The 114020-nt window shown below is 66.5% G+C and carries 100 protein-coding genes, 1 tRNA gene and 1 pseudogene (1 of these 102 only partly in view); 60 read left to right on the top strand and 42 right to left on the bottom strand.

Features of this window, described 5'->3' with window-relative positions:
• Positions 1-162, bottom strand: partial view of an enoyl-ACP reductase FabI gene (fabI, locus tag BO1_RS08265; RefSeq protein ID WP_028217167.1) — the 5' end (the start) only. Its footprint begins 618 nt before the window's first position; 162 of the gene's 780 nt are visible here — the first part of the coding sequence; it begins with the start codon at positions 160-162; its stop codon lies off the left edge, out of view.
• Positions 163-347: 185 nt separating this feature from the next.
• Positions 348-3194 (bottom strand): DUF3141 domain-containing protein, encoded by a 2847-nt coding sequence (locus tag BO1_RS50115; protein ID WP_322788519.1) that lies wholly within the window; start codon positions 3192-3194, stop codon positions 348-350.
• Positions 3195-3782: 588 nt separating this feature from the next.
• On the opposite strand from BO1_RS50115, the gene BO1_RS08280 reads away from it, so the two are divergent.
• Both BO1_RS08280 and BO1_RS08285 read left to right on the top strand, forming a co-directional pair.
• The gene (locus BO1_RS08280; protein WP_028217168.1) at positions 3783-4724 is read left to right on the top strand and encodes a bifunctional enoyl-CoA hydratase/phosphate acetyltransferase; all 942 of its coding nucleotides are present in this window, start codon (positions 3783-3785) and stop codon (positions 4722-4724) included.
• Positions 4721-5983 carry an acetate/propionate family kinase gene (locus BO1_RS08285; RefSeq protein WP_407669915.1) on the top strand — a complete coding sequence of 421 codons (1263 nt, stop codon included), beginning with the start codon at positions 4721-4723 and terminating at the stop codon, positions 5981-5983. The genes BO1_RS08280 and BO1_RS08285 overlap by 4 nt, the downstream gene beginning before the upstream one ends.
• Positions 5984-6109: 126 nt before the next feature.
• On the opposite strand, the gene BO1_RS50120 is transcribed toward BO1_RS08285, so the two are convergent.
• Positions 6110-6760, bottom strand: a complete 651-nt coding sequence (locus BO1_RS50120) for an RBBP9/YdeN family alpha/beta hydrolase (protein WP_043284199.1) — start codon at positions 6758-6760, stop codon at positions 6110-6112.
• Between the two features lie 213 nt (positions 6761-6973).
• Between BO1_RS50120 and BO1_RS08295 the strand changes: the two genes are divergently transcribed.
• From BO1_RS08295 to BO1_RS08320, 6 genes are read left to right on the top strand one after another with little or no spacing between them, the layout of a single operon-like run.
• Entirely contained in the window at positions 6974-7924 is a 951-nt protein-coding gene (locus BO1_RS08295) for a 2-hydroxyacid dehydrogenase (RefSeq protein WP_028217170.1), read from the top strand.
• A 58-nt stretch (positions 7925-7982) separates the two neighbouring features.
• Positions 7983-8909 (top strand): hydroxymethylglutaryl-CoA lyase, encoded by a 927-nt coding sequence (locus BO1_RS08300; protein WP_028217171.1) that lies wholly within the window; start codon positions 7983-7985, stop codon positions 8907-8909.
• 51 nt (positions 8910-8960) lie between these two features.
• Positions 8961-9482 (top strand): YbaK/EbsC family protein, encoded by a 522-nt coding sequence (locus tag BO1_RS08305; protein WP_028217172.1) that lies wholly within the window; start codon positions 8961-8963, stop codon positions 9480-9482.
• Entirely contained in the window at positions 9479-9772 is a 294-nt protein-coding gene (locus tag BO1_RS50125; RefSeq protein ID WP_043284152.1) for a DUF1289 domain-containing protein, read from the top strand. The genes BO1_RS08305 and BO1_RS50125 overlap by 4 nt, the downstream gene beginning before the upstream one ends.
• The gene (locus BO1_RS08315; RefSeq protein ID WP_028217173.1) at positions 9769-10236 is read left to right on the top strand and encodes a MaoC family dehydratase; all 468 of its coding nucleotides are present in this window, start codon (positions 9769-9771) and stop codon (positions 10234-10236) included. Before BO1_RS50125 ends, BO1_RS08315 begins: the two co-directional genes overlap by 4 nt.
• Positions 10233-11204, top strand: a complete 972-nt coding sequence (locus BO1_RS08320) for an MBL fold metallo-hydrolase (RefSeq protein WP_043284154.1) — start codon at positions 10233-10235, stop codon at positions 11202-11204. The genes BO1_RS08315 and BO1_RS08320 overlap by 4 nt, the downstream gene beginning before the upstream one ends.
• A gap of 327 nt (positions 11205-11531) precedes the next feature.
• Here the strand turns inward: BO1_RS08320 and BO1_RS08325 are convergent, their stop codons facing one another.
• The gene (locus BO1_RS08325; RefSeq protein WP_028217175.1) at positions 11532-12833 is read right to left on the bottom strand and encodes a DUF445 domain-containing protein; all 1302 of its coding nucleotides are present in this window, start codon (positions 12831-12833) and stop codon (positions 11532-11534) included.
• A 118-nt stretch (positions 12834-12951) separates the two neighbouring features.
• Complete coding sequence (locus tag BO1_RS08330; RefSeq protein ID WP_028217176.1) at positions 12952-13851, bottom strand: DMT family transporter; 900 nt, start codon at positions 13849-13851, stop codon at positions 12952-12954.
• A gap of 133 nt (positions 13852-13984) precedes the next feature.
• Here BO1_RS08330 and BO1_RS08335 point away from each other — a divergent pair, with 133 nt between their 5' ends.
• A complete protein-coding gene (locus tag BO1_RS08335) occupies positions 13985-14455 on the top strand; it encodes an Lrp/AsnC family transcriptional regulator (RefSeq protein ID WP_028217177.1) in 471 nt (156 codons plus the stop codon).
• A 60-nt stretch (positions 14456-14515) separates the two neighbouring features.
• On the opposite strand, the gene BO1_RS08340 is transcribed toward BO1_RS08335, so the two are convergent.
• Positions 14516-15415: an alpha/beta fold hydrolase gene (locus tag BO1_RS08340; RefSeq protein ID WP_028217178.1), complete on the bottom strand. Its 900-nt coding sequence runs from the start codon at positions 15413-15415 to the stop codon at positions 14516-14518.
• Between the two features lie 271 nt (positions 15416-15686).
• Here BO1_RS08340 and BO1_RS08345 point away from each other — a divergent pair, with 271 nt between their 5' ends.
• Positions 15687-16646: an NAD(P)H-dependent flavin oxidoreductase gene (locus tag BO1_RS08345; RefSeq protein ID WP_028217179.1), complete on the top strand. Its 960-nt coding sequence runs from the start codon at positions 15687-15689 to the stop codon at positions 16644-16646.
• A 76-nt stretch (positions 16647-16722) separates the two neighbouring features.
• Here the strand turns inward: BO1_RS08345 and BO1_RS08350 are convergent, their stop codons facing one another.
• Positions 16723-17700 carry a LysR family transcriptional regulator gene (locus BO1_RS08350; RefSeq protein WP_028217180.1) on the bottom strand — a complete coding sequence of 326 codons (978 nt, stop codon included), beginning with the start codon at positions 17698-17700 and terminating at the stop codon, positions 16723-16725.
• A gap of 175 nt (positions 17701-17875) precedes the next feature.
• Positions 17876-18973, bottom strand: a complete 1098-nt coding sequence (locus tag BO1_RS08355; protein WP_028217181.1) for a porin — start codon at positions 18971-18973, stop codon at positions 17876-17878.
• Here BO1_RS08355 and BO1_RS58900 point away from each other — a divergent pair.
• Entirely contained in the window at positions 18953-19294 is a 342-nt protein-coding gene (locus tag BO1_RS58900) for a hypothetical protein (RefSeq protein ID WP_156992179.1), read from the top strand. The genes BO1_RS08355 and BO1_RS58900 overlap by 21 nt on opposite strands.
• Before the next feature lie 235 nt (positions 19295-19529).
• Here the strand turns inward: BO1_RS58900 and BO1_RS08360 are convergent, their stop codons facing one another.
• Positions 19530-19958, bottom strand: coding sequence for a hypothetical protein (locus BO1_RS08360; RefSeq protein ID WP_052409396.1), 429 nt, complete (start codon positions 19956-19958; stop codon positions 19530-19532).
• A gap of 704 nt (positions 19959-20662) precedes the next feature.
• Between BO1_RS08360 and BO1_RS08365 the strand changes: the two genes are divergently transcribed.
• Entirely contained in the window at positions 20663-21706 is a 1044-nt protein-coding gene (locus BO1_RS08365) for a bile acid:sodium symporter family protein (protein ID WP_028217183.1), read from the top strand.
• A 42-nt stretch (positions 21707-21748) separates the two neighbouring features.
• Here BO1_RS08365 and BO1_RS08370 read toward each other — a convergent pair whose 3' ends face one another.
• Both BO1_RS08370 and BO1_RS57200 read right to left on the bottom strand, forming a co-directional pair.
• Entirely contained in the window at positions 21749-22441 is a 693-nt protein-coding gene (locus tag BO1_RS08370; RefSeq protein ID WP_167338322.1) for a DUF1828 domain-containing protein, read from the bottom strand.
• A gap of 295 nt (positions 22442-22736) precedes the next feature.
• A complete protein-coding gene (locus BO1_RS57200; protein WP_043284159.1) occupies positions 22737-22892 on the bottom strand; it encodes a DUF3309 family protein in 156 nt (51 codons plus the stop codon).
• Between the two features lie 149 nt (positions 22893-23041).
• On the opposite strand from BO1_RS57200, the pseudogene BO1_RS50135 reads away from it, so the two are divergent.
• From BO1_RS50135 to BO1_RS08410, 7 genes and pseudogenes are all read left to right on the top strand, one after another.
• Positions 23042-24166 (top strand): annotated as a pseudogene (locus BO1_RS50135) (LacI family DNA-binding transcriptional regulator); the annotation flags it as partial.
• A gap of 153 nt (positions 24167-24319) precedes the next feature.
• Entirely contained in the window at positions 24320-25693 is a 1374-nt protein-coding gene (locus BO1_RS50140; protein WP_245643734.1) for an AGE family epimerase/isomerase, read from the top strand.
• Positions 25694-25790: 97 nt separating this feature from the next.
• On the top strand, positions 25791-26768 hold the full coding sequence (locus BO1_RS08390) for a carbohydrate kinase family protein (protein ID WP_028217185.1): 978 nt from the start codon (positions 25791-25793) through the stop codon (positions 26766-26768).
• A 177-nt stretch (positions 26769-26945) separates the two neighbouring features.
• The gene (locus BO1_RS08395) at positions 26946-27167 is read left to right on the top strand and encodes a hypothetical protein (protein ID WP_028217186.1); all 222 of its coding nucleotides are present in this window, start codon (positions 26946-26948) and stop codon (positions 27165-27167) included.
• Positions 27168-27374: 207 nt separating this feature from the next.
• Entirely contained in the window at positions 27375-27620 is a 246-nt protein-coding gene (locus BO1_RS08400; RefSeq protein ID WP_028217187.1) for a hypothetical protein, read from the top strand.
• Positions 27621-27756: 136 nt separating this feature from the next.
• Positions 27757-28857, top strand: a complete 1101-nt coding sequence (locus tag BO1_RS50145; protein WP_245643735.1) for an ion channel — start codon at positions 27757-27759, stop codon at positions 28855-28857.
• 198 nt (positions 28858-29055) lie between these two features.
• A complete protein-coding gene (locus tag BO1_RS08410; protein WP_028217188.1) occupies positions 29056-32670 on the top strand; it encodes an indolepyruvate ferredoxin oxidoreductase family protein in 3615 nt (1204 codons plus the stop codon).
• 94 nt (positions 32671-32764) lie between these two features.
• Here the strand turns inward: BO1_RS08410 and BO1_RS08415 are convergent, their stop codons facing one another.
• Positions 32765-34036, bottom strand: a complete 1272-nt coding sequence (locus tag BO1_RS08415) for a sensor domain-containing phosphodiesterase (RefSeq protein WP_028217189.1) — start codon at positions 34034-34036, stop codon at positions 32765-32767.
• 388 nt (positions 34037-34424) lie between these two features.
• Between BO1_RS08415 and BO1_RS08425 the strand changes: the two genes are divergently transcribed.
• A complete protein-coding gene (locus BO1_RS08425; protein WP_028217190.1) occupies positions 34425-36092 on the top strand; it encodes a Na+/H+ antiporter in 1668 nt (555 codons plus the stop codon).
• A gap of 287 nt (positions 36093-36379) precedes the next feature.
• Here the strand turns inward: BO1_RS08425 and BO1_RS08430 are convergent, their stop codons facing one another.
• From BO1_RS08430 to BO1_RS08445, 5 genes are all read right to left on the bottom strand, one after another.
• Positions 36380-37684 (bottom strand): solute carrier family 23 protein, encoded by a 1305-nt coding sequence (locus BO1_RS08430; RefSeq protein ID WP_028217191.1) that lies wholly within the window; start codon positions 37682-37684, stop codon positions 36380-36382.
• Between the two features lie 498 nt (positions 37685-38182).
• On the bottom strand, positions 38183-38821 hold the full coding sequence (locus tag BO1_RS08435) for a DUF2239 family protein (protein ID WP_043284161.1): 639 nt from the start codon (positions 38819-38821) through the stop codon (positions 38183-38185).
• 128 nt (positions 38822-38949) lie between these two features.
• Positions 38950-39774 (bottom strand): HvfC/BufC N-terminal domain-containing protein, encoded by an 825-nt coding sequence (locus BO1_RS57205; protein WP_052409398.1) that lies wholly within the window; start codon positions 39772-39774, stop codon positions 38950-38952.
• Positions 39771-40640 (bottom strand): MNIO family bufferin maturase, encoded by an 870-nt coding sequence (gene bufB / locus BO1_RS57210; protein ID WP_245643736.1) that lies wholly within the window; start codon positions 40638-40640, stop codon positions 39771-39773. The genes BO1_RS57205 and bufB overlap by 4 nt, the downstream gene beginning before the upstream one ends.
• 106 nt (positions 40641-40746) lie before the next feature.
• The gene (locus tag BO1_RS08445) at positions 40747-40995 is read right to left on the bottom strand and encodes a BufA1 family periplasmic bufferin-type metallophore (protein WP_028217193.1); all 249 of its coding nucleotides are present in this window, start codon (positions 40993-40995) and stop codon (positions 40747-40749) included.
• 291 nt (positions 40996-41286) lie between these two features.
• Here BO1_RS08445 and BO1_RS08450 point away from each other — a divergent pair, with 291 nt between their 5' ends.
• Positions 41287-41595 carry a DUF4148 domain-containing protein gene (locus BO1_RS08450; protein WP_028217194.1) on the top strand — a complete coding sequence of 103 codons (309 nt, stop codon included), beginning with the start codon at positions 41287-41289 and terminating at the stop codon, positions 41593-41595.
• Positions 41596-41912: 317 nt separating this feature from the next.
• On the opposite strand, the gene BO1_RS50160 is transcribed toward BO1_RS08450, so the two are convergent.
• The 3 genes from BO1_RS50160 to BO1_RS08465 form a co-directional block, all read right to left on the bottom strand.
• On the bottom strand, positions 41913-42719 hold the full coding sequence (locus BO1_RS50160; RefSeq protein ID WP_043284163.1) for a hypothetical protein: 807 nt from the start codon (positions 42717-42719) through the stop codon (positions 41913-41915).
• A 134-nt stretch (positions 42720-42853) separates the two neighbouring features.
• On the bottom strand, positions 42854-43975 hold the full coding sequence (locus BO1_RS08460; RefSeq protein WP_028217195.1) for a porin: 1122 nt from the start codon (positions 43973-43975) through the stop codon (positions 42854-42856).
• Between the two features lie 344 nt (positions 43976-44319).
• Positions 44320-44613 carry a hypothetical protein gene (locus BO1_RS08465; protein ID WP_028217196.1) on the bottom strand — a complete coding sequence of 98 codons (294 nt, stop codon included), beginning with the start codon at positions 44611-44613 and terminating at the stop codon, positions 44320-44322.
• A gap of 185 nt (positions 44614-44798) precedes the next feature.
• Between BO1_RS08465 and BO1_RS08470 the strand changes: the two genes are divergently transcribed.
• A complete protein-coding gene (locus BO1_RS08470) occupies positions 44799-45248 on the top strand; it encodes an SRPBCC family protein (RefSeq protein WP_028217197.1) in 450 nt (149 codons plus the stop codon).
• A gap of 47 nt (positions 45249-45295) precedes the next feature.
• Here the strand turns inward: BO1_RS08470 and BO1_RS57215 are convergent, their stop codons facing one another.
• The 6 genes from BO1_RS57215 to BO1_RS08495 form a co-directional block, all read right to left on the bottom strand.
• Positions 45296-45520 carry a SymE family type I addiction module toxin gene (locus BO1_RS57215; protein WP_084687825.1) on the bottom strand — a complete coding sequence of 75 codons (225 nt, stop codon included), beginning with the start codon at positions 45518-45520 and terminating at the stop codon, positions 45296-45298.
• A 907-nt stretch (positions 45521-46427) separates the two neighbouring features.
• Positions 46428-46503 (bottom strand) — tRNA-Ala (locus BO1_RS08475).
• A gap of 88 nt (positions 46504-46591) precedes the next feature.
• Positions 46592-46951: a c-type cytochrome gene (locus BO1_RS08480; protein ID WP_028217198.1), complete on the bottom strand. Its 360-nt coding sequence runs from the start codon at positions 46949-46951 to the stop codon at positions 46592-46594.
• A gap of 5 nt (positions 46952-46956) precedes the next feature.
• Positions 46957-47754, bottom strand: a complete 798-nt coding sequence (locus BO1_RS08485) for a BON domain-containing protein (RefSeq protein WP_028217199.1) — start codon at positions 47752-47754, stop codon at positions 46957-46959.
• 27 nt (positions 47755-47781) lie between these two features.
• Positions 47782-48369, bottom strand: a complete 588-nt coding sequence (locus BO1_RS08490; RefSeq protein ID WP_028217200.1) for a phosphoheptose isomerase — start codon at positions 48367-48369, stop codon at positions 47782-47784.
• A gap of 196 nt (positions 48370-48565) precedes the next feature.
• On the bottom strand, positions 48566-49114 hold the full coding sequence (locus tag BO1_RS08495; RefSeq protein WP_084687826.1) for a YraN family protein: 549 nt from the start codon (positions 49112-49114) through the stop codon (positions 48566-48568).
• Here BO1_RS08495 and rsmI point away from each other — a divergent pair.
• Positions 49113-50006 (top strand): 16S rRNA (cytidine(1402)-2'-O)-methyltransferase, encoded by an 894-nt coding sequence (gene rsmI, locus BO1_RS08500; protein WP_028217202.1) that lies wholly within the window; start codon positions 49113-49115, stop codon positions 50004-50006. The genes BO1_RS08495 and rsmI overlap by 2 nt on opposite strands.
• Before the next feature lie 228 nt (positions 50007-50234).
• Here rsmI and BO1_RS08505 read toward each other — a convergent pair whose 3' ends face one another.
• Positions 50235-50837 carry a septal ring lytic transglycosylase RlpA family protein gene (locus tag BO1_RS08505; RefSeq protein WP_028217203.1) on the bottom strand — a complete coding sequence of 201 codons (603 nt, stop codon included), beginning with the start codon at positions 50835-50837 and terminating at the stop codon, positions 50235-50237.
• A gap of 734 nt (positions 50838-51571) precedes the next feature.
• On the opposite strand from BO1_RS08505, the gene BO1_RS50165 reads away from it, so the two are divergent.
• From BO1_RS50165 to BO1_RS08520, 3 genes are all read left to right on the top strand, one after another.
• Positions 51572-52249: an MBL fold metallo-hydrolase gene (locus tag BO1_RS50165; protein WP_043284165.1), complete on the top strand. Its 678-nt coding sequence runs from the start codon at positions 51572-51574 to the stop codon at positions 52247-52249.
• A gap of 67 nt (positions 52250-52316) precedes the next feature.
• The gene (locus BO1_RS08515) at positions 52317-52961 is read left to right on the top strand and encodes a 3'-5' exonuclease family protein (protein WP_028217204.1); all 645 of its coding nucleotides are present in this window, start codon (positions 52317-52319) and stop codon (positions 52959-52961) included.
• 90 nt (positions 52962-53051) lie between these two features.
• The gene (locus BO1_RS08520; RefSeq protein WP_174490587.1) at positions 53052-53522 is read left to right on the top strand and encodes an Lrp/AsnC family transcriptional regulator; all 471 of its coding nucleotides are present in this window, start codon (positions 53052-53054) and stop codon (positions 53520-53522) included.
• Positions 53523-53579: 57 nt separating this feature from the next.
• Here the strand turns inward: BO1_RS08520 and BO1_RS08525 are convergent, their stop codons facing one another.
• The 3 genes from BO1_RS08525 to BO1_RS08535 form a co-directional block, all read right to left on the bottom strand.
• Positions 53580-54776 carry a cation diffusion facilitator family transporter gene (locus BO1_RS08525; protein ID WP_028217206.1) on the bottom strand — a complete coding sequence of 399 codons (1197 nt, stop codon included), beginning with the start codon at positions 54774-54776 and terminating at the stop codon, positions 53580-53582.
• A gap of 250 nt (positions 54777-55026) precedes the next feature.
• The gene (locus tag BO1_RS08530; protein ID WP_028217207.1) at positions 55027-55335 is read right to left on the bottom strand and encodes an H-NS histone family protein; all 309 of its coding nucleotides are present in this window, start codon (positions 55333-55335) and stop codon (positions 55027-55029) included.
• 399 nt (positions 55336-55734) lie between these two features.
• Positions 55735-56415, bottom strand: coding sequence for a HugZ family pyridoxamine 5'-phosphate oxidase (locus BO1_RS08535; protein WP_028217208.1), 681 nt, complete (start codon positions 56413-56415; stop codon positions 55735-55737).
• 241 nt (positions 56416-56656) lie between these two features.
• Here BO1_RS08535 and BO1_RS08540 point away from each other — a divergent pair, with 241 nt between their 5' ends.
• Positions 56657-57874, top strand: a complete 1218-nt coding sequence (locus tag BO1_RS08540) for an MFS transporter (protein ID WP_028217209.1) — start codon at positions 56657-56659, stop codon at positions 57872-57874.
• Positions 57875-57993: 119 nt separating this feature from the next.
• On the opposite strand, the gene BO1_RS08545 is transcribed toward BO1_RS08540, so the two are convergent.
• A complete protein-coding gene (locus BO1_RS08545; RefSeq protein WP_028217210.1) occupies positions 57994-59139 on the bottom strand; it encodes a branched-chain amino acid ABC transporter substrate-binding protein in 1146 nt (381 codons plus the stop codon).
• Between the two features lie 625 nt (positions 59140-59764).
• Positions 59765-60904: an NAD(P)H-dependent flavin oxidoreductase gene (locus BO1_RS50170; RefSeq protein ID WP_043284167.1), complete on the bottom strand. Its 1140-nt coding sequence runs from the start codon at positions 60902-60904 to the stop codon at positions 59765-59767.
• A gap of 294 nt (positions 60905-61198) precedes the next feature.
• Between BO1_RS50170 and BO1_RS08560 the strand changes: the two genes are divergently transcribed.
• Both BO1_RS08560 and BO1_RS08565 read left to right on the top strand, forming a co-directional pair.
• Positions 61199-61897: a dienelactone hydrolase family protein gene (locus BO1_RS08560; protein ID WP_028217211.1), complete on the top strand. Its 699-nt coding sequence runs from the start codon at positions 61199-61201 to the stop codon at positions 61895-61897.
• 239 nt (positions 61898-62136) lie between these two features.
• Positions 62137-63651: an amidase gene (locus tag BO1_RS08565; RefSeq protein WP_028217212.1), complete on the top strand. Its 1515-nt coding sequence runs from the start codon at positions 62137-62139 to the stop codon at positions 63649-63651.
• A 76-nt stretch (positions 63652-63727) separates the two neighbouring features.
• Here BO1_RS08565 and BO1_RS08570 read toward each other — a convergent pair whose 3' ends face one another.
• Both BO1_RS08570 and BO1_RS08575 read right to left on the bottom strand, forming a co-directional pair.
• Positions 63728-64039 carry a high-potential iron-sulfur protein gene (locus tag BO1_RS08570; RefSeq protein ID WP_028217213.1) on the bottom strand — a complete coding sequence of 104 codons (312 nt, stop codon included), beginning with the start codon at positions 64037-64039 and terminating at the stop codon, positions 63728-63730.
• A gap of 276 nt (positions 64040-64315) precedes the next feature.
• Positions 64316-65422 (bottom strand): NAD(P)/FAD-dependent oxidoreductase, encoded by a 1107-nt coding sequence (locus BO1_RS08575; RefSeq protein ID WP_028217214.1) that lies wholly within the window; start codon positions 65420-65422, stop codon positions 64316-64318.
• A 1070-nt stretch (positions 65423-66492) separates the two neighbouring features.
• Between BO1_RS08575 and BO1_RS50175 the strand changes: the two genes are divergently transcribed.
• The 14 genes from BO1_RS50175 to BO1_RS08645 all read left to right on the top strand — a co-directional run bounded on the left by BO1_RS50175 (position 66493) and on the right by BO1_RS08645 (position 82569).
• Complete coding sequence (locus BO1_RS50175; protein WP_407669922.1) at positions 66493-66993, top strand: hypothetical protein; 501 nt, start codon at positions 66493-66495, stop codon at positions 66991-66993.
• Positions 66994-67073: 80 nt separating this feature from the next.
• Positions 67074-67877, top strand: a complete 804-nt coding sequence (locus BO1_RS08585; RefSeq protein WP_028217215.1) for an endonuclease/exonuclease/phosphatase family protein — start codon at positions 67074-67076, stop codon at positions 67875-67877.
• Between the two features lie 257 nt (positions 67878-68134).
• Positions 68135-68824, top strand: a complete 690-nt coding sequence (locus BO1_RS08590) for a LysE family translocator (protein WP_028217216.1) — start codon at positions 68135-68137, stop codon at positions 68822-68824.
• 633 nt (positions 68825-69457) lie between these two features.
• Positions 69458-70228, top strand: coding sequence for a ferredoxin--NADP reductase (locus tag BO1_RS08595; protein WP_028217217.1), 771 nt, complete (start codon positions 69458-69460; stop codon positions 70226-70228).
• A 422-nt stretch (positions 70229-70650) separates the two neighbouring features.
• Complete coding sequence (locus BO1_RS50180; protein WP_043284171.1) at positions 70651-71751, top strand: sensor histidine kinase; 1101 nt, start codon at positions 70651-70653, stop codon at positions 71749-71751.
• Complete coding sequence (rqpR, locus tag BO1_RS08605; RefSeq protein WP_028217218.1) at positions 71748-72404, top strand: response regulator transcription factor RqpR; 657 nt, start codon at positions 71748-71750, stop codon at positions 72402-72404. The genes BO1_RS50180 and rqpR overlap by 4 nt, the downstream gene beginning before the upstream one ends.
• Before the next feature lie 394 nt (positions 72405-72798).
• Positions 72799-74205: an amino acid permease gene (locus tag BO1_RS08610; RefSeq protein WP_028217219.1), complete on the top strand. Its 1407-nt coding sequence runs from the start codon at positions 72799-72801 to the stop codon at positions 74203-74205.
• Between the two features lie 577 nt (positions 74206-74782).
• Positions 74783-75301 (top strand): (2Fe-2S)-binding protein, encoded by a 519-nt coding sequence (locus tag BO1_RS08615; RefSeq protein ID WP_028217220.1) that lies wholly within the window; start codon positions 74783-74785, stop codon positions 75299-75301.
• Between the two features lie 13 nt (positions 75302-75314).
• Positions 75315-77711 (top strand): xanthine dehydrogenase family protein molybdopterin-binding subunit, encoded by a 2397-nt coding sequence (locus BO1_RS08620; protein WP_028217221.1) that lies wholly within the window; start codon positions 75315-75317, stop codon positions 77709-77711.
• Between the two features lie 13 nt (positions 77712-77724).
• Positions 77725-78525, top strand: a complete 801-nt coding sequence (locus tag BO1_RS08625) for an FAD binding domain-containing protein (RefSeq protein WP_028217222.1) — start codon at positions 77725-77727, stop codon at positions 78523-78525.
• A gap of 213 nt (positions 78526-78738) precedes the next feature.
• Entirely contained in the window at positions 78739-79626 is an 888-nt protein-coding gene (locus BO1_RS08630; RefSeq protein ID WP_028217223.1) for an AAA family ATPase, read from the top strand.
• Between the two features lie 107 nt (positions 79627-79733).
• Positions 79734-81008: a vWA domain-containing protein gene (locus tag BO1_RS50185; RefSeq protein ID WP_084687827.1), complete on the top strand. Its 1275-nt coding sequence runs from the start codon at positions 79734-79736 to the stop codon at positions 81006-81008.
• A complete protein-coding gene (locus BO1_RS08640; RefSeq protein WP_028217224.1) occupies positions 80999-81574 on the top strand; it encodes a CoxG family protein in 576 nt (191 codons plus the stop codon). The genes BO1_RS50185 and BO1_RS08640 overlap by 10 nt, the downstream gene beginning before the upstream one ends.
• Positions 81547-82569, top strand: a complete 1023-nt coding sequence (locus tag BO1_RS08645; protein ID WP_028217225.1) for an XdhC family protein — start codon at positions 81547-81549, stop codon at positions 82567-82569. The genes BO1_RS08640 and BO1_RS08645 overlap by 28 nt, the downstream gene beginning before the upstream one ends.
• Positions 82570-82641: 72 nt before the next feature.
• Here the strand turns inward: BO1_RS08645 and BO1_RS08650 are convergent, their stop codons facing one another.
• Positions 82642-83328: a PepSY-associated TM helix domain-containing protein gene (locus BO1_RS08650; protein ID WP_043284210.1), complete on the bottom strand. Its 687-nt coding sequence runs from the start codon at positions 83326-83328 to the stop codon at positions 82642-82644.
• A gap of 418 nt (positions 83329-83746) precedes the next feature.
• Between BO1_RS08650 and BO1_RS50190 the strand changes: the two genes are divergently transcribed.
• The gene (locus BO1_RS50190; RefSeq protein ID WP_063744671.1) at positions 83747-85729 is read left to right on the top strand and encodes a DUF3857 domain-containing transglutaminase family protein; all 1983 of its coding nucleotides are present in this window, start codon (positions 83747-83749) and stop codon (positions 85727-85729) included.
• A gap of 49 nt (positions 85730-85778) precedes the next feature.
• Here the strand turns inward: BO1_RS50190 and BO1_RS08660 are convergent, their stop codons facing one another.
• Positions 85779-86846, bottom strand: coding sequence for a serine/threonine protein kinase (locus BO1_RS08660; protein WP_028217227.1), 1068 nt, complete (start codon positions 86844-86846; stop codon positions 85779-85781).
• A gap of 81 nt (positions 86847-86927) precedes the next feature.
• Complete coding sequence (locus tag BO1_RS08665; RefSeq protein ID WP_028217228.1) at positions 86928-87140, bottom strand: hypothetical protein; 213 nt, start codon at positions 87138-87140, stop codon at positions 86928-86930.
• Between the two features lie 428 nt (positions 87141-87568).
• Here BO1_RS08665 and BO1_RS08670 point away from each other — a divergent pair, with 428 nt between their 5' ends.
• The 5 genes from BO1_RS08670 (at position 87569) to BO1_RS08690 (ending at position 95708) form a co-directional block, all read left to right on the top strand.
• On the top strand, positions 87569-90751 hold the full coding sequence (locus BO1_RS08670; protein WP_028217229.1) for an efflux RND transporter permease subunit: 3183 nt from the start codon (positions 87569-87571) through the stop codon (positions 90749-90751).
• Positions 90752-90787: 36 nt separating this feature from the next.
• On the top strand, positions 90788-92161 hold the full coding sequence (locus BO1_RS50195) for an efflux RND transporter periplasmic adaptor subunit (RefSeq protein ID WP_043284173.1): 1374 nt from the start codon (positions 90788-90790) through the stop codon (positions 92159-92161).
• Between the two features lie 11 nt (positions 92162-92172).
• Positions 92173-93696: an efflux transporter outer membrane subunit gene (locus BO1_RS08680; protein ID WP_043284174.1), complete on the top strand. Its 1524-nt coding sequence runs from the start codon at positions 92173-92175 to the stop codon at positions 93694-93696.
• A 122-nt stretch (positions 93697-93818) separates the two neighbouring features.
• Positions 93819-95087, top strand: coding sequence for an MFS transporter (locus BO1_RS08685; protein WP_028217231.1), 1269 nt, complete (start codon positions 93819-93821; stop codon positions 95085-95087).
• A 435-nt stretch (positions 95088-95522) separates the two neighbouring features.
• The gene (locus BO1_RS08690; RefSeq protein WP_028217232.1) at positions 95523-95708 is read left to right on the top strand and encodes a hypothetical protein; all 186 of its coding nucleotides are present in this window, start codon (positions 95523-95525) and stop codon (positions 95706-95708) included.
• Between the two features lie 98 nt (positions 95709-95806).
• Here BO1_RS08690 and BO1_RS50200 read toward each other — a convergent pair whose 3' ends face one another.
• Together BO1_RS50200 and mgrA are read right to left on the bottom strand one after the other, a co-directional pair.
• On the bottom strand, positions 95807-96832 hold the full coding sequence (locus tag BO1_RS50200) for a fatty acid desaturase family protein (RefSeq protein ID WP_052409399.1): 1026 nt from the start codon (positions 96830-96832) through the stop codon (positions 95807-95809).
• A 279-nt stretch (positions 96833-97111) separates the two neighbouring features.
• On the bottom strand, positions 97112-98155 hold the full coding sequence (gene mgrA, locus BO1_RS08700) for an L-glyceraldehyde 3-phosphate reductase (protein WP_028217233.1): 1044 nt from the start codon (positions 98153-98155) through the stop codon (positions 97112-97114).
• Positions 98156-98335: 180 nt separating this feature from the next.
• Between mgrA and BO1_RS08705 the strand changes: the two genes are divergently transcribed.
• Positions 98336-98542 (top strand): DUF3185 family protein, encoded by a 207-nt coding sequence (locus tag BO1_RS08705; RefSeq protein ID WP_028217234.1) that lies wholly within the window; start codon positions 98336-98338, stop codon positions 98540-98542.
• Between the two features lie 46 nt (positions 98543-98588).
• Here the strand turns inward: BO1_RS08705 and BO1_RS08710 are convergent, their stop codons facing one another.
• A complete protein-coding gene (locus tag BO1_RS08710; RefSeq protein WP_028217235.1) occupies positions 98589-99353 on the bottom strand; it encodes a phytanoyl-CoA dioxygenase family protein in 765 nt (254 codons plus the stop codon).
• A 514-nt stretch (positions 99354-99867) separates the two neighbouring features.
• Between BO1_RS08710 and BO1_RS08715 the strand changes: the two genes are divergently transcribed.
• Positions 99868-100227, top strand: coding sequence for a hypothetical protein (locus tag BO1_RS08715; RefSeq protein ID WP_028217236.1), 360 nt, complete (start codon positions 99868-99870; stop codon positions 100225-100227).
• A 112-nt stretch (positions 100228-100339) separates the two neighbouring features.
• On the opposite strand, the gene metK is transcribed toward BO1_RS08715, so the two are convergent.
• Positions 100340-101527, bottom strand: a complete 1188-nt coding sequence (gene metK, locus BO1_RS08720; protein WP_028217237.1) for a methionine adenosyltransferase — start codon at positions 101525-101527, stop codon at positions 100340-100342.
• 272 nt (positions 101528-101799) lie between these two features.
• Between metK and BO1_RS08725 the strand changes: the two genes are divergently transcribed.
• From BO1_RS08725 to BO1_RS08745, 5 genes are all read left to right on the top strand, one after another.
• Positions 101800-102687, top strand: coding sequence for a lipid A biosynthesis lauroyl acyltransferase (locus tag BO1_RS08725; protein ID WP_028217238.1), 888 nt, complete (start codon positions 101800-101802; stop codon positions 102685-102687).
• Positions 102688-102766: 79 nt separating this feature from the next.
• Positions 102767-103645 (top strand): diaminopimelate epimerase, encoded by an 879-nt coding sequence (gene dapF / locus BO1_RS08730; protein WP_028217239.1) that lies wholly within the window; start codon positions 102767-102769, stop codon positions 103643-103645.
• A gap of 71 nt (positions 103646-103716) precedes the next feature.
• Entirely contained in the window at positions 103717-104400 is a 684-nt protein-coding gene (locus BO1_RS08735; protein WP_028217240.1) for a DUF484 family protein, read from the top strand.
• A gap of 53 nt (positions 104401-104453) precedes the next feature.
• Complete coding sequence (locus BO1_RS08740) at positions 104454-105413, top strand: tyrosine recombinase XerC (protein ID WP_028217241.1); 960 nt, start codon at positions 104454-104456, stop codon at positions 105411-105413.
• 107 nt (positions 105414-105520) lie between these two features.
• On the top strand, positions 105521-106726 hold the full coding sequence (locus BO1_RS08745) for a class I SAM-dependent rRNA methyltransferase (protein ID WP_028217242.1): 1206 nt from the start codon (positions 105521-105523) through the stop codon (positions 106724-106726).
• Between the two features lie 100 nt (positions 106727-106826).
• Here BO1_RS08745 and BO1_RS08750 read toward each other — a convergent pair whose 3' ends face one another.
• Positions 106827-108938 (bottom strand): YadA family autotransporter adhesin, encoded by a 2112-nt coding sequence (locus BO1_RS08750; protein WP_028217243.1) that lies wholly within the window; start codon positions 108936-108938, stop codon positions 106827-106829.
• Positions 108939-109623: 685 nt separating this feature from the next.
• Between BO1_RS08750 and BO1_RS08755 the strand changes: the two genes are divergently transcribed.
• The 4 genes from BO1_RS08755 to hslU all read left to right on the top strand — a co-directional run bounded on the left by BO1_RS08755 (position 109624) and on the right by hslU (position 113963).
• A complete protein-coding gene (locus tag BO1_RS08755) occupies positions 109624-110706 on the top strand; it encodes a CobW family GTP-binding protein (protein WP_028217244.1) in 1083 nt (360 codons plus the stop codon).
• 639 nt (positions 110707-111345) lie between these two features.
• Positions 111346-111765, top strand: coding sequence for an RNA polymerase-binding protein DksA (dksA, locus tag BO1_RS08760; protein ID WP_028217245.1), 420 nt, complete (start codon positions 111346-111348; stop codon positions 111763-111765).
• Between the two features lie 283 nt (positions 111766-112048).
• Positions 112049-112585: an ATP-dependent protease subunit HslV gene (gene hslV, locus BO1_RS08765; RefSeq protein ID WP_028217246.1), complete on the top strand. Its 537-nt coding sequence runs from the start codon at positions 112049-112051 to the stop codon at positions 112583-112585.
• 28 nt (positions 112586-112613) lie between these two features.
• The gene (gene hslU, locus BO1_RS08770) at positions 112614-113963 is read left to right on the top strand and encodes an ATP-dependent protease ATPase subunit HslU (RefSeq protein ID WP_028217247.1); all 1350 of its coding nucleotides are present in this window, start codon (positions 112614-112616) and stop codon (positions 113961-113963) included.
• Positions 113964-114020: the final 57 nt, after the last annotated feature.

The raw sequence follows: 114020 nt of genomic DNA on the forward strand, positions 1-114020 counted from the left end.
CTCGACATGGGGCTTGGCCTTGTCGTTGAGGTAGGTGAGCGCGAGTTCGGCCCCAAGCTCGGAGAAGGCACGCGCGCAACCATAGGCAATCGATTCGGCGTTGGCCACGCCCGTCACGAGGGCGCGCATTCCGGCGAGCGGCCGGTCCGGAAGAGTCTGCATGGTTTGCCTCGACGAAATGGCGCGACCGTACGGGTTCGATGCCCTTCCGATTCGCGCTTCGGTGCGCGCACGCCCGCTTTATATACAACGACGACGCGCGCGGCACGCTCTCTCAGGTTCTTTTGTTCATCTGCAATGCTGCGGCCTGCGCACCATGCGAGCGCGCAAGCCGCAGCCTGTCTGCGTCACTTGCCGGTCGCCGACGACGCGCGGCGCCGCGCCGCCGCCGGACGCGCAGCGCGCGTCGAAGCAGGTGCGCTCGCTGCGGCACGGGCACGCCGCGCGGGCGCCGTCTTCGCTGCGGCTTTCGCTTCCGGCGCCTCCACGGCATGCGCCGTCGCTGCCGCGTTCACCTTCGCGGGCGGACGAGCCGCGCGCCTGGGCTTCGCAGCCGGCGCGGGCGAAGGCGTCTCTGCTACGGCGCGCTTTGCGGCTCTCGTCCCTGCCGTTGTCTTTTTCACCGCGGCCGCCCCCGTTTCCGGCGTCCCACCCGCATTGCCAGCGCTGCCCGAGGCATTGCCAGCGTTGCCCGAACCGCCTGCACTGCCCGCCGTGCCGCTGCCCGGCGGCGGCGGCAACGGCTCCTTCTCGCTGCCCGGCTCGACGCCCAGCACGCGCTGAACCTCGGCGAAACGTTCGGCGCGCCCGCCGTCTAGCGGCGCATAGGCCGTCGCGACCTGATACACCACCGAAAGCAGCAGTCGGCGCGTGCGTGTGTCCTGCACCAGTTCGGGAAGCGCTTCGATGGCGGCATTCGCGTCGAGCTGCACGATCGCGCCCTGGCGGCGCGCCGATTCCTTGAGCTCGGCGATGCTCGGCTGCCGATCGCCCATGTATTCGCGCGCGAGCTCGCGCATGCGCTGGAACGGACGATACTGCACCACGTGCATCTCGTCGGCGAGGTAGGCCATGATGCGCATGAACGCGTCGACGAGCGTGCCCTTGTGCACGTGCTCGCGCGCGGCGCGCAGGCGCTGCTGCGCAAGCTCCTTGCGCAGCGCCGTGAGCGGCGGCGCGACCGGGTCGAGCGGCGTATTGGGCGTGACGCCCACCCACGCCTGCACCCAGGGCGCCGTGTAGACGCCGTAGAACGTGCGTTCGACCCATGCGTCGCGCGCGTCGCGCCAGGCATCCCACGCGCCTTCGATGCTCGCCGACACCTGCTTCTCGATCAGCGTGAATGGATTGTCGGGCGCGGCGGGCAAGCGGTGCGCGCGCACCGCCTCTGCCACGGCGGGCAGCACGCCGAGCGCCGGGTTCGCATCGCTGAATACGCTGCGCTCCACGCGCGACGGATGCGTCTCGCGCAGCAGATGCGCCGAAAGCGCGTTGCTCGACGCGCGCACGAACGGCGAGACATACAGGTCGTAGAGCCGCTGATTGTTCTCCGCGAAGCGGCGCACCACTTCGAATGGCTGCTCGTCGTCGCGGCCGTCGTCGAGCGCGAGAATGTCGTCGATGGTGCGGCGCTCGAAGCGGATCTCGTAGCGCCCTTCGAGCGCTTCGAGCCGGCCGGCTTCCGGCGTCGAATCGGTGATCTTCGCTTCGTAGAGGCCCGGCGGCAGCACGTCGATCAGATCGAGCGCAGAAAACAGTTCGGTGTGCTCCTTATTCGCCACGCTCGCCGAAACGAAGATGCCCAGGTGCCCCACCTTGTCGTGCAGGCAGTAGACGATCACCTGCTCGTTGGCGACGATCTCGTCCACGCTCGCATAAAGATCGGGGATCCAGTTCAGCGCCTGCTGCGGCGGCGTGATGTTATCGCCCCACGAGGCGAGCACGATGATCGGCGTGCGGATGTTGCGCAGGTCCACCGGTGCGCGCGCATGCTTCGCGTAGACCTCGTTGCGCGTGAGGTGATTGCCGACGAACAGGTTCTGCACGATCCAGTCGATCTCGGCGCGGTTCAGCTGATAGTGGCCGCCCCACCAGCGCTCGAATTCGAGAAAGCGCTCGCGCTCCGTATCGACCTTCGCGTAGAGGTTGTAGAGCTTGCCCCAAAACGTGTTCGCCGGATTGAGGTTCTCGAAGTTCGTGACGAGATGCGCGCCGTCGAAGCGGCCGTCGCCGAGATCGGCGGCGAGCGACGACATCCACGAGCCACCCAGCATGCCGCCCGAATAGCGCATGGGATTCTTGCCGAGCACGCCGGCCCAGTACGAGAGCGGCGAGCCCGCGAGCATGAGCGGGCCGACCAGCGCGGGCGCGGACGCCGCGACGAGCGCCGCGGCCCAGCCGCCCTGGCAGTTGCCGATCACGAAGGGCAGCCCGTCCGCGTCGGGGTGCAGCTCGCGCACCTTGCGCAGGAACACGATTTCCGCTTCGCCGACCGACTGGATCGTCTGCGTTTCGGTCGGCAGCGGGAAGAAGGTCACGAAGTAGCACGGATGGCCCTTGCGCAACGCGATGCCCACTTCGCTGTCCATCTTGAAGCCCGCTATGCCAGGGCCGTGCCCCGCGCGCGGATCGATCACGACGAACGGGCGCATGCGCGCGTCAGTACTCACGCCCGCCTCGGGGTTGATGCGCAGGAGCGCATAGTTGCAGGGATCCTTCAGCTCGCTGCCATCGACGATCACTTCGTAGTCGAACGCGAGCACCGGCGGCATGCCGGCCTTCTCGTGCATGTAAGTCTGGTTGCCGCGCTCGCGCAGCACGTCGAGGAACAGGACGCTGCGCTGCAAGGCGTCGAACAGGTAGTCGAACAGCGGCTGGATCGCGGCGGGCGCCGACGCGGGCAGCGCAGGGATGGCGGGCATGGAGGCCGCCGCCGAGGGTTCGCGCGTCACGTTGAACGCGGCGAACGGCGCCGCCGCCGACGAGAACGCCGTGTTCAGCGCCGAACTGAGCGACGATTGCGCGGCCCCGGCGGATTCGGCGAATGCATCTGCCAGAGGCTGAAAGGGCTGAAACGGCTGGAAAGGCTGAAAGCCCTGGAACGCCTGCAGCGGCCAGAGGGGCCAGAACGGAGAGGGTGCAGAAGTCGGCGTGGAATCGGACGAGAGCGCAGGCGAGAAGGCGGATACTGCCACGAGACGAATCTCCTTTAACGGGGCGCGCGGCCCCGCGGGAAGCGGGACCGCGCGGCCAACGCGGATGGCGTACGCGCGATGCATGGCGCGCATCGCGGGAACGGCACGCGGGTCGCGCGGCTGCAGCACCCGCCGTCATGCGCAACGGCGGGCCGCAGCAAGAAATAATGGGCGAAAGCGCGGCATGAAGGCGCCGCACGCGCGCAGCACGCAAGTGGCAGGCGAACGCGCGCGGCAGTCATGCTGCACCGCAGTATTCCAATCTAGGCAGGGCTGGGCGCAATGTCAAGGCGGGCCGGATCGCGCTAACGCGTTATGGCGCCATGATCGCGCGTCGGCGTGAAGCCGGCGTGACAGAAAAGGCGCCTGCGTGCCGCCCCCGGCCGATGCGCGGGCGATGCATCCTGAATGACTTGGGCAGAACGTCGGAGACCGCCAGCGGCGGCTGTGCATTTTGCGGCCGGCGCCCCACGCGCTGGACTACACTGTTAGCGCATTGCGCGCCGCAGCATGACGAACATGACGATGTAAAGGCGCGCCGCAGCGCACCCGTGGTTCAGCTTGCCTTGCATGGAATGGACAACCGACATGACTGCAACGCCCGACAAGTACTCTGCCCTGCTGGCCCGCTGCGCGGGTCTCGCGCCCGTGCCCACCGCCGTCGCGCATCCGTGCGATGTCTCGTCGCTCACAGGCGCGCTCGACGCCGCCAACCTCGGCCTCATCGCGCCGATCCTGGTCGGCCCCGAGGCGAAGATCCGCTCGGTGGCACAGGAAGCCAGGCTCTCGCTCGAAAACGTCACGATCGTGGACGCACCGCATAGCCACGCCGCCGCCGAGCGCGCCGTGCTCGCCGTGCGCGAGGGCGAAGCCGAGCTGCTCATGAAAGGCAGCCTGCATAGCGACGAGCTGCTCCACGAAGTGGCCCGGGGCACGAGCGGCCTGCGCACGGAGCGCCGCCTCTCGCACGTGTTCGCGATGGACGTGCCCACGTATCACAAGCCTCTCTTCATCACCGACGCTGCCGTCAACATCTTCCCGAAGCTCGCCGACAAGGCCGACATTGTGCGCAACGCCATCGATCTCGTGCAGGCGCTCGGCATCGCCACGCCGAAGGTGGCGATTCTCGCGGCGGTCGAGACGGTCTCGGAGAAGATGCCCTCGACCATCGATGCGGCCGCTCTGTGCAAGATGGCCGAACGCGGCCAGATCACCGGCGCCCTCCTCGACGGCCCGCTCGCCTTCGACAACGCGATCAGCGCCGAGGCCGCTCGCATCAAGGGCATCGTCTCGCAGGTCGCGGGCGACCCCGACATCCTGCTGGTGCCCGACCTCGAAGCGGGCAACATGCTCGCCAAGCAGCTGACCTTTCTCGCCGGCGCGGAAGCGGCCGGCATCGTGCTCGGCGCGCGCGTGCCGATCATCCTCACCAGCCGCGCCGACACGGTGCGCGCACGCATCGGCAGCTGCGCGATTGCCGTGCTGCTCGCGCACGCGCGGCGCGCGCGCAAAATCGCGGAGGCCCTGTGACTGCAACCCCGGCTGTCCCCTCCTCCCCGCCTCACGCCCTGGACGAAGGCCATATCGTGCTCGTCGTGAATGCGGGCTCGTCGAGCATCAAGTGCTCGGTGTATCGCGTGGTCGACGATCCTCACGTGGAAGGCGGCGCGCGCGCGATTCATGGCGCGGGCGGCCAGATCGAAGGCATCGGCGTGGCGCCGCGCGTGGTGGCGCACATGGCCGACGGCCGCTTGATCGTCGACGAGAAGTTTCCGCTCGCGCAGGTCGCCGACCACGACGCCGCGTTCCGCCTGCTGCGCCTCGTGCTCGCGGTGGGCCTGCGCGACAAGCCGCCCGCCGCAATCGGCCACCGCGTGGTGCATGGCGGCGCGCAATTCAAGGACGCGGTGCTCATCGACGACAAGGTGATCGAGGAACTCGACGCGCTCACGCCGCTCGCGCCGCTGCACCAGCCGCACAATCTCTCGGCGATCCGCGCGGTGCGCACGGCCGCGCCCGAGCTGCCGCAGGTGGCCTGCTTCGACACGGCCTTTCACGCGGGCAACGACATCATGGCGCAGCTCTTCGCGCTGCCTTACCGCTACTACGAAGAAGGCATCCGCCGCTACGGCTTTCATGGCCTCTCCTACGAGTACATCGCGCGCCACCTGCACGTGGCCGCGCCAGACATTGCGCGCGGCCGCGTGGTCGTCGCGCATCTGGGCAACGGCGCGAGCCTGTGCGCGATGAAAGACGGCAAGAGCGTGGAAACGACGATGGGCCTCACCGCGCTCGACGGCCTGCCCATGGGCACGCGCTGCGGCGCCCTCGACGCGGGCGCGGTGCTGTGGATGATGGCGCACGACATGGGCCACGACGAGATCGAGAAGCTGCTCTATCACGAGTCCGGCCTCAAGGGCCTCTCGGGCGTGAGCAGCGACATGCGCGAGCTGCTCGCGAGCGATAGCGCGCGGGCGAAGCTCGCCATCGACTTCTACACGTACCGCATCGCGCAGGAAGTGGGCAAGCTCGCCGTGGTGCTGGGCGGGCTCGATGCGCTGGTGTTGACGGGTGGGATCGGCGAGCACGCCGCGCCGATTCGTGCGCGGGTGTGCGAGCGGCTCGCGCCGCTCTTCGGCATCGCACTCGATGCGGCGGCCAACGACGCCGGCAAGGAGCGTGTGAGCTCGCGCGAGAGTCGCGTGCCGGCCTTCGCGATCCGCACCGATGAAGAAGGGATGATCGCGCTGCATACGGCGCGGCTGCTGCGCGAGGCGTTGCGGCGTTGAAGGGGCTGCGGTGCCGCATCGAGCTTGCGGCGCTGCCCGCGTGCGGCCTGAGCAGGCAAACGCGAAGCGAACCTGAGTCGAGGTCCGATCAATCGCGAGTGAGCCTTGCGCCTTGCGCCTTGAGCCTCAGGCGAACCTCAAGCGATCGTTCACGCTGAACGGCACGTCTTCCGCCACGTCGCTCGCCGTGTGCGCGTCGTGCTGCGCATCGTCGCGCAGGCGCCTTGGCGCTTCGCAATGCACGAGCGTATCGATGAAATACTTCGCGCGCGGCCACGGTCCGAAGCCGGCCGACGTGTTGATGTGCCCCGCGTCGCCAAGGTTCACGAATGCGCTGCCCAATTGCTGCGCGAGGCGCTGTGCGCCCTCCAGCGGCATCCAGGGATCGGTCTCGCTGCCGACCAGGATCGAAGGCACGTGAAGACGCCGCGCCTCGAAGGCACCGGCGAAGCGGAATTTCTCCGGGCTCGCGGGCGCGACCAGCAGCACGCCCGCCACGTCGGCGGCAACGAGCCCCTGCTGCAGCGCATGCGCCGCCACGAGGCAGCCGAAGCTGTGCGCCGCAAGCAGGAACGGCCCGCGCTCGCGCGCGAGCAGCCGAGCGAGCGCACGGCTCCAGAGCGCCAGATCGGGGGCGTCCCAGTCGTCCTGCTCCACGCGCAGCGAGCGCGCGAACTGGCGCTCGAGCCAGCTCTGCCAATGTGCACCTTCACTGCCGTGCAGGCCCGGCACGGTGACGAGTCTGGGCGGCCAGCGGGAAGAGGCGCACGAAAGCATGATTTTTTCCTCGCTTCGACGGGACGTGAACGGATTGTGATCCGCGGCCCGCGCGCGCCGAACCAATTTTTTTTGCTTTGCTTTTTCGCGCCCATCCAGGTTGCCGCGCCGCACCATCATGGCAGGGTTCGCGCGGAGAAAGCCCGGCGGCCTCGGGCATGAAAAAGTAGAATGTGCCGAACATGCTTTCAATCCGCAGGGACACGCCGCACGATGAAAATTCTGTTCTGGCTCCCGCAAGCCGACGCCTCCGCCTGGCTTCACGGTCTCGCACGCGCCTTGCCCGGCGCCGAGCTGCGCGAATGGCAGCCCGGCGATACGGCCCCCGCCGATTACGCCGTGGTCTGGCATCCGCCGCGCGAGCTCTTTGCCGCGCGCAAGGGCCTGCGCGCGGTCTTCAATCTGGGCGCGGGCGTCGATGCGATCCTCGCGCTCGAACGCGACCATCCGGGCACGCTGCCCCAGGACGCGCTGCTCGTGCGTCTCGAAGACTCGGGCATGGCCCCGCAGATGGCCGAATACGTGCAGCACGCGGTGCTGCGCTATCTGCGCCGCTTCGACGAATACGCATTGCAGCAGGCGCGCCGCGAATGGCACGTGCTCGCGCCGCATCCGCTCGAGACCTTCACGGTGGGCGTGCTCGGCCTCGGCGTGCTGGGCGCGCAGGTCGCCCGGGCGGTGGCGTCGCTCGGCGTGCCGGTGCGCGGCTTCTCGCGCAGCGCAAAGACGCTCGACGGCATCGAGACCTTCTCGGGCGAACTGCGCGGCCCGCAGTTCGACGCGTTCCTCGACGGCGTGAAAGTGCTCGTGAACCTGCTGCCCGCCACGCCCGACACCGAGGACGTGCTCGATGCGCGCACTTTCGGCAAGCTCGAGCGCGGCGCGTATCTCGTGAACGTCGCGCGCGGCGCGCATCTGGTGGAACAGGACCTCGTCGAAGCGCTTGCAAACGGCACGCTCGCGGCCGCCACGCTCGACGTGTTCCGCCACGAGCCGCTCGCGGCCGATCACCCGTTCTGGCGCGAGCCGCGCATCACGATCACGCCGCACTGCTCCGCGCTCACGCTGCGCGATGAAGCCATCTCACAGGTCGCGGACAAGATCGAAGCGCTCGTGCGCGGCGAGACGGTCAGCGGCATCGTGCATACGGCACGCGGCTATTGAAGCGCGCGGGTTGCATCGGCACGGGTCAGGAAATCAGGAATCCAGCAAGGAGACAGACATGGCAGCATTGCCCACCGCAGTCAAAATCGTCGAAGTCGGACCGCGCGACGGTCTGCAGAACGAAAAGGAATTCGTGCCCACCGCTGTGAAGATCGAGCTGATCGACCGGCTCTCGAAGGCGGGCTTTCCCAACGTCGAAGCGGCCTCGTTCGTCTCGCCGAAATGGGTCCCGCAGATGGCCGACGGCGCCGAGGTCATGGCCGGCATCGCGCGCCGCGAAGGCGCGATCTATTCGGTGCTTACGCCGAACATGCGCGGCCTCGAAGGCGCGCTCGCCGCGCGCGCGGACGAGATCGTGATCTTCGGCGCAGCGAGCGAAGCATTCTCGCAGCGGAACATCAACTGCTCGATTGCGGAGAGCATCGAGCGCTTCGTGCCCGTGGCCGAAGCGGCGAAGGCCGCCGGCGTGCGCATTCGCGGCAGCGTCTCGTGCTCGTTCGGCTGCCCGTACCAGGGCGAGGTGCCGGTGGCGTCGGTGGTCGACGTGGTGCAGCGCTTCGCGGCGCTCGGCTGCGACGAGATCGATATCGCCGATACGATCGGCGTGGGCACCGCGAAGCGCGTGCACGAAGTGTTTGAGGCGGTCACGAAGGTGTTCCCGCGCGAGCGCCTCTCGGGCCACTTCCACGACACCTACGGCCAGGCGCTCGCCAACATCTACGCCGCGCTCGAGGAAGGCATCGCGATCTTTCACGCCTCAGTGGCGGGGCTCGGCGGCTGCCCGTACGCGAAGGGTGCGACCGGCAACGTCGCGACCGAAGACGTGCTGTATCTGATGAACGGCCTCGGCATTCACACGGGCGTCGATCTCGATCAGGTCGTAGAAGCCGGCGACTTCATTTCGAAGGCGATCGGCCGCGCCAACGCCTCGCGCGCGGGCAAGGCGCTGCTCGCGAAGAAGCAGAGCGCGGCCGAGTGCGCTTGATGCTTTGGGACGCCATCTGGCAATGAATCGTAGTACGAAGGAAAGAACGCTATGACGGAAACGCTCGTCAACTCCGAAAAAGACGGCCTCGAAGCCCTGCCCGACTCCGCGCGCCGCGTCGCGCTGCTCCTGCGCGAGCGCGGCCACGCCAAGCCCGTCGTGCTCCTGCCCGAAACCGGCAAGACCTCGGCGGAAGCGGCGGCCGGGCTCGGCTGCGAAGTCGCGCAGATCGCCAAGTCGATCCTGTTTCGCCGCCGCAAGGACAATGCGCCCGTGCTCGTGATCGCGAGCGGCGCCAATCGCGTGGACGAAAAGAAGGTCGAGTCGCACGTGGGCGAAGTCGGCCGCGCCGACGCGAAGTTCGTGCGCGAAATGACCGGCTATGCGATCGGTGGCGTGTGCCCGATCGGCCACGCCACCGCGCCCGTCACGCTGATCGACGCCGACCTGTTCGGGCTCGAGAGCCTTTGGGCCGCGGCGGGCCACCCGCATGCGGTGTTCAATCTTTCGCCGCGGGAACTCGCGGCGCTCACCGGCGCGCCCGTGGTGGACGTCGCGCTGCGCGACGCATGAGCGCGAGTTCCGCTCCGAGCCCGATGAGCGTGCCCGTGGAAACGCCCTCGCCCTGCATCAACATCTGCCGCATGCACGAGGCGAGCGGCCTGTGCGAAGGGTGCCTGCGCACGATCGACGAGATCGCCGCGTGGTCCACGCTCGACGACGCCGCAAAGCGCGCCGTGTGGGACGCCATCGAGACGCGCCACGCGCAGTGGATGAGTCGGCCCGGAATGAGTGCCTCAGCGCTGACTCCGGCCTCGCACACCGCGAGCCTCGATGCCGTGAAGGAGGAAGACGCACGATGACCACCGCGCCTGCTCGTGTCGTGACAATCGGCGAGACGCTTCGCTCGACGCTCGCGCTCTCGCCCGATACGGTGAAGTCGTTCGCCACCCTCGTGAACGACCTGAACCCGCTGCACCACGACGACGCCTACGCCGCGCAGAGCCGCTTCGGCGGCCTGATCGCCTCGGGCACGCAGCCCACCGCCTATTTCATGGCGCTGCTCGCCACGCACTTTTCGCAGTACGCGCAACCGCTCGGCCTCGAGTTCGACATGAAGCTCAAGCGCGCGGCGCACGCTCATGACGTGCTCACCTTCGAGTGGCGTGTCGTGGACGCGCACTGGAAGGCGACCCTGAACGGCGATCTCGTGAAGCTCGAGGGCACTGCCGTCAACCAGCACGGCGAGACGCTCGTGGTGGGACGCTCGACGATCCTCGTGATGCCGAAGGCCCAGGCGCAAGCGAGCGGAACAGCCGCGCGATGAGCGGGGTTTCAGCGAACCCGCCCGCAACGTTGTCCCCGGCGTTGCCCGTGCCCCTGCCCGCGTCGATCCGCGTGTTCGAGCGCGGCTGGCTCTCGTCGAACAACGTGCTGCTCGTTGATGAGTCCCGCGCCGCGCTCGTCGACACGGGCTACGCCACGCATGCCGCGCAAACCGTCTCGCTCGTCCAGCACGCGCTCGCGGGGCGCGCGCTCGACACCATCGTCAACACGCATCTGCATTCGGACCATTGCGGCGGCAACGCGCGCTTGCAAGCGCAATGGCCTTGCGAGACGCTCATTCCCGCCGCCAGCGCGAGCGCCGTGCGCGCCTGGGACGAAACTCGGCTCTCCTTTCTCGCCACCGGCCAAAGCTGCGAGCGCTTCGCCTTCACGGACACGCTCGCGCCCGGCGCGCACCTCACGCTCGGCGGCTTCGAGTGGGACGTCATCGGCGCGCCCGGTCACGACCCCGATTCGCTCATGCTCTACGCGGCCGAGCCGCGCGTGCTGATCAGCGCCGACGCGCTCTGGGAGCACGGCTTCGGCGTGATCTTCCCCGAGCTCGAAGGCGGAAGCGGTTTCGCGGAGCAGCGCGCGGTGCTGGACGCCATCGCGCAACTCGACGTGGCCGTGGTGATCCCGGGTCACGGCGCGCCGTTCGCGAACGCCGGGGCCGCGCTCGAACGCGCCTATGCGCGCCTCGCGTGGCTGAGCGCCGATCCGGCGCGCAATGCCAAAAACGCGCTCAAGGTGCTGACCGTGTTCAAGCTGCTCGAAGTGCGCACGATGACGTTCGCGGCGCTGGACACGCTGCTCGCCGAGGCGTCGGCCATGCGTGCGGCGGCGCGGCAGCTCGCGCCGGAGAGCGCATGGCCCGCGCTGATGCGTGAACTGGCCGGCGAGCTGGCGAAAAGCGGCGCGCTCGTGATGGGCGAGAACGAGGTCGAAGCGCCGGCCGGCATGGCCTGACGCGCTCGCCCCTGCGCCGTCATGCATGACGGCAAGCGCAGCGCACCCCAAAAAAAACGCTCGTCCTTTTCCAGGACGAGCGTGAGTATCGTGCTCTGACGTGATCAAACTGTCGAGCCGATCATACTCGCGCGCGAATTCGCGTCGCATCGGTGATTTCCCTACAAACTACCATCGGCGGACCGGCCGTAAAACGGCCCGGAATCCAAAACGTTTGCGCGTCGACGCGAACAATTGCTTCGCGATCCAAATCGTTAAATGACCGTGCGTTGACGCAAAACGCATGTTCACGCGCGTGTCATAGGTAACGCGCAAACCCGCAACGCGTCACCCACCGAGTTGCAAACGCAACCATTCGAACAGGTGTGAGCACAGATACAGCCCGAGCCCGATCGTCCCGCCGATCACGGTTCCGTTTACGCGTATCGCCTGCAGATCCTTGCCGATCTTCAACTCGATCAGGCGCGCGGTCTCGCGCGTGTCCCAGTGTCTTACCGTATCGCGGATGTGATGCGTGAGGTAGCGCGCGAAATCGGGTGCCATCGCGCGCGCGGCGTCTTCGAGATGGCCGTTGAGCGACGCGCGCAGGTCCGCGTCGCCGGCCAGCGACTCGCCGAGCCAGCGTCCGGTCGCCGCCACTTTCGCGTGCAGCGTCGAGTCGGGTCGCTCCAGGTCGTCGCGCAGCCACGTGCGCAGGCTGTCCCATAGCGCATGCGTGTACTCGTTGAGCGCGCTGCCTTCGCGCAGGCTCGCCTTGAGCTCCTCGCCCTTGCGCTGGAATGCGGGATCGCTCTTCAACTGCACCACGAGCTTTTGCACCACCTCGTCGAACTTCTTGCGCAAGTGGTGCTCGCGGTCCTCGCTCAGCTGCAGCAGCAAACGGTTGACCGCGCTCTCCAGCACGCGCGCGCCGCTGTCGCCTATCCACTCCGAGGGCAGGATCTTTTCGGTCCACGGAAACTCGCCCTTGAGCCCGTCGACGATGCGCGCCGCCACGAACGCGCGCGTGCTCTCCTCGGCGAGCAGGTGGCCGAGCTGATCGAGCATCTGGTCGAGCAATTCCTGATGGCGGCCGTCTTTCGTGAGCGTGTCGAGAATCGCGCCCGCCGACTTCGAGAGATCGACTTTGTCGAGCGCCGCATGCAGGCCGTCGCGGATGAAGGCGCGGATGCGCGCGTCGTCGGTGAGGCCGAGCAGGCCCGACATCAGCCGCACCGCGTAGTCGCCCAGATGCTGGGCGTTCTGGGGCGCCGTGAGCCACGACGAGAGCCGCTCGACCGGATCGTGGCGGCGGATCAGCCCGACCAGCGAATCGACGTTGAGAAACTTCTCGTGCACGAACACGGCGAGCTCGTCGGCAATGCGATCCTTGTTGCGCGGAATGACGCCCGTGTGCGCCGCGATGAACGGAATCGGCACCCGGCGGAACAGCGCAACCACGGCGAACCAGTCGGCGAGCGCGCCCACCATGGCCGCTTCGCTCATCGCCTTGATGCCGTCGATCACGAGGCCCGGCGGCGAAAGCGCCGTGACGACGAACACGAGCGCCGCCGCCATCAGCAAGAGGAGCGGGCGGCGCTTGGCGCGCTGGAGTTCGGCTTCGTCGTGGCTGGCGTCTGGCGGGGTCATGCGCGCTCGTGCACTGTCGTGGTCAGGGAACCGCGACATTATGCGACCAGCGCGTGAAGGATGCGGTGTCGTCAAGACGCGCTCGCGCCACGGTGCGCGCGAGCGAGGTGGCGCCCGCTCAAGCCGAAGACGTTTTCCTTCGCTGCGGCACGATCCGCCAGCCGAGGTTCACGCCCGCCGCCGCTAGCAGGATGAGCGCGGCGCCGGCCACCTGGATCCACGCGAGGCGCTGCCCGAACGCGAACCAGTCGACAAAGATCGCCACCACCGGGTAGATGAACGAGAGCGCGCCGGTCATCGCCGTGGGCAGCTTCTGGATCGCCCCGTAGAGCAGCACGTACATCACGCCCGTGTGCACGATGCCTAGCGTGACAATCTGCGCCCAGTGCACGGGCGTGGCGGGCAGCGTGCCATAGTGGATGAACGGCGCGAGCGCGAGCGCGCCGAAGGCCAACTGCACGAGCGCGATCAAATGCGGCGGCGTGCCCTTGAGATGCCGCGTGATGATCGACGAGATTGCGTAGAGAAACGCCGCGCCCGCCGCGCAAGCCACGCCCTGCAGGTATTCGCCCGGCACCGCGAGCACGGCCGGCTGCACCTCCACCACGCCCACGAGCCCGACGAAGGCGAGCGCGAGCCACGCAACGGTTGAGGCGCTCACGCGCTCGCCCAGCACCAGCACGCCGAGGCCCACGAGCATGAACGGCTGCGTGTTGTAGACGGCGGTGGCCATGGAAATGGAGGCGCGCGAGTAGGCGGCGAACAGCAGCACCCAGTTGGCGACGATGGCAGCGCCCCCCGCCATGGCGAGCGCGAGCGTGCGCCATGGAAGCCTGCGCCGGAACAGGCCGAGCGCCGCGCAGACGAGCGCGAGCGTCGCGCCGCCCAGCACACAGCGCATGAACGCCACGTTGATCGGTGACTGCTGCGAATCGACAACGAGCCAGCCGATCGTGCCGGACATCAGCATCGCGGTGACCATCTCTGCCGCGCCGCGGCGAATTTCTGGGGAAGCCATGGGAGGGCGCTCCTCGTGAGTATCTGACTGCAAGTTTACTCAGCGCGAAGCGTGCAATACAGGGCTAAACTAAGGTCACGATATCAAAATGCCTTCGAATCGAAGGCAACCAGATGAACACGCAGGTGAAATTATGACCAAACGACCCGGAGTGCCTCTCCCCGCCCCGCTCGACGAGATCGACCGTGCCCTGCTCGCCGCGCTTGCCGACGATGGGCGCGCGAGCGTGAGCGAGCTGGCCCGCCAGATCGGGCTCTCCGCGCCGAGCACGTCGGAGCGGCTGAGGCGACTCGAAGCTCAGGGGGTGATCGGCGGCTACACCGTGCGCATCGACCCGCGCGCGCTCGGCTACACGCTGCAGGCCATCGTGCGCGTGAAGCCCCTGCCGGGGCAGTTGCATCTGGTCGAAGAGGTGATCCGCCGGATTCCCGAATTCATCGAATGCGACAAGGTCACGGGCGACGACTGCTTCATCGCCCGGCTCTATCTGCATTCAATCGAGCAACTCGACGAAATTCTCAACAAGGTCACCGAGCGCGCGGAAACGAGCACCGCCATCGTCAAGTCCACGCCCGTGGCGCGCCGTCTGCCGCCGCTCGGCTGAGCGCCGGCCGGCGAAACGCACTACGGCGCGTGCCGGCACCCCGCCGGCACGCTGGAGCCGTCACTCCTGACGCTCGGTCGCCTCGAAGAACGAGAGGATTTCGCCGACGAGCGCCTCGCTCGCCTCCTCGGGGATGTAGTGGCCGCACGGCAACGTGCGGCCGCTCACGTCGCGCGCCACCTTGCGCCACTCCGCGAGCGGGTCGAAGCAGCGCTCGATCACGCCATGCTCGCCCCACAGCACGCGCAACGGGCAGCCCACCTTGTGGCCGCGCTCGATGTCGGCGCGGTCGTGCTCGAGGTCGATGCTCGCGGAGGCGCGGTAGTCCTCGCACATCGCGTGCACGGCGCCCGGCTGGCGCAGCGCCGCGCGGTACGCGTCGAGCGCCTCGGGCGCGAAAGGCGCGAGCCCCGCATGGCGGCTGCCCATCACGCGCTCGATATAGGCATCGGGATTCGCGCCGATCAGCGCCTCGGGCAGCGGCTCGGGCTGGATCAGGAAGAACCAGTGGAAATAGAGCGTGGCGAACTCGCGGTCGGTCTGCTCGTACATCGCGAGCGTGGGCGCGATGTCGAGCAGCATCAGCCGCTCCACGGCGTCCGGGTGGTCGAGAGCCATGCGGTGCGCGACGCGCGCGCCGCGGTCGTGCGCACAGACGAGAAAGCGCTCGAAGCCGAAGTGGCGCATGAGCGCGACCTGATCGGCGGCCATCGCGCGTTTCGAGTTGGCGGCGTGGCTCGCATCGCTCGCCGGTTTGGACGAGGCGCCGTAGCCGCGCAGGTCGGTGGCGATCACGGTGAAGTGCTGCGCAAGATCCGCCGCGCAGCGATGCCAGATCATGTGGGTCTGCGGGTGACCGTGCAGGAGCAGGAGCGGCGGCCCTTCGCCGCCACGGACCCCGTGAATCTCGACTCCATCCGCGGTGCGGACAGTGAAAGGCGTGTATCCCTCGAACGGCATGGCAGGTCTCCATCGTATCGTTGTTGGTCTGGCGAATATTGTAGGAGCGGTGTGTGGCGCGGCGCCCCACATTCGGGCAGGAAAAGCTAGAAACCGAACACTCCCTCGACTCCTTCAAACCGCAGGCGCACCATGTGCCGAAAGCCACCCGCCTATAATCGAACGACCGTTTCATCGAGTGCCCAGCGCGCGATTGCCAGCCTGAAGCCGCGCTTGAACCGGGCTTGAATCCGGCCTGAATCCACCGTGCCGCCAGCAAGGAGACCTCGTCATGGCATTGCCCGCCGTCCTGCAGAACCTGTCGTTGCCTGTCGTCGGCTCCCCGATGTTCATCGTGAGCTACCCCGAGCTCGTGCTCGCGCAGTGCAAGGCGGGCATCGTCGGCTCGTTTCCCGCGCTCAACGCGCGTCCCGCCGAACTGCTCGACGAGTGGCTCACGCAGATCCAGGAACAGCTCGCCGCGCACAAGGCCGCGAACCCGGACGCCGTGATCGGGCCGATCGCCGTGAACCAGATCGTGCATCAGTCGAATGCGCGACTCGAGCACGATGTGCGCGTGTGCGTCGAGCACAAGGTGCCGATCTTCATCACGAGCCTGCGCGCACCGCCCAAGGAACTGCTCGATGCCGTGCACAGCTACGGCGGCATCGTGCTGCACGACGTCATCAACCTGCGCCATGCCGGCAAGGCGCTCGAGGCGGGCGTGGACGGCCTGATTCTCGTTGCGGCGGGCGCGGGCGGCCACGCGGGCACGACCTCGCCGTTCGCGCTCGTGGGCGAAGTGCGCCGCCTGTTCGACGGCCCCATCGTGCTCTCGGGCGCGATCGCCAACGGCGGCTCGATCCTGGCCGCCCAGGCCATGGGCGCCGATCTCGCGTACATGGGCACGCGCTTCATCGCCACGCGCGAGGCGCACGCCGTGGACGCCTACAAGCACGCGATCCTCGAGGCCAAGGCCGCCGACATCATCTATACGAACCTCTTCACCGGCGTGCATGGCAACTACATCCGCGAGAGCATCGCCAACGCGGGGCTCGACCCGGACGCGCTGCCCGAGTCGGACAAGTCGAAGATGAACTTCGGCGGCGACAAGGCCCGTGCGTGGAAAGACATCTGGGGCGCGGGCCAGGGTGTGGGGCTCATGGACGACGTGCCGTCCGTGGCCGAGCTGGTCGCGCGCCTGAAGAGCGAGTACGACGAAACGAAGGCGCGGCTGGGGTTTGCGCGCTGACGGAGTCTTCAGGGGTGCTTGCCTGATGGGCGTCGCCAGGCCGGCTTGCCCGATGGCGATGGCCCTGACGGCGTCGTCAGGCCGGCTTACCGGGTGGCCTCGGTGGTGCCGGCGGCACCGCCCGCGCCGCCGCCTCGCGGATCTCTTCGACGCCCGGCCAGAGCGCGCGCTCGCCAAAGCGCTCCGCGAGGAAATCCACGAACGAGCGCACCTTCGCCGAAAGATGGCGTCGGCTCGCGTAGACGGCATAAATCGGCAGCTCGCGTGGTGGCAGCTCATCGACGAGCAGCGGCACGAGGCGGCCTTGCGCAATGTCATCGCCGATTACTTCGGTGCCGAGCATCGAGAGCCCGCCGCCCTGCAGCAGCACCACGCGCAACGCCTCCAAGTGATTGACAATCAGATTGCCGCCCGGCTTCGGGCGCGCATGCCCTTCCGCGAACGGTGCGAGCTCGGCCGCCGAGGCGCCCGCGTAATGCACGAACTTGTGCTGCGCGAGATCGGCGACGCTCTTCGGCACGCCGTGGCGGCGCAGATATTCGGGCGCGGCGCACAACACGATGTGCGCGGTGGCGAGCGGCCGCGCGATCAGCGACGACGACTTCAGCCCCGAAGGCGACGCGCGGATCGCCACATCGAAGCCTTCGTCGATCAGCTCGACCACGCGGTCCGAGAGGGTGATATCGACGGTGACCTGCGGGAAATCCGCCGCGTAGTCGGCCACCGCGCCCATCACGTGGCGCAGCCCGAACGCCGTGAGCGACGACACGCGCAGGCGCCCCTGCGGCACCACGCTCGCGGCGCCCACGGCCTGACCGGCTTCGTCGAGCTCGGTGAGCGCCTGGGCCACGCGCTCGTAGTATTCGCGGCCCGCCTCGGTGGGGGCGACGCGGCGTGTCGTGCGGTTCAACAGGCGCGCGCCGAGCTGCTGCTCGAGATGCATCACATGCTTGCTCGCCATGGCCGCGGACATGCCCATGCGCTCGGCCGCGGCGACGAAGCTCGCCGCCTCCACCACGTGCCGGAACACTTTCATGCTGACGAGGGTATCCATCGCGCCGTTCTTTCCGCAAAAATCGGGTTAATCAGGAAACAATCGCCAAGATTGTGCGCGCTTTATCAATATTGGGTAGTCAAACGCGCAGCCGCGCCGTCGCTGGGGGCGCAAAAAAACCCCGCGCTGCGAATAGCGCGGGGTTTTGTGTTTGCTGCTTCAGACGCGCTGGCGCTTAGAACTTGGTGCGCAGGCCCACGCCGTAGGTCTGGCCCGACGACATGTTGTCGTAGTGGTCGTACATGTAGGCCGCATAGACGTCGGTGCGCTTCGAGAGCGGGTAGTCGTAGCCGAGCGCCGCCGTGTTGTGCGTCTGGTTCAGGCCGCCGCTGTCACGCGAGTAAGCGTACGAGGCCATGATCGTGCCCGGGCCGGCCGGCACCGAAACGCCGCCCTGCGCCGTGTTCACGTGCCAGCTGCTGATGTCGCTGTTGTTGTTCGTGTACATGTACTGGCCGAAGAACTTCACGTACTTCAGGTCGTACGACAGGCCCACCTGTGCGACGCCCTGGCTGCGCAGGCCGACGATGGTCGTGTCGCCGCTCACGATGCTGCCGATGTCGCCCGGCGTGTTGTTGAAGTTCACGTACTGATAGACCGCCGTGGCCGCGAACGGGCCATGGAAGTACAGCGCCTGGACGCTCCACTTCTTCTTGCCGTTTTCGCCAGCCTCGTTGCCGAGCGCGTACATGGCCGTGCCCGACAGGCCGTTGAAGTTCGGCGTCGAGTACTGGATCGCGTTGTTCCAGCCCGAGTCGCCCACCACGCCCTGGTCGGTCGTGTAGGTCGGGAACGTCGAGAGCCCGAGATACACGTGGTACACCATCGGCGAGAAGGTGTACGAATCGATGAACGGGTTGAACAGAATCGTCGAAACGAACAGCGGCGTCGTCAGGCGGCCCGCGGTGACGGTACCGTACGGCGATTCGATGCCGACGTATGCGTTGCGCGCGAAGAAGGTGTCGCCTTCGAAGCGGCCATACTGACCGTTCTGCGCGCGGAAGAAGCTTTCCAGCGTGAAGATCGCCTTGTAGCCACCGCCCAGATCCTCAGCGCCCTTCAAGCCCCAGTAGGACGTCGACATGCCGCCGCCGCCGACATTCCAGGCCGTATCGCCGCCCGGGAAGCGCGTTGCCCCGACCCACTCGTCGACCTGACCATAGAGCTGGACGCTCGACTGCGCGAATGCCGACGACGAAGCGGCGGCAAGCACGGCTGCAATGACACCCGCCTTGAGAGGCGTACGCAGCACGTGGCTGACGACTTTTTTCATGGGTTCTCCTGTCTCTTTGTCAAAAAGGATGATTGGCGGCTTTGGCGCTCGCGCAAACCGTTTGTTATCTCGTCGTTCGCAGGCGTGGCCGTTCTGGGCGGGAACCATCTTTGCGGACCATTTTCATGGACAAAAATATTGATTGTTATCGCCGGTATATCGGCCCGATTAGATTGCTGTCGGCAAACCCCGGCTCGACGGATTGCAACGCCCGTTTCGACGCAGCGCAGCATGACAGGCAACTGGCTCGCGGGCCGCATGAACTGGACCTCGGCCCGGTTTTTGCTGCTTCTCGGCCACGCCGAAAAGGCGCCCCCTTAACGAAGCCGAGATTTGATGATGAAAGGGCACTGTATGACGAGAGATTTCCCAAAAAGTGTGGTATCCACGCGTCAGTTTTGAGACTCGGAGGGGGAGGAGCGACGGGAAAAAGGACGGGAGAGAGGCGAGAACGCGCGCCGAGATGCGCGCGTTCTGAGTGATACGACGGACACATCAGCATGCGCCCGTGGGTTCGGCTGTGCAGTTAGTTGCTTTTCCCGGTCTAACTACAAAATTAATTGCGATACGGTGCCGGCATCGGCGGACGGGGCACGTCGCCCCCGTTGCGCGGGAACGGGCGGAAGGCGCCGCGCTCCTCGTTGTAGCGCGCGACGTCTTCGCGAATGGAGCCGGCACGGACCGGCGAATCGGCCGGCGGATGGGGCACCTGGCGCGTCTCCGCGCTCACGGGCTGAATCGGGCCGTGATAGCCGCCGAAGCCATTGCCATAGGGATCGCCAGACGGACTGCTGTTGGCGTTGCCTGCGCGACGCTCCGGTTGGCGGGCGCCCTGGCGCTCGCGCCAGCCGCCCTGGTCAGCCACGCGCATCGGTCCCGTGCTGTATCGCCCGCCCGGTGCGCCGCCGTACCCCCCGCGCTGCGCGACGCCGCGCTGGCCGCCCCATTGCATGGGCATGGCCGCACGCGGTGCCTGGTGCATCATGGGCGGGGCCTGAAAGCCGCCACCACCGTGAGCAACAAACGCAGGCTGGGCATGGGCGAACGCGACGAGGGCCGCTAATCCGGCCCCCACGATCCACTGTCCCATCCGTAACAACCCTGCGCGCATTGTGTCGATCACCTGCCCGACGTTCAGCATGGCTTACCGCCATTCGGGCCATGGCGGGCCGTTCCGGGAAGCGCACGCGTGTCGCGCAACGATTGCTGCCGCAACGGTTTTTGAACGTTCCTTGACGGTAATTTATGGGCGTCCTGAAAGGGTGTCGAGCCAAAAAGTGTTATGCCCTCGGAAGGGTTGTAACACCATGTTACCTCACGATTTTTCGGTCTTTGGGGACACTTCGTGCGGGCCTGTTTCATGCTTGAGAACCGCTTCGAATGGGCTGCCGGAAGCCCAGCCGGCGCGGCTTTTCGGGTCATCGGCGCGCGCCGCTTTCGTCGTACTTGGTGCCCGGTCTTTTGCATGACGAATGAATCCCGGCGATGCGAGTTTGCGCCGGTTGTCTCGCGCCAACCACATCGTGCCGGGGAGTCCTGAGTGCCGCCGGTTCATGCGCCGCACTCATTAATCGATTCTTCAAATGAATTTGCTTTTTCAATCGGCTTGCCGCGACAATAGAGATCCCGATTCCCCCGTGGCGCCCTGATCGAACGAAGCGTGCCGCGATGCGCACTTGAGATTCTCCGATGGCCCGTCCGAAATTCCTGCCCGATAACTTCACGCTGTGCCTCATTGGCACGGTGACGCTCGCCAGCCTCCTGCCCGTGCACGGCCAGGCCGCGACGCCCTTTAACTGGCTCACCAACGTAGCCGTCGGGCTACTGTTCTTCCTGCACGGCGCCAAGCTCTCGCGCGAGGCGATCGTGGCGGGCGCCACGCACTGGCGCCTGCACATCGTCGTGCTGGCGAGCACCTTCGTCCTTTTCCCGGTGCTCGGGCTCGTGCTCAAGCCGGTGCTCTCGCCGCTCGTCACGCCAGCGCTCTATATGGGCGTGCTGTTCCTGTGCACGCTGCCCTCGACCGTGCAGTCGTCCATCGCGTTCACCTCGATCGCGCGCGGCAACGTGCCCGCCGCCGTCTGCAGCGCGTCGGCGTCGAGCCTGATCGGCATCTTCGTCACGCCCGCGCTCGTGAGCCTCGTCGTGACGAATCAGGCCGCGGGCGGCACGTCGGCCTGGCATACCGTCTGGAATATCGTGTTGCAGCTGCTCGTGCCGTTCGTCGCGGGGCAATTGCTGCGGCCCGTGATCGGGCGCTGGATCGAGCGCAACCGCGGCTTGCTCAAGTTCGTCGATCAGGGCTCGATCCTGCTGGTGGTCTACGGGGCGTTCTCCGAGGCAATCAACGAAGGCCTCTGGCACCACACGCCGCTTGCGGCGCTCGGCGGCCTGGTCGTGGTCAACGCAGTGCTGCTCGCGCTGGCGCTCGCCGCCACCATGTTCGCGAGCAAGAAGCTCGGCTTCTCGCGCGCCGACCAGATCACGATCATCTTCTGCGGCTCGAAGAAAAGTCTCGCGGCCGGCGTGCCGATGGCCAAGGTGATCTTCGCGTCGAATGCCGTGGGCGCGGTGGTGCTGCCGCTCATGCTGTTCCATCAGATCCAGCTGATGGTGTGCGCGTCGCTCGCTCAGCGCTGGGGCGCCCGGGATATGAGCGCCGAGCGCGCCGAAGCCGGCGACGAGTCGCGCGCCGGCCGCAGCGAGCAGGCGGCGGCGGCTGGGCGGCAGTAAGCAGGGCCAAACTTCGGATGAGAATGGCGCGGCAACGCCGCGCTAGACGAAGGCGCGCAGCTTTCGTTCGAAGGCTTCGTCTGCGTCCAGTGAGGAGATCATGTCGTTGGCCGCGTTCATCAGCCGGCTGATATCTCGCGCCGGCATCTCCGCCGAGTTCTGAAATACCACCATGGACCGGAAATCCAGCTTCGCGGCATTGAGGTGCTGAAGGATGGTGGTCGTCAGCATGGCCTTTTCTCTGGTCGCGACGCCGAAAAGGTACAAAGGCCTCGCGAAACCTTCCACGTAGAAGTCCACGGGATAGTTGGCCGCGTCTACGAGAGCCGGCACGAGATAGTGCTCGTGGATCGAGTCCGCATGGACGCAGGCTCCAAGCTTGCGCTTCAGGTCCTCGTAGAACGCGCTCTTCACTCGCACCTGATTCAGGAACGTCAGCTCGTGAACGCGCGTAATGGCCTGACCAATCCGGAAGATGCCCGCATCCAATTGGTCCGCCGGACTGTCCAGGTACAACTCGCCGTCCTCCTCCTGAAGACCGATTTCCGCAACGATCTGACGAAAGACCCTGCCGCGCGTGCCTTTCTTCAATTTTGCGAGGTCGTTGTCGTAGCTGAGGCGCATCAGCGCGCCACCCAGGTCGGTAATTCGGAATCCGCCTGTCGGCAACGCCTCAAGATAGATCGCATAGGCATCGCCATCGCCGAACGTGAAAGGCGTGCCGACGTACAACAAGCCCCCCTCCTGCTGCACGACCCTGACGTCGGCGCATAGCGAAGCGCAGATGGATCTTTGAATTGCTTCGACGCTTACGGTCATGGCTAGTGAGGCTCGCTTTGAGGGTCGTTGCCGGCGCCGAATTGAACGGCTCTGAAGACATCGCCCGACGGCACTGCGAAGGACATCAGCCTTCGCCCGATTGTCAGCGAGCAAACGCGCGTATGACGTGATGTATATCAGCGGCAGCCGCTTTGGCTTGCGAATACCGCACATGCCCCTTCTACCGGCCTCTCAGCCCAGCAAACATGACCTAAACCTGCCCGGTCAGCACGAGCCACAACATGACGATCAAGCCGGCGCACACGGTGCCGGACGGTCCGTAGCCCCATGTGCGACTGTACGGCCATGCGGGCACGGAGGCGACCAACAGCAAGTCCAGAAAGAGCAGTAGAGAAATACCTTGCAAGAGAACTCCAAGTCGAACGATCACTCGCGACACCCCGCAATTGCCGTTCCCGGTCAGTTTTGTTTAGTGGTTTTTACTAAACATGTAAATTTACGTTTATTCAAGTCATTACGGGTATTTCCGGGGGTTTTTAGACCCTGGTCAACGTTATGCGGCCATATTTTTACTATACAATCGCCGCACACCTGACCATATCGCGGCGCGCACCCTCTGTGCACACCCCGGGCACGCCCGCCGCGCGGCGTCAGCTAGCGCAGACAGGAACCATGGCGACAACCATTCGTGACGTCGCGCAGGCGGCCAACGTGTCGATCGGCACGGTCTCCCGCGCACTGAAGAACCAGCCGGGCTTATCCGAGCTCACGCGCGCGCGCATCGTCGAAGTCGCGCGCTCGCTCGGCTACGACTGCGGGCAACTGCGCCCGCGCATCCGCCGCCTCACCTTCCTGCTGCACCGCCAGCACAACAATTTCGCCGCGAGCCCGTTCTTCTCGCACGTCCTGCACGGCGTGGAAGACGCCTGCCGTGAGCACGGCATCGTGCCCGCGCTGCTCACCGTCGGCCCCGCCGACGACACCATCCAGCAGCTGCGCCTGCACGCGCCCGACGCCATCGCCGTGGCGGGCTTCGTCGAACCGGAGACGCTCGCCGCGATGGTCGCGCTGCAGCGCCCGCTCGTGCTGATCGACCTGTGGGCGCAGGGCCTGCGCTCGGTGAACATCGACAACGCCGCGGGCGCCGCGCTCGCGATGCATCATCTGTTCAGCCTGGGGCGGCGGCGCGTGGCATTCATCGGCGGCTCGCTCGCGCACTACAGCATCGCGCAGCGCGCGCTCGGCTACCGGCGCGCGTTCTTCGAAGCGGGGCTGCTGTTCGATCCGTCGCTAGAGACCAGCATCGACGGCGGGCTCGATCCCGATACCGGCGCGGCGCTCGCCATGCAACGCCTGCTCGACGCCGCGCGCCGCTCTTCCGGCCCGTTGCCCGACGCCGTGTTCGCCTACAACGACGCCGCCGCGCTCGCCGCGATGCGCGTGTGCCAGGCCAATGGCTTGCGCGTGCCGCAGGACATCGCGATCGTCGGCTTCGACGACATCCCCGGCGCCTCGCACGCCGCGCCCGCGCTCTCGACGATCGCTGTCGACAAAGAAGCGCTCGGCCGCCGCGGCGTCGAGTTGCTGCTCGAAGAAGCGCCCGAGACAAGCGAAATCGTGCTGCCCGTGCGGCTCGTCGAGCGTGCGAGCACGGTTGCAAGTGAGCGCATGTCGGCTGCTACATCGGGTACCGCATCGGTTACCGCACCGGCTGCGACATCGGTTGCCATGAGCGCGCCGTTGCGCGCCGCGCCGACCGCCCACGAAGCACACGAAGCGCTGCTGAAGCCCCACCAAGCCTAGTCAGTCACGCCAAGCCAAGACGAGAACGCCATGACGAAGCCTTCAAACGCCGCCCCATCCCACGAGGCCCAACCGGCCAAACAGGACCAGGCGGCCCACGCAAACGTGCAAGCGGGCGCCATAGCTCCCGCCGTCGCGAGCTTTCGCGACCGCGCGTTCCTGCTCGGTCATGTCGAGGACACGCTGCGCTTCTACGCGCCCAACGTGCTCGACCGCTCGGGCGGCTTCTTCCATTACTTCCGCGACGACGGTTCGGTCTACAACGCCCACTCGCGCCACCTCGTGAGCAGTTGCCGCTTCGTCTTCAACTACGCGATGGCCTACCGCGAGTTCGGCGACCCGCTCCACCTCGAATACGCGCGCCACGGCCTGCAGTTCCTGCGCGAGGCGCACTGGGACCCGCATCACGAAGGCTACGACTGGGAGCTCGAATGGCGCGACGGCAAGAAGCACACGCTCGACGCCACGCGCCACTGCTACGGCCTCGCTTTCGTGCTGCTCGCGTACGCGCACGCGGCGATGGCGGGCATCGAAGAAGCCCGGCCGATGATCGCCGCCACCTTCGAGCTGATGGAGCATCGCTTCTGGGACGGCGCGGCGGGCCTCTACGCCGACGAAGCAAACGCGGACTGGCTCGTGTCGAGCTATCGCGGCCAGAACGCGAACATGCATACCACCGAGGCGCTGCTCGCCGCCTACGAGGCAACCGGCCACCTCGTCTATCTCGACCGCGCGGAGCGCGTCGCGTCGAACATCACGCTGCGCCAGGCGAAGCTCTCGCAAGGGCTCGTGTGGGAGCACTTTCACGCCGACTGGTCGGTGGACTGGCACTACAACGAAGAGGACAGCTCGAACATCTTTCGTCCGTGGGGCTTCCAGCCGGGGCACCAGACCGAATGGGCGAAGCTGCTCCTGATCCTCGAGCGCCATCGCCCATTGCCGTGGCTGCTGCCGCGCGCGATCGAACTGTTCGATGCAGCCATGGCGCATGCCTGGGACGACGATCACGGCGGGCTCTACTACGGCTTCGGCCCGGACGGCACGGTGTGCGACCACGACAAGTACTTCTGGGTGCAGGCCGAGACTTTCGCAACCGCCGCGCTGCTCGGCAAGCGCACCGGCAATGAACGCTTCTGGGACTGGTACGACGAGCTCTGGCGCTACAGCTGGGCGCATTTCGTCGATCATCGCTACGGTGCGTGGTATCGCATCCTCACCTGCGACAACCGCAAGTACAGCGACGAGAAAAGCCCTGCGGGCAAGACCGATTACCACACGATGGGCGCTTGTTACGAAGTCCTGAACGCCTTGCCGGGCCGCGGCATGGCGCCCGCTATCGGGCACGAGGCCGGACGCGAGACAGCCTTCGCGCAGGCGAACGGCACCGACGGCCGCGCATCGTAAGCGACTGAAAGCATCACGGCGCAAGATCGAAGCAACATCGACACAAACGCGACGCAACAACGAAGCAACAGCGACGCAACAGGCGAAGGAACACGCGATGAGCACCTGCAGCACTGGCCCCGACTTTTCTTCCGGCTTCCCCGCGTTTATTTCGGCGGGCGACATCCTCACCGATCTGGTGCGCGGCCCCGCGCCCGAAGGCACGGCACACACATCGGCCGCGCCGGGCATGGACTCGCACTGGCGCGCACACCCTGGAGGCGCGGGCTGGAACGTGGCGCGCGCAGTGGCGCGCCTCGGTCTGCCCACGGCGTGCGCGGGCGCGCTCGGCACCGACAACTTCTCCGACGAGCTTTGGAACGCGAGCGTCGCCGCCGGCCTCGACATGCGCTTCATGCAGCGCGTCGGGCGCGCGCCGCTGCTCGCGATCGTGCACCAGACGCATCCGCCCGCGTACTACTTCATCGGCGATAACAGCGCGGACCTCGCCTTCGATCCCGCGAAGCTGCCCGAAGGCTGGCGCGCGCATGCGAAGTGGGCGCACTTCGGCTGCATCAGCCTCGTGCGCCAGCCGCTCGGCGAAACGCTCGCGACGCTCGCGGCCGAATTGCGCGCGGCGGGTGTGAAGATCAGCTTCGACCCGAACTACCGCAATCTGATGGCGCACGGCTACGAGCCGATCCTGCACCGCATGGCCGCGCTCGCCGATCTCATCAAGGTGTCCGACGAAGACCTGCGCATGCTGTTCGCCGATAAAAGCGAAGCAGAGGCTATCACGGCCCTGCGCGAGCTGAATCCAGCGGCCACACTGCTCGTCACGCGCGGTGCGCAAGCGGCGACGCTCTATGCCGGCGACGCAGTGATCGAGGCGGCCCCGCCGCGCGTCGAAGTCGCCGACACGGTGGGGGCGGGCGACGCCTCCATCGGCGGATTGCTCTTCAGCCTGATGAGCGCGCCCCAGCGCGACTGGCGTCAACATCTGGCGTTCGCGCTCGCGGCGGGCGCCGCGGCATGCCGCCGGCCCGGCGCGCATTCGCCCACGCTCGACGAAGTCGTCGCACTGCTCGCGGACTAGCGCGCTCGCCCGCGCGTGCGGGCGGGCGTCTTACAACGACGGCACCGACTGCTCGTGCGCCGCGTCCGATGCGCGGCGCACGGCTGACATGAAAGCGCCGCGTCAGCGTCACATGCGTGCCCCGCAGCGGTCTGGTCAACGTGCTAGCATGGAATTTCCTTCCACGAGGAGTTCGCTATGGACGACGTCACCTACACCAAGGGGATCTACACGGCAGTCGCCTCTGTGCGACCCATGAACGCCGGCCAGTACCAGGGCCTGGTCTCCCTGGCGCGCGACGACGGCGAAGAACTCGAGAACGCGGTCTACGAAGTGGACGGCGCCTCGGGGACGCCCGAAGAAGCTCTGGAAGAAGCCAAGGCGCTCGCGCACCGCATCCTTGGCGAGCTCGAACTGTAAGGTGCAAGCGAGGCAAGCGCGAACCGCGCGGGGCGGCGATCCCGTCCTCGAAGGCCCTCTTCACGCGCGCCCCCGCAATGGGTCGGCGCTCGCGCGCGAACGGGTTTGACCCGGGGCCTGCTCATACCCGTAGCGGGCTCTGACCGGCTGCTGTGCATGGGACCAGAAAAAGTGCGTCGCACCCGCTCTGGTCGACAGGAGATGAACATGGCCGAACAGCTCTTTCTCTATGGCGTCTACGCCATCCACGTGCACCCGCTCGAACTGCAGGGCGCGCGCTGGGACGCCGAATATCAGATCACGCATCGCGACAAGCCCGTGCAGCAGTGGGTCACGATAGGCGGCAACGAGGGCTTCGATGCGCCCGCAGTGGCCGTCGACGCCGCGCACCGCCAGGCCATCGCCGACATCGAACACGGCGCTGGCATTCCGAAGCCGCACGCGTTTCCGTGACCGGCGCGGGCGCAGCGCCCGCCTCCGAATGCTCGCTTGATCTCGCGCAGAGCCGCTGCGCGCGTGCGCGCTTGTCCGGTTTCTCGGGGATTGCTACGCTTGGCTCCTCATTTCGCCCCCCGAAGAAGCGACCACCATGACACCCGAAATGCCGGAGCGCAACGCATACGAGAATGCCAACGAGCCGGCCGCGCAGGACGCCTCCGCAGTGCATGCGCCGGCCGCCAGGGACGCGGATGAGCAACCCGAGGAAACCTCGACCGACGCACTGTGCCCGCCGGTCTCCACCGCGGCGGCCTCCGCCACGGCGACATCCTCCGCGCAGGCGCCAGAGCCCGAAACCCGCCACGGCATACCGCGCAAGCTGCATTTCGGCTCGCGGAAGATTCTCGTCTACGGCATGCCCGTGCAGACCTGGCGCGACTTCTATCACTTCGCGCTCACGATGCGCTGGCTCACGTTCTTCGCCTCGCTCGCCGGCCTCTTCATCCTGCTCAACGGCGTCTTCGCGTGCCTCTATCTGTTGGGCACGGCGCCCATTGCCAACCAGTACCCGCACGGCTTCCTCGGCGCGTTCTTCTTCAGCGTCGAGACGCTCGCCACGGTCGGCTACGGCGACATGCATCCGCAAACGATCTACGCCCACCTCGTCGCGACGCTCGAGATCTTCGTGGGCATGTCGAGCATCGCCTTGGCCACCGGACTTATCTTCGCGCGCTTCTCGCGCCCGCGCGCGAAGATCCTGTTCGCCAACCAGGTGGTCGTGCATCCGATCGAAGGCCGCATGACGCTGATGGTGCGCGCCGCCAACGCGCGCCAGAACGTGATTGCCGAAGCGCAGGCGAAGCTGCGCCTGATCCGCGTCGAGACCTCCTCGGACGGCTACACCGCGCGGCGCATCTACGACCTCAAGCTCGTGCGCTCGGAGCATCCGCTCTTCACGCTCGGCTGGAACCTCATGCACATCATCGACGAATCGAGCCCGCTGTTCGGCGCCACGGCCGAATCGCTCGCGCGCCAGACCGCGGCGCTGCACGTCGTGATCGAAGGCTCGGACGAGTCGACCGCGCAGATCATGCAGGCGCGCCACATCTGGTCGGATTCGCAGATCCGCTGGCAGCACCGCTACGTCGATCTGATCACCGAGGTGGACGGCGTGAGCATCATGGACTACTCGCACTTTCACGAAGTCACGCCGTTCGACAACGCCAGGCCGTACGGCCCGCACGTGATCTGACTCCGGACGCTCCCGCAGGCGTCCAAAGCCGGCTAGGGAGATCTTTCTCAAAATTAGCCCGCCACGGGCAGCCTGTCGCGCGAATTGCACCCGCGCCCGGTCAGTTAGCAAAATATTTCCGTCATTGGCGCGAAAAAATAGAGTCTTCTTCGCCGCCCTCCGTGGAGGGTGCACGACAGCAATAAATGGAGACTCCCCATGACCGCGCGCCCCGCGTTTGGCGACACGCCCGCCACCCCGCCCCTCGCTGATTACAAGCTCACCGACAACCTCACCGCCACGCGCGGCCGCATCTTCCTCACCGGCACCCAGGCGCTGATCCGCCTGCCGCTGATGCAGCGCGCGCTCGACCGCGTGCATGGCCTGAACACGGCGGGCTTCATCAGCGGCTATCGCGGCTCGCCGCTCGGCATGGTCGACCAGCAGGCCTGGAAGGCCAAGAAGCTGCTCGAAGCCGCCGATGTGCGCTTTTTGCCCGCCATCAACGAGGAGTTGGGCGGCACCGCCGTGCTCGGCACGCAGCGCGTGGAAGCGGACCCGGAGCGCACCGTCGAAGGCGTGTTCGCGATGTGGTACGGCAAGGGCCCGGGCGTCGATCGCGCCGGCGACGCGCTCAAGCACGGCAACGCCTACGGCTCGTCGGCGCACGGCGGCGTGCTCGTGGTGGCGGGCGACGATCACGGCTGCGTGTCGTCGTCGATGCCGCATCAGAGCGACTTCGCGATGATGGCGTGGCACATGCCCATCGTGAATCCGTCGAACATCGCCGACATGCTCGAGTTCGGCCTGTACGGCTGGGCGCTCTCGCGCTACTCGGGCGCATGGGTGGGCTACAAGGCGATTTCGGAGACGGTGGAGTCGGGCTCGACCGTCGACCTCGATGCCCTGCAAACAGACTGGCAAGCACCGCAAGGCTTCACCCCGCCGCCCGGCGGCCTGCACAACCGCTGGCCCGATCTGCCGAGCCTCGCGATCGAGCAGCGCCTCGCGGCCAAGCTCGACGCCGTGCGCCACTTCGCGCGCGCGAACAGCATCGACAAGTGGATCGCTCCGAGCCCGCACGCGAACGTGGGCATCGTCACCTGCGGCAAGGCGCATCTGGACTTGATGGAAACGCTGCGCCGCCTCGATCTCACGGTCGAGGACCTCGACCGCGCGGGCGTGCGCATCTACAAGGTGGGGCTCTCGTTCCCGCTGGAGATGTCGCGTATCGACGCCTTCGTCTCGGGACTCACCGACGTGCTCGTGATCGAAGAGAAAGGCCCCGTGATCGAGCAGCAGATCAAGGACTACCTCTACAACCGCAAGGAAGGGGCGCGCCCGGCCATCGTCGGCAAGCATGCCGAGGACGGCACGCTGCTGCTCTCCGAGCTGGGCGAGCTGCGCCCTTCGCGCATCCTGCCCGTGTTCGCCGCGTGGCTCGCGAAGCACAAGCCGGCGCTCGACCGCCGCGAGCGCGTGGTCGACCTCGTGGCGCCGCAGATTCTTTCGAACGTCGCGGATGCGGTGAAGCGCACGCCCTACTTCTGCTCAGGCTGCCCGCACAACACCTCGACGAAGGTGCCCGAAGGCTCGATTGCGCAAGCCGGAATCGGCTGTCACTTCATGGCCTCGTGGATGGAGCGCGACACCACGGGCCTGATCCAGATGGGCGGCGAAGGCGTGGACTGGGCCGCGCACTCGATGTTCACGAAAATGCCGCACGTGTTCCAGAATCTCGGCGACGGCACCTACTTTCATTCAGGCATCCTCGCGATCCGCCAGGCCGTGGCCGCGAAGACCAACATCACCTACAAGATCCTCTACAACGACGCCGTGGCGATGACGGGCGGCCAGCCCGTGGACGGCAGCATCTCCGTGCCGCAGATCGCGCGCCAGGTGGAAGCCGAGGGCGTGTCGCGCTTCGTGGTGGTGAGCGACGAGCCCGAGAAGTACGACGGCCATCACGGCCTGTTCCCGAAGGGCACGACGTTCCATCACCGCAGCGAGCTCGACACCGTGCAGCGCGAGCTGCGCGAAACGCTGGGCGTGACCGTGCTGATCTACGACCAGACCTGCGCCGCCGAGAAGCGCCGCCGCCGCAAGAAAGGCGAATTTCCCGACCCGGACAAGCGCCTGTTCATCAACGAGGAAGTCTGTGAAGGCTGCGGCGATTGCGGCGTGCAGTCGAACTGCCTCTCGGTCGAGCCGGTGGAAACGGAGCTGGGCCGCAAGCGCCGCATCGACCAGTCGTCGTGCAACAAGGATTATTCGTGCGTGAACGGCTTCTGCCCGAGCTTCGTCACCATCGAAGGCGGCAAGCTCAAGAAGGCCGCGGGCGCCGCGTTCGATCCGCAGGCGCTCGCCGCGCGCGTGAATGCGCTGCCGCTCCCGGCCACGCACCTGGATAACGCGCCCTACGACATCCTCGTGACCGGTGTGGGCGGCACGGGCGTGGTGACGGTGGGCGCGCTCATCAGCATGGCCGCGCATCTGGAAGGCAAGAGCGCTTCCGTGCTCGACTTCATGGGCTTCGCGCAGAAGGGCGGCTCGGTGCTCTCGTTCGTGCGCTTCGCGGCGACCGATGCGTTGCTCAACCAGGTGCGCATCGACACGCAGCAGGCCGACCTGCTGCTCGCCTGCGACATGGTGGTGGGCGCGAGCGCCGACGCGCTGCAGACCGTGCGCCACGACCGCACGCGCATCGTCGTGAACACGCATGAGATTCCGAACGCGGCGTTCGTGCAGAACCCCGAAGCGAACCTGCACGCCGATGCGCTGCTCGCGAAGATGCGCCATGCGGCGACGGGCGGCGCCACGCTTGCGCAAGATCCGCTTGCGGCCTGCGATGCGCAAGCCCTCGCGCAACGCTTCCTCGGCGACACCATCGGCGCGAACATCGTGATGCTCGGCTTCGCGTGGCAGCTCGGCCTCGTGCCCGTTTCGCTCGCGGCGCTCACGCGTGCGATCGAGCTGAATAACGTGGCCGTGCAGGCGAATCTGCTCGCGTTCTCGATCGGACGCCTCGCCGCTGCCGATACGGCTGCGCTCGAAGCGCTGGACACGCAACGCGCGGCGGCTGCAAAGGCGACGGTGCGCAAGCTCACGCAGACGCTCGACGAGTTGGTCGCGGATCGCGAGCAGCGTTTGCTCGCTTACGGCGGCTCGGGCTACGTTAAGCGTTATCGCGCGCTGGTCGACGCGGCACGCGGCGCCGACAAATCCGCCGATCAAGCGCTCGCGCGCGCCGTAGCAAACACGTTCTATCGCCTGCTCGCAGTGAAGGATGAATACGAAGTGGCGCGCCTGCACGCCGATCCGGCCTTCCGCGCCGCGCTCGAAGCGCAGTTCGAAGGCAAGGCCGGCAACGACTTCACGGTGAAGTTCAACCTCGCGCCGCCGCTCATCGCGCGTGAGAAGAACGGCCAGCATCCGCGCAAGATGCAGTTCGGGCAGTGGCTGTGGAGTGCGTTCGGGCTGCTTCAGAAAGGACGCGCGGTGCGCGGCACGTGGCTCGATCCGTTCGGCAAGACGCTCGAGCGCCGCATGGAACGCGCCCTCGCCGATGACTATGAAGCGACGCTGCGCGGTGCGCTCTCAGGCGTCACCGCAGAGCAAGCCGCCGATCTCGCGAAGTTCGCGAGCCTGTATCAGCGCGTGCGCGGCTATGGCCACGTGAAGCTCGCGAATCTCGCTTCGGTCAAGCGCAGCGAGCGCGAACTCGCCACGCGCCTGAATATCGACGTGAAGACGAGCGCGGCGGTGAATGAGGCGCTCGCCTCGTTCAAGGGCGCGGGCGCCTTGCGCGGCATTCCGGTGGTGGTTGCGAAATAAGCTTTGCTTTCAGTATCAGGCAAGCAAACGGCGCGAGTGCTTCACACTCGCGCCGTTTTTTTTTCATCGATACACAACGCGGTAAGGCGCGCGCTCAGGCCACCTCCTCCGCCAGCCAGTCCACATCCCCACACAGCACGCACAGACGATCGCCCACCTGCACCGCCATCGAAAGCGTCACGCACGGCAGCGCCTCGTTGATCGACAAATACGGCGCGCTCACGTGCACGCGCCCCGGCGCCACCAGCGCCGCGCGAAAATACGGCCGGCGCAGCCAGTTCGCGCCCTGCGCATCATCTAGCGGCAAGAAACGCGCGTCGTGCTCGGCGCGGTCCACGCGCAGCACCACGTTGCGCCCCGCCTGCCGCCCGTTAGCGTCAAGCAGGAAGCAGCGCGCCGCATGATCGAGCGCGAGAAAATTCCAGCACACCTCTTCCAGCGACTCGCCCGCGCCGAGCCGCTCAGCCGCACGCTCGAACGCGCGCACGTAGGGCGCGAGGCGGCTTGCCGTGCCGCGCTCGCGTGCTTCGGTCTGCTGACGAAATCGCTCTGTAGCCTCGCCAATCACAGCCTGCGCGTGCGCCGCATCAGTGAGCCCGGGCGCGGGCCGCGCGAAGAAGAAGCCCTGCACGAAGTCGGCGTTGCACGAGAGCGCGAGCTGCGCTTCCTGCTCCGTCTCCACGCCCTCGATCAGCACCAGCTTGCCGGCCTCGTGCAGCAGCGCGACGAGCGCGGGCAGCGTCGCGGCCATGTCGGCGCGATGCGCGGCGTGCAACAGCATGATGCGGTCGAGCTTCACGATATCGGGATTCAACTGCCACACTCGGCCGATATCGACATGCCCCGCGCCGAAGTCGTCGAGCGCGATGAGAAAGCCGCGCTCGCGGAACTCGGCCACCGCGTGCGCGAGTGCGTCGAGATCGGTCGCATCGGCTTCGAGCACCTCGAGCACGACACGCCGCGGCGGCAAATCGAGCCGCAGCAAGTTCGCCAGCAGCGCCGCCGCGTGATACGGCTCGATCAGCGTGCCCGGATGCACGTTCAGAAAAAGCCACTCGCGCTCGGCGCCGAGCAAGGCGAAGTTCTCCAGGTGCAGCGCCTGCGCGAGCCGGTCCACCTGGAGCACCTCGCCCACGCGCGCGGCTTCGCCGAACACGTCAATGGGCGAAATGGGCCTGTCGAGCGAGTCGTGCGCGCGCAAGAACCCCTCGTAGCCGATCGCGCGCATGTGCGAGAGACTGAAAACCGGCTGAAACACACTCGTGAGCGTGAGCTCGCCATGCTGCACGCTATAGCGCTCCAGCCCCGACGCGACGCTCAGATCGAAGCCGTGCGGCGCCGTCTTGTCCTGCTGTTCTGTGATCATGCTTTCCTCTTCGCGCAAGTTGATCGCCGCGGCTGGCGTGCCGGCGGTCCCTGCGTTGCGCCTCCGGTGGCGATCAAGCAAGGTCCGTGCGCACGCAAACCGCGACCCGGCGCGCATCGAAACCCGTGCCGCCGCCCACGTGCATGCGCGCTCAACGGGCATGCCACACTTCGGGGCGCACCAAAACCGTGCGTCACGTTCGCTCGTTCCTGCATGACAAGGCGCGCATCGCCCGGGCAAGCACCGCGCCTGCCCGCTTCGCGGCGTCCAGAGCCGTCCTCAAGCTAAACTGTCCGACAGCCGCCGCCTGCCTCGCCAGGCACCTCAGCATCCGTTCGCAACGCTTCCGCATTAAAGGGACGCACCACGTCCCCGTCTTACCGCATCGATGGAAACCCTTTTCACCGTTCTCATTCTGCTCCTTGCCGTGGCGCTTTCGGGCGTCATCGTGCGCCTTCTGCCCGTCAAGCTGCCGCTGCCGCTTTTGCAGATCGCCATCGGCGCGTTGCTGACGTTTCCGCGCATCAATCCGCACGTGACGTTCGACCCCGACATCTTCATGGCGCTGTTCATTCCGCCGCTGCTGTTCGCCGACGGCTGGCGCATGCCCAAGCGCGAATTCTTCATGCAGCGCCGCGCAATCCTGATGCTCGCGCTCGGCCTCGTGCTGTTCACCGTGGTGGCGGTGGGCTATTTCGTGCACTGGCTCGTGCCGCAGATCTCGCTGCCGGTGGCCTTCGCGCTCGCCGCCGTGCTCTCGCCCACCGACGCCGTGGCGCTCTCGGCCATCGCCGGCAAGGACAAGATTCCCGCGCAGCTCATGCACATCCTCGAAGGCGAAGCGCTGATGAACGACGCGTCCGGCCTCGTCGCGCTGAAGTTCGCCGTGGCCGCCGCGCTCACGGGCTACTTCTCGCTGCGCGAAGCCACGCTCAGCTTCTTTCTGATCGCGGCGGGCGGGCTTGCCGTGGGCGCGGCGATCGGCTGGCTCTTCAGCTTCGCGTCCGCGCGCTTTCTCAACGTGACGGCGGAAGGCGACCCCGCGCCCGGCGTCGTGATGACCATGCTGATCCCGTTCGCGGCTTACCTCATCGCCGAGCATCTCGAAGTGTCGGGCGTGCTGGCCGCCGTGGCCGCGGGGATGATGATGAACTACACGAGCGTCGCGCTCACGGGCCCGGTTTCCTCACGGGTGCGCGCGACCAGCACGTGGTCGATGATCGAATTCATCTTCAACGGCATGGTGTTCACGCTGCTCGGCCTGCAATTCCCCGGGATTCTCGGCAAGGCGCTGCTCGACGCGCACCACACGAGCAATGTGCAGATGCTGCGCCTCATTGGCTATATCGCGGCCGTGCTGGTGGCGCTCTATGCGATGCGCTTCGGCTGGGTGTGGCTGCTGCGCTGGTTCGCGAGCCGCAGCGCCGCGCGTCACGGCGTGGCCAACGCGGTGCCGGGCCTGCGCACCGTGGCGATCACGACGGTGGCCGGCGTGCGCGGCGCGGTCACGCTCGCCGGCGTGCTCTCGCTGCCCGTGGCGCTCAACAACGGCGCGCCGCTGCCGGGACGCGACAGCGCCATTTTTATCGCCTCGGGGGTGATACTCGCCTCGCTGCTGGTGGCGATCGTCGGGTTGCCGCTGCTGCTGCGCGGCGTGAAGCGCGGCGCGCATCCGGCGCACGCCGCCGAGGAACGCGCGGCGCGCGCGCAAGCGGCACAAGCCGCGATCCGCGCGGTGGATGCGCTGCATGAAAAAGCCACCGAGGACATGGACGAACAGCAGGCCGCCTACGCCGCCGACGTCACGGCGCGCGTGATGGACACCTATCGGCGGCGCCTCGCGACAGTCGACGCCGACCGCGACCGCGCCAGGCACGCTCGCGAGGCGGAGGCGCTCGAAATGCAGATGCGCCTGGCGGCCATGCGCGCCGAACGCGCGACGCTGGTCGATCTGCGCAACCGGCAGACGATCAATGACGAGACGCTCGTGAAGCTGATGCGTGAGGTGGATCTCTCGGAAACGGCGATGACTACGCGTGGGCGGAATCGGGGGTAGGCGCGAGAGCGCGTCGCGAGCGCGCAGTGATCTCGTAGTAAGCGCGCGGTCGGCGCGGTTGGCGCGGTTGGCGCGGTTGGCGCGGCGAGATCATAAAGACGCGCACATAGACGCGTGCAAAAGCGCTCGCGAAGAAACGCCCGTAAAAAGCGCACGAAGCAATGCACAAAAAACAAACGCGACGCCCTATCTAAAAAGGCGTCGCGTTTTTCATGCGCGAATTATGCGCGTTTGGGCATGGCGCTCAACGCGCCTTTGGCACCCAAAGGCGCCACCGTCAACCGCCCTTAAACCACCGCTCCCTGCGCCGGCTTCTTGCGCAGCAGCGCGTAGAGGATGATCGCACCGAAGGTCGCCGTGCCGATGCCACCGAGTCCGAAATTGCCGAGCTTGAGCGAGAAGTCACCGGCGCCGAGCACGAGCGTGACGGCGGCCACGATCAAGTTGCGGTTATCCGAGAAGTCGACCTTGTTGACGACCCAGATGCGCGCGCCCGTCACGGCAATGAGGCCGAACACGACGATGGACACGCCGCCGAGCACCGGCCCCGGAATGGTCTGAATCACGGCGCCGAACTTCGGCGAGAAGCCGAGCGCGAGCGCGATGAGCGCGGCGATCGCGAACACGAGCGTCGAGTAGATCCGCGTGACGGCCATCACGCCGATGTTCTCGCCGTAGGTCGTCACGCCCGTGCCGCCGAGGAAGCCCGAGACGATGGTGGCCAGACCGTCGCCGATGAACGCGCGGCCGATGTAGCGGTCGAGGTTCTGGCCCGTCATGGCCGAGACGGCCTTGATGTGGCCGAGGTTCTCCGCCACGAGGATCACGGCGATGGGCACGAGCATGGTCATCGCGTGCGGATCGAACACGGGCGCGGTGAACTTGGGCAGGCCGAACCAGGCGGCGTTCGCGACGATCGCAAAGTCGATCGGCTTGCCGAGGCCCATGCCGTTGGTCACGATCGCATAGATCACATAGGCAATCACGAGGCCCACGAGAATCAGCAGGCGCTGCAGCATGCCGCGCGTGAAGACGGCCACACCGCCCACGCAGAGGATGGTGACGAGCGCCATCGACGCATCGAACTCCGAGCCGTTCACGCCCTTCACGGCGGTGGGCGCGAGATTCAGGCCGATCACGGCGACGATCGCACCGGTCACGACGGGCGGCATGAGCGTCTCGATCCACTTCGTGCCGATGACCGAAACGAGCAGACCGATCAGCGCGTAGGCCACGCCGCACGCGATGATGCCGCCGAGCGCGACCGGAATGTTGGTGTTCGGCCCGTGGCCGCCGTAACCCGTGACCGCGATCACGAGGCCGATGAACGCGAAGCTCGAGCCGAGGTAGCTCGGCACGCGCCCGCCCACGAGGACGAAGAACAGCAGCGTGCCGATCCCCGACATGAAAATGCACAGGTTCGGATCGAAGCCCATGAGCAGCGGCGCGAGCACCGTCGAGCCGAACATGGCGACGACGTGCTGCACGCCCATCGCGAACATCTGCGGCCAGGGCAGGCGCTCGTCGGGCGCGACGACGTTCTGCGCGGCGCTCGCTTGCACGCGCCAGCGGGGAAACCAGGAATCGGACATAGGGGGCTCCTCTTGTGCCATTGTTGACCGTGATGCACCGGCTGCCGGCGTGGTCTAGTTTTGTCTTTTGGAACGGGGCGTGGGATTTGGACCACATGCGCGGGCATCGCGCAGGCGGTGCTCAGGTTGCAAACTCGCACATGCCCATGGGAGAAATCACGCGCGAGTGTACGGAGCCGCAAACGACGTGGCAAGGCGGACGTGCGCGCCTGTGGGCCGGACGAAACAACGCGCCGCGCAGGGTGGCCACGGCGCGCAAGGCCCCGTCGGACGGGAGTTTCGGACTTCTCCTATATCGATGGAGATACACCGGAATTACACTGAACTTACTGCGTGACCCCATGACAGTTCATGCAGAGGTTGTAAATGTCAACTCTCCGACTTCCCGCTCATGCCCATGTGGCCTGAGCGGATTTTTTTTGCCCGGGTATTTTTCCACGTTGTTTTTTCTTTGAGCCGACGCGACTTACAGTGAAGCCGCGCCGGCTGGTTGCGTCCTCAAGCGAACGCGTCCTGGGCCAGTTCCCGCACGTAGTTGCGCACGTCCTCTGGCCAGTCCACGCTCCACGCCTCGAAGCGCGCGCGCTCGCCCGCATACAGCGCGCGCAGCGCTTCCTCATAGCCCGGCAGGTTGCCGGCCATCGCAGTCATGAAACGATGCACCGCTTCACGCGACGCCCGCACGCGGTCCTTCGACTCGCTCGCATGACGCGCGCTCTCCACGAGCCGGCGCAGCACCACCGATGCGCCGCCCGGCTGCTCCGCCAGCCAGTCCCAATGCCGCGGCAGCAGCGTGACCTCGCGCGCGACCACGCCTAGCCTGGGCCGTCCGCGGCCGCGCGGAGCCTCTGCGCCAGGCTCATCCGGCTGTGCCTGTGCGCTCTCTTCGGTCTGGGATTGCCACGCCGCGTCGGCGGCAAGGCGCGCGGCCAGGTCTGCGGGCCTGCCGCGCAGATCGAACTCCACCGGCCTCGCGTTGCGGTCGTCGAACACGAGGACCGATGCGCTCTCGCCGCCCTCCAGTGCCGCCTTCACCGCCAGCGCCACGTCGAGCGGCGCGCCGCGCGCGATCAGCCGCGTGCCGGCAAAAGCCGTCACGCCCGCGCCTCGTGGCATGGGCTCATTCGTCGATGTCATGTCTTGCTCCTGTGTCGAATCACGGAGCGAATATTACCCGGGTAAATTTATGGGCGCAATATCATCCGGGTAATATTTGATTGTGCTCAAGTCGCCGACTCAAGGGGTGTGAGCAGCAAGCGAGTGCTTCATTCCTCACGCAAGCCGACGATCGCGCCCGCCTCGATCCACATGCGCCATTGGCTCGCGAAGTCGAACGTCTCGTCGATGGCGAATGCGCATTCGAGCGCTTCGTCAAGCGTCGCGCCGCGCCGGAGCGCCACGAACGCCTCGTGCGCGGCCTGTGTGTGCGCTAGCGCAGCGGGCCGCCAGCGCGGACGCACGACGAGCGTCCAGCCCGGCGTATCGATGCGTTCGGGCCATGCGTTGCGGCTTTGGTCGTCGAGGCTCTTGTCGTCGAGGCTTTGATCGTCGTGCTGATGCGCGCGCCAGATCGCGAGCGCCGCGTAGCGCGAGGCGAGTGCGGCACACGCCGGATGCACGGCGAGCCGCGCCGACATGAGACGTTCCGCGCCGATCGCCTGCCACTGCGCTGGGCCAAGCGGCTCGGCATTGGCGGCAAAGGCTGCCACATGCAACGCCCATTCGAGACGCGCGACATCGCCGAAATACGCGTAGCGCGCGTCGGTCTCATAGCGTTCGATGAAGGCCGGCAAGGCCGCACCGAAGCGATTCAGATCGGCGTCGCGCGAAGGATGGGCTCTCGCATAGTCGCGCGAGAGGGCATCGAAGCAAGCATCGCCGACGAGCGCCAGGAGCACCGGATACGCACTCGCCAGCGCTGCGCGCCGTGCCGCGCGCACGTTGCCGCGATAGAGGCCAAGACGCTCGTGCAAGTCAGCGTCTGGGGCGGCGGGCTGAAGATGGGCGGCAAGCGCGGCATCGGCGGCGGGATCGTCGAGCGCTGCGGCAAAGGCAGTCTGCAGCGACGTCAGCGTTTCACTCGCGCTCATGGGTGCACCTGCACACTCGCAAGCGGATCGTGCGCGATGCGTGTCATGCGCTCGCGCGCGAGCCTCACTTCGTCGATGAGCACATCGAGCGGCGGCACGGCGGTGTCCCATTCGATCAGCGTGGGCACCGGTCCGAAACGGCGCAGCGCGGCCTCGTAGAGCGTCCAGACTTCAGGCGCGACACGCGAGCCGTGATCGTCGATCACCGCCGCCGGCGTCACGCGATGCCCCGCGAGATGCAGCTCGCCCACCGCCTCGCGCGGCAGCGCGGTCATTGCCTCTAGCGCGTCCTCACCGTGATTGCATTGGTTCACGTACAGATTGTTCACGTCGAGCAGCACGCCACAGCCCGTGCGGCGCGCAAGCTCGGCGAGGAAGGCCGTCTCGACGTAGGTATCGTCGCGAAACCGCACGTACGTGGAGACGTTTTCGATCAGCACGCGCCGGCGCAGCGTGTCCTGCATCTGCGCGACGCGCGCGCTTAGATGATCGAGCGACGCCTGCGTGAGCGGCATCGGCAGGAGATCGTGAAGAGCGGCGTGAGGCGTCGCGCCCCAGCACAGATGCTCGGAGACGAGCGCGGGTTCGATGCGCTCGACGAGCCGCTCGAGGCGCGCGAGATGCCCCTCGTCGAGCGGCGCGGCAGAGCCGAGCCCGAGGCCCACGCCGTGCAGACTCACCGGCAAATCGCGGCGCACCGCTTCGAGGACGTGCAGGTCGTAGCCGCCATCGCCGAAATAGTTTTCGCTATGGACCTCGACCCAGCCGACCGACGGTGGCGCCTGCATGAATGCGTCATAGTGCGCGTGACGCAAACCGATGCCAACGCCTTGCGCCGGAAGTGTGCGCGAAGGGGTTGGCATCATCGTGCGCATGTCGCGAGCAGGCTAGCGGTAGCGATTGTGTCGAGGCTCGCCTCGAGCCGTTCTGCGCCACGCATTTCGCTGCTCATTTCGCCGCTCTTGCCACGGCTTACTTTTCCGGCGTGCCGCCGAGCTTTTCGCAGGTGCCCTTCGGCATGGCCTTGAAGTCGCCCTTGTCGTGGTCGACCTTGGCCTCGCCCGCGCAGTCATGCACGCCGGTCTTGCTCGCGCAATCGTTCTGGCCCGCCTTGGCGACGCCGTAGCAGTTCACGGTTTCATCGGCGTGCGCGATGCCTGCCGTCGCCAGACCCGCCAGCGCGGCGGCAATCACGGCCTGACGGCCGAGTGCGTTTTTCATGGAAATCTCCTCGAAGGTTGCTGGTATTGCATCAGCCGTGAGAACCGTGCCGCGCGCGGCCTCATGCGCACTATTTTGCCTCACCGCCAGGCACACGGCGCACGCGCGTGGGCGGGAGCCTCCGCCCATTCGTTTTCAGCATCCGGTCCAGCGGCAATTATCTTCATTCCTGTAATGATGTTTGCCGTATCTCGATATTTATCTTCGAAGTGCGCTGCAATAAAGTTCTATCAACGAATCGAACAACGCGATTGTTACGGTTCAAATGATAAATTTTGGAGGTTAGTAACCATGAAGACCCTGATTGCTGCAGCGCTTGCCGCTACCGTTCTTGCCGCCCCGGCCCTGTCGTTCGCTCAAGAAAGCCAGCCGGTGACCCGTGCCCAGGTGAAGGCAGAACTCGTGCAACTCGAACAGGCCGGCTATCGCCCGGGCCTCGCGAGCCCGTACTACCCGGAAGACCTGCAAGCCGCACAAGCGAAGGTCGCGCAACAAAACGCAACGGCTGAAGCCACGGCCTACGGCGCCTCGACGAACGGCTCGACTCAAGCCGGCAGCCGCGTGACGACGAACGCCAAGTCGGTTTACTTCGGCCAGTAATCGCGGTCGAAGGCAGCGCCCCGCACGGCGGCGCGCTGAATGAAGGACACCAGACGGGCCCGCTCTCGATGGAACTCGAGCGCGGGCCCGTTACTCTTTGTGCGATAGGTTAGTTAACGTCGCCTCGCGCGCTGCGCGGGGCGCGCCCGCAGATACCTCCGCCGCCGGTGATCCGGCGGCTTGCCCGGACACTGGGTGTCCGGGCCTTTTTCCACTTTTCGTGGCTCTGGGGTGGCATTGATCGCCGTATCGGTTCGCGCCGTCCAGCACCGGCGCGCGAACCCGCCCTTCCCCGCTTCTCCCGCCCGACCCGCCGATTACTCCGTGGAAACGGTATCGGTGCGCACGCCGCTTTGCGCGGGATCCGCGCGCTTGAGCCGTGCGAGGCGCGCGCTCGTCGCCTGAACCAGCATGGCGACGGCAGCCGCTTCGACGAACGCCAGCGTCGACGCCTGATGTTCGAGCGTCAGCGACAGCACCAGACAGAACGCCGCGAACCCGAACCGCCCGAGCACCATCCCTCGCAGCAACGCGATGACGAACGGGGCGCCGTGCGCGCGATGCGACGACACCGCCAGCACGCTGCTGAGCAGCGGAAACACCGCGAACAAGCCGCTCCACACGGGGCCGAGGCGCGTGGACATCGCCGTGACAGCCAGCGTGAGCGCGGCGCCCGCAAACATGCGGCCGGCGAGATCGGTGCGCGTGAGCGGCGCGCCGGCGGCGACCACGGTGCTGCGCGGCAGGAAGGTCTGGCAGAAGAGCGTCGCGGCCAGCGCCACGCCGAGCGCCCACGGCCACGACACCGGCAAGCGCGACAGCACGCACGCGGCGGCGAACCATGCGGCCAGCCCCGCCGCGAGCGCGAGCCACCAGGGCCGCGCGCGGCACGTCCAGGCGTAGGCGAAATTGAACGACTCGGAAGCGAGGATCGCGTAAAGCGAGAGCGTGGCGGCGCGCGCGCCGAACGCATCGCCGTGCTGCATCACGAGCAGCCAGAGAATGGGGCCCGCGATCACGGGCAACCCCGCGAGCCAGCCCGCGACCTTCGGCCCCCAGTGCTTGCCGGCCATCGACACGAACAGCAGGAAGAGCGGGACGAGCGTGAGCTTGAGGGCGAGCATCGGGGCTGAAGACGAAGATGAAAGACGAACGGGCGATGGTAGCAGCGCATTCGCCGATGCGCTGGCCGGTTTTCTGATTGCCCGGATTTGCGTTGGCCGCCGCCGGAGGGCGGCGCGTGCCCGAACGCCGATGCCTAGAAGCGGTGGCGGATACCCGTGGCGACCACGAGCTGGTTGCGTCCGCTCGCAGGATCGAACGCGTTGATGACCGCGGGCGCGCCCGCGCTCGCGCGCTGGTAGACCGTTTCGGCGTAGACGTCGGTGCGCTTCGAAACCTGATAGACCGCCTGCACCGCGCCCTCGTGCCAATGCGCCGCCGATGCCTTCGTGTAGACGTACATGCCCGCGAGCGACACGGTTGGCGTGACCTGCCAGACGGCGTTGAGCTCGTAGTTGCTGAAGCCGACGGACGGCAGGCCCGCGGCGCTATCCGCATCGACGACGCCGGTCTGGATCGCGCGCGACCACGCGGCGCCGAGCGTCACGTCGCCGATGACGTAGTTCGCGCCCACGCCGATGGTGTCCTGCTTGCCGACGAACGTATCGATGACCGAGCCCGCCGTGTCTCCCGAGCCCGGCAGCGCGAGCGGTTCGTACGCGCCCGTGCCGTTCGCGCCGCGGCCATTGTTGTGCAGCCACGCGACGCCCGCGCTGAAGGCGCCGCCCGCGTAGTTCGCGCCGAGGCTGTAGGCGCGGTTGTCGGCGAAGCGGCCCGCGCCGTTCGAGAACGCGTACATGCCGCCGAAGGTGAAGCCGCCGAAGCTCGGGCTCGCGTACTTGACGGCGTTTGCGGCGAGATACGTGTTGTTGGCGTTGTCGTTGTCGAAGGGATGCGCGAACGCGGTGCCGCCCGTGCCGCCCGTGAGCGTGAAGGGCGCGAAATAGTCGTGGACCGAGTCGTACTGGCGGCCGAGCGTGAGCGTGCCGAACGACTCCGATTCGAGGCCGACGTAGTACGGGTGATCGTTGCGCTCCTCGCCGTTGGCGGGCGCGAAGCCGCGCTCGAGACGGAACAGCGCCTTCATGCCGCCGCCGAGGTCCTCGCTGCCTTGCAGGCCCCAGAAGCTGCCGTCGATGAGGCCCGAGGTGAGCTGGTATTGCGCGTGGCCGCCGACGTTGTTGGCGTAGGCGAGGCCGGCGTCGATCTCGCCGTAGAGGGTGACGGTGGATTGAGCTTGGGCGGATGCGCTCAGGCAGGCGAAAGTGGCGGCGCAGGCGGCGGCAAGCGCGGCCTTCTGGGGTGAAGGGCGGGTCATGAGAGGGGTTAACGGTGTGAGTTGTTATGGCGGCGGCGGGATGGTGCTGCGGCGCTTTTTGGGCGCGCGCACTGCCCGGGTGCCTTGCAGAAGATTGAAATATTAGTAATGAATGTAGGCTATGTGCAATGTTTGCTTTGCTAATGGGCGGGATTTCTGCGAAAGCGATGAGGATGCGCAACGGCGGGGTTGATGCAGCGCAGAGCTTGTGTTGCGGGGTTTGCGGTGGTGCGTTGGGGGCGGGCGTTTGCAGCGCGCGAGTTGACTCACGGCGCAGCGGAGATGCTGCGCCGCTTTTTTGTGGGCGTCGTGGCTGGGGGTGCTGTTAGTTGCGGTTTGGGTGGCTAGTAGCCGTGGGTCACTAGCGAAAGCACCGACAGGTCGGAATGCGTGCCCTCGATGATGCTCCGCCCCACATGCGCCGCCTCTTCAACCGCTTCCTGCTCGCTGCGGAAGGTCTCGTCGCCGTCCGCGCGGTACGCGACCGAATGGCCCGGAAGCGCCGCGTTCACGCCCGGGTGGCAGATGTAGGCGGTGTAGGTGTAGCGCTTGCCGCCCTCCTCTACCGGCATGGCGCTGATGTGGATTTCGAAGCCTTCGTAATCAACCTTTTGAGTTTCGAGTTGGCCGGCGGGCATGGTGGCCTCCGAGGGACGATGGTCGGGCGGGTGGCCCGGGGGATAGGGGAAGTTTAGGCTACCCGGCCGGGTTAGTTTGCTGCGATGCGGGGGGCGGCTGTGGGGTGGTTTGTTTGGCTGTTGACTAGAATCTTGGGTGCCTGGTTTGCCCTACTGCCCTGCACCTTTGCGCATGGAGGATCGACATGCCTACGAGTACCGTTCGAATTCATCGTGTTTTCACCGCGCCACCTGAGAGGGTTTATCGCGCGTTTCTTGATGCTGCCGCGCTGGCGAAATGGCTGCCGCCGAATGGGTTTACTGGGACTGTGCATCAGATGGATGCAGTTGTTGGCGGGAAGTATCGGATGTCGTTTACGAATTTCACTAACGGGGCTAGTCACTCGTTTGGTGGGGAGTATCTGGAGCTCGTGGCTAATGAGCGGATTCGGTATACGGGGGTGTTTGAGCATCCGAATCTGCCGGGGGTTATGGAGACTACGGTTTCGCTGCGGAAGGTGTTCTGCGGCACGGAGTTGAATGTCGTCCAAGAAGGGATTCCGGAGATCATCCCCGTTGAGGCTTGTTATCTTGGGTGGCAGGAGTCTGTGGCGTTGCTTAAGACGCTGGTGGAGGCGGAAATTCGGGAGCCTTAGAAAGACAAGCCCCGGCGGTTCGCCGGGGGTGTTGTTTGCGGTTCTACTCAGTCTTGCGTGATTACAAGTCTGCCGTGTTGTACTTCGACTTTTACGCGCTGCCCTGCTTCGAAGCCTGCGAGTTCCAGCCAGCGGCCCGCGAGTTTGATCCAGGGGTACAGCGGTGGCTCGGTGCGGGTTCGCGCGTTGATGCGGCGATATCGCCAGGACTGCTGAATGGTTACGTGACGCACGGGATGTGCGGGCAATGCATTAAGATTGGCATCAGCCATGGTCAACTCCTTCAATGAGTTGGTTGTGGTTAGCGGGCTGTGAGTGCTGGTAACACTCGCGGCCCGCGCTTCGTTTACTGCCTTGAAACTCCTTCTACTGCCGCGCTTGTGCGAACACGGTATCTAGCATTTGCGAGACGAATTGTTGTTTGGTCTTGGGTAGCTGTTCGATGGCGGCCAGCCTCCTTGTTGACCGCTGGCGTAATTCCCGACACGAAGTCGCGGCACTTAGAGTTCTGGTGAAAGACCGTCCGAAAGACTTTGCGGTTGTTTTTGGTAGGTGCAGGAATGCCCTTGTCGGCACCACCTGCCGCAGGCGGACGGAATGCCTCCCACAGGATTTAGCCTTGGCGCCCCGCCTGAGGGAGCTATGCCAAAGGCTGTCTCAAAGGCAAGAGCGACTTCGGCCAAAAGCTTCGATTTGCCAGTGCCAGGTGGGCCAGACACCAGCACGTTGCGCGAACGCGCCAGCAGCTTCAAGGCCTGTTTGCAGTCTTCACTTGCCATTGCAGTACCTACCTGCGTTTGTGAAGTCTCGGTAGCCGATTACCGCTTGATTTGCCGGGCGCACAGCATCCAAACAATCCAAAAGCTCCTGGGCTACCACGGGGTGCCAAGCACCGGGGGTACGCAAGGACCTCTCCTCGGCGTAGTGCGGCCATACCGACCCATTGTCCAGTTGGATGAGCAGCAACAGCACGCGGTTAGCTGATGCATGCAAGGTTGACTCTTACGATCGCCGAGTTCTCGGTAGAGTTGCGCAGCGTTTTCTACCAACGCCTCACCTAGCCGCGGGATCCTGTGCGACGCCACAAATTTGCCACAACCGGTGTGCAAAAAACTGCGACACAAAGCAAAACGACGCACTACATCGCAAGACGTAGTGCGTCGCTTTTATTGAATTCCTTGGTGGAGCGGAGGAGGATCGAACTCCCGACCTTCGCATTGCGAACGCGACGCTCTCCCAGCTGAGCTACCGCCCCACTATCCAATCGATTCTAGCACAGCTATTTTCGCTTGTGCCAAGCACCAAAATTGCGCGACATCAAGACTTCGAGCACCCCGAAAAAGCTACTTTGAAGCAGGCGCCCCGGCCAACACCCAGGCCACGACATCGCGAACATCCCCAGCGCTCATAGCAGGATGCGAGGGCATCGGAATCGCCCCCCAAACCCCAGCCCCACCGTCCCTTACCTTCTTCTCGAGCTTGGCCTGCGCCCCCGCATCTCCCTTGTACTTCGCGGCGATATCCTTAAACGAAGGCCCAACAAGCTTGCGATCCACCGCATGACACCCCATGCAGGCATTGGACCGCGCGATAGACACCCCATCGCTAGTAGCCGCCAAAGCCGAAGCAGACACCCCAAACCCACCAAGCATCACCACGAGAACCCCAGCCACCACCCGCCCACTCACCACAGCAGAACGCATCCCCATCACATCGTCGCCCCATTGCTACCCGGGTGCGCGGGCGACGACTCCATCACCGGCGCAGGCGCTTGCTGATCAAGCGGCCTTGAGCTCACCCCCGAATCCGGCACAGCCCCCACCTGCGGCGCATCGGCGGCACTAACCGGCGCCGGCGTCGGCGCATTCCCATTCGCCTGGGCATTCGCCGCCATCGCCTGCTGCGGCTGGATGTACTGATAGCACTTCACCACCTGCATCACCCCCGGCACCGTGCTCGCAGCATTCGCCGCAATATTGCCTTCGTCCACGGTCACGAGGCCCATCAAATAGATCACACCGCGCTCGCTCACCACCTTGAAGTTATTCGCTGAGATGTCCTTGTACAAGACAAGCTCGCTCTTCACACGCCCTTCAAGATACGAGTCATTAGCGCGAGTCGAAAACGAGCTAGCCGGCTGCACCGCCAGCTCATTCACAATCGACCCAACGTTCGCGATATTGCGCACGATGATCTCGGCCTTCTGCTTCGAAGCCTCGTCGGGCACCTCACCCGTCAGCAGCACGCGCTGGTTGAACACGGCCACATTCAAATGCGAGCTATCGGGCAACCCGTTGGTCAAATCCTTGAGCGCCTTCACCTGGATCTCGCGGTCTTCGGTCTGCGCGCCCACCGTGCGCCGGTCGGTTGCCACCAGCGCGGTCCCACCCGCGGCGGCGCCCGCAACGGCGAGGAAGCAGCCCTGCAGGCTCGCGCACAGCGAGGCAGCAAAGCCGATCGTCAGCGTGGTCCGGGCCAGCGCGCGCGTCATGCTGTTTCTGCTCATCAACTCCCTCTCCTTCGTCCTTCGGTGTCAGTCTTCGCCCAGCAGCATCGCGTCGATGCCATCGCACAGGCAGTGGATCGTCAGCAGATGTACTTCCTGGATGCGCGCGGTCCGATCGGACGGCACGCACAGGTGGAGGTCGGTGTCGGCGAGCGCGTCGCTCACCGCGCCGCCGCCCTTGCCGGTCAGCGCGATCACGATCATTTCGCGCTCGTGCGCTTCTTCGATGGCGGCCAGCACGTTCGCCGAGTTGCCCGAGGTCGTGATGGCGAGCAGCACGTCGCCGGGCTGGCCGAGCGCGCGCACCTGTCTCGCGAACACCTGGTCGTAGGCGTAGTCGTTCGCCAGTGCCGTAAGCACGGAGGCGTCGGTCGTGAGCGCCAGCGCCGGCAGGCCCGGGCGGTCGCGCTCGAATCGGCCAATCAGCTCGGCGGCAAAGTGCTGGGCGTCGGCGGCCGAGCCGCCGTTGCCGCATGCGAGAATTTTGTTGCTGTTCGCCAGCGCGGCGAACATCGTGTCGACCGCGGCGGCAATCGGCACGGCCAGAGCTTCCATCGCGGCGAGCTTGACGGCTGCGCTGTCGCGAAAGTGCTGTTGAATTCGTTCGACGGACATCGACTCTCTAATCTGTACTGCGTGTATCTTGAATATTCCGCGTGAATGCGGTGTGGCGCAAGTTTATCGCACTCAAGCGCGTTCTCTTCCGGCGTTCTTTTCTGTACGCGCTTTCGAGGCCGCTTTTTTTGCTCGCGTGTGTCTCATGCGAAGGTGCCTCTCCGCGCGTGGTCACATCTGCTTACACTCCGGCCGCTCAGCGTCCATCTTCGCGAAACGCGTCGCGCAACCACGTGAGGCGTCCGCCTTCGAACGTCACCACGTCGAAGCGGCACGGCACCACTCGCGCGCCCCGCCCATGCGAGTGCATCGCCAAGTAGTAGCGCGCCGCGCGCAAGATCCGCTGCTGCTTGTGCCAGCCCACGCTCGCCGCCGCACCGCCGTAGCCGTGCCACGTGCGTGCGCGCACTTCCACGAAGACGAGCGTGCCGTCGCGATCGCGCATCACCAGGTCGATCTCGCCAGCGCGGCAGTACACGTTGCGCGCGACCAGCACGAGGCGTTGCCGCTGCAAAAATACCAGTGCGTGCGATTCAAAGCGCGCACCCGCCTCGCGGCGTTCGGCGTTGGACCGGCCTTGCGCGGAAAAGTTGTCGCGACGCGTACCGGCACGCGCATCGTCACCCACGCCTGCGCGCGAGACCTTCGCACCTTCCTCGCGGCGCATCGCGCCGTCCGCCGCCGCGCCCTCACCCACATGGCACAATGTCGGCCTCTTTTCTTGCGTTCGCGCGTTCCGTGTCATGACGTCCCTCCTCGAACTCGCCCAGGTCCAGCAATACCCGGCCGCCACGCTGTACGTCGTGGCGACGCCCATCGGCAACACGGCCGACATCACCTTGCGCGCGCTGCACGTGCTCGGCCTCGTCGATCGCATCGCCGCCGAGGACACGCGCAACACGGGCCAATTGCTCGCGCGCTACGGCATTTCGAAGCCGCTCGTCGCCGTGCACGAGCACAACGAGCGCGAAGCGGCGCTGCGCGTGATCGAGCATCTGCGCGCGGGCGAGCGCGTGGCCTGCGTCTCGGACGCGGGCACGCCCGGCATCTCCGACCCGGGCGCGAAGCTCGTCGATGCCGTGCGCGCCGCCGGTTTCCAGGTCGTGCCGCTGCCGGGCGCGAGCGCGCTCGCCACCGCGCTTTCCGCGGCGGGCGACTGGGTCGCGACGTTCACGTTCCTCGGCTTTCTGCCGCCCAAGCCCAAGCAACGCGCGGCCGCGCTGCAGCCGCTCGCCGATCATGGGCACGCGATGGTGTTCTACGAGGCGCCGCATCGCATCGTCGAGACCTTGCAGGCGCTCGCCGATGCATTCGGTCCGGCGCGGCGTCTGTTGATCGCCCGCGAGTTGACGAAGCTACACGAGGCGCTGTGGTGCGGCACCCTGGCCGAAGGGCCAGCGTGGCTCGCGGCCGATGCGAACCGGCAGCGCGGCGAGTTCGTGCTGGTGGTGGAAGGCGCGAGCGCGCAGGCCTCGGGCGAGGCGGATCACGACGCGCTGCTGCGCGTGCTGCTGGAGGAAGTGCCGGTGAAGGGCGCGGCGAAGATCGCGGCGGCGCTCACGGGGGCGTCGCGCAACGCGCTCTATGCGCGCGCGCTCGAGCTGAAGAATGAAGGCGGCGAGGACGACGCAGACTGAGCCGCTAGAACGACAAAGGCGACAAAAGTCGACAAAACGCGCGCATCGGGCGATGCGGCCGCCACGCCAGAAGCCGCAGAAAGACTGAGGGGCCGCGTCGATGATTCGACGCGGCCCCTCGCGTATCCGACTCTTGAGTCATCCGATGTGCGCCATCCGGCGCGCGTCACGCGCCAACACAGACGAAACACAGGGAATCCATCACGCGCTTCAAGCGCGCGGCGAATCTCAGTTGCTGGTCGAGTTCGCGGCCAGCATTTCTGCTTGCGCGGCCTTCGCTTCCTGGCGCGAGAGGCCTTCGATTTCCACCTTCGCGGTGCCCGCGTGCTGCAGGCCCAGCACCTTCGCCGCCGCGTACGACAGGTCGAGGACGCGGCCACGCACGTACGGTCCGCGGTCGTTGATCTTCACCACGACCGACTTCGAGCTGTTAGCCACGGTCACGCGCACGTACGAGCCCAGCGGCAGCGTGCGGTGCGCGGCGGTCAGCGCCTTCATGTTGAAGCGCTCGCCGCTCGCGGTCTTGCGGCCGTGGAACGGCCAGCCGTACCACGAGGCGCGGCCGGTCTGGTGGAACGAGGCCACGTCCGGTGCGCTGTCGTCGATCGGCTGTGCGTCGGCAAGCGAGTTGTCCTTGCCGGCGCCCGAGGCGGGCAGCGCCGCCAGCGCGGAGCCGTAGCTCTGCGGCGCGGCGAACGCCGTGTGCGCGTCCTTGGTGCTGAGCGCGTCGCCCTGCGCCTGGTTCTGCTGAGCAGGCGGCATGGCACAACCGGCCAGCACGGACACGGCGGCAAGACTCCCGAGTCGTCGTCGAGATAGTCCGAAGTTCATAATTTAGCCATCACGTTTCGGAGCCGTCCCGCGCCTTTGGTTGCGCGCTCGTGGATAGCTCCGGCGGTCGCGGGCAAAAGAACACCCCACCCGCCGATCGATGAAAAAAGGCGAGCGAATGCCGATACCCGGATGCGGCCCCATATGCCGCTAACCGCTGGTTCGTTTTCACGTCTGGCGCAGCCTGTCCCCGGCAGCCTGACCAGACCCCACATGCCGCCATCGAACGTGATGTACACGTTCAGGCACGCCGGAGACACACGGCGTACAGGAACGGCGGCGTAGGCCCCACCCAGCGTCACGGCAGCAAGTCCGTGGCAGGCGCGCGGCGCCTGGCTGGGCAAGACGTGCGGTGCCGAACGGATCGGCACCTGATTTGCCGTCTTGTAAGGCAGCCTGTTTAGCCAGCCTTTCTTGACGACACTGCTTGACGGCGATGTATTACGACCCCTTTTTAACTGCGGGTCACATCGCCCAGTGAGAGCACGCGTAACGTGCTTGATGCATCGCATTATACCTAAAAGTAATTCTTGCCATCCGTACCTGGTAGAAAACTCCATGATTTTTCACTATTGATGTAACAAACCCGTTTGTATGGCCCATCCGCGTGGCCCGGGCGTCTTGTCTGACAAGACCGGCGGATGCGCGTCGGCGAGCGCAGGCGGCGTCCTGCGCGCCCCGGTACAATCGGGACTTTGGCCTCCGAAGGGCCACGTCATCCACGAGCCGCGCGCATGAAAGTCACGTTGATTCCCGTCACGCCGTTCCAGCAAAACAGTTCGCTCCTCGTCTGCGAGGCAACGGGGCGCGCCGCCGTCGTCGACCCGGGCGGCGACCTCGATCGCATCGAAGCCGAGATCGCGCGCCAGGGCGTGCAGCTCGAAAAGGTGCTGCTCACGCACGGTCACCTCGACCACTGCGCGGGCGCGAAGGAACTCGCCGAAAAGTTCGGCGTGCCGATCATCGGGCCGCAAGAGGACGAGCGTTTCTGGATCGATCAGTTGCCGCAGCAGAGCGTGCGCTTTGGCTTTGGTCACGCGCAGGCGTTCGAGCCGGACCGCTGGCTCGCCGACGGCGACACCGTGCAGGTTGGAGAAGAGGAGCTGGAGGTCTATCACTGTCCCGGACATACGCCTGGGCACGTCGTGTTCTTCAGCCGCAAGCATCAGCTCGCGCTCGTGGGCGACGTGCTGTTCGCGGGCTCGATCGGCCGCACCGACTTTCCGCGTGGCAATCACGCGGACTTGATCCGCTCGATCCGGGAGAAGCTCTGGCCGCTTGGCAACGATGTCACGTTCGTGCCGGGCCACGGCCCGGTTTCGACTTTCGGCGAGGAGCGCCGCACCAATCCTTATGTAGCAGACAGCGTGCCCGGCGTTTCCGGTGGCGCGAGCCAGGCGCCCTGGGGCTGAGCGCCGGGCCAGTCGAGCATCCGCTCACGCTCACCGGCACGCGTCAAACCGTCAACGAATCCCGCCCATGAATCCAGCGAATCAAGCCGCCATTGAAGAGATCTACGTCAGCACCGACGTCGAGGCCGATGGTCCTATCCCCGGCCCGCACTCGATGCTGAGCTTCGCGTCGGCGGCCTACACCGCCGACAAGCGTCTGATCGGCACGTTCTCGGCCAATCTCATGACGCTCGAAGGCGCGACGCCGCATCCCGTGCAGGCCGCCTGGTGGGAGACACAGCCCGAGGCGTGGGCCGCCTGCCGCAAGGATCAGCAGGATCCAGCCGCGGCGCTCAATAAGTATGTAGAGTGGGTGGAGGCGCTGCCCGGCAAGCCCGTGTTCGTGGCCATGCCGGCGGGCTTCGATTTCACCTTCATGTTCTGGTACATGATGCGTTTTACGGGGCGCTGCCCGTTCTCGTGGTCGGCGCTCGACATCAAGACGCTCGCGTTCGCCATGACGGGCCTGCCGTACCGCAAGTGCATCAAGCCGCGCTTTCCGAAGCACTGGTTCGACGACCACCCGCACACCCACGTCGCGCTCGACGACGCCATCGAGCAAGGCGCGCTCTTCTGCAACATGCTCGCCGACCTGCGCGCGCAGCAGGCCGGGCTCGCGGCGGCCGCCACCTCCGATGATGGGGACGCCTCAGGGCAAAAAGCCGTCACCTGATTGCCAAATTAGGAAATCTGCCTCGTCAGGTGCGGTTTGCATTGCGTTTCGTTTTTCCGGCCTCTAACATTCGGGAATACGGCGACGCACATGGAGGCGCATTTGACACTCGATACGTTCTCTCAGAAGATCCTGCGCCTGTTGCAGCTCGACGCGCGCCGCTCGGTGCAGGAAATCTCCGATCAAGTGGGGCTCTCCAGCACGCCATGCTGGCGCCGCATCAAGGACATGGAACAATCGGGCGTGATCCAGCGCTACACGGCGCTGCTCGATCGCGAGAAATTGGGCCTGCACGTCTGCGCGCTCGCGCATATCCATCTCACGCGGCACACCGAGGGCGGCGTCGAGGAATTCGAGCGCGAGATCGCCACCTGCCCCGAAGTCACCGAGTGCTACAGCACGACCGGCGAATCGGATTACATCCTCAAGATCGTCGCGCCGGACATCAAGGCCTACGACACCTTCCTGCACGAGCGCATCTTCCGCATTCCGGCCGTCGCGCAGGTGCGCACGAGCGTCGTGCTACGCGAAATCAAGTTCGATACGCAATTGCCGCTGTGAGGCGTGGCCCGGCAGGCTAGCACCGTACGTTCGCGCCGCCTCGCGCGGCGCAACGCATCATTCGCGCGCAGCTTGCGATGCGCCTGCCGATCCCGAATCCGCCGCCGACGTTGCCACCGATGTCGCGGCCTGCACCGCGTCCACCTTGCTCGCGCCGAGCTTGCGCGCGAGCGCCTGCATGTCGACGCCATCGAGGCGCCGCGCATCGCCCTGCGCCGAAAGCACGGCCTGAATTTCGAGCCCCGTGCTCAGGTAGTGCAGCGTCACCGCCTCCACACGCACGCCGTGCGCCGCCAGCGCCTCGCGCAGCGCATGCTCGACTTCGCCGCGCGGCGGCTGGTTCGCGACCGAGCGCACGTGCATGTCGTCCTCGGGATCGACGTGGATCAGCGCGTCTAGCACGCGCGGGTCGGTAAGCAGGCGCGCGCGCGCCGTCTCCGCAATGTAGTGCCCCTCCGAAACCGAGATGAGCGGATCGACGAGGATATGCGCGTCCACGAGCGCGAGGTCGCCGGTCTTGCGCGTGCGCATCTCATGCACGTCGAGCACACCGGGCGTGCCGACCAGGAGCGTGCGCAAGTCGGTGGTGGTGGCTTCGTCGAGCGCGCGGTCCGAGAGGTCCTGCAGCGCGTCCCAGCCGAACACCCAGCCCATGCGCGCGACCATGAAGCCGACGATGGCCGCTGCGATCGGATCGAGCAACCGCACGCCCATGAGGCTGCCCACGATGCCGATGGCGACCACGAGCGACGAAGCCGCATCCGAGCGCGCATGCCAGGCGTTGGCGATCAGCATGGCCGAGCGCACGCGCTGCGCCTCGCGCAGCATGTAGCGGAACAGCGATTCCTTGGAGACGAGCACGAGCACGGCCACGGCGAGCGCGCTCGCATGAACCGGCGGAATGTCGCCGAGGTGGGCAATACGTGTGCCGGCGCGCGCGAGCATACCCACGCCCACTGCAATCAGAATGGCGCCGAGAAATAATGAAGCAACCGTTTCATAACGGCTGTGGCCGTAATTGTGATCGGCGTCTGGCTTTGCGCCACTATGGTGGTTCGCGAGCAGCACGACGAAATCGGAAACGAGATCGGAGAGCGAATGAACGCCGTCGGCAATCAAGGCCTGTGAATGCGCAAACACGCCGACCGCGATTTGCAGGACGACCAGCACGGCATTGACGGCGACGCTGACAAACGTGGTCTTGCGCGCAACGCGCTGTTTATCCGATGACGATACGGCGGCGATAGTGGACATGCGATTCAATGCGCGAACGTGGAATAGCCGCGATTGTAATGGCCCTACCATGACGAATTCGAGATAACCCTGGAATTCTCTTTTAAATCAGGCGACTACGAGAACACTTCGTATTCGCGTTCACTGGTTTGCGAGATTACTGAAAGGTGGAAGTAAGAAGATAACAAAAAAGCCGCGCAAGTCCCCGTGACGGCGCGGCTTTTTCGCTTGGCAGGCCGCAAGGCCCCATTCCAGATGTAGCAGAGGCGATTTACTTCTGAATCAGGAATTTCTCGCGATCCTTGCCGGCGATCCAGCGCGGCGGCTTGCCGCGGCCCGACCACGTGCTGCCGCTATCCGGGTCACGGTATTTCGGCGCGACGCTGGCGCGCGAGCGGCTGGCTGCTTTGGCGCCTTTGCCCACTGCACGGCCGCCGCCGAGTTCGGCCAGCGTAATGCCGTAGTCGGCCATTTTCTGCTTGATCTCGTCGAGGACTTCGGCATATTCACGCGCCTTAGCCTCTTCAATCTGCTTCTCGAGTTTCTCTCGCTGTGCGAGGAGTTCCTTGTAGGAAGACATAGGTATCCTGGTGGTTTGCTAATTAATGGCTACTGATCTTGTGCCGGTATGCCGATTGACAGGTGATTCGCCTCGGAAATTGCAGGCGAGATTAACACAGATTTGAATGTCGCGAAAAGCGCGGGCAGTGAAAATAATTAAAATACTATAGGCCCCGTTCAGCACCGCGCCAAGGCCCGCAGAGCTTTCATTTCGTGCAAATCGGTATTTTTACCCAATCGCCCTTTTTCCAGATAAATCCGGTTCTCATAATTCGCAGGGCGTGAAAATTAATTGAGAAAAAAACCGCAAACATTTCATCCCATGCGAACTTTCACCAGGCCCCGCTTATTATCTTGAAATCTCGCAATGCACTATGAGTGGCAGCAGACAGCGCCTGCCGCCTTGTCGTGCAAATGGTCAGCTCGCATGCCGCGCGAGGCAGTCGGCTAGCACGGCATGCAAGGATTGCGTGTCGCCCTGCGGTGCCTCGAAAACATAGCGCGTGCGCAGGCCGTCGATTGAGAGGTCGGCGCCGTAACGGTCCACGCCCAGCAGCGCGAGACCGTCGCGCCGTGCCGGGTGGGCCTCGAAGAAGCGGATTAACGCTTCTTCCTCGTCCGCCGCAAGCGGATCGAGCGGGTCGAGATCGGTGCCGTCGAGCCAGCCCATCGCGCCAAAGCCGCCGATATAGCGCAACCGCTCCACGCGCATCGTCCAGAAGGTGAAGTCGCCGAGCGCGAGATAGCGTGCCGCGTCCGGGTGGTAGCGCAGGTAGCGGCGGGCGAGCGGCGCCTGTGGGTCTGTGCCGGCGCCGCCTTCGCTCGGCTCGAACCGGCCGAGCAGGGTCATGCGCGGCGCGTTCAGCACATCCTCGCCGGTGAACTGCGCGACGAGAAAACCGGCACGCGGATCGTCTTGCAAATTGCGCGTGTGCTCGGCTAGCCGGCTCACGAGGATGACGGGACGATGCCGCGCATCGGGCGCGAAAGGCAGCAGTGTGGGATACGGAAAGCCCTGCGGCTCGCGCGTATGGGTGGCGAGCGTGCCGGTGGCGGTCTGATGCAGCAGATGCAGCGGAGCTTGAGCGGGGATCTTCAAGATAGTGTCCTCGATCGATGTGAGGTCGTTGGGCCTATTGGGTCTATTGGGTTTATCAACGGGACTCAACCCGGCGGCCCGCAGTGAGCCGATTGCGCCATCCCACTATTAGAGCAGGCTGGGCCGCCGCAAGCAGCCCGCGCGCGCCTTCGCTAGAATTTCCGCTTGCCTTTCAAAAAGCTGATACGCCAGACTTTTCTAAGCCGATCGGCTTCGCCGTTGCCCAACACCAGGATTTCCCGTGTCCGACCGCTCCTCCGATGCGGCGCTCGCCGAGCCGCCCCATGCCGTCCACCGCGCGCTGCCCGCCGCCACGCGAGCGCGTGCGCGCGTCGCAACCATGGCGCTTTTTTTCATCGCCGGGATGATGTACGCGTCCTGGGGCGTGCACGTGCCCACGGTACGCGACAAATTCCATCTGAGCGCGGCATTGCTCTCGTATGCCCTCTTCGCGGTGGCGGGCGGCTCGATCGCGGCCATGACGACCATCGGCGGATGGATCGCGCGCGCAGGCACGCGCCGCGCCTGCCTCACGGGCGGCCTCACCATGTCGGCGTGCGGCGCGCTGATTCTCGTCGTGCCGTACTACTGGATGCTGCTCGTCGTGCTCGCCCTGTTCGGCGTCGGCATGGCCACGCTCGACGTTGCCATGAACGCGGAGGCGAGCGCCGTCGAGGAGGCCGTCGGCCGGCCGATCATGTCGGCGCTGCACGGCATGTTCAGCCTGGGCGGCATGGCCGGCGCGGCCATCGGCGGCGCGCTGCTCGCGCACGGCATGGCGCCCGCGCTGCATCTCTTTCTCGCTTCGGCGGTGGCCGCTCTCGTGCTGTTCGTTTCGTGCCCCGCCGTGCTCCCGCACGTGCCGCATGCCACCCACGGCGAGCACGCCAAAGCCGGCAACCGCTGGCGCACGCCGGCGCTGTGGGCGCTGGGCGGCATCGCGCTCATCGCGTTGATCGCCGAAGGGGCGATGTACGACTGGGCCACGGTCTATATGCGCGATGTCGTGCTCTCCACGCCCGCGCTGGCGAGCGCCGCCTACGCCGCGTTCTCGGGCGGCATGGCCGCCGCGCGCTTCGCGGGCGACGCCGTGCGCGCCCGCTTTGGCGCGCCGCAACTCGTGTTCGCGAGCGCCTCGCTCGCCTGCGCGGGCATGATCGGCGCGCTGCTGCTGCCGTTTTCGTTCACCGCGCTCACGGGCTTCACGTTGATGGGCCTCGGCCTCGCCAACATGATGCCGGTGCTGTTCGCCGCCGCCGCGCGCGTGAAGGGCATCCACGCCGCCGAGGGCCTCGCGCACGTGGCGGGCATCGCTTATTTCGGACTGCTGTTCGGGCCGGTGGTGATCGGCGGCATCACGCAGGTGACCAATCTCACCGTTGGGCTCGCGGTTGTCGCGCTATGCGCGGCGCTGGTGGCGTTCGCGGGGCCGAAGGTGCTCAGGCGGCTGGGGATTTGAGGCCAACGGCAGCCGTCGAACGATTGAGCCATCCAAAACAAAGCCCGTGAGTCCGAAGACCCACGGGCTTTTTCACATCGCATCACGCCGCGCACCGCATGAAGCGGTGCAAAGCGCAATTACATCTTCACCACGTCGAGCAGCGACTTCTTGCCCGCCTTGTAGTTGTACAGCGAGATCACGCCGTGCTTGAGGTCGCCCTTCGAATCGAAGGTCGTCTCGCCAATCACGCCCTTGTAGTCCGTAGCCGGCATGGCGGCCAGGATCTTCGCCGGATCGGTCGAGTTGGCGCGCTTCATCGCGTCGACGATGATGTACACCGCGTCATACGTGAACGGCGCGTAGATCTGGATCGGCTGGCCGAAGCGCTTCTCGAACTTCGCCTCGAACGCCTTGCCGCCCGGCATCTTTTCGAGCGCCATGCCCGCTTCCGAGCACACGATGTTGTCGGTCGCATCGCCGGCGAGGTCGGCCAGCTTGTCGGTACAGACGCCGTCACCCGCGAGCACCTTCGCGCGCAGGCCAAGCTGCTTGGCTTGCTTGGCGAACGGGCCGCCGGTGGCGTCCATGCCGCCGTACATGATCGCGTCGGGGTTTTCGCCCTTGATCTTCGTGAGAATTGCGCGGAAGTCCACGGCCTTGTCGTTGGTCGCGTCATGCGAGAGCACGTTCATGCCGAGCGACTTGGCGGTCTTCTCGAATTCGTTCGCGAGACCCTGGCCGTAAGCGGTCGAATCGTCGACGATCGCCACGCTCTTGAGCTTCATGGTCTTCGCCGCGTAGTTCGCGAGCGCCGGGCCTTGCTGCGCGTCCGTCGCCACCACGCGATAGGTGGTCTTGAAGCCCTGCTGCGTGTAGGCCGGGTTGGTGGCCGACGGCGAGATCTGCACGATGCCCGCATCGCTGTAGATCTTCGAAGCCGGGATCGAGGTGCCCGAGTTCAGGTGGCCCACGACCGCGACGACCTTGTCGTCGACGAGCTTCTGCGCAACCTGGGTGGCCGTACGCGGGTCGGCTGCGTCGTCCTGTGCGTCGAGCACCAGCGTGATCTTCTGGCCGCCGATCGTCAGGCCCTTCGCGTTGATTTCCTCGACAGCGAGGCGTGCGCCATTTTCGTTGTCTTTGCCGAGGTGTGCGATCCCGCCCGTCAGCGGCGCAACGTGGCCAATCTTGACCACTTCGTCGGCGCTCGATGCCGTTGCAAACGTCGCGAACAAAACGACTGCCGCGCTAATCGGCAACAGCTTGTGAAGCTTGATATTCATGTAAGTCTCCAGTTTCGAACCCAAAAGCAACGTAATCGCCCTGTGCTCCCGCGCCCCGAACGTGTCGCTCCCCGTGCGGACGACCACGCAGGATGCATCCTTGATGCACCTGGCCAGTATGGCGAAAAGCCCGTTCATGGCGGACCGCCCATCCATACTTGCGCGCAAGTGTAGGTGATCAAATTAATTTGGGGGATTTTTTTCAGATATCGGGGCGAGTACCAATAGGCTTTCACCCGAGTGCTTCGAAAGCCTGATCAATCGGCCCGCCAGCCTTGCGGTGCAAGGGTCTGAGAAGAGGTTTGCAATCCTTTCGAAAGCATTTTCCAGGCTGCGCCCGAGTCTTTTTCGGGATTTTTGCGGGGTATGCGGGAGAGGCGAAATGCACTACGCGGGATACGGCAACGTTTGCTTTTCGAATTCTGCCGCTTGCCTCGAGATTAGCCGAAATTAAAGTCAGCCCTCGATTAATTCGCGGCGCACGAAATTCGTTGCGTGCGCCAGGGTTTTCTCGCATCGGGCATGCGAGCGGCGCGCGAAAACACGTTGGGCGATCGGTGTTGCAAAGCCGGCACGCTTGCGTTTGCCAACGCAAGCGTGCACGGCGCGCAACAGCGCGAAAGGTTCAGGCGGAGTGGAGCTCGTCGGCCGCGAATCGGCGCAGCGTCGCGCGCAATTCGACGTCGAGCGCATCGACGAGCTCAGCAGCGCCAAGGTTGGCTTCGCGCTGGCGCGCGAGCGGCGCGCCCTGCCCCGACCACAGCGAAAGATAGTCACCGTCGTTGGCCCGCGCCGCGCGCTGGCGCAATTCCTGGGTGAGCGCGTTCTGCACGGGATACGGCGCGACGTTCTCCGGCTGCGCCTCGAGTTGCTGCATCAGCGGATTGCGGATGCCGCGCGCGTGTCGGCCCGTGATCGCGCGCGTGACCGAGGTCGCCGTGTCGGACGAGTCACGCAAGCGCGTCTTCCAGTCGGCGGAAATCGCGCTCTCCGCGCAGCCGAGAAACGCCGTGCCCATCTGCACGCCCTGCGCGCCCAGTGCGAGCGCCGCGGCAATGCCGCGCCCGTCCATGATGCCGCCCGCGGCGAGCACAGGCAGGCCGGTCGCGTCAGCGAGTTGCGGCACGAGCGCCAGCGTGCCGACCAGCGCGTGCGGCGCCTCGCCGATGAAGGTGCCGCGATGCCCGCCCGCCTCCGCGCCTTGCGCGACGATCGCGTCGGCACCCGCGTCGCGCCAGGCGAGGCCTTCGGCCACGTGCGTCGCCGTGCCGATCACGTAGCTGCCCGCCGCCTGCAGACGCGCGACGTCCTCTGCCGCGAGCAGGCCGAAGGTGAAGCTCACGAGCGGCAGGCGCAGTTCCACGAGCGTGTCGAGCTGCGCGCGGAAATCTGGCGCGTAGCGGGCGAGCGGCTCGCCGGGCGGCAAGCCGTAGTGCGCGCGCAGCGGGTCGATCGACGCCAGCGCGCGTTGCACCGTGGCATCGTCGGGATGGGCCGCGTCGAGCACGAAGAGATTCACGCCGAAGGGCCGGTCGGTGAGCGCGCGGATGGCCGCCACTTCGCTGGCGATCTTCTCGGGCGCGAGCGCGGCCCCCGCGAGAAAGCCGAGCGCTCCGGCATTGGAGACCGCCGCGACGAGCGCGGGCGTCGTCGCGCCGCCGGCCATCGGCCCCTGCACGAGCGGCAGGCGCAAGCCGAAGCGCCGGCTGAACGGTGTGGAAAAAGCCGCGGCGGCGGCGCTCTGAGACGCGGAAACTGAAGTCATGGCGATACCCTGGCTAATAAGAGACGCACGAATCCGGGCGCGCGGCGCAAGCCGTGCCGGTGAGCCGTCCGGGAAACGCAACGCGCACACGCGCGCTTGCCGGGCGTCAGCCGGAGATCGCACCGAGCGCGACACCGTGCCGACTTTAGCGAAACCCGCCGCGCCCGAAAAATGAATAATCGAGATCGTTACGATTCGCTTGCGAGAACGAGGCGCGCTGCAGGCTCGGCGCTGGCGTGGCAAACTGGCTCCCCGTTTTGCTGCACCACCCCATTCGCGTAGAAGGAGAGCAACGTGAGCGTATCGACCAAGTGGATCGACATCCCCGCCGGCAAGGACAGCTTCGGCGCGTATCTCGCCCTGCCCAAGGGCGGCAAGGGCCCTGGCATCGTCATCATTCAGGAAATCTTCGGCGTGAACGGCCACATTCGCGATGTGGTCGAGCAATACGCGCTCGACGGCTACGTGGCCATCGCCCCCGACATCTTCTGGCGCACCGCGCCGCGCGTCGAGCTCGACTACACCGGCGCGGACCGCGAGCGCGGCATCGAGCTGATGAAGAAGACCGACCTGAACCTCGTCGTCGAAGACATCGCGGCAACGGCCGCCACGCTGCGCAAGCTGCCCGAGTGCACCGGCAAGGTCGCCGCCATCGGCTACTGCCTCGGCGGCCGCCTCGCGTATCTGGCCGCGGCGAGCGGCTCGGTCGACGCGGCGGTCTCGTACTACGGCGGCGGCATCCAGACGCAGCTCGATCTCGCCGACAAGATCAAGCAGCCGATGCTGTTCCACTACGGCGAGCTCGATCACGGCATTCCGCTCGACGCGGTGGGCCAGGTGAAGGAGCGCTTCGCCGGCCGCGACAACGCCGAATTCCATATCTACCCTGGCGCCGATCACGGCTTCAACTGCTCGGTGCGCGCGTCGTACAACCAGAATGCGTCGGCGCTCGCGCACGGCCGCACGCTGACGTTCCTGGCCGAAAACCTCTAAGCCACACGCCCGGCGCGCGCGGTATACGCGCAAGCGAGGCATGGCAAGCGGCCATTGCGGCAGAATTGCTGCAATGGCCGCTTGCGTTTCATGGTGCCTGAAGCCTTCATCGGCCGATTGACCGATTGACCGATTGACCGATTGACCGATTGACCGATTGACCGATTGACCGATCGACTGATCGACTGATCGACTGATCGGGCCGCCGAATCCAACGACGCCCCCAAGGAGTGCGCGCCTTGCAGTCCGACTATCTGGAATACGACGCCATCGGCCTTGCCGAACTCGTGCAGCGCCGCGAGGTGAGCGCGCGCGAATTGCTCGACACCGCGATCGCGCGCGCCGAGGCCGCCAATCCCGCGATCAATTCGATCGTGCTGAAGGACTATGACGCCGCGCGCAAGCGGGCGCTGCGCATCGAGGTGGGCGGCAACGGCTTCGACACGCTCGCGCAGGGGCCGCTCGCGGGCGTGCCGTTTCTCGTCAAGGATCTGGGCGCGGCGGTCGCGGGCCTGCGCATGACGTTCGGCAGCCGCCACTATCGCCATTACGTGCCGACGGCCGACGCGCCCGTGATCGAACGCTTTCGCGCTGCGGGCCTGAATCTGTTCGGCAAGACCAGCGCTTCGGAGCTCGGGCAGATGCCGTACACGGAGCCCGAGCTATTTGGCCCGTGCCGCAATCCGTGGAATCTCGACCACACGCCGGGCGGCTCGAGCGGCGGCGCGGCCGCCTCGGTCGCGGCCGGCATCGTGCCGCTCGCGCACGCCTCGGACGGCGGCGGCTCGATCCGCATTCCCGCGTCATGCTGCGGGCTCTTTGGCCTCAAGCCTTCGCGCGGCAATCAACCGCCTTCGGACGTGCCGCCGTCGCCGGGTGGATTGGGTGTCGATCTCGCCGTGTCGCGCAGCGTGCGTGACAGCGCGCTGGTGCTCGACCTGCTCGCCGGCGACCCGGCTCTCGCGCCGGGTGCGCCGGGCACCTTTCTCGCGGCGGCGCGCAAGCCGCTCGACGGCGGCAAGCCGCTCGCGGTCGCCTTCATCACCGAGCCGCTGTTCGCCGACACGCTCGCGCCCGACGTGCGCGAAGCGCTCGACGGCGCGGCCGCGCTGCTCGCCTCGCTCGGGCACAACGTGGAGCCAGTGAAGCTCGGCGTGGATTTCGCGGCGGCGCGCGAGGCGTTTCTGATGCTGTGGTCGGTGGTCGTCGAAAAATACGTGTTCGAGGCCGACTCGATCACGGGCAAGAAGCCGCGCCGCGAGGACTTCGAGATCTCCACCTGGGCGATGGCGCACGTCGGCCGCAAGCTCGGTGAGCGCGCCCTGCCCGCCGCGCTCGAGACGCAGCAGCGCATCACGGCGCAGATCGCCGACCTGATGACGCGTTTCGACGTGATCCTGTGCGCGACGTTGGCCACGGCGCCGGTGAAGATCGGCGAGCTCAAGCCCACGCCTTCGGAGCGCATGCAGATGCGCGCCGTCACCGCGATGCCGATGGATGCGCTAATGAGAAAACTGCTGACGGAAGCCGCGAACAAGGCCTTCGCGTGGGCGGGCTGCACCGAACTGTTCAATATGACGGGGCAGCCTTCGATGACGGTGCCGCTCGCGTGGAATGCGCGCGGCCTGCCGATTGGCGTGCAATTTGCGGCGCGTGAAGGCAACGATGCCTTGCTGTTGCGCCTCGCGGCCCAGCTCGAAGCGGCGCGCCCGTGGTTTGGACGGCGGCCGCCTCTGCTGATGGCGCGGGTCTAGGCAAGGCTTTGCGAAGCCGGTGCGCGCGCATCGATACGGCGCGCCCTGCTTCAAGCCTGCCTGACGACTCAGGCGATCAAGCCTTCTTGTTGTAGGCGCTGCACCAGCCCTTGCCCGCGACCTGCTTGCCGGGGAACATCGGGCAGGCGGCGTAGGCGTCGGTGGCCTTGCCTTGATAGAACGTGCAGTTGCTGCAATCCTGGCCAGCGGCGTACTTGGCGTACTTGGCCTTGTCGACCTTGGTGGCGTCGGCCTTGTAGCCGAGTGCCTGGGCGGTGGGATCGGTGTCGGCGACTTTCGGTGCATCGGCGAAGGCCTGGCGCGACAGCGCGACGGTTGCGGCAACGCCAACGCTCGTGATCAGAAAGCTGCGGCGGGACGATTTCATGAGCAGTACTCCAATATTGTGGGCACACCGTTCTGCCGACGGCGTGGCCAGAAGAATAACAACGAAGCCGCCGTGCGTGCGCCAGGAATTCCGGAGATAAGCGATTCGCATCCTGGAAACGATGCGCCCCCGAGCGGGGGTGCCGCCCGCGAGGCGGCGGGGCACGTACGAGGTGCCGAGGGTGCGGGGCCGGCAAAAAGCGGCGGCCGATCAGGTCGATCAGGTCGATCGGGCCGATCAGACCAATTAGACCAACAATCAGCCCAATCAGGCCCCTCAGGCGTGCCCGGAGACCTCGCAGACGCGCTGGGCGATGGCGAGCGACGCCGTGAGCCCCGGCGACTCGATGCCGAACAGATTCACGAGTCCGCGCACGCCGTGCGCCGCGCCGCCCTGGATCACGAAGTCGGCGGCGGGCTCGCCCGGGCCCGAGAGCTTGGGCCGGATGCCCGCATAGGCGGGCTGCAGCGCGCCGTCGGGCAAGCCTGGCCAGTAGCTGCGGATCTGCGCGTAGAAGGTTTCGGCGCGGCGTGGATCGACGTCGTAGTCGATCGCATCGATCCACTCCACGTCGGGACCGAAGCGCGCCTGGCCGCCGAGATCCAGCGTGAGATGCACGCCGAGCCCGGCTTCATTGGGCATCGGGTAGATGAGACGCGAAAACGGCACCCGCCCCGAGACGCTGAAGTAATTGCCGCGCGCGAGATAGAGCGGCGGGATATGGCGCGGGTCGAGCCCGCGGATGCGCTTGGCGATCCGCGTGGCATGCAGGCCGGCACTATTGATGAGGCAGGCCGCGCGAATTTCGGTGGGCGCTTCCCCGCCCGTCTTGATCACGAAGCCGTTCGCGCACGCGTCGACCGACTCGACCGGCGACTTCAGCGCGACCACGGCGCCGTCGCGCTCGGCATCGCCTTGCAAGGCCAGCATCAGCTGATGGCTGTCGACGATGCCCGTCTGCGGCGAGTACACCGCCGCCACGCAATCGAGCGCAGGCTCGAGCGCGAGGGCCTCCGTCTTGTTGATGCGCGTGAGGTCGAACACGCCGTTTTCCTTGCCGCGCACGCGAATCGCCTCGAGCTGCGCGACCTGGGCGGGCGTGGTGGCCACGAGCAGCTTGCCGCAGCGCGCATGCGAGACGTTGCGCGCCGCGCAGTACTCGTAGAGCATCTCGCGCCCGCGCACGCACAGCGTCGCCTTGAGCGAGCCGCGCGGGTAGTAGAGCCCCGCATGGATCACCTCGCTGTTGCGCGAGCTGGTGCTCGTGCCGATGGCATCGGCCGCCTCCAGCACGATCACCTCGCGCCCTCGCGCGGCCAACGCGCGCGCCACGGCCAGACCAACCACGCCCGCGCCGATCACCACACATTCGATCTGATCCATGTCCCTGCGTCCGCATCCGGCGAATGAGGCGGCGGCGCCTCACCGGCGCCGCCATGAGAAAAATTGTACGCCTCGTGCCGTGCCGGTTCGACTCGAATACTTGCCGGATATGCGGGCAAATCCACGCATCTCGCATACTCGCGTTAGCGAGCCCGTGCTGGCGCATGCCTTGGCTATCGATCGGCGGCTTCGATTAATTGGCGATCATCGTTGCGATAAAAATAACAATCTCTTCTTTCGAAGACCTCGAAATGCACCGTTGTTGCCTCTATATTACAAATAGCCACGCGCGGCCCCGTTGAAGCGGCGCCGCGCTGTCCCCATTTGAAATGGATGTCCGCGGTCCGGCGCTTGCGAACCCGGTATAGGATCGAAGGTCATAAGGAACCCGCCCCGCCGTTGCGAGCCCGCAGCATCGACTCGCACGGCACGCGTGCATGGAGCCTGCCGTTATGACGTTGTTAAAGAATTGCCTCGCCGCTGTGCTGTTCGCCGTCGCTGCCGCCGCATGCGTGAGCGCAAGCGCGCAGACGGAGACGCAGGGCGCGGTGCAGCCCGCGGTTCCCGCCTCGCAACCGAAGGTGCGCGCTGTTCCGGCCCCCTCCGCTGGAACCGCTCAGCAGCCAGCAGCCAAGCCAGCTCCCCACCCCGTTCACAAGCACCCCCATAAGCCCGCTCACAAGCCGGCTTATGAACCCGCTTACCAGCCCGCCTCCGAGCAGAACGCGCAGCCCGCCGTGCAGCCAGGCCCCATGGCGGAACCGCCTTTGCTGCCGGGACCGGCACCACAAACGAGCGTGCAGTCCGCACCGACGCCGCAACCAGCCGTGCAGCCTGCGCCCGCGCCACAACCCGCCGCGCAGTCCGCGGCTTCGCCACAACCGGCCGCGCAGCTCGCACCCGCGCCGCAACCGGGCGTGCAACCCGCGCCAGCGCCGCAGCCCGTCATGCAGAGCGCGCCCCAGCCGTCCACGCAGCCGTCCACGCAGCCGGCACCCGCACCGCAGCCGTATGCACAGCCAGTCACGGCACCCGTACCGGTAGCCGCACCCCAGCGCACCGCACAGCCAGTGCCAGTAACCGCGCCACAACCCACCGCACAGCCGGCGCCCGCACCGCAGCCCGCTGTGCAATCCGCCGAGCAACCCGTCGTCAACTGGACGCTGCAGATACTGCGGGACGGCCAGTTGATCGATACATTCGACGGCACGACCACGGTCGGCCAGGCGCGCACCGATACCCATCACAAGGTCGTTTCACACGATGTCGGCTGCAAGGACCAGCCCGCGGGCAGCATCGACCTGCAGCGCACCATCACCGTCTCGCCGTTGCGCGCGAACCCGACCGAGTCGATCCTGGCAATCGAAGCCCAGGAGACACTAGAAGGCGACGTCGCGCCGCAAACCCCGGAAGGCTGCAAGCTGCCGCCCACGCCGCGCCAGGTGCACGCGAGCCATCCGGGGCTCGTCGTGCCTGCCGGCCAGTGGGTCAACTGGCCCATCATCGACAAGAATCCCACGCTGCTCTACCGGGTGCGCGCAAGCCTCGCGCCGCCCTCCCAGCAGCCCTGACATACTGACCGGATGTGCCGACTCGAAACGCGATCCGCCATCCGCACGAAACTGTCGTAAGAACTCGTCGTAACAAGCGCATGCGAAATTTCGAACAACCCCTCATCGACGCGGTGCCGGCCAACACCCGGGACTTCGTTGCGGTGAGCTGGAACCTGCACAAGGGCCGCTCACCGCTTGGATTCCAGGCCTGGCAGGCGATGCGGCGCTGGGTGCAGTCCACCCACGCCGACGCCTGGTTCCTGCAAGAGGCGATGGCGCGGCGTCTGCCGCAGCCGGTGCTCTCCTCGACCTTCGGCGCCGAACTCGGCGACCCGCTCGAGGACGTCTGGCACTGCCAGGCCACCGAGATCGCCGACGCGCTCGAGTTGCAGATCGCACTCGGGCCGAACGTGTTCAAGCCTTCGTGGCGGCATGGCAATGCCATCCTCTCGCCGCATCCGCTCGATCTGGGCGGACGCTGGGACATCTCGGCGCACCGCTTCGAGCGGCGCGGCCTGCTGGTCGCGCGCGCCAGCGTGGCGGGCCAGTCGGTCACGCTGCTGTGCGCGCACCTCGCGCTCACGCGCAGCGCGCGCCTGCGGCAGATGAGCTGGATTGCGCACTGGATCGCCAAGGAGGCGCCGCAAGGGCCACTCGTGCTCGCGGGCGACTTCAACGACTGGCGCAACGACTCGGTGCCGCTGTTCGCGGAGCACGGCCTGCAGGAAGTGGCGACGCTGCTCGGCGAGCCGGCGCGCACGTTTCCGGCGTTCTCGCCCGCGCTCGCGCTCGACAAGATGTTCGTGCGCGGGCTACAGCCCGTCGAGCTGATCCAGCCCGCCCAGGAAACGGCCTGGCTCTCTGATCACCTGCCTTACATGGCGCGGCTGCGGCTCGAATGACGTGCCGGGGCGCGGCGCGCCCCACGATGCGCCACGACATGCAGCCGGCAGCGCCCCACGCAGCGCCAAGCGCCCCCCATGCGGCGCCACGACACCCAGCCGGCGGCCACCCCACGTGCAGCGCAAATTCCGCCAGCTCGCGCTGCCCGGCGCGGCGCGGTGCATCGCCTACCAAACACCCACGAGACGCCAACGCAATCACGCTAATATGTCGCGTTGCGCGCCCTCGGGGTGCGTCCTTCCCGCCCGGCTCCCCCATGCATCTCTTCGCCACGCTGCTTCAGATCGCCATCGTTTATTTGCTCGCGCTCGTGAGCCCTGGCCCGAACTTCTTCATGGTGACGCAGCTCTCGCTGGCCGGCAGGCGCGGCCTTGGCATCGCCTCGGCGTTCGGCGTGGGCACGGGTTCCACACTCTGGGCCGCGCTCGCGATGCTCGGCTTCGCCGCGGTGCTCCAGCATATCGAGTGGCTCTATCACGGCGTACGCGTCGCCGGCGCGCTCTATCTGCTCTGGTTCGGCATCAAGCTGCTGCGCTCGGGCGCGCGCCGGGACGCAAATTCGGTCGATGAACCCCACGCCGCCCATGCCACCGCAGCGAGCCGCAGCGCCGAAGGCGCCCCCGTCGCCCCACTGCCGCCGCCCGACCGGCGCGCCTGGCTGCGCACGTGGCGCGCGGGCTTTCTCACCTGCCTCACGAATCCGAAATCCTGCGTATTCTGGACCAGCGTGTTCGCGGCGATCTTTCCGGCGCATCCGCCGCTGTGGTTCTACGGCGCGGCGCTCACACTCGTCGCCGCGATGTCGTTTGGCTACCACTCGGGCCTCGCGCTCCTGTTCGCCGACCACCGCACACAACGCGGCTACAAGCGGCTGCGACGCCCCATCGACGCGTTCTGCGGCGCGGCGCTGATCGGCCTCGCCGCGAAGCTCGCCGCCGACCGCTGAGCGCTGACTGCCGACTGCTGACACCCGCGCGCAAATCGGCCGTAAAAACGCGGCGATACACCGCCGCCGCGCGCCGAATCTGCCCCCGCGAGCAGGGTCTCTGCTGCGGCCTGTCAGACCTTCCGGTATGATTTGGGCGAACATTCGAGCGGCATGCGTCGTATTCGAGCGCGTGCCGCCTGCGGCAAGCGCGCATGCCCTGACGGGCCAAACCAGCCCGTCCCAAGAGCGGTCGGACTCCCAGGCTTTCGCGCCTGCGCGCCGCATCCCGCCGAAGCCCGCTTTGTCGCGTCACGGCCTTTACGCATGGGCCGGGCAGGCGCCGACACAGCACCCTGCGACACCTCGCGTAGCGCAGGTCACCACGCTCGTTAGCCGCGGCGCAGCCCATGAGGCACGCTCGCGGTAAAATAATGGGCTGCGCCTCGTTCGCAATGGGACGGCTGGCAAGCTGGCAAAAAAGCGGGGCACGAAGCGGATGCAAAGCGCGGCGCGAGAACGCAGGGCGCACGCATGGGCAGCCGCCAAAACGCGCACGCCGCGCATCGTCAAACCGCGTCCGTCATGCAACGTCATGCGCGGCCGGAAGGAACGCCCCCGTCCGGCGGACCTTGTTTCGCATCATCAGGAACCATGAGCAAACACACCGAAGAAACCGTTCTGAGCGTCCACCACTGGACCGACACGCTTTTCAGCTTCACCTGCACGCGCGACCAGGCCCTGCGTTTCGACAACGGCCAGTTCACCATGGTCGGCCTCGAGGTCGAAGGCAAGCCGCTGATGCGCGCGTACTCGCTCGCGAGCGCGAACTATGAAGAGCATCTCGAGTTCCTGAGCATCAAGGTGCCGGACGGCCCGCTCACGTCGCGCCTGCAGCACCTGAAGGTGGGCGACAAGGTTCTGATCGGCAAGAAGCCCGTCGGCACGCTGGTGGCCGACAACCTGCTGCCCGGCAAGGTCCTGTGGCTGCTCTCGACCGGCACGGGCCTCGCGCCCTTCATGTCGATCATCAAGGACCCGGACATCTACGACCGTTACGAGAAGATCGTCCTCACGCACACCTGCCGTTTCGTCGATGAACTCGCGTACAAGGAATTCATCACCGAGGAGCTGCGCGAGCACGAGTACCTCGGCGAGATCGTCCGCGAGAAGCTCGTCTACTATCCGACCGTGACGCGCGAAGTGTTCGACAACCGCGGCCGCATTACCGAGCTCATCGATACCGGCAAGCTGTTCGAGGACCTCGACCTGCCCGGATTCACGCCCGAGCGCGACCGCATCATGCTGTGCGGCAGCACGCATATGCTGCGCGACACGGTCGCCCTGCTCGAAAAGGCCGGCCTCAAGGAAGGCAGCAACAATGAGCCGGGCCATTACGTCGTGGAAAAGGCCTTCGTTGGCTGAATCCAGCGGCATGCCCTGCACACAAAACCGGAGCCTCGCGCTCCGGTTTTTTTATTTGCCGACAGCCCGTCACTGCCGCACGTCAAAAAACCCCGCGCAACACCCATCTCGCGGTTACATTTTTCACAGACTTCGCGTAGCGTCCGTGTCAGCGTTTTTCCTACATAGATGCTCGCTGGGCAACTTCATACAATCTCTTAGCTTTCGCCGCTAAGTATTGTCCCGACTGAAGTTTTTCTTTTTTTCAGATATTATCGCGGCGCAACATGGGCCACATCAGAGCGCCCTGCAGGGTCAGAGTCCGGCTGTTACTGAATGTAAGTTTCGTTACGCTGCACCGTGCTCGGGATGACGCAAAGGCGTCGGTACGCAAGCAAGGGCAGAAAAGAACCGGTTCGTGGACGGTAAATAACGGGGGATGGATGGATACGTCGACTCGCGCCGCGTTTGATGCGGGCGTGCCTCGCGCTGATGCGCCAGGCACGCGTGCCGCCTGCGCGGTCGCCGGCCTGCCCCTGCTCGCCAACGCCGAAGGCGCACGCGTGGCGCTCGACGCCATCGCGCGCGTGCAGCGGCAGATTGTCGCATCCGGCACCGCCCGCGTTCACGCCGACGAAGCCGCGCGGCGCCGGCTCGCACGAGAGCTGCACGACAGTGTGGGCGCCGAACTGGCGGCCACGCGCTTCGCCCTGGCGAACGTCCACACCTGGCTGCCCGCCGACGCCCCGCCGCAATGCACGGAGGCGCTCGCGCTCGTCATGCACTCGCTGGATTGCGCCGGCGACGCCGTGCGCCGCGTGCTCGACGGGCTGTATGCGCCCGAGCTCGATGCGGGGCTCGCCGCCGCGCTCGCGAGCTGGACGCGCGGCTTTGCCTCGCGCACCGGGCTTGCCGCGCGCTTTACGAGTCGCTCGATACCCTCCTCAACGCCCCGTTCGACCACTGGCTCGCCAGCCGCCCCCCGCACCAGCGGATTCTCCCGCGACGATGAGGCGCGCCTCGCGCGCCTGCCCGCCGAGGCGGCGCTCGCGCTCTTTCGCGTCGCGCAGGAAGCACTCACTAACGTCGCACGCCACGCGCAGGCCACGCGGGTCGAGGTGTGCCTGACGAGTTCGCCGCGCGAGCTGATCGTGAGCGTAATCGACGATGGCGTGGGCCTCTCGCGTGAAGCCGCACGGCGCGCGAAGCGTCAGTGGGGACAAGCGGCACCGAACGGCGAGCGCAACGCGAATGGCCGCAGCGCCTATGGCATCGCCGGCATGCGCGAGCGCTGCGCCGCCTTCGGCGGCACGCTGCGCACCGCATCCGCTCGCGACGCCCTGTCCGCCAGCCAGAACCCCCGGGCCGACGAGCCTGCTTGCGACACGCCCATCGAAGCCACCAGCGACGCGCAAACCCGTCGCGCAGCCGCCGATCCAGCCCGTCCCGGCACGACCGTCGAGGCACGCTTCCTATGGGACGCGCTGCTCTCGCGCCCGTGCGCCGAGCCGGCTCCGAACCTCGTGAAAGGCGTCCGCTCATGACCCTGCGCATCCTGCTCGTCGACGATCACGCCGTGGTCCGCCAGGGCGTGCGCCAGCTGCTGCTCGATCGTGGCGTCGCGAGCGAAGTGATCGAGGCGCAAAGCGGCGCGGAAGCGCTCGCCGCCGTCGCGAAGCACGCCTGCGACGTGGCGCTGCTCGACATCTCGCTGCCCGACATGAGCGGGATCGAAGTGCTCAAGCGCGCGAAGAAAAAGGCGCCGCGCGTGCCGGTGCTGATGTTCTCGATGTATCGCGAAGACCAGTACGCCGTGCGCGCGCTGAAGGCCGGCGCGTCGGGCTATCTCTCGAAGACGGTGGACGCCGCGCAGATGACAGCAGCGATCCAGCAGGTCGCGAGCGGCCGCAAGTACGTGAGCCCGGCGATGGCCGAAGCGCTCGCCGAGTACGTACTCGTCGACGGCGAGCAGATGCCTCACGAAAAGCTCTCCGACCGCGAGTACCAGACGCTGTGCATGCTCGCCTCGGGCAAGCGTCTCACCGATATCGCGCACACGCTCTCGCTTTCGGTGAAGACGGTGAGCGTCTATCGCACGCGCCTGCTCGAAAAGATGAAGCTCACCAACAACGCCGAGCTCACCTTCTACGTGATGAGCAACCGGCTCGTCGATCTCGCGCCCGCGCCCGGGCTCTGAGTCCGCGCATCGCGCGACCACGGCGCTTCGTGGCGACCGTGCAAGCGGCCGGCCCGCGAGCGCTCCGACTATGGCCCACCGCACCGCATGCACTGCGCAAAGGACGCGTCACTAAGGCGCCTTCTCGCCATAAGCCGTTGATCCGGAGATGAATCGCGTCTTTTCGCACGGGTTCGTGCAAGGATTGCACACGCCTCTGCCCCTTTGCAGCGGAATCGACTGCCGCCGCGCGCCGAATCCGGCTCGCGCCCAACCCGGCTGGACCGGCTGCGCCGCCCCGATCCGCTAAAATTATGGGTTTCCCCGCCATACGGCACGAAAGGGCACGAGAGCGCGACTGCGTCCCTCACGTTTGCGTTGCCGCCCGCGCGTTTTACCAGGAGTCCCCCGCCAAATGTCCCTCTTTCGCAAGAAGAACGTCGAACACATGCTGCAGGCGAGCGCCCAGGGCGCCGGCCTGAAGAAGGCCCTCGGCGCACTGGACCTCACCTTTCTCGGCGTCGGCGCGATCATCGGCACCGGCATCTTCGTGCTGACCGGCACCGGCGCCGTGCAGGCCGGCCCCGCGCTGATGCTCTCGTTCCTCATCGCCGCCCTGGCCTGCTGCTTCGCCGCGCTCGCCTACGCCGAATTCGCCTCGACCATTCCCGTGGCGGGCTCGATCTACACCTACTCGTACGCCACGCTCGGCGAGCTGGTGGCGTGGATCATCGGCTGGGACCTGATGCTCGAGTACGGGCTCGCCACCTCGGCCGTTTCGGTAGGGTGGTCGGGCTATTTGCAGTCGCTGCTCTCCGGCTTCGGCATCGCGCTGCCCACGGCCCTCACGGCCGCGCCCGGCGCCGTGCCCGGCGCGTTCACGCTCTTCAACCTGCCCGCCTTCCTCGTGATGATGGTCATCACGGCGCTGCTCTCCATTGGCGTGCGCGAATCCACGCGCATCAATAACATCATGGTCGGGATCAAGGTCACGGTCGTGCTGCTCGTGATCGGCGTGGGCGCGTTCCACGTGACGCCCGCGAAATGGCATCCGTTCATGCCCCACGGCTGGAATGGCGTGTTCGGCGCCGCCGCCGTGATGTTCTTCGCGTTCATCGGCTTCGATTCGGTCTCCTCGGCGGCCGAAGAGGTCAAGGACCCCAAGCGCGACCTGCCCGTGGGCATCATCGCGTCGCTGATCGTCTGCGCGGTGCTGTATGTGGCCGTCGCGGCCGTCGTCACGGGCATCGTCCCCTGGCAGCAGTTCGCCGGCATCGCCCACCCCGTTTCGTACGCGCTGCAGGTGGCCGGCGAAAAGTGGGTCGCCGGTTTCATCGACCTTGGCGCCGTGCTCGGCATGCTCACCGTGATTCTCGTGATGAGCTACGGCCAGACCCGCATCATCTTCGCCATGTCGCGCGACGGCCTCTTGCCCGCGAAACTCTCGAAGGTGCATCCGCGCTATGCCACGCCGTTCTTCACCACCTGGCTCGTCGGCATCTTCTTTGGCCTGATCGGCGCGCTCGTGCCGCTGAACGTGCTCGCCGAGCTCATCAACATCGGCACGCTCGCCGCGTTCTCGATGGTCTCGATCGCCGTGCTCGTCCTGCGCCGCACGCACCCCGATCTGCCGCGCGCGTTCCGCTGCCCGGGCGTGCCGGTCGTGCCCATCCTCGCGGTGGCTTCGTGCCTGTTCCTGATGCTCAATCTCGCGTGGATCACGTGGGTCGCGTTCGTGGCGTGGCTGGTGATCGGCCTGTTGATCTACTTCCTCTACTCGCGCCATCATTCGCATCTCGGGCGTCATCCGCACGAGCACTGAGGCGTTCCCGCAAGGCGCGCTCGCCGCGCGCTTTTCTGTGCGCTTTTCCGTGCACTTTGCGGCACGCTTTTCTGCCCGCTTGACAGCACCTTACGCTGCACTGCAACGGCCCGCCCCGGTCTCCGGCGCGGGCCGTTTCGCATGCTGCGCGGCCGTCGAAATACGGCTAAAAACCGCTTAAAAATCGGGGATTAGCCCACGCAGCGCGAATCAGCAAAGTGTGCTTTACTGTTTGGGCATTGTTGTCGCGGCACCTCGCAATATCCAGGAAATACGCAGATTCGGGCATCGCTCAGGCAGCACCAGGTAGCACTCGGGCAACACCAGGCATCACCCAGGCATCACTGAACAAGCAAAGCACCAGCCGGACCCTCGTCCCCGTTTCCGTCCAGCCTGCCCGCCATCGCGCGCGGCAGACGCATCGCGCCAGCCGCGCGACGCACTCTGGGCGATAGACAGCAGGCGGCACAAGCGGGGCAATGGATGCATGCGGGCCCAGGCCGGTCCCTACCATCACTTTGCATGGGACCAGAGCACGACGCGCGACGCTCGAACTCTGGCACAGAGGAGACAGTCAATGGCGATCAGTCTCAGCCTGACGGTCAACGGCAAGCCCGTGACCGCCGAAGTCGAACCCCACACGCTTCTAGTCCAGTTCCTGCGCGAGCAGTTGCGCCTCACCGGCACGCACGTCGGCTGCGACACCGCGCAGTGCGGCGCGTGCACCGTCCACCTCAATGGCCGCGCGGTCAAGTCGTGCAACCAGCTCGCCGTGCAGTGCGAGGGCATGGACGTGACGACGATCGAAGGGCTCGCGGCCGCTTATGGGAACACCGGCGGAAACGGCGCGCTTCATCCCATGCAGGCGGCCTTCCGCGAATGCCACGGCTTGCAATGCGGCTTCTGCACACCGGGCATGGTGATGAGCGCTGCCGCGCTCGTCGCCGAAAAGCCGGGCCTCACCGAAGCCGACGTGCGCGCGGGCCTCGACGGCAATCTGTGCCGCTGTACGGGCTATCACAACATCGTGAAGGCCGTGCTCGCGGGCGCCGAAGGCATGGCTGCACCGGCCACGTCAGCCGCATCGGCAGCATAGGGGGAGACACGCCATGAACGCACCCGACTCCCAAACGCCGCGCATGATCGGCGCCTCGGTCAAGCGCAAGGAAGACTATCGCTTCCTCACCGGCGCGGGCCAGTACACCGACGACGTCGTCCTGCCCGCCCAGACCTATGCCGTGTTCGTGCGCTCGCCGCATGCGCATGCGCGCATCAAGAGCATCGACACCCACGCGGCCAAGGCCGCGGCCGGCGTGGTGGCCGTCTTCACCGGCGCGGACCTCGCCGCCGGGAACGTGGGCGGCCTGCCGTGCGGCTGGCTCATCCACAGCATCGACGGCACGCCCATGCACGAGCCGCCGCATCCCGTGATCGCGCACGAGAAGGCGCGTCACGTAGGCGACCAGGTCGCGCTCGTGATCGCCGAATCCCTGAAAGAAGCGAAGGACGCCGCCGAGCTCGTCGAAGTCGACTACGAGGAACTGCCCGCCACCGTCGATACCGCGCATGCCGCCGACGCGGGCCAGGCACTCGTGCACGACGGCGTGCCGAACAACACCTGCTACACATGGGGCCACGGCGACAAGGCCGCCACCGACGCCGCCTTCGCCACCGCAGCGCACGTCACGACACTCGACATCGTGAACAACCGGCTCATCCCGAACGCGATCGAGCCGCGCGCCGTCAACGCGAGCTACAGCCGCCACGACGACGGCTATACCGTCTACGTGGCGAACCAGAATCCGCACGTCGAGCGGCTGCTCATGGCCGCATTCGTGCTCGGGCTGCCGGAGACGAAGCTGCGCATCGTCGCGCCCGACGTGGGCGGCGGCTTCGGCTCGAAGATCTTTCTGTATGCCGAAGACGTAGCGCTCACCTGGGCCGCGAAGAAGACTGGCCGCCCGGTGAAGTGGACGGCCGAGCGCAGCGAGTCGTTCGTCTCCGACGCCCATGGCCGCGACCACGTGACGAAGGCCGAGCTCGCCCTCGACAAGGACGGCAAGTTCCTCGCCATGCGCGTGCACACCACGGCGAACATGGGCGCGTACCTCTCGACCTTTGCTTCGAGCGTGCCCACCATCCTCTACGCGACGCTGCTCGCGGGCCAGTACACCACGCCCGCGATCTATGCCGAGGTGAAGGCCGTGTTCACGAACACGGTGCCCGTGGATGCGTATCGCGGCGCGGGCCGCCCCGAGGCGACCTACGTGGTCGAGCGGCTCGTCGAGACCGCCGCGCGCGAGATGAACATCGACCCGGCCGAAATCCGCCGGCGCAACTTCATCACGAGCTTCCCCTACGCGACGCCCGTGGGCCTCACCTACGACACCGGCGATTACGAAGCCTGCCTCTCGCGCGCGCTCGAACTCGCCGACGTGCAGGGCTACCCGGCGCGGCGCGATGCGTCGAAGGCTCAAGGGAAGCTGCGCGGCCTCGGCCACTCGTGCTACATCGAGGCGTGCGGCCTCGCGCCATCGAATATCGCCGGGGCGCTCGGCGCGCGCGCGGGCCTCTTCGAAGCGGGCGAGATCCGTGTGAATCCCACCGGCTCGGTCACCGTCTTCACGGGCTCGCACAGCCACGGCCAGGGCCATGAAACGACCTTCGCGCAGGTGGTGTCCGAGCGCCTGGGCGTGCCCATCGAGCAGATCGAGATCGTGCACGGCGACACCGCACGCATTCCGTTCGGCATGGGCACCTATGGCTCACGCTCGATTGCGGTGGGCGGCTCGGCCATCATGAAGGCGCTCGACAAGATCGAGGCCAAGGCGAAGAAGATCGCCGCGCACATGCTCGAAGCGGGCGTGGAGGACATCGAGTTCGCCGATGGCGTGTTCCGCGTCGCGGGCACCGACCGCACCAAGACCTTCGCCGAAATCGCGCTCTCGGCCTATGTGCCGCACAACTATCCGCTCGAAACGCTCGAGCCCGGCCTCGACGAAAGCGCGTTCTACGACCCCACCAACTTCACCTACCCGGCGGGCGCCTATATCTGCGAGCTCGAAGTCGATCCCGACACCGGCGAGACGCGCATCGACCGCTTCACGGCCGTGGACGACTTCGGCAACGTCATCAATCCGATGATCGTCGAAGGCCAGGTGCACGGCGGGCTCGGCCAGGGCATCGGCCAGGCGCTGCTGGAGCAGTGCATCTACGACAAGGAGAGCGGCCAGTTGCTCTCGGGCTCGTACATGGACTACGCGATGCCGCACGCGTCCGACGTGCCGTCGTTCACGGTGGAGACCGCGAAAGGCACGCCGTGCACGCACAATCCGCTCGGCGTGAAGGGCTGCGGCGAGGCGGGCGCGATCGGCTCGCCGCCCGCCGTCATCAACGCGATCCTCGATGCGCTCGCACCACTCGGCGTGAAGGATCTGCAGATGCCGGCCACGCCGCATCGTGTCTGGCAGGCGATCCAGGCCGCCCAGTCATCCCAACAACCTTGAGCGGAGGCGCACCATGTATGCATTCGACTACCAGCGCGCCAGTGACGCGCAAGGCGCAGTGAAGACGCTCGGCGCCGACCCCGACGCCAAATTCCTCGCGGGCGGCCAGAGTCTGCTCGCGGCGATGAAGCTGCGGCTCGCCCAGCCATCGACGCTCGTGGACGTCACGCGCATTCCCGAGCTCAAGACCGTGCAGGTGGACGGCAAGGTCGTGAAGATCGGCGCCGCGGTCTGCCACGCCGACGTGGCGGCGAACGCGCAGATCCAGGCCACGTTGCCGGCGCTCGCGCAGCTGGCCGCCGGCATCGGCGACCGCCAGGTGCGCGCGCTCGGCACGCTGGGCGGCTCGCTCGCCAACGATGACCCCGCCGCCGACTACCCGGCCGCCGTGCTCGGCCTGGGCGCCACGGTCGTGACAGACCGCCGGCGCATTGCCGCGGACGACTTCTTCCTCGGCATGTACGAGACCGCGCTCGAACCCGACGAGCTGATCGTCGCGGTCGAGTTTCCCGTGCCGCAGCGCGCCGCTTACGAGAAGTTCGACAACCCGGCCTCGCATTTTGCGTTGACGGGGGTGTTCGTCGCGCGGTTCGCGGATGGCTCCGTGCGCGTGGCGGTCACCGGGGCGGCGCCTTCGGTGTTCCGGGCGACGGCACTCGAAGACGCGCTCAAGGCGAGCTTCACGCCCGCCGCGGCGCGCGCGGTGAGCATCGCGCCGGACGAGCTCAACACCGACCTGCACGCGAGCGCGGCATACCGCGCGCACCTGATCCCGGTGCTGGCGGCGCGGGCGGTGACGAACGCGCTCGGCTAGATTCGCTGCTCACGGCCGCTCGCGCCGCGCCCACAGCATCACGCGCGGCGCGAGCGGCCGACTGCGTATTGCCGCTGTATTGCCGCCGCGCAAGCGCTTTTTGCCAGCGCCGTTTGGCTGCGGTACGCGCCGGTGTTTTTCGTCACCGCTTTTCGTCAGCGTTTTTCATCCGCCCTTCTTGCCAGCATTTCTAGCCCTACTTTCAGGCCCGCCATGCTCCCCGCCACGATCGACGACACGCTCTCGCAGCTCGAAGCGCAAGGCTATTTCGCGAGCCGCGAACTGGCCACAGCGCTGTTTCTCGCGCTCAAGATGGAGCGCCCGCTCTTTCTCGAAGGCGAGCCGGGCGTGGGCAAGACCGAGCTGGCGAAGGCGGCCGCCGCGCTCGCCGGCACCACGCTGCTGCGCCTGCAGTGCTACGAGGGGCTCGACACGGCCAGCGCGCTCTACGAGTGGGACTATCCGCGCCAGATCATGGCGCTGCGACTGGCCGAAGCCGCGGGCGAGAAGCCGCGCGGCGACACGCTCTATCGCGACGAATTCCTGCTCAAGCGCCCACTGCTGCAGGCGCTGCAACCGGACCCGCATCATCCCGGCGCGCGCCGCGTGCTGCTGATCGACGAGATCGACCGCGCCGACGAGCCGTTCGAAGCCTTCCTGCTCGAGCTTCTTTCGGACTTCCAGGTGTCGATTCCCGAGTACGGCACGGTGCGGGCGAGCGTGCCGCCGCTCGTCGTGATCACCTCGAACCGCACGCGCGAGGTCCACGACGCGCTCAAGCGGCGCTGCCTCTATCAATGGCTCGGCTACCCCGAGCGCGCGCGCGAGCTTGCCATCGTTGCGGCGCGCGCGCCCGAGACCGGCGCCGAGCTGCAGCGCCGCGCCGTGGCGTTCGTGCATCAATTGCGCACGATGGATCTGTTCAAGGCGCCCGGCATCGCCGAGACGATCGACTGGTGCCGCGCGCTCGCGGCGCTCTCGGTCACCGAGCTCGACCCGCAGTCGGTGCAGGACACGCTCGGCGTGCTGCTCAAGTATCAGGACGATCTCGCGCAGCTCGACCCGCAGCGGATCGCACAGACGCTCGCGCTCGCGGAGTGACGCCGATGCCACACGCGCCGAACCGCCCACACGAAACGCAGCGAGCGCAGGAAGCGCCACCGTCGCACGCCCGGTGCGACGCACTGGAAGCGCCCGCCCTGCCACCCATGTTCGCGCGCAACGTCGTGCATTTTGTGCGCGTCCTGCGCGGCGCCGGTTTGCCGATGTCGAGCGCGCGCGCCGTGGATGCGCTCGAAGCGCTGAGCTTCATCGACCTCACGCGCCGCGACGACGTGCGCGCGGCACTGGCCGCCTTGCTCACCGCTGCGCCCGACGAGCGCGAGCTCTTTAACGCCGCATTCGAGCTGTTCTGGCGCGATCCCGATTGGGAGGGCAAGCTGCGTGCGCTGCTCCTGCCGAAAGTCCAGGGCGCCCTGCCGCCGCCGCGCCGCAACAATCGCCTCGCCGATGCGCTCGCGGCACGCCAGGCCTCCCGCGCAGGCACGCAGCCGCCGCCCGCGCACGAAGAGCACGAGCTGCGCGCGCATGCGAGCTTCAGCGCCGAAGAGCGCCTGCGCCATCGCGACTTCGACACGCTTTCCGCCGACGAATGGCGCACGCTGCGCCACCTGATCCGCGCGCGGCGCCTGCCGCTCGCGACCGAGCGCACGCGGCGCCTGAAGGCGTCGTCGCACGGCACGCACGCCGATTTGCGCGCGAGCGCGCGCCATGCCGTGCGCGCGGGCGGCGACTGGACCGTCTGGAAGTACCGCGCGTGCGTCGAGCGCAAGGTGCCGCTCGTGCTGCTGCTCGACATCTCCGGGTCGATGAGCAGCTATTCGCGCGCCGTGCTCTACTTCTGTCATGCGCTGCTGCAATCGCGCGAGCGCCTGCAGGTGTTCCTGTTCGGCACGCGCCTCACGCACGCCACGCGCGCGCTGCGCGAACGCGACCCCGATGTCGCGCTCGCCCAGCTCGCCACGCTGGTGGCGGACTGGTCGGGCGGCACGCGCATCGGCGAGACGCTCGCGCAGTTCAACCGGCGCTGGGCGCGCCGCGTGCTCGGCGGCCGGGCCACCGTGCTGATGGTCACCGACGGCCTCGATCACGACCCGGGCAGCGCACTCGCCGAGGAAATGGCGCGCCTGCACCGCTTCGCGCATCGCGTGGTGTGGCTCAATCCGCTGTTGCGCTACCGCGGTTTCGAGGCGAAGGCACGCGGCGTGCAGGCGATGCTGCCGCACGTCGATGCGCATTACCCCGTTCACAACCTGGAGAGCCTGGAAGCGTTCGGCCGCAGCCTGCGGGATGCATCGCCCGAGCGTTCCCGCCCGTATTCGGGGCTTTTGTCGACGCAAGCGGCCAAACCCTCTCCAACGGCGCAGGGACCAAAGCAGAGACCAATGCAGGGCTCAATACAAGGAGCGACACGATGGAGCTGACCGAAAGCCACACGCTGCCGGTGCCGCAGCAGCGCGCGTGGGAAGCCCTCAACGACACGGCGATACTGAAGGCGTGCATTCCGGGCTGCGAGAGCATCGATGCCGACGGCGAGAACGCGTATGCTGTCGCCCTTACCGCCGCTGTCGGGCCCGTGAAGGCGCGCTTTAAGGGCCGCATGCAGCTCGCCGACATCGACGCGCCGCGCAGCTACACGATCCAGTTCGAGGGCCAGGGCGGCGCGGCTGGCTTCGGCAAGGGCGATGCGCGCGTGACGCTCGAACCCGCGGGCGAGGACGCCACCACGCTCAGCTACACGGCCAGTGCCCAGGTGGGCGGCAAGCTCGCGCAGATCGGCTCGCGGCTCGTGGACGGCGCGGCCCGCAAGATCGCCGCCGAATTCTTCAAGCGCTTCACCGAGCAGCTTGGAGGCGGCGCCGGCGAAGCAGACGCCGAAGCGCAGCAAGAGACATCCGAAACACAAGCCGCCAGCGACGCCGAAGGCGCCGGCGGCGACGAACCGCAAAAGAGGAAACGATCATGGACAGCGTGGATCTCGAAGTCCTGAAATCCAGCGTTCGCTGGCTCGAGGAAGGCCACCGCGCCCTGCTGGTGACGGTGGTGAAGACGTGGGGCTCGTCGCCGCGTCCGGAGGGCGCGATGCTGGTCGTGCGCGACGACGGCCTCGTAGTGGGCTCGGTCTCGGGCGGCTGCATCGAAGACGACCTGATCGACCGCGTGCGCCGCGAAGGCATCGGCATCGTCAAGCCCGAGGCCGTGAAATACGGCATCACGGCGGAAGAGGCGCATCGCTTCGGACTGCCCTGCGGCGGCACCATCCAGCTCGTGCTGGAGCCGCTCACCGAGGCTTCGGGCATCCCCGCGCTGCTCGAAGCGGTCGAGCGCGGCGAGCTGGTCGCGCGCACGCTCGACATCGCCAGCGGCAAGGCTTTGCTCGGCCCCGCCAGCGCCACCGACGGCGTGGACTTCGACGACACGCGCCTGCTCACGATCCACGGTCCGCGCTACCGCATGCTCGTGATCGGCGCGGGACAGCTCTCGCACTACCTGTGCCAGATCGCCGTGGGGCTCGACTACCAGGTGACGGTGTGCGACCCGCGCGAGGAATACACCGACACGTGGGACGTGCCCGGCACCACGCTCGTGCGCACCATGCCCGACGACACCGTGCTCGACATGCGGCTCGACGAGCGCTGCGCCGTGATCGCGCTCACGCACGACCCGAAGCTCGACGACCTCGCGCTCATGGAGGCGCTCAAGACGCGTTCGTTCTATGTGGGCGCGCTCGGCTCGCGGCGCAACAACGCGGCGCGGCGCGAGCGGCTCAAGGAGTTCGATCTGAGCGAGGCGGAGCTCGCGCGGCTGCACGGGCCGGTGGGCATCTATATCGGCAGCCGCACGCCGCCCGAGATCGCCGTGTCGATCCTGGCCGAAGTCACGGCCGCGAAGAACGGCGTCTCGCTGCCCACCCTGCTTCAGGTCGAAGGCGCCAAGGCCGCGCGCGAACAGGCCGCGGGCGTCGGGTCGAGCTGCGACGTCTGAAGGTGCTGGACGGGTTCTGAGGGTTTCCGGAGGCCTCGGCGCAGCCGGCGAGACGCTACGCGTCTTTCCGCGCTAGAGCAACCCGAGCGCAAACGCCGCCGCCACCGAGCCCGCCACGAGCACCACGCCCGTGGTTCGGCGCCGGTTGAGCTCGGTCCACAGCAGCACACCGGTCAGCGAAAGCAGGATGAGGCTGCCCGCGATGGTGTCCATGAGCAGCACCCAGCCGATGCCCATGCCCACGCCGCGATGGAGATTGTTCAGCGTCGCGAGGAATGGGCTCTGCGTGCGACGCACGGCGACCGTGCTATTGCCCACCCAATACTCCACGGCGACGCTCTGGCGCGGCCCCATCAACGCGAACTGCCAGGATTCGGGCTGCACGACGCTGCGCTCACCCCACGCCACCGGATGCGCGCGCTCGCGGCGGATCTTGCCCGGCTTGCCGTCGAACGCCAGCTCGCGCTGGAGCCACTGCGCGAGCGCCTCGGGCGAGGCCGGACGCTCGGCGGGCAGCGCGAGCTGCATCTGCGTGACCTGGGGCGTGCCCGTGGAGATCTGCAGCGGCCCCGCGCGATGATTGAGCAAGAAGCCCGTCACGCCGAACAGGAGCCCCAGCACCGCGCCCCACAGCCCCACCCAGCCATGCACCTTGCGCAGCCACTTGATGAAGGTCGCGCGGCGCGAGCGCTGGCGCCGCGCGGCGAGATCGTCCGCGTCGAGGGGGCGGCCGGTGCGGCGCCATGGATCGAAGCGCACGCCATCGCCAACTTCGGTGCTCGGGGATTCGATCAGGGGCTCGTCAAGACGGGCGTTCAAGGCACGACTCCAGGCACACGGCGCGCAAGCGTCGGGCGGGCCCTCCCGGGCCGCGCCGACACGCGCCAATTCGAACGGAGATGAGCGCCGCGCAGCCTGCGTCAGCCTCACCTTACAAATGAGAATGGTTATTATTACATACATGAAAGGCAGCGCGCAGCCTATTCGGCGCATTGGGCAACAGCACGGAGAAACCCGCCCGGAGCCGCGGCGCAAGCGTGTGCCAGAGGCCATCCGCACGGTTATGTGAGGGCCCCCCTTGACAAGGGAAAGGCCTGACTTTTAATTGAAGGATTGCGCCGATATTCGCAGCGAGAGCCGTCCCCAAAAACCGCAGCGCCGCTCACGGAACGCCGCCATGCGTCACGTCCTCGTTCTTTGCATCGCAATCCTCGGCCCGGCCTTCGGCGCGCATGCGGCGGGGATGCCCGCACCCATCGAGACCGCCGAGGTCACGGCCGGCAACGCCGCCGACCAGGCGCCGTACACCAACGAGTCGGAGACGCAGACGTTCACCGTCAACGCGGACGGTTCCTATACCAAACTCGACGCGCTCACATTGCGCATCAACACCGAAGCGGGGATCGAGCGCGCGGGCCAGTACTACATCTGGTTCAACCGCGGCATGGCGCATGTGGACGTCCTCGAGGCGTGGACCGACGATGCCCAGGGCCAGCGCCACGACGTGCAGCCCGAGCAGATTCGCGACGTGCAGGAAGTGCGCTCCTTCGATGCCCCGATGTTCCAGGATGTGCAGGACAAGGTCATCGTGTTCCCGGCCGTCGAACCCGGCGCGCGCGTGCATCTCACGTGGCGCAAGACCCAGCGCGTGCCGCTCGTGCCGGGCTGGTTCAGCGACTTCACGCCGCCCGACATGGCGCCGACGCACAATTTCCGCGTGATCTACGACCTGCCCGCAAAGGTCCCGCTCTACGCCGACGCGCGCGGCTTCACCGTGCTCAAGCCCGTTACGGCGAACGGCCGCACGCGCTATGAATACCGCTACGACAAGGCGAATTTCGCGCGCCTCGAATATGGTTCGGTTTCCTATGTAAGTTACGGAGACCGGCTGATGGTCTCGACCTTCCCCGACTACGCGGCATTCGCGAAGGTCTACCGCGAAGCAGCCGCCGACTCGAGCGCGCGCGACGCGGCCATCGTGCAGCTCGCGCAGACGCTCACCGCACACGACGCAACGCCGCGCGCGCAGGCGCAAACGCTTTATGACTGGGTCCGCCGCAATATCCGCTACGTGGCGGTCAATGTCGGACGCGGCGAGATCGTGCCGCACCGTGTGACCGAGGTGCTCGCGAACCGCTACGGCGACTGCAAGGACCACGTCGCGCTCTATGGCGCGCTGCTCGACGCCGTGGGCGTGCGCAACGTGCCCGCGCTCGTGAACAGCGGCACGATCTACACGCTGCCTTCGGTGCCGGGCTTCGGCGTGATCAATCACGTCATCACCTGGCTGCCCGACTTGCAGCTCTTCGCGGACTCCACGGCGAACAACGTCGAGTTCGGCTATCTGCCCTCGACCGACATGGACCGCGACACCGTGCTCGCCGGCGACGGTACGCTCATGCGCACGCCCGCCACCGAAATGACCGCGCGCGACAGCGATCTCGACATCACCGTCGCCCCCGACGGCTCGGCGCGCTTCATCTATCGTCTGCAGTCCGAAGGCTGGGCCGCGGAGCAGACGCGCAGCGTGCTGCGCCTGCAAACGCCGGCGCAGCGCGAGGAATCGCTGCAATGGGAGCTGCGCAATGCGAACCTGCGCGGCAACGCCCTGCTCGCGTCGAGCCCGCTCGACGCCACCTCGGGGCCGCTCGTGGTGACGCTCACGGGCACGCTCGACGGCTTCGTCGACCCGGAGATGACGACGCCCGTGCCCACGCTCACGAGCCTCGTGGGCGGGCTCGACGCAAATCTGCGCTACTGGCTGGGCGAGCCACGCCGCACGCAGCCGTTCGTCTGCCGCAACGTGGCCGTGACCGAGCGCACGCGCATCCAGTTGCCGCCGGGCTTGCGCGTGCTCGACATGCCTTCGCCGCAGCGCGCCGGGAATGCGCTGCTCGACTACAGCTCGCAGTACACACTCGATACGGACGCAAACGTGCTGCGCGTGACGCGCACGGGCCGCACGCATTTTGCGAGCGACGTCTGCACGCCCGCCGATTTCACGCAGATGCGCCCCACCTTCGAGACCATGGCGCGCGACCTGCGCGCGCCGCTGATCGTCAAGCCCGTTGCGAAACCGGCCCCAGGTGCGACGGAGCAACCGGGCAGCGCCCACGAGCTCGACGAACCGCTGGCATCGGCGCCGCGCACGGCGCCGTGATGTTTCCCGCGCACCACACCAATGGTGCGGCCTATGAATAGCGCGCCGATCAAACGGGCCAGAGCGGCCCTTCCTGCATCGCGCCAATCTGCTCGCGCAATTCGAGAATGCGCTCTTCCCAATAGCGCTGCGTGTTGAACCACGGGAACGCCGCCGGGAACGCAGGATCGTTCCAGCGCCGCGCGAGCCACGCCGAGTAGTGAATGAGCCGCAGCGTGCGCAGCGCTTCAATCAAATGCAGCTCGCGCGGATCGAATTCGCAGAAGTCCTCATAGCCCGCGAGCAGATCGGCGAGCGCACGCGAGGCGTCCGCGCGGTCGCCCGGCAGCAGCAGCCACAAATCCTGGATAGCGGGACCCATGCGGCTATCGTCGAAGTCGACGAAGTGCGGGCCCGCATCGGTCCAGAGCACGTTGCTCGGGTGGCAGTCGCCGTGCAGGCGCAGCTTGCGCACGTCGCCGGCACGCTCGAACGCCGCTTCCACGCCTTGCAGCGCGAGCGAGACGGCGGCCTGCCAGGCCTCGCGCACGTCGGCGGGCACGAAGCCGTGTTCGAGCAGGTAGGCGCGCGGCTCGTAGCCATAGCTCTCGATGTCGATCGACGGGCGGGCCTGGTACGGCGCGGTTGCGCCCACCGCATGGATGCGGCCGATGAAGCGCCCGATCCATTCGAGCGTGTCGCTACGGTCGAGCTCGGGCGCCCGGCCGCCGCGCCGCTCGAAGAGCGCGAAGCGATAGCCTTCGTGCTCGTGCAGCGTGCGGCCTTCCAGGACGAGCGCGGGCACGGCGGGAATCTCGCGCGCGGCGAGCTCGGTCACGAACGCGTGCTCCTCGAGTATGGCCTCGTTGCTCCAGCGCTCGGGACGATAGAACTTCGCGACGAGAGGCGCCTCGTCCTCTACGCCGATCTGGTAGACGCGGTTTTCGTAACTGTTGAGCGCGAGCATGCGGCCGTCGGTGCGGCGGCCGGTGGGCATCAGAACGCCGTCGACGGCGTCGAGCACGCATTCGGGTGTGAGGCGTGCGTAAGGTGCGCTCGGGCTGGTGTCCGGCGGATCGCCGCTGCCAGGCGTGGGCGCGGACGGCTCGCCCGATGCAAGTGTGGTTGGATCGTTCATCCCCGCATTGTGCATCGTGCGGGCCGCGGCGGCGAGTTCAGGGCGAACTCGCCACCTGTTCAGGCCAGATTCAGGGCGCGTTCAATGCAGGTTCGCGCCGGCGGGCAGGACGTGCTCGCCCGTGTCTATCAGGTCGACCAGAAAAAAGGGTTCGGTATTGAGTTGCCTGGACGCGCCAGGCTCGCCGACGTACCAGGTGACCATGGCCATGTCGCCGAGAATGCGCATCACGATGCCGCGCGCGCCATGAGGCACGGCGATATGTACGGTGCGGACGATAGAACCGACTTGCATGATGTTTCCCCGTTCCCATTCCAGTGCCGGCTTCCCCGCAGGAAAAAACCAGTCAATGTGCTGACAAAAAACCGGTGCGCATGCGATGTTGCGCACACATCCAACCTGCTCCGGCGAGTCGCTGCCTCGCTTCACAGCCTCTTCTCCGATGCCCGCTGGCGCGCTTCGGACCCAACCGGTTTACGCATTCTTGCCACATTTCGGCAGCTTGCGCAAAGCAAAAAATAGGGGGGCATCTCTCATGCCCCCGTCAACCAGCGAAATCCTGACTGTAGCAGATGGTCAACACCCCCCCTGCCGCACGCTTGTGGAGCGCCATCGGCAAAAGTACCCTGACTATTGCGTGCAGGCGCTATAGTCCCAGCGGAGCAAGGCAAGCGGCAGAAGCCCGAAACCCAGGCAGCACAAGCGAAGGAATCTTCCCGTTCATGTGGATCGTCCGGCTCGCACTCAAGCGCCCCTACACCTTTGTCGTGCTGGCGCTCCTGCTCCTGATCGTCGGCCCGCTGACGATTCAGCGCACGCCCACGGACATCTTCCCGAACATCGACATTCCCGTGCTCTCGGTCATCTGGACCTACACGGGCCTGCCTGCCGACGAGATGTCGCAACGCATCGCCATCAACTACGAGCGCGGGCTTTCGGTGGCCGTCAACGACATCGAGCACACCGAGTCCACCTCGCTGAACGGCGTGACGGTCGTGAAGATCTTCTTCCAGCCGCATGCCAACGTGCAGGAGGCGCTCGCCGAAGTCACGGCGCTCTCGCAGGCGCAACTGCGCTCGCTGCCGCCCGCCATCAATCCGCCGTTCATCCTGCGCTACAACGCCTCGACGGTGCCGATCCTGCGCCTGTCGCTCTCCTCGCCGCAGCTCACCGAGCAGGAGCTGTTCGACTACGGCAACAACTTCCTCAAGACGCAGCTCGCCACGGTGCCGGGCGCCTCCGCGCCGCTGCCCTATGGGGGCAAGCAACGGCAGATCATGGTCGACATCGACCAGCGCGCGCTGCAGCAGCACAACCTCTCGCCGATGGACGTGGTGGACGCCATCGGCGCGCAGAACCTCATCCTGCCCTCGGGCACGGCGAAGATCGGCGCGGCCGAGTATTCGGTGCTGATGAATGCAAGTCCCGACACCATAGCCGGCTTGAACGACATTCCCGTGAAAACCACGGCGGCGGGCACGATCTATATCCGCGATGTGGCGCACGTGCGCGACGGCTTCATTCCGCAGACGAATATCGTGCGTGTGAACGGTCAGCGCGCCTCGCTCCTCACGATCAACAAGAGCGGCAATACCTCCACGCTCGAGATCGTCGACCGCATCAAGGAGATGATGCCGACGCTGCGCAATCTCGTGCCTTCGTCGATGAACATCGACCCGGTCGCGGACCAGTCATTGTTCGTGCGCGCCGCGGTGCAGGGCGTGCTGCGCGAGGCGCTGATCGCCGCCGCGCTCACGGCCCTCATGATCCTGCTCTTTCTCGGCAACTGGCGCGCGACGCTCATCATCGCCGTCTCCATTCCGCTCTCGATGATCACCTCGATCATCGCGCTCGCGGCGCTGGGCGAGACCATCAACATCATGACGCTCGGCGGCCTCGCGCTCGCCGTCGGCATACTCGTTGATGACGCAACGGTCGCCATCGAGAACATCAGCCAGCAGCTCGAGCAGGGCAAGACGCTCGAGCAGGCGATTCTCGATGGCGCGCATCAGATCGCCATTCCCACGCTCGTCTCCACGCTCTCCATCTGCATCGTGTTCGTGCCGATGTTCCTGCTCACGGGCGTGGCGCACTACCTCTTCATTCCGCTCGCCGAAGCCGTGGTGTTCGCGATGCTCGCGTCTTACTTCTTCTCGCGCACGCTCGTGCCCACGCTCGCGAAGTATCTGCTGCGCCATCACCACAAGCCCGCCGACCTCCATCACATGCACGCGGGCACGCGCAATCCGTTCATGCGCATTCACCTCGCGTTCGAGCGCGGCTTCGAGCGCACGCGCGTGCGCTATCGCGCGTTTCTCGCGGCGCGCGTGGCGCATCCGGTGTGGTTCGTGACGGCGTTTCTCGCCTGCTGCGTCGCCTCGCTGCTATTGCTGCCGTTTCTCGGCCGCGACTTCTTTCCGCAAGTGGATGCTGGCACGATCGCGCTGCACCTGCGCGCGAAAACCGGCACGCGCGTGGAGGAGACCGCCGTCATCACGGACCGCATCGACAAGCGCATCCGCCAGCTGATTCCCGCGCACGAGCTGCATTCGATCATCGACAACATCGGCCTGCCGGTGTCGGGCATCAACCTCTCGTACAGCAACACCGGCACGATCGGCACCTCGGACTCCGACGTGCTGATCTCGCTGAACGAGGACCACCATCCCACGGCCGACTACGTGCGCCTGTTGCGCCGCACGCTCAACGACGAATTCCCGGGCGTGCAGTTCGCCTTCCTGCCCGCCGACATCGTGAGCCAGACGCTGAACTTCGGCATGCCCGCGCCCATCGACGTGCAGATCGTGGGCCGCGAGGTGGACGCCAACCGCGCCTTTGCGGCGCGCCTGCTCATGAAGCTGCGCGGCGTGCCGGGCTTGGCCGATGCGCGCATCCAGCAGCCCGCCGACCTGCCGCGCATCTTCATCGACGTGGACCGCACGCGCGCGCAGCAGGCGGGCTTCACGCAGAGGGACGTGGCGAGCGATCTGCTCATCACGCTCTCGGGCAGCCAGCAGACCACGCCCGCGTTCTGGCTCAATCCGATGAACGGCGTGAGCTACAACGTCATCACCGAAGCGCCGCAATACACGATCGATTCGCTGCAGTCGCTCGCCAACATTCCGCTCACCGCGAACGGGCGCAGCAATATCCTCGGCTCGCTCGCGAGCATGCGGCGCGTGGCCGGCGACGCGGTCGTCACGCACTACAACGCGCAAACCACCATCGACATCTACGCCAGTGCGGACGGCCGCGATCTCGGCGCGGTCTCCGACGACGTCGAGAAGATCATTCGCGACACGACGCCCGATTTGCCCAGGAGCTCGACGATCCTCCTGCGTGGGCAAGTCGAGACGATGAACAATTCGTTCTCCGGATTGTTTGGCGGCCTCGTATTCGCGATCGTGCTCGTGTACCTCCTGATCGTCGTGAACTTCCAGTCGTGGCTCGACCCGTTCATCATCATCACGGCGCTGCCCGGCGCCCTCGCGGGCATCGTCTGGATGCTGTTCCTCACGCACACCACACTCTCGATTCCCGCGCTCACGGGCGCCATCATGTGCATCGGCATTGCCACGGCGAACTCGATTCTCGTGATCAGCTTCGCGCGCGAGCAGTTGCGCGAGCATGGCGACGCGGCGCGCGCCGCCATCGAGGCGGGCTTCACGCGCTTTCGCCCGGTGCTGATGACGGCGCTCGCGATGGTGATCGGCATGGTGCCGATGGCCATCGGCCTTGGCGAAGGCGGCGAGCAGAACGCGCCGCTCGGGCGTGCCGTGATCGGCGGGCTCGCGGTGGGCACGCTCGCGACGCTGATCTTCGTGCCCGTGGTGTTCTCGCTCGTCTATCGCAAGCTCGGCGAGCACCGCCAGCGCGCCATCGAAAACGTAGTGCCCAAATCATGACGACGATTCTCCTTTCTCCTTCGATGCGGAGCCGCCATGCAGCCTGGCCACGCTGACGCGCCGCCGCCTTCGCCACAACCGCACCCGCCGGGGGATCCGCACGACGGCCACGATCGCCACGATGGGCGCAAGAAGCGCCGCTGGCCGCTCGTGCTCGCGGCGCTCGTGGTGATCGCGCTCGCCGCGCAGGGCATCTGGTCGCGTCACAACGCGCACGCCGCGCTCGAGCGGGAAGCTGTGCGCGCCAGCGCGCTGAGCGTGCAGGTCGTCACGCCGCAACGCTCCACGCGCGCGCTCGACCTCGTGCTGCCCGGCAACGTGCAGGCGTTTCTCGACACGCCCATCTACGCGCGCACCAACGGCTATCTGCGCAAGTGGTACGCCGATATCGGCGCGCATGTGAAGGCGGGCCAGCTGCTCGCCGAAATCGACGCGCCCGAAGTCGACGACCAGCTGCGCGCCGCGCGCGCCGATCTCGCGAACGCCGAAGCGAACTACGCGCTCGCGAAAACGACCGCCGACCGCTGGACGCAGATGCTCCAGACCCGCTCCGTCGCGAAACAGGACGCCGACGAGAAAGTGGGCGACATGCTCGCGAAGAAGGCGACGCTCGACGCGGCGCGCTTCAACGTCTCGCGGCTCTCGCAGTTGCAGTCGTACGAGAAGGTGATGGCGCCGTTCGATGGCATCGTCACGGCGCGCAACGTCGACGTGGGCGCGTTGATCGACGCGGGCAGCTCGGGCGGGCAGCAAAAGGAGCTGTTCCATGTCGCGCAGGCCGACCGCCTGCGCGTCTACGCGAACGTGCCGCAGGCGTACGCGCAGCAGATCCGTCCCAACCAGCACGCGTATCTCACGTTGAACGAGACGCAAGGCAAGCGCTACCCGGGCGTGGTCGCGCGCACCGCGGGTGCGGTCGATCCGCAGCAGCGCACGATGCTCGTGGAAGTGGACGTCGATAACCCCAACGGCGATCTGCTGCCCGGCGCCTATGCGCAGGTGCATTTCGCGCTGGATGGCAACGCCACGCCGCTCACGCTGCCGGGCAACGCGTTCCTGTTCCGTCCCGATGGCGTGAAGGTCGCGACCGTCGGCGCGGATGAGCGCGTGAGGCTCGTCGAGGTCACGCTCGGCACCGACTTCGGCACGCGCGTGGCGGTGGCCGCGGGTCTCAATGGCAACGAACGCGTGATCGTGAACCCGCAGGATTCGATCGTCGATGGGACGCCGGTGCGTATCGTCGGAAAGCCGGCGGGCGCGCACGATGCGGCGGGGTCCGCGGCAAATGCGGCCGCGCCTGCCTCGGCGGCCTCGCACGATGCGGCGGGCTCCGCTGTCGCGCCAGGCCCGGCGGTTGCGGCCTCGGGCGCGGCGGCGCGGGCCGCGTCGTCTGCCGCTACGGCGTCGTGAGGCACATCGCCATGAAGCGCGCCATCGGCTCGAACGGTTTTGCGCGGCACAGCATGCTGCGCCGCGTGGCGCTCTGCGTCGCCCTGAGCGCCGCGCTCGCGGGCTGCAAGGTCGGCCCCGACTACGTGCGCCCGCCGATCGGCATCGCCGCCACGTACAAGGAGTTCGAAGGCACCGGCTGGACGCCCGCGCAACCCGCCGACAGCGCACCGCGCGGCGCCTGGTGGTCGATCTATGGCGACGCGCAACTGGACGCGCTCGAAGCGCAGGTCGAGCGCGCGAACCAGAACGTGCAGGCCGCGCAGGCGCACTTTCGCGCCGCGCGCGCGAACGTCGCGCAGCAGCGCTCGAGCTTCTTCCCGACCGTGACGGCGGGCGGGGACTATTCGCGCGCGCGCACCTCGCAGAACATCGAGTTCAAGTCGACCGCGGGCGTCACGCTCAACGACTACCTCGTGGGCATCGACGCCAGTTGGGAACCCGACGTCTGGGGGCGCGTGTCACGCAGCGTCGAAAGCGCGAAGGCCAGCGCCCAGGCGAGCGCCGCCGACATGCAGGCCGTGCTGCTCTCGATGCAGGCCGAGCTCGCGACCGACTACTTCGAGCTGCGCGGCATCGACCGCGAGCGCCAGCTCCTCGACGACACGCTCGCCGCCTACCGCGAATCGCTCGCGCTCACGCAGCACCGCTACGACGGCGGCATCGCCACTGACGCCGACGTCGGCCAGGCGCAGACGCAATTGCAGACCACCGAAGCGCAGGCGATCGATCTAGGCGTGCAGCGCGCGCAGCTCGAACATGCGATCGCGATTCTCACGGGGCAATCGCCGTCCACCTTCGCGCTGCCCGTGCTGCCCGGCGCGCCGCTTGTCGCAGAGGCGCTCGTCGCGCCGCCCGGCGTGCCCTCGACGCTGCTGGAGCGCCGCCCGGACATTGCCGCCGCCGAGCGCCGCGTGGCCGCCGCGAATGCGCAAGTGGGCGTGGCGCAGGCGGCGTTCTTCCCGAGCCTGATGCTCGCGGTCACGGGCGGGCTGGAGGCGACCAACTACAGCCAATGGCTCGTCGCGCCCGCGCGCTTCTGGTCGCTCGGCCCCGCGCTTGCCGGCACGCTGCTCGACTTCGGCGGCCGCGCCGCCGTGCGCGACGAGGCGCGCGCGCAATACGACGAGAGCGTGGCCGACTATCGCGAGACCGTGCTCGACGCGTTCGGCCAGGTCGAGGACAACCTCGCGGCCCTGCGCGTGCTCGAACAGGAAGCCGTCGCGCAGGACCGCGCGGTGGACGCCGCGAAGCGCACGCTCGCGATTATCGAGAATCGCTACAAGAGCGGCGCGATCACGTACCTCGATGTGGTGGTCGCGCAAACCACGGCGCTCACCAACGAGCGCCAGGCCGTGAGCATCGCGCGCCGGCGCCTTGCGGCGAGCGTCGCGCTCGTGAAGGCGCTGGGCGGCGGCTGGAGCACGGCCGCGCTGCCCACCGACGACGCGCTCGTCCATCCGCCCCCCTCCGCGAGCGGCCGCGCAACGCCCTGAGCAGAGGGAGGCGCCGATGGCTTCGCACAGCTGAAGCCTTGCGCCTGCAAACCAGAACCGCACGGATCGTCCGAAAGGCGTATCGTTGCGCCTTTGATTTTTTTCCGCGAGGAGTTTTAGTCGTGACTGCATCACCGGGCGCCGGGCGCAACACCGCGGCGCCCAGCGCCTCATCCTCCGCCGCCTCATCGGCCGTTTCCTATATCGAGCGCGGCACGCCCGCCTTCTGGCACGCCAGCCTCGCGCTGCTGTTCGCGGGCTACGCCACGTTCTCGCTGCTCTATTGCGTGCAGCCGCTCTTGCCCGCGTTTTCGCAAACCTTCGGCGTGAGCCCCGCACAGAGCAGCCTCTCGCTCTCGTTCACCACGGCGGCGCTCGCCTGCGCCATCTTCGTGGCGGGCTTCGTCTCCGAAGGCTGGAGCCGGCGCGCCATGATGACCGCCTCGCTCACTGTCTCGTCGCTGCTCACGCTCGCGGTGGCGTTCGTGCCCCACTGGCACACGCTGCTCGTGCTGCGCACGCTTGAAGGCATCGCGCTCGGCGGCGTGCCCGCGGTCGCCATGGCCTGGCTCGCCGAAGAGATGCACCCCGAGGGCCTCGGCCTCTCGATGGGCCTCTACGTCGGCGGCACGGCCATCGGCGGCATGGCCGGGCGCGTGATCACCGGCATCTGCACCGATCTGCTCGGCTGGCGCGTGGCCGTGGCCGTGATCGGCGTGCTCGGGCTCGCCGCGATGTTCGCGTTCCGTGCGCTCCTGCCGACCTCGCGCCATTTCTCGCCCAAGAGCGGACTTGGCTTCGCGCATCACCGCGCGGCGCTCATGCGCCATTTCGCGCGGCCGGGCCTGCCCGTGCTGTTCGCGCTCGGCTTCGTGCTGATGGGCAGCTTCGTCACGCTCTACAACTACATCGGCTACCGGCTGATCGCGCCGCCCTACAACCTGAGCCAGGCCGCCATCGGCGCGATCTTTCTCGTCTATCTGACCGGCGTGGTCGCCTCGCCGTGGTCGGGCCGCATGGCCGACAAGTTCGGCCGCTCCCCCGTGCTGATCGCGGCGATCGTGCTGATGCTCGCGGGCGTCGTGCTCACGATGTTCGCTTCGCTCGGCATGATCGCGGCCGGTATCGGCTGCCTCACCATCGGCTTCTTCGCGGGGCACGCGGTGGCGAGCGGCTGGGTCGGCCGCCTCGCGCGTGAAGCGAAGGGTCAGGCCGCGGCGCTCTATCTGCTCGCGTACTACCTGGGCTCGAGCATCATGGGGTCGATCGGCGGACACTTCTGGGCCAGCTGGGGCTGGGGCGGCGTGGCCGGGCTCGTGGCGGCGCTGCTCGTGGCAGGGCTGGCCGGGGCGTGGATGCTGCGCGCGCGGGAGCAGGCCGGGGCGGCCTGAAGCTCGCTGTGTTGCGTTGCCGGGCGCTGTGATCCGGGCCGCCATCCGCGCCGGCATCTGTCCGGTGATCTGCGCCGGGGATTTGCGCGGTGATCTGATTCGGGCGCGCCTGGGGTCATGGCCCGTGCGCCACCAGGAGAAAGGTGTTCGTAACCTTTCCGGAAAACGAATATGTTGCGTGGCGCATCAGCCGCAGCTCCGCAAAGCCCCGCCAGACGGGGCGCTGCGCGCCGCAGCACACGCGTCACGGCGGCGCGGCGGCCCGCCTTATTCGTGAGCCTCTCCTATACTCGATTGAGGCCCGAAGTCGCAGCGGCGCGCAGCACGCAATAACGACATGCTCCACGCGCCGTGTCTTCGGAGGCCGAAATGACAGCCTCGAATGGACCTGAGTAAGTGCTGATGCCCTTACCCCGGTCGACAAAGGAGACGAGCATGGAAGGTTATTTCACGATCGGCGATTTCGTGATGATCATCCCGATGGCCCTCGCCGGCGCGCTCTTCCTCGGCGCGGTGCCGTGCGCGACCGAATTCAAGCACAACACGCTGCGGGTGATCGGCGCGCTGATCGGTGCGATGTGCGCGGTTGCGCTAGTGGAAACGCTGCCCGCGCTGATGTAGCGACATACGCCTCTATCCGCCATTCGTCCCTGTTCGTAGCCGCTCGTGCGTTATGCACCGGGCGGCGCTCCCGCGCATCGGTGCCGTTCGCGCGCATCTCAGTGCACGCTTGAACGCACCCCGACACCCGGCTGCAATCCCTTGAACTGCCGCAGCGCCGCATGCCAGTAGGGCGTGCGCGCGTGCCCGGACGAGGCCTCGTCGGCGCGCGCGAGCGCGGGCAGCGCCACCCACGGCAGCGTGGGATGCAGATGATGCTGCCGATGCAGATGATGGTTCATGAGCATCACGCCCATCCCGCGCGGCACGCGAAAGTCGCGCGCGCGGCCCGGTTCGTCGAGGGCCACGCCGTAGTGCGGCAGGTTATCGGCGAGCGAAAGCCACAGCCCGCGCAGATACATCGCGGCAACCAGCACCGGCCAGGCCTTCCCATAGAGCACAAAAGCGAGCCCATAAATCGCGAGCGTACAGAGCCCGTCGCGCCGAGCGCGACTGCGTCTCACGGGATCGGCGGCGTGGTTCGCGAATAGCCGCTGCACATGCTCCCCCTCGCCGCCATGCGCACCCACGCCGCGCTCGACCAGCACCCGTGCCATGCGCGCCGGCAGAAACGCCAGCAGCGGCACCAGCAACTCGGCCACGTAAAGCCCGCCCATCAGCCGCACGTACCAGGCGATCCGGCGCTGCCAGCGCGGGCCACGCGCATCGTCGACATCGGGGCGATCGAACGCCTCGCGCGTGAAGCGGTGATGCATCAGGTGTCCAAAACGCACGGCGTCGAACGGTATCGCCAGGCCGATCGCCAGCATGCGCGCAACAGCTTCGTTGGCGCGCCGCGAAGGGAGCAACTGCCCATGTATGCCCTCGTGGATCAAGCCCCAATGGATCGGCGTGGCCAGCACGACCGGCACGAGCGACGCGAGCAACGCAAACGACGGCCCACCCGCCGCACGCAGGAGCAACGGCAAGCCGAACAGTTGATACAAGAGCGCCAAACCGGCAACAGCGATGAGCGCAACGTTCGCGCCCACGTGGGGCGCGCGCTGCAATGCCTGCGCAACGGACTGCGGTACGGTTTCAGCAGGCCCGGCAGCAACGGGACGAACGGCGCTCGTGGACTCCATCGACATTCCTCGCGGCAAAGACTGCCGCGACGTTAGCAGCGCCGCGTGACAGGCCGAAGACGCGCGATAGCCGTGCCAATGCCGCGCCGAATGGCCGCCACAAGACGTGACGCGACGTGAAGCGGCGCCGCCGCGTGCAAGCCAGGCCCGCGGGCGGCAGGCGTACACCACTACGCAAACGCAAAACGCATCGCCGAAAACGGAACCGCCTCGCATAAGGCGAGGCGGTTCCTGAAGCGACTGCCGGCTGAGCGAGGCAGGCGGCCGTCCGTCGTCAGGTCAGATATGCTGATCCGTCGACGGCTTTTCCCACAGGTTCAAATTGCCCTCGGTCGCGTAGCGGTCGATCTCCGCAAGCTCTTCCGTCGAAAATTCGAGGTTCTTCAGCGCGGCGACGTTCTCGCGCACCTGCTCCGCCCGGCTCGCGCCAATCAGCGCCGAGGTCACGCGGCCGCCGCGCAGCGTCCACGCGATCGCCATCTGCGCAAGGCTCTGGCCGCGGCGCTGGGCGAGCTCGTTGAGCTTGCGCACGTGCTCGATGTTCTGCGCGCTCAGGTGCTCGTTCTTGAGCGAGCCGCCGCCAGGACGGTTCACGCGCGCGTCTTCCGGCACGCCGTTCAGGTACTTGTTCGTGAGCAGCCCCTGCGCGAGCGGCGTGAACGCGATACTGCCCGTGCCGAGATCCTCGAGCGTGTCGAGCAGCTCGTGCTCGATCCAGCGGTTGAGCATGTTGTAAGAGGGCTGATGGATCAGCAGCGGCACCTTGTACCCGGCGAGCAGCTTCGCCATCTCGCGCGTCTTCGCGGCCGAATACGACGAGATGCCCACATAGAGCGCCTTGCCTTGCTGCACGGCGGTGGCGAGCGCGCCCGCGGTCTCTTCCAGCGGCGTCTCCACGTCGAAGCGGTGCGAGTAGAAGATATCGACGTAATCGAGGCCCAGGCGCTTCAGGCTCTGGTCGAGGCTCGCGAGCACGTACTTGCGCGAGCCGCCGCCCTGGCCATAGGGGCCCGGCCACATGTCCCAGCCGGCTTTCGACGAGATCAGCAGCTCGTCGCGGTAAGGACGGAAATCGTCCCTGAAAATGCGGCCGAAATTGGTTTCGGCGCTGCCGTAGGGCGGGCCGTAATTGTTCGCGAGATCGAAGTGCGTGATGCCGAGATCGAAGGCCGTGCGCAGGATTTCGCGCTGCGTCGAAATCGGCGTGGTATCGCCAAAGTTGTGCCAGAGCCCGAGCGACAGCGCCGGCAGCTTGAGTCCCGACTTGCCGCAAAAGCGGTATTGCATCTCCGAATAGCGTTCAGCAGCTGCTTCGTAGGCCATCTTTGAATCCTCGACGAAATGACGGAATAACAGGGCCCGGCGACATGCACATGCGGCGCGGGCTGTCATGGTAGCCAATCCGCGCGACGCCTGCAGATGCCCACCATGTGGGATGCGCGGATGGACGCCGCGGCGACGCTCGCCTACACTGCGGCGTTCGTCATACCCCGGGAGGTCTTCATGGTCAAAGTGATTTCGTTCGCGCTGATCGCCTGCGGCGTCGTGCTGCTCTACTTCGGCGGCCAGTCGTTTCACTCGTTCTCGAATGACGTCTCGCGTCTCGTCACCGGCGCGCCCACCGACCGCACGATGACGCTGATCGCGGCCGGCGTGGCCGCGACCATCGCCGGCATCTCCGGCCTCGCGTTTTCGGGGCGCCGGCGCTAGACGCGCGGCACCCCGGTGCGTGCGGGCATACGGCCCCGCCGCGCACTCACACCAGCTTCACTTCGGGCAGCGAGGCCGAGCGCGTGCCCGGCAACGGCACGTTGCTCGCGCCGTGGTAGGTGAACACGAGCGAGAACTTCACGTCGCCGCTGCGGTTCTGACCCGCCGAATGCAGCGTATTGCAGTGGAAGAATACGACGTCGCCCGCGTTGAGCGTGGGCGACGTCGCACGATCGATCCACGCCTGGTTCTCGGGCAGATCGGCGCGGAAGAATTTCGCGGCGTCGAAGCGCTCCGAGGTGAACGGCTCGGTATGCGAGCCCGGCACGAGCCACAGGCCGCCGTTCTCGACCGTCTCGGGCCCGAGCGCGAGCCACACCGACACCAGGTCGTCGCGCTCGAACGACCAGTAGCGCGAGTCGCGATGCCAGCCCGTGAGGCTGCCGTACATCGGGTGCTTCGTCATCATGCAGTTGTGATGGGCGCGCGAGAGCACCGGCTCTTCGCCGAAATACAGCTCCATCCAGCCTGCGATTTCGGGCGAGGTTGCCCACTCGCGAAAACGCTCATGGCGCGAGTGCGCGTCGAGCAGGCGGCGCACCGTATGGCCGCCAGGCGCCGCTTTCGACTCGGGCGCGCCGGGGTAGCGCAGATCGGCTTCGAATTCGAGCGGCGCGGCGGCCGCGTGCAACTGCTCCTGCGCCACGCGCTTGAGCTCGTCACACCGCTCGGGTGAGACGAGCCCCGGCACGACCACGAAACCGCGCTCGCGCAGCACCTGCACCTGTTCCTTTTTTGATTGGATCGACATGAGACTTCCGTTGTTCGAGGCCTGCGAGGTCCGCAGCCGCGAACGGCTGCAGCAACGGCGCCGCTTCTCGCGCGCGCCAGTCGCTCGATTGTAAGACGTGCGCGCACGCGTGGAAGGGGGGACCGCGCACAACCGTGATGCAAACGCACCGCGATGGCGCCCAGGGGCGCGATCGAGCCACGACATCTGCCTCAAATTTGAGCAGGCGCGGGTATTAACCGACTTTCGGGCGTCATGATTCGCGTGTAGTCTGCGCGCATGCAGTTTCTTCACCCAGAACATCCATCGAGCGCACGGGGCGCCGTCGAAGCCTTGTCCAGCAAGGCCTCCGCTATCCGCAGTGATCACGCAGTCCGCACCTGCGCGCGGTCACTTGCCTCGCGCACGCCGCGCGATCCATCCCGTGATATCCGCTATCGTGACCGTCCTGAAGACGGGCACGTTTGCTGCTCGAATCGATGTGCCGCGCGAAGCCTCGCGCAAGGCGCACTCCGAACCTGACACCGCACACGCCATGCATACCCTTTTCAGTACCCGCCGCATGACCCATGCCGCCCTGAAAGCGGCGCGTCCCGCCCGCCGTCACGTCGTGCGCGCGCTGCGCCACCACGCCGCTCGCACGCGCGCGCTCGGGCAACACGTGCGCGACACCCGCGCCGTGGACAGCATGCGCAGCTGGTTCCATTCGTTCTTCTCGGTGCTGCGCCTGCGCGCGGGCGCCCGCCACTTCTCGCTGCGCACGCTGCTGTACCGTCCCAATGCGACGCTGCGCGCGCTCGCGGCGCCGGCCACCGTGCACACGGCGCGCAACCCCCGCCGTCCGCGCCGCATGGGCGCCAGCAGCACGGGCTGGTTCGGCTTCGCCATGCGCTGATCAAACCCCCGCGCCAGATACGAAAAACCCCGCCGGGGCGCCTGCCCTGGCGGGGTTTTTGTTCATACGTGCAGACAAGGCCGGCGCGGGCGCCGGCCTTCGAGCGCGTGGCTTACGCGAGCGCGCCCACCGGTTCCGTGCCGGCCGCTTCGGCCAGCACGAGCGCGCGGTCGGTGGATTCCCACGAGAATTCCGGCTCTTCGCGGCCGAAGTGGCCGTAGGCAGCGGTCTTCTCGTAGACCGGACGCAGCAGGTCGAGCATCTGGATGATGCCCTTCGGACGCAGGTCGAAGTGCTCGCGCACGAGCTTCGTGATGGTGGCGTCCGAGACCTTGCCCGTGCCGAACGTGTTGACCATGACCGAGGTGGGCTGCGCCACGCCGATCGCGTACGAGACCTGGATCAGGCAGCGCGAGGCGAGGCCGGCGGCCACGATGTTCTTCGCCACGTAACGGCCCGCGTAGGCGGCCGAGCGGTCGACCTTCGACGGGTCCTTGCCCGAGAACGCACCGCCGCCGTGCGGGGCTGCGCCGCCGTACGTGTCGACGATGATCTTGCGGCCCGTGAGACCGCAATCGCCCTGCGGGCCGCCGATCACGAAGCGACCGGTCGGGTTCACGAGGAACTTGATGTCGCCCTTGATGAGCTCCGACGGGAGCACGGGCTTGATGATCTCTTCGATCACGGCTTCGCGCAGCGTGCCGAGGTCGATGTCCGGCGAGTGCTGCGTCGAGAGCACGACCGTGTCGATCGCATGCGGCTTGCCGTCGACGTAGCGCACGGTGACCTGCGACTTCGCATCCGGGCGCAGCCAAGGCAGACGGCCGTCGCGGCGCAGGTTCGACTGGCGCTCGACCAGGCGGTGCGAAAGGTGGATCGGCAGCGGCATCAGCTCGGGCGTTTCGTCGCACGCATAGCCGAACATCAGGCCCTGGTCGCCGGCGCCCTGGTCAAGGTTGTTGTCGTGCGCGCGGTCCACGCCCTGAGCGATGTCGGGCGACTGCTTGTCGTAAGCGACGAGCACCGCGCAGCCGCGGTAGTCGATGCCGTAATCGGTGTTGTCGTAGCCGATGCGCTTGATGGTGTCGCGCGCGACCTGGATGTAGTCGACGTTGGCCGTGGTGGTGATTTCGCCAGCGAGCACGACGAGACCCGTGTTGCACAGCGTTTCAGCCGCAACGCGCGAGTATTTGTCCTGCGTGAGGATGGCGTCGAGAATCGCGTCCGAGATCTGGTCGGCAACCTTGTCCGGATGGCCCTCGGAGACGGATTCAGAGGTGAAGAAATAATCGTTTGCCACGTGTAGGGCTCCTTTTAGCTGGTGACGGTTGTATTCACGTAGCCAGCTTCGGGAGCTTTGAAGCGGCGACGCTTTAGCGGATTACCTGCCCGGTTGGCGCCTGATTCGTTGACGGATGGTCACGATCGGCTGCCTGCCGGCTTCGCCCCGCAAGTTGTCTATTAACTCGGCGAAGCCCGTATTATAGCGGTTTCCCTAATTTGTCGCAGAGTCACGCCGCGTGCCGTCCATCGCCCTCTTCGCTGTATCCACGCCTGCCGAGGGAGCCGCACATGCTCGGTAAGCTCGGCTCCCGCTTCGCCATTGGCTTGCTCAAGCTGTTTGCGATCCTGCCCTATGGCTTCGTCGCCCGTCTCGGCGACGGCCTCGGGTGGCTGCTCTACCAGATCCCGAGCCGCCGCAAGCGCGTCGTCCACACCAATCTGCGGCTGTGCTTTCCCGAATGGAGCGACGAAAAGCGCGAGGAAGTCGCGGGCCAGCACTTTCGCCATGCGATCCGCAGCTATATGGAGCGCAGCGTGCAGTGGTTCGGCTCGGCGAAGAAGCTCGAAAAGCTCATCGAGCTCGACAGCGAAGTCGACCTTTCCGACCCCAACCTGCCGCCCACGCTCTTTCTCGGGCTGCACTTCGTCGGCATCGAAGCGGGCTCGATGTTCCTCAATTACTCGCTGCACCGGCCGTGCGGCTCGCTCTACCAGCCGTTCTCGAACCCCGAATTCGAAGTCGCCGCAAAAGCGGGCCGCAGCCGCTTCGGCGCGGAGATGGTGAGCCGCGCCGACAGCGCGCGCGCCGTGCTGCGCTGGCTGCGCGATAAAAAGCCCGTGATGCTCGGCGCGGACATGGACTACGGCATGCGCAACTCCACCTTCGTGCCGTTCTTTGGCGTGCCCGCGTGCACGCTGACCGCGGTGGGACGCCTCGCGAAGGTGGGCCACGCGCAGGTCGTGCCGTTTATCGGCGAGGTGCTGCCCAATTACAAGGGTTATCGGCTCAAGATCTTCAAACCTTGGGACAACTACCCCACCGGCGACGACGAACAGGATGCGCGCCGCATGAACGCCTTCCTCGAAGAGCAGATTCCGCGCATTCCCGAGCAATACTACTGGGTTCACAAGCGCTTCAAGACGCGTCCGCCCGGCGAACCGAGCGTCTATTCATAACGGCGGATACCGGCCGATACCCGCCGATAACGGCGGACAGCGCGCGGGCGTTCGCCCGCGCGTCGCTTACAATAGCGGGATGAAACTCAAGTTCACCAAGATGCACGGCGCGGGCAACGACTTCGTCGTGCTCGACGGCTTTAGCCAGCCCATCGCGCTCACGCCCGAGCGCGTGCGCGCGCTCGCCAACCGCCACTTCGGCATTGGCGCGGACCAGTTGCTGCTGGTCGAGAGACCCACCGTCGATGGCGTCGACTTCCGCTATCGCATCTTCAATTGCGACGGCGGCGAGGTCGAGCATTGCGGCAACGGCGCGCGCTGCTTCGTGAAATTCGTGCGCGACCGCGAGCTCACCGATGCGAAGCGCGTGCGCGTGCAGGTCCAGAAAGGCGTGATCACGCTCGTCATGCAGGAAAACGGCGAGGTCGTGGTCGACATGGGCAGTCCGGTGTTCGAGCCCTCGCAAGTGCCGTTCGATGCGAACGGGCTCGAAGGCCGCCGCGAAGGCAACGATACGCTCTGGCCGCTCGAGGTGAACGGCCAGACGCGCTGGATCTCGGCCGTGTCGATGGGCAATCCGCACGCGGTGCAGGTGGTCGAGGACGCCGAGGCGTTCGCCGTACTCGCCGACGGCCCCGTGATCGAGAAGCACCCGCGCTTTCCGAACAAGGTGAACGCGGGCTTCATGCAGATCGTCTCGCGCAACGAGGTGCGGCTGCGCGTCTACGAGCGCGGCGCGGGCGAGACGCTCGCCTGCGGCACGGGCGCATGCGCGGCGGTGGCGGCGGGCATTCGCCGCGGCCTGCTCGATTCGCCCGTGAAGGTGCACACGCATGGCGGCATGCTCACGATCGCCTGGGACGGCGCGCGCGACGAATCGGCCGCGCTGACGATGGCTGGCCCCGCCGCGACCGTCTTCGAAGGCGAGATCGAACTCGCCGACGATCTGCTGAACTGAGCTTTGCCGGCATCACCCGTATCCCGCATGGCGCGCCCGCGCGCCGCTTCTTCATCGAACGCGCCACCAACATGAACGATCGCGAAGTCGCCGACTATCTGCTCGCCAATCCCGATTTCTTCGTTGAGCACGCCGAACTGCTGGCCACGATCAAGCTCGGCAATCCGCACGGCAAGGCGGCCGTGTCGCTGCAGGAACGCCAGATGGAGATGCTGCGCGAGAAGAACAAGCATCTGGAGCTGCGCCTTTCCGAGCTGCTGCGCTACGGCCACGAGAACGACAGCATCGCCGCGAAAACGGTGCAGTGGGTGTCGCACGTGCTCGCCGAGCGCGACCCGCACGCCCTGCCGCGCCTGATCGCCGAGCAGCTGCGCCACGAATTCGACGTGCCGCAGGCGGTGCTGCGCCTGTGGGACGTGGCCGATGCCTATGCACAGGCGAGTTTCGCGAAGCACACGGGCGAAGAAGTCCGGCTCTACGCCAACAGCCTCGAAGTGCCGTATTGCGGCGCGAATACCGGCTTCGAAGCCGCACAGTGGCTCGAAGGCGGCGAACAGGCGCCGCAGTCGGTGGCGATCGTCGCGCTGCGCAAGCGCATGAACGCCGAAGAGCGCGATCCGAGCGGCGAAGCGTTCGGCCTGCTCGTGCTGGGCTCGCCCGACCCGCGCCGCTTTCACGATGGCATGGCCACCGACCTGCTGCGCAAGATCGGCACGCTCGCGAGCGCCGGGCTCACGCGGCTGTTGCCGCATTGACTTGCGCAGCACGCGCCTCGCAGCCGCCCTGAAGCCACGCACCAGTCCCCACCGTGAATCCGACCGACCCGATCGCCGCGTATCTCGATGAGCTCGAGCACGTGCGCCGGCTTTCGGCGCATACGCTGCGCGGCTATGCGCACGAGCTCGATGAACTGAAAAAGCTCCAGAACGGCCGGCCGCTCGAGAAAATCACCCCAACCGACGTGCGCGGCGCCGTGGCGCGCGCCCATGCGGGCGGCCTCTCGGCGCGCTCGATCGCGCATCGCCTCTCGGCCTGGCGCGCGTTCTACCGCTGGCTCGCGGGCCGCATCGAGCTCGACGCGAATCCGGTGGCCGCGGTGCGCGCGCCCAAACGCGACAAGACGCTGCCGAAGGCGCTCTCCGTCGACGACGCCGTGAAGCTCATGGAGGCGCCCGCCTCGGCCACCGATGCGGCGCATGCCGGCGAGGGCGCCGCAGGCAGTGTCGAGACGCTGCGCGATCACGCCATGCTCGAGCTCTTCTACTCGTCGGGGCTGCGCCTCGCCGAGCTCGTGGGCCTCGATGTGCGCTACGTGAAGCGCGACGGCTACGAATCGGCGGGCTGGCTCAAGCGCGACGCCGCCGAAGTGGAAGTGCACGGCAAGGGCGACCGCCACCGCCTCGTGCCCGTCGGCAAGAAGGCGCTGGAAGCCCTCGACGCCTGGCTCGCCGTGCGCGGCGCCTGGGTCAAGCACGACGACGCCCCGCTCTTCTTGTCCGTGCGCGGCAACCGCATGGCGCCTGGCGTCGTGCGCGAGCGCGTGAAGCGCGCCGCGCTGGTCGCCGGCATCCCGGCGAACGTCCATCCGCACGTGCTGCGGCACTCGTTCGCGACGCATCTGCTGCAATCGAGCGGCGATCTGCGCGCCGTGCAGGAGCTGCTCGGCCACGCGAGCATCTCGGCCACGCAGGTCTACACTTCGCTCGATTTCCAGCATCTCGCGAAGGTTTACGACAACGCGCATCCACGCGCCAAGAAGCGCGACTGATTCACCCCCGGTTCAAACGACTCACACGATTCGCACGATTCACCCGTCATTCACGCGCGCGGCACCTCTCACTGCGGCTCGCCACGACGCCAGGCATCAAATCCATCATGAATATCGTCACCCTCAAGCCGTCGAAAGAAAAATCCCTGCTGCGCCGCCATCCGTGGGTCTATGCCAACGCGATCGAGCGCGTCGAGGGCAAGCCCGCGCCCGGCGCGACCGTTCTCGTGCGCGCGCATGACGGCCGCTTCCTCGCGCGCGCCGCCTACAGCCCGCACTCGCAGATCCGCGCGCGCGTCTGGAGCTTCGACGAGAACGAGCCCATCGACCACGCATTCTTCAAGCGCCGCGTGCAGCGCGCGGTCGCGCACCGCCAGACGATGGTGAACGGCACAGGCGCGGTGCGCCTGATCTTCGGCGAGGCGGACGGCCTGCCCGGCGTGATCGTCGATTACTACAAGGAAGACGTTGCGGAGCACGCGCGCGGCCAGCTCGTCTGCCAGTTCATGGCGGCGGGCGTCGAGGCATGGAAGGAAGCGATCGTCGCGGCGCTCACGGCGGCAACGGGCTGCCCGAACGTCTACGAGCGCTCGGATGTCTCGATCCGCGAAAAGGAAGGGCTCGAGCAGATCACGGGCCTGCTGGCCGGCGACGAGCCGCCCGAGACCATCGTGACCAATGAGAACGGCGTGCGCTATCACGTGGACGTGCGCAACGGCCACAAGACCGGCTTCTACGTCGATCAGCGCGACAACCGCGCGCTCGTGCAGACCTTCGCGCAAGACCGCGACGTGCTCAACTGCTTCTGCTACACGGGCGGCTTCTCGCTCGCGGCGATGAAGGGCGGCGCCGCGCGCGTGGTGTCGATCGACTCGTCGGGCGAGGCGCTCGCCACCGCGCAGAAGAACGTGGAGGCGAACGGCTTCGACGCGGCCCGCGCGACCTGGCTCGACGCCGACGCCTTCAAGACGCTGCGCCGCCTGCACGAAGAAGGCGAGCGCTTCGACCTCGTGGTGCTCGATCCGCCCAAGTTCGCGGCCTCGCGCGAGCACGTGGACCGCGCCGCGCGCGCCTACAAGGACATCAACCTCACGGGCCTGAAGCTGCTGCGCCCGGGCGGCCTGCTCTTCACGTACTCGTGCTCGGGCGCGATCGACGCGGAGCTGTTCCAGAAGATCGTCGCGGGTGCGGCCGCCGACGCGAAGGTCGATGCGCGCATCCTCAAGCGCCTCGGCGCGGGCGTCGATCATCCGCTGCTCGCGTCTTTCCCGGAAGGCGAGTATCTGAAGGGACTGTTGCTGCAGGTTCTGTAACCGCCCGCATAAAAAAACAGGGTCTACTGCCGGAAGGCCGTAGACGCTGTGTCAAACGCCAGGTTTGCCAGCCTTGCGGCTGACTCGCGCTAGCGAGGCATTACCACTGGTAGCCCGCGCCGACCACGACGCCGGTGTTGCCCTGCGTGCTCGTGTTCGCGGCCACCTTGCCGACCCACTTGTTATTCTCGGTCACGTACGAGAAGCCCAGCGCGCCACCCGTCTGGCCGCCGTAACGGCCACCGGCCATCGCGACCATGATCTTGCCCGGCTGCGTCGGCTGCGGCAGGCCCGCGACGGCCATCGCCGCCGCCGTGCCGGCGTAGGCCTTGCGCTGCACGTCGCTGATCGAATCCTGCAGCGACGAGAGGCCCTGCGTCATCTGCGACATCTTCGAGTCGGCGTAGCTTTCCGCCTGCTGCTGCGCAGCCACGAGCTGGTTCACGTTCACAGCGTCGGTGCCTTCGGTACCGGCGGCCACGTTCGTCACCTGACGCTCACTGCCTGCCGAGCCCACCGAAACCGTGTTGGCACGATTGGCCACCGAGTTCGCACCGAGCGCAACCGAGTTGTCGGCGCTCGCTACCGCATTCGCACCGAATGCGGCCGAGCCGGCACCGCTGGCGTTGGCGTTCGCACCGAATGCGACCGTGTTGGTGCCGCTCGCGTTGGCGTTCGCACCCACTGCCGCCGAATACACGCCGCTCGCCACCGCACCTTCCGTGCTGCGGTCGCCGTAGGCGGCGATAAACGGGTTGTAGGCGCTTTCAGCCGCGCTCTGCGCGTTGTTGACGGCCGTGTTCAGGTTATCGACTGCCGAGTTGAGCTGGCCAACGTTGACCGCGTCCGTGTCGGCGACGCCCGCCGCCACATTGTGGATCGTCGTGCCGCCCGCCACGCCGTTGCCGAGCGTGAGGTTGCTGTAGTCGCTCGTGCCGTCGGCGTTCTTGTCGTACGTCACCGCAACGTTCGCCGTGCCGTCCGCAGCGATCAGACCCGAGTTCTTGAGTTGCGAGACGTTCGCCGCGTCGGTGTCGGCCGTGCCGGCCGCGACGTTGGTGATCTGGCGCTCGCTGCCCGCCGCGCCCACTGAGACGCTATCCGCGCGGTCCGCCACCGAGTTGGCGCCCAGCGCCACGGCGTTGGCCGCACTCGCCGTCGCGTTTGCGCCAAGCGCCACCGAGTTCGCAGTGCTCGCCGAAGCGTTCATGCCGAACGCCAGCGCGCCAATGCCGGAAGCCATGGCCTGCGAACCCAGCGCGATCGTATTGTCAGCCGTGGCGCTCGCACCGATGCCGGAGGCCAGCGCATTCTCGCCGCTCGCCAGCGCATTCGCGCCGAACGCCAGCGCGTTGGCGCCGGAGGCCGAAGCGCTCGAGCCCATGGCGACCGACTCGTCACCTTCGGCGCTCGCGCCGTTGCCCGACGCAACCGCATTCTCGCCGGCCGCCACCGTGTTCGCGCCCAGCGCGATCGAGCCGTTGCCCGTCGCCGAGGCGAGCGTGCCCAGCGCGATCGAATCGTCGCCTTCGGCGTCGGCAGCGATACCGGATGCGAACGAGCCCTGGCCGTTCGCCACCGCGTTGATGCCGTACGCCACCGCGCCCGCACCGTTGGCGACCGCGCCCCAGCCCTGGGCGACCGTGCCGAAGCCGTTCGCATGCGCGCCGCACCCCATGGCGATCGAGTTCTGGCCGAACGCCTGGGTAGACGCCACGCCATTGCCCGATTCCGTCACGTAGCCGGCGGTCATCGACGAGTAGCCCTTCATCCCGCTCTGGCCCGCGCCGGCGTTCGACAGGTCGTCGTAGCTGGCCGCCGAAGTCTGCACGCCAAAGCCGTAGATGCCGCCCTTGTAGTTATTGGCCGCACCGTCGCCGTACACCTTCTGCGCGTCGACGTTGGTGAGCAGGTTGCAGTCGCCATCGCCGACGATTGCGATCGAGTTGGCCGATGCCGATGCACCGATGCCACCCGAGCTGGCGCTCATGGACGCCGGGCCGGACTGGACCGACTTGCTGCCGTTGTCCGAAATCGCGACGGATGCCTGAGCCAGGTCGGACATCGCGCCCGCCGATGCCAGCAGCACACCCGCCACGAGCACGACGCCCGACTTCGCGCGCGCCGGCTTGCCGCGCGCAGCAGTCAGTTCCGATGCCGCCACCCACGTACCCAACACTTTGTTGTAGACGCTGCGATAAACCTTGTTCATATAATCCTCAAAATAATCTGCTGTAAACGCGCAATTAATCCGGCTTCTCATTAATCGAGATTCCCGGCAATTCAAACAATCCAGCATTAGCCGGCCGACTAATGAGACAGACAGCCGAATAACGCCGGCCCGATGCTCGACACACGCGAGCAATCCGGCTGGCTACTGGACATACGACGGGCGCCGCAAACACCACCGGCGTCCGTCTGAACTCCGGCACGGCGTGCGATCAACACGGCATCGGCCCTTCAGGAATGCGGCAGAGGGATTCCCCGCCAGGACCGCGCCCCGATGACCGTCACACCGACTGAGTCCGAAGGGAATCCCGTCGGAAATTGCTGCCGGTGATTGAATTAAAACCTGCCTTGGCCATGCGACGCTTTAGGACGATTTCTAAACTCTTATTTGTGTTGCAGGAATACACATTAATGAGATCCCACATTAATTTGAGATAATGCGGATGCATCGAGCACATAATGAACACCCGTATGCGGCAGGTCCAGCACTTGTGAATCGCCTGGCTGTCCATATTGAATTGGGCAGGCGCGCAGGCCGGCCTGCGGCGCTCGCCAAACGGACGGCGCGAGCGCGCACGGCCCAGATATGTTTCAATAGTTGGTTATGTTGTAACGTTCGGCTCCCGCGCCGTATCCCACCCCGATTCGAGGCACTCAAGGCAAACAGCATGATTCCCGTCACTATCCTCACCGGCTTTCTCGGCAGCGGCAAAACCACTTTGCTCAAGCGCATCCTGAACGAACCGCACGGCATGAAGATCGCCGTGATCGAGAACGAATTCGGCGAAGAGAACATCGACAACGAAATCCTCGTGCAGGACAGCCAGGAGCAGATCATCCAGATGAGCAACGGCTGCATCTGCTGCACGATCCGCGGCGACCTCGCGCGCGTGCTCGGCGACCTCGCCCAGCAAAAGCGCGACGGCAAGCTCGATTTCGACCGCGTGGTGATCGAGACCACGGGCCTCGCGAATCCGGGCCCGGTCGCGCAGACGTTCTTCATGGATAACGAGATCGCCGACGAATTCCTGCTCGACGCCATCATCACGCTCGTGGACGCCAAGCACGGCAACCATCAGCTCGACGAGCACGAAGTGGTGCAGCGCCAGGTCGGTTTCGCCGACCGCCTGTTCATCACGAAGGCCGATCTCGTCGACGAGAAGGAGCTCGACGACCTGCGCCACCGCCTCGTGCACATGAACCCGCGCGCGCAGATCCGCCAGGTGAATTTCGGCGAGGCGGACATCAAGGAAGTGTTCGACCTGCGCGGCTTCAACCTGAACGCCAAGCTCGAGATCGACCCCGACTTCCTCGCCGAAGACGATCACGCTCACGCGCATCACGATCATGATCATGATCACGCGCACGACCACGAAGACTGCGACCACGATCACGGCCAGTGCAACCACGAAGGCCACGATCACGGCCACCACCATCATCACGCGCACCACGACGACAAGATCAAGTCGTTCGTGTACCGCAGCGACCGTGCGTTCGATCCGAACCGTCTGGAGGACTTCCTCGGTGGCATCCTGCAGATCTACGGCGAGCGCCTCCTGCGCTACAAGGGCGTGCTCTACATGAAGGGCGTGGACCGCAAGGTAGTGTTCCAGGGCGTGCACCAGATGATGGGCAGCGACCTCGCCGCCAAGTGGCTGCCGATCGAGAAGAAGGGCAGCAAGATGGTGTTCATCGGCATCGAGCTGCCGCAGGACCTCATCACCGACGGCCTCGACGCCTGCCTCGCCTGACGTCGGGCGCGGCGCCATACCGACTCGCAACGCCCGGCCCGCTGCCGGGCGTTGCCGTAAACCGCGCACGGACCGCTGACCCGCCGTTTGGTGATGCGCCATGGGCGCGCCACCTGGGCCGCCCTGGTATGCGAAGTGGCTATACGCCCCCTCGGGTGCCCGCGCAAAATTGCGTTTCTCCGCTACACATGTCAAATAACGTACCCGACCATCGCTTTTTCACGATGGGCGCGTTATATTTTCTGGATATCGAACGTTGACGGAAGCCGCCAATTAAGGGATTTCCCACTTGCGGCGCGAGTTTGCGGTTCGGTTACAATACGGCCCCACTGGAAAGAGAGGCGCCCCGGAACTTCCATTTATGCGGGTTTCGGCAAGAAAATCGCCTCCCCGGCCGCGCATCGCGTCGCAGCGCGCAGCCGGTACGAAATATGCCTCAGGAGCATCTGAATAGCGGTTTCCAGAGGAGTTCGGCCCCGCAGCGGCGCTTAGGCGTCACGACAGCTCAACGTTCGTGCCCGCCGACGCGCACCTTGGCGCGATTAAGCGCGCGGTAAAGTGGGAGAGGCCACTGCGGGCAACACAAAAGTGCAGGCAAGATGTGCCAGTTTTGCCTCACTCATTGAAGAAGCAAGCCAGATGACGACGAAACGACTCTTGACCGAAGCCGAAATCCTGAAGATGAGCGACAAGGATTACATGAACGAGGATCAGCTCGCCTTCTTCAAAAACCGGCTCGAACAGCTGCAGGCGGAAATTCTCCGCAATGCAGGCCAGACTACCGAGAATCTGCGCGAGACGGTAATCGTGCCGGATCCGGCCGACCGCGCGACGATCGAAGAAGAGCATGCGCTCGAGCTGCGCACGCGCGACCGCGAGCGCAAGCTGCTGAAGAAGGTGCAGCAATCGCTCGCCCGCATCGATGCGGGCGACTACGGCTGGTGCGAGGAAACCGGTGAGCCGATCGGCGTTCCGCGTCTACTCGCACGCCCCACCGCCACGCTCTCGCTCGAGGCGCAGGAGCGCCGCGAGCTGCGCCAGAAGCTGTTCGGCGACTGATTGGCTGCCGGCGCCGCCGCGCGGCGCGTGCCGGATTTTTCTGCCTTCCTTGTCGAAGCGCACGGAGTCCCGTGCGCTTTTTTGTTTGCGCTCGCCCACGCTTATCCCGAAATCTGCGCCGCGAGCCCTTGAACTGCCCGCCGTCGCCCTAAACTTCTACCGACACGCCCGCCCGCGCGCCCCGCGCCGCGAGCGGCGCGTACCGAATCCGACACTGCGGCGCGGCTGCACAGACCGCGTCGTTCCAGTCTCTGCCTGGCATCAACGGTAAAAAGGAACGCACATGGAGCAATTTCACGGCACGACGATCGTTTCCGTGCGGCGCGGCGACAAGGTCGCGCTCGGCGGCGACGGCCAGGTCACGCTCGGCAACATCGTCATGAAGGGTGGCGCGAAGAAGGTCCGGCGCATTTACGGCGGCAAGGTGATGGTGGGCTTCGCGGGCGGCACGGCCGATGCGTTCTCGCTGCTCGACCGCTTCGAAGCCAAGCTCGAAAAGCATCAGGGCAATCTCACGCGCGCGGCCGTCGAGCTCGCGAAAGACTGGCGCACCGACCGCATGCTGCGCCGCCTCGAAGCCATGCTGATCGCCGCCGACGCGCAAACCACGCTCGTCATCACCGGCAACGGCGACGTGCTCGACCCCGAAGAAGGCATCTGCGCGATCGGCTCGGGCGGTGCCTATGCGCAGGCCGCGGCCCGCGCGCTCATCGAGAACACCGAGCTTTCGCCGCGCGAGATCGTCGAAAAGTCGCTCGAGATCGCGGGCGACATGTGCATTTACACGAATCACAACCGCGTGATCGAAACCATCGAGTAACCCGCCGCACAGACGAGAAGGAATCAGGATGAGCACCATGACCCCCGCCGAGATCGTCTCGGAACTCGACAAGCACATCATCGGCCAGGCCAACGCGAAGAAGGCCGTGGCCGTCGCGCTGCGCAACCGCTGGCGCCGCCAGCAGGTGGCCGATCCGCTGCGCCAGGAAATCACGCCGAAGAACATCCTCATGATCGGGCCGACGGGCGTCGGCAAGACCGAAATCGCGCGGCGTCTCGCGAAGCTCGCGGACGCGCCCTTCATCAAGATCGAAGCGACCAAGTTCACCGAAGTGGGCTACGTGGGCCGCGACGTGGACAGCATCGTGCGCGACCTCATCGAAATCTCGGTGAAGCAGACGCGCGAATCGGAAATGCGCAAGGTGCGCAGCAAGGCCACCGATCAGGCCGAAGACCGCATCCTCGACATCCTGCTGCCGAGCGCGCGGCCGGTGGGCTTCGGCTCTTCCGCGTCCGATACGAGCCACGGCGAAGGCGACAACGCCACGCGTCAGACCTTCCGCAAGCGCCTGCGCGAAGGCCAGCTCGACGACAAGGAAATCGAGCTCGACGTGGAGCAGCCGCAAGTGGGCATGGACATCATGGGGCCGCCGGGCATGGAAGACATGACCGAGCAGATCCGCTCGATGTTCGCCAATCTCGGCGGCGGCAAGAAGATGCGCCGCAAGCTCAAGGTGAAGGAAGCCCTCAAGGTCCTCACTGACGAAGAAGCGGCCAAGATGCTCAACGACGAAGAGGTCAAGGCCAAGGCCGTGCAGAATGTCGAGCAGAACGGCATCGTGTTCCTCGACGAAATCGACAAGATCGCCTCGCGCAACAACGAAGGCAGCGGCGGCGAAGTCTCGCGCCAGGGCGTGCAGCGCGATCTGCTGCCGCTCGTGGAAGGCACGACCATCAACACGAAGTACGGGATGGTGAAGACCGATCACGTGCTGTTCATCGCGAGCGGCGCGTTCCATCTCTCGAAGCCGAGCGATCTGATCCCCGAGCTGCAGGGCCGCTTTCCGATCCGCGTCGAACTCGATTCGCTCTCCGTCAAGGACTTCGAAGCCATTCTGGTCGCCACCGACGCGAGCCTCGTCAAGCAGTACCAGGCGCTGCTCGCCACGGAAGACGTGCAGCTCGACTTCGCGGAAGACGGCATTCGCCGGCTCGCGGAAATTGCCTTCTCCGTGAATGAGAAGACCGAGAACATCGGCGCGCGCCGTCTCTATACGGTCATCGAAAAACTGCTGGAAGACGTGTCGTTCGCGGCCGGCAATCATGCGGGCCAGAGCGTGACGATCGACGCCGCCTATGTCGACAAGGCGCTCGGCGAAGTCGCACAGGACGAAGACCTGTCGCGGTACGTGCTGTAACGGTGCGAATGCGACGCGCTAGTCGCGCGAACTGAAGCCTGCCGCGTGCAGGCGAGA

The organism is Paraburkholderia oxyphila NBRC 105797, from assembly GCF_000685075.1.
Classification (GTDB): domain Bacteria; phylum Pseudomonadota; class Gammaproteobacteria; order Burkholderiales; family Burkholderiaceae; genus Paraburkholderia; species Paraburkholderia oxyphila.

What these genes read in the sequence shown, in the direction of transcription:
- BO1_RS08415 (WP_028217189.1), bottom strand. Translation starts at nt 34,036, where the DNA reads ATGATCACAGAACAGCAGGACAAGACGGCGCCGCACGGCTTCGATCTG.
- BO1_RS08430 (WP_028217191.1), bottom strand. Translation starts at nt 37,684, where the DNA reads ATGTCCGATTCCTGGTTTCCCCGCTGGCGCGTGCAAGCGAGCGCCGCG.
- BO1_RS50165 (WP_043284165.1), top strand. Translation starts at nt 51,572, where the DNA reads ATGAAAGTCACGTTGATTCCCGTCACGCCGTTCCAGCAAAACAGTTCG.
- BO1_RS57205 (WP_052409398.1), bottom strand. Translation starts at nt 39,774, where the DNA reads ATGAGCGCGAGTGAAACGCTGACGTCGCTGCAGACTGCCTTTGCCGCA.
- BO1_RS08325 (WP_028217175.1), bottom strand. Translation starts at nt 12,833, where the DNA reads ATGACCCCGCCAGACGCCAGCCACGACGAAGCCGAACTCCAGCGCGCC.
- rqpR (WP_028217218.1), top strand. Translation starts at nt 71,748, where the DNA reads ATGACCCTGCGCATCCTGCTCGTCGACGATCACGCCGTGGTCCGCCAG.
- BO1_RS08350 (WP_028217180.1), bottom strand. Translation starts at nt 17,700, where the DNA reads ATGGATACCCTCGTCAGCATGAAAGTGTTCCGGCACGTGGTGGAGGCG.
- BO1_RS08745 (WP_028217242.1), top strand. Translation starts at nt 105,521, where the DNA reads ATGAATATCGTCACCCTCAAGCCGTCGAAAGAAAAATCCCTGCTGCGC.
- BO1_RS08750 (WP_028217243.1), bottom strand. Translation starts at nt 108,938, where the DNA reads ATGAACAAGGTTTATCGCAGCGTCTACAACAAAGTGTTGGGTACGTGG.
- BO1_RS08610 (WP_028217219.1), top strand. Translation starts at nt 72,799, where the DNA reads ATGTCCCTCTTTCGCAAGAAGAACGTCGAACACATGCTGCAGGCGAGC.
- BO1_RS57215 (WP_084687825.1), bottom strand. Translation starts at nt 45,520, where the DNA reads ATGGCTGATGCCAATCTTAATGCATTGCCCGCACATCCCGTGCGTCAC.
- BO1_RS50170 (WP_043284167.1), bottom strand. Translation starts at nt 60,904, where the DNA reads ATGACTTCAGTTTCCGCGTCTCAGAGCGCCGCCGCCGCGGCTTTTTCC.
- BO1_RS08645 (WP_028217225.1), top strand. Translation starts at nt 81,547, where the DNA reads ATGGACAGCGTGGATCTCGAAGTCCTGAAATCCAGCGTTCGCTGGCTC.
- BO1_RS08480 (WP_028217198.1), bottom strand. Translation starts at nt 46,951, where the DNA reads ATGCGTTCTGCTGTGGTGAGTGGGCGGGTGGTGGCTGGGGTTCTCGTG.
- BO1_RS08345 (WP_028217179.1), top strand. Translation starts at nt 15,687, where the DNA reads ATGGCATTGCCCGCCGTCCTGCAGAACCTGTCGTTGCCTGTCGTCGGC.
- BO1_RS08460 (WP_028217195.1), bottom strand. Translation starts at nt 43,975, where the DNA reads ATGACCCGCCCTTCACCCCAGAAGGCCGCGCTTGCCGCCGCCTGCGCC.
- BO1_RS08525 (WP_028217206.1), bottom strand. Translation starts at nt 54,776, where the DNA reads ATGTCCACTATCGCCGCCGTATCGTCATCGGATAAACAGCGCGTTGCG.
- BO1_RS08390 (WP_028217185.1), top strand. Translation starts at nt 25,791, where the DNA reads ATGAGCACCTGCAGCACTGGCCCCGACTTTTCTTCCGGCTTCCCCGCG.
- BO1_RS08615 (WP_028217220.1), top strand. Translation starts at nt 74,783, where the DNA reads ATGGCGATCAGTCTCAGCCTGACGGTCAACGGCAAGCCCGTGACCGCC.
- BO1_RS08575 (WP_028217214.1), bottom strand. Translation starts at nt 65,422, where the DNA reads ATGGATCAGATCGAATGTGTGGTGATCGGCGCGGGCGTGGTTGGTCTG.
- BO1_RS50145 (WP_245643735.1), top strand. Translation starts at nt 27,757, where the DNA reads ATGACACCCGAAATGCCGGAGCGCAACGCATACGAGAATGCCAACGAG.
- BO1_RS50160 (WP_043284163.1), bottom strand. Translation starts at nt 42,719, where the DNA reads ATGCTCGCCCTCAAGCTCACGCTCGTCCCGCTCTTCCTGCTGTTCGTG.
- BO1_RS08715 (WP_028217236.1), top strand. Translation starts at nt 99,868, where the DNA reads ATGCATACCCTTTTCAGTACCCGCCGCATGACCCATGCCGCCCTGAAA.
- BO1_RS08725 (WP_028217238.1), top strand. Translation starts at nt 101,800, where the DNA reads ATGCTCGGTAAGCTCGGCTCCCGCTTCGCCATTGGCTTGCTCAAGCTG.
- BO1_RS50195 (WP_043284173.1), top strand. Translation starts at nt 90,788, where the DNA reads ATGCAGCCTGGCCACGCTGACGCGCCGCCGCCTTCGCCACAACCGCAC.
- hslU (WP_028217247.1), top strand. Translation starts at nt 112,614, where the DNA reads ATGAGCACCATGACCCCCGCCGAGATCGTCTCGGAACTCGACAAGCAC.
- BO1_RS50120 (WP_043284199.1), bottom strand. Translation starts at nt 6,760, where the DNA reads ATGCTTTCGTGCGCCTCTTCCCGCTGGCCGCCCAGACTCGTCACCGTG.
- BO1_RS08520 (WP_174490587.1), top strand. Translation starts at nt 53,052, where the DNA reads ATGGAGGCGCATTTGACACTCGATACGTTCTCTCAGAAGATCCTGCGC.
- BO1_RS08340 (WP_028217178.1), bottom strand. Translation starts at nt 15,415, where the DNA reads ATGCCGTTCGAGGGATACACGCCTTTCACTGTCCGCACCGCGGATGGA.
- BO1_RS08570 (WP_028217213.1), bottom strand. Translation starts at nt 64,039, where the DNA reads ATGAAATCGTCCCGCCGCAGCTTTCTGATCACGAGCGTTGGCGTTGCC.
- BO1_RS08595 (WP_028217217.1), top strand. Translation starts at nt 69,458, where the DNA reads ATGAGCAAACACACCGAAGAAACCGTTCTGAGCGTCCACCACTGGACC.
- BO1_RS50200 (WP_052409399.1), bottom strand. Translation starts at nt 96,832, where the DNA reads ATGGAGTCCACGAGCGCCGTTCGTCCCGTTGCTGCCGGGCCTGCTGAA.
- BO1_RS50125 (WP_043284152.1), top strand. Translation starts at nt 9,479, where the DNA reads ATGAGCGCGAGTTCCGCTCCGAGCCCGATGAGCGTGCCCGTGGAAACG.
- BO1_RS08425 (WP_028217190.1), top strand. Translation starts at nt 34,425, where the DNA reads ATGGAAACCCTTTTCACCGTTCTCATTCTGCTCCTTGCCGTGGCGCTT.
- BO1_RS08450 (WP_028217194.1), top strand. Translation starts at nt 41,287, where the DNA reads ATGAAGACCCTGATTGCTGCAGCGCTTGCCGCTACCGTTCTTGCCGCC.
- BO1_RS08365 (WP_028217183.1), top strand. Translation starts at nt 20,663, where the DNA reads ATGGCCCGTCCGAAATTCCTGCCCGATAACTTCACGCTGTGCCTCATT.
- BO1_RS08395 (WP_028217186.1), top strand. Translation starts at nt 26,946, where the DNA reads ATGGACGACGTCACCTACACCAAGGGGATCTACACGGCAGTCGCCTCT.
- BO1_RS08280 (WP_028217168.1), top strand. Translation starts at nt 3,783, where the DNA reads ATGACTGCAACGCCCGACAAGTACTCTGCCCTGCTGGCCCGCTGCGCG.
- BO1_RS50185 (WP_084687827.1), top strand. Translation starts at nt 79,734, where the DNA reads ATGTTCGCGCGCAACGTCGTGCATTTTGTGCGCGTCCTGCGCGGCGCC.
- BO1_RS08305 (WP_028217172.1), top strand. Translation starts at nt 8,961, where the DNA reads ATGACGGAAACGCTCGTCAACTCCGAAAAAGACGGCCTCGAAGCCCTG.
- hslV (WP_028217246.1), top strand. Translation starts at nt 112,049, where the DNA reads ATGGAGCAATTTCACGGCACGACGATCGTTTCCGTGCGGCGCGGCGAC.
- BO1_RS08330 (WP_028217176.1), bottom strand. Translation starts at nt 13,851, where the DNA reads ATGGCTTCCCCAGAAATTCGCCGCGGCGCGGCAGAGATGGTCACCGCG.
- BO1_RS08735 (WP_028217240.1), top strand. Translation starts at nt 103,717, where the DNA reads ATGAACGATCGCGAAGTCGCCGACTATCTGCTCGCCAATCCCGATTTC.
- BO1_RS08680 (WP_043284174.1), top strand. Translation starts at nt 92,173, where the DNA reads ATGAAGCGCGCCATCGGCTCGAACGGTTTTGCGCGGCACAGCATGCTG.
- BO1_RS08400 (WP_028217187.1), top strand. Translation starts at nt 27,375, where the DNA reads ATGGCCGAACAGCTCTTTCTCTATGGCGTCTACGCCATCCACGTGCAC.
- BO1_RS08485 (WP_028217199.1), bottom strand. Translation starts at nt 47,754, where the DNA reads ATGAGCAGAAACAGCATGACGCGCGCGCTGGCCCGGACCACGCTGACG.
- BO1_RS08530 (WP_028217207.1), bottom strand. Translation starts at nt 55,335, where the DNA reads ATGTCTTCCTACAAGGAACTCCTCGCACAGCGAGAGAAACTCGAGAAG.
- BO1_RS08470 (WP_028217197.1), top strand. Translation starts at nt 44,799, where the DNA reads ATGCCTACGAGTACCGTTCGAATTCATCGTGTTTTCACCGCGCCACCT.
- BO1_RS08590 (WP_028217216.1), top strand. Translation starts at nt 68,135, where the DNA reads ATGCATCTCTTCGCCACGCTGCTTCAGATCGCCATCGTTTATTTGCTC.
- BO1_RS08320 (WP_043284154.1), top strand. Translation starts at nt 10,233, where the DNA reads ATGAGCGGGGTTTCAGCGAACCCGCCCGCAACGTTGTCCCCGGCGTTG.
- BO1_RS08710 (WP_028217235.1), bottom strand. Translation starts at nt 99,353, where the DNA reads ATGTCGATCCAATCAAAAAAGGAACAGGTGCAGGTGCTGCGCGAGCGC.
- BO1_RS08630 (WP_028217223.1), top strand. Translation starts at nt 78,739, where the DNA reads ATGCTCCCCGCCACGATCGACGACACGCTCTCGCAGCTCGAAGCGCAA.
- BO1_RS50180 (WP_043284171.1), top strand. Translation starts at nt 70,651, where the DNA reads ATGGATACGTCGACTCGCGCCGCGTTTGATGCGGGCGTGCCTCGCGCT.
- BO1_RS08435 (WP_043284161.1), bottom strand. Translation starts at nt 38,821, where the DNA reads ATGACATCGACGAATGAGCCCATGCCACGAGGCGCGGGCGTGACGGCT.
- BO1_RS08315 (WP_028217173.1), top strand. Translation starts at nt 9,769, where the DNA reads ATGACCACCGCGCCTGCTCGTGTCGTGACAATCGGCGAGACGCTTCGC.
- BO1_RS08490 (WP_028217200.1), bottom strand. Translation starts at nt 48,369, where the DNA reads ATGTCCGTCGAACGAATTCAACAGCACTTTCGCGACAGCGCAGCCGTC.
- dapF (WP_028217239.1), top strand. Translation starts at nt 102,767, where the DNA reads ATGAAACTCAAGTTCACCAAGATGCACGGCGCGGGCAACGACTTCGTC.
- BO1_RS50190 (WP_063744671.1), top strand. Translation starts at nt 83,747, where the DNA reads ATGCGTCACGTCCTCGTTCTTTGCATCGCAATCCTCGGCCCGGCCTTC.
- BO1_RS50140 (WP_245643734.1), top strand. Translation starts at nt 24,320, where the DNA reads ATGACGAAGCCTTCAAACGCCGCCCCATCCCACGAGGCCCAACCGGCC.
- BO1_RS08505 (WP_028217203.1), bottom strand. Translation starts at nt 50,837, where the DNA reads ATGAACTTCGGACTATCTCGACGACGACTCGGGAGTCTTGCCGCCGTG.
- BO1_RS08335 (WP_028217177.1), top strand. Translation starts at nt 13,985, where the DNA reads ATGACCAAACGACCCGGAGTGCCTCTCCCCGCCCCGCTCGACGAGATC.
- BO1_RS08755 (WP_028217244.1), top strand. Translation starts at nt 109,624, where the DNA reads ATGATTCCCGTCACTATCCTCACCGGCTTTCTCGGCAGCGGCAAAACC.
- BO1_RS08515 (WP_028217204.1), top strand. Translation starts at nt 52,317, where the DNA reads ATGAATCCAGCGAATCAAGCCGCCATTGAAGAGATCTACGTCAGCACC.
- BO1_RS08300 (WP_028217171.1), top strand. Translation starts at nt 7,983, where the DNA reads ATGGCAGCATTGCCCACCGCAGTCAAAATCGTCGAAGTCGGACCGCGC.
- bufB (WP_245643736.1), bottom strand. Translation starts at nt 40,640, where the DNA reads ATGATGCCAACCCCTTCGCGCACACTTCCGGCGCAAGGCGTTGGCATC.
- BO1_RS08360 (WP_052409396.1), bottom strand. Translation starts at nt 19,958, where the DNA reads ATGATGCACCAGGCACCGCGTGCGGCCATGCCCATGCAATGGGGCGGC.
- BO1_RS08705 (WP_028217234.1), top strand. Translation starts at nt 98,336, where the DNA reads ATGGTCAAAGTGATTTCGTTCGCGCTGATCGCCTGCGGCGTCGTGCTG.
- BO1_RS08640 (WP_028217224.1), top strand. Translation starts at nt 80,999, where the DNA reads ATGGAGCTGACCGAAAGCCACACGCTGCCGGTGCCGCAGCAGCGCGCG.
- BO1_RS08660 (WP_028217227.1), bottom strand. Translation starts at nt 86,846, where the DNA reads ATGAACGATCCAACCACACTTGCATCGGGCGAGCCGTCCGCGCCCACG.
- BO1_RS08295 (WP_028217170.1), top strand. Translation starts at nt 6,974, where the DNA reads ATGAAAATTCTGTTCTGGCTCCCGCAAGCCGACGCCTCCGCCTGGCTT.
- BO1_RS08465 (WP_028217196.1), bottom strand. Translation starts at nt 44,613, where the DNA reads ATGCCCGCCGGCCAACTCGAAACTCAAAAGGTTGATTACGAAGGCTTC.
- BO1_RS08445 (WP_028217193.1), bottom strand. Translation starts at nt 40,995, where the DNA reads ATGAAAAACGCACTCGGCCGTCAGGCCGTGATTGCCGCCGCGCTGGCG.
- BO1_RS08355 (WP_028217181.1), bottom strand. Translation starts at nt 18,973, where the DNA reads ATGAAAAAAGTCGTCAGCCACGTGCTGCGTACGCCTCTCAAGGCGGGT.
- BO1_RS08625 (WP_028217222.1), top strand. Translation starts at nt 77,725, where the DNA reads ATGTATGCATTCGACTACCAGCGCGCCAGTGACGCGCAAGGCGCAGTG.
- BO1_RS08585 (WP_028217215.1), top strand. Translation starts at nt 67,074, where the DNA reads ATGCGAAATTTCGAACAACCCCTCATCGACGCGGTGCCGGCCAACACC.
- BO1_RS08495 (WP_084687826.1), bottom strand. Translation starts at nt 49,114, where the DNA reads ATGACACGGAACGCGCGAACGCAAGAAAAGAGGCCGACATTGTGCCAT.
- mgrA (WP_028217233.1), bottom strand. Translation starts at nt 98,155, where the DNA reads ATGGCCTACGAAGCAGCTGCTGAACGCTATTCGGAGATGCAATACCGC.
- BO1_RS08620 (WP_028217221.1), top strand. Translation starts at nt 75,315, where the DNA reads ATGAACGCACCCGACTCCCAAACGCCGCGCATGATCGGCGCCTCGGTC.
- BO1_RS08690 (WP_028217232.1), top strand. Translation starts at nt 95,523, where the DNA reads ATGGAAGGTTATTTCACGATCGGCGATTTCGTGATGATCATCCCGATG.
- rsmI (WP_028217202.1), top strand. Translation starts at nt 49,113, where the DNA reads ATGACGTCCCTCCTCGAACTCGCCCAGGTCCAGCAATACCCGGCCGCC.
- dksA (WP_028217245.1), top strand. Translation starts at nt 111,346, where the DNA reads ATGACGACGAAACGACTCTTGACCGAAGCCGAAATCCTGAAGATGAGC.
- BO1_RS08410 (WP_028217188.1), top strand. Translation starts at nt 29,056, where the DNA reads ATGACCGCGCGCCCCGCGTTTGGCGACACGCCCGCCACCCCGCCCCTC.
- BO1_RS08545 (WP_028217210.1), bottom strand. Translation starts at nt 59,139, where the DNA reads ATGAATATCAAGCTTCACAAGCTGTTGCCGATTAGCGCGGCAGTCGTT.
- BO1_RS08670 (WP_028217229.1), top strand. Translation starts at nt 87,569, where the DNA reads ATGTGGATCGTCCGGCTCGCACTCAAGCGCCCCTACACCTTTGTCGTG.
- BO1_RS08665 (WP_028217228.1), bottom strand. Translation starts at nt 87,140, where the DNA reads ATGCAAGTCGGTTCTATCGTCCGCACCGTACATATCGCCGTGCCTCAT.